The sequence below is a fragment of the Cystobacter fuscus genome (assembly GCF_002305875.1).
In the GTDB taxonomy this organism is placed as follows: Bacteria; Myxococcota; Myxococcia; order Myxococcales; family Myxococcaceae; genus Cystobacter; species Cystobacter fuscus_A.
Genome location: NZ_CP022098.1, coordinates 9,969,038 through 10,082,651, shown reverse-complemented (window position 1 = coordinate 10,082,651; position 113,614 = coordinate 9,969,038). Strand labels below are relative to the sequence as shown.

98 protein-coding genes, 1 other RNA gene and 2 pseudogenes (2 of these 101 cut by a window edge) are annotated in these 113,614 nt (G+C 69.5%); 59 read left to right on the top strand and 42 right to left on the bottom strand.

Annotated elements, in window-relative coordinates; genetic code table 11:
- Positions 1-353, bottom strand: the 5' end (the start) of a protein-coding gene (locus CYFUS_RS40810) for an MXAN_5808 family serine peptidase (RefSeq protein ID WP_095990121.1). 2,860 nt of this gene lie to the left of the window's left edge; only the first 353 of its 3,213 coding nucleotides appear in the window; the start codon lies at positions 351-353; its stop codon lies beyond the left edge, outside the window.
- 225 nt (positions 354-578) lie between these two features.
- Entirely contained in the window at positions 579-1,379 is an 801-nt protein-coding gene (locus tag CYFUS_RS40805; protein ID WP_095990120.1) for an EI24 domain-containing protein, read from the bottom strand.
- 60 nt (positions 1,380-1,439) lie between these two features.
- On the opposite strand from CYFUS_RS40805, the gene CYFUS_RS40800 reads away from it, so the two are divergent.
- Positions 1,440-2,777 (top strand): glutamate--cysteine ligase, encoded by a 1,338-nt coding sequence (locus CYFUS_RS40800; RefSeq protein ID WP_095990119.1) that lies wholly within the window; start codon positions 1,440-1,442, stop codon positions 2,775-2,777.
- A gap of 22 nt (positions 2,778-2,799) precedes the next feature.
- On the opposite strand, the gene CYFUS_RS40795 is transcribed toward CYFUS_RS40800, so the two are convergent.
- The 4 genes from CYFUS_RS40795 to alaS all read right to left on the bottom strand — a co-directional run bounded on the left by CYFUS_RS40795 (position 2,800) and on the right by alaS (position 9,291).
- On the bottom strand, positions 2,800-3,432 hold the full coding sequence (locus CYFUS_RS40795; protein WP_232537095.1) for an outer membrane beta-barrel protein: 633 nt from the start codon (positions 3,430-3,432) through the stop codon (positions 2,800-2,802).
- Between the two features lie 167 nt (positions 3,433-3,599).
- Positions 3,600-5,939 carry an Hsp70 family protein gene (locus CYFUS_RS40790; protein WP_095990117.1) on the bottom strand — a complete coding sequence of 780 codons (2,340 nt, stop codon included), beginning with the start codon at positions 5,937-5,939 and terminating at the stop codon, positions 3,600-3,602.
- Between the two features lie 26 nt (positions 5,940-5,965).
- On the bottom strand, positions 5,966-6,601 hold the full coding sequence (locus CYFUS_RS40785; protein ID WP_095990116.1) for a DUF4352 domain-containing protein: 636 nt from the start codon (positions 6,599-6,601) through the stop codon (positions 5,966-5,968).
- Entirely contained in the window at positions 6,598-9,291 is a 2,694-nt protein-coding gene (alaS, locus tag CYFUS_RS40780) for an alanine--tRNA ligase (protein WP_095992525.1), read from the bottom strand. Before alaS ends, CYFUS_RS40785 begins: the two co-directional genes overlap by 4 nt.
- A gap of 72 nt (positions 9,292-9,363) precedes the next feature.
- Between alaS and CYFUS_RS40775 the strand changes: the two genes are divergently transcribed.
- Genes CYFUS_RS40775 through CYFUS_RS40755 form a run of 5 tightly spaced genes read left to right on the top strand, consistent with a single transcriptional unit; the run spans position 9,364 to position 13,593 of the window.
- Positions 9,364-10,044, top strand: coding sequence for a HEAT repeat domain-containing protein (locus CYFUS_RS40775; RefSeq protein ID WP_157758945.1), 681 nt, complete (start codon positions 9,364-9,366; stop codon positions 10,042-10,044).
- 49 nt (positions 10,045-10,093) lie between these two features.
- A complete protein-coding gene (locus tag CYFUS_RS40770; RefSeq protein WP_232537094.1) occupies positions 10,094-10,855 on the top strand; it encodes a HEAT repeat domain-containing protein in 762 nt (253 codons plus the stop codon).
- Between the two features lie 46 nt (positions 10,856-10,901).
- Complete coding sequence (locus CYFUS_RS40765) at positions 10,902-12,023, top strand: AAA family ATPase (protein WP_157758944.1); 1,122 nt, start codon at positions 10,902-10,904, stop codon at positions 12,021-12,023.
- Positions 12,020-12,634: a DUF4276 family protein gene (locus CYFUS_RS40760; RefSeq protein ID WP_095990113.1), complete on the top strand. Its 615-nt coding sequence runs from the start codon at positions 12,020-12,022 to the stop codon at positions 12,632-12,634. Before CYFUS_RS40765 ends, CYFUS_RS40760 begins: the two co-directional genes overlap by 4 nt.
- Positions 12,631-13,593 (top strand): pirin family protein, encoded by a 963-nt coding sequence (locus tag CYFUS_RS40755; protein WP_095990112.1) that lies wholly within the window; start codon positions 12,631-12,633, stop codon positions 13,591-13,593. Before CYFUS_RS40760 ends, CYFUS_RS40755 begins: the two co-directional genes overlap by 4 nt.
- Before the next feature lie 21 nt (positions 13,594-13,614).
- Here CYFUS_RS40755 and CYFUS_RS40750 read toward each other — a convergent pair whose 3' ends face one another.
- Positions 13,615-16,566 carry a helicase C-terminal domain-containing protein gene (locus CYFUS_RS40750; protein WP_095990111.1) on the bottom strand — a complete coding sequence of 984 codons (2,952 nt, stop codon included), beginning with the start codon at positions 16,564-16,566 and terminating at the stop codon, positions 13,615-13,617.
- Between the two features lie 179 nt (positions 16,567-16,745).
- Here CYFUS_RS40750 and CYFUS_RS40745 point away from each other — a divergent pair, with 179 nt between their 5' ends.
- Positions 16,746-18,272 carry a DUF4153 domain-containing protein gene (locus CYFUS_RS40745; protein ID WP_157758943.1) on the top strand — a complete coding sequence of 509 codons (1,527 nt, stop codon included), beginning with the start codon at positions 16,746-16,748 and terminating at the stop codon, positions 18,270-18,272.
- A 3-nt stretch (positions 18,273-18,275) separates the two neighbouring features.
- On the opposite strand, the gene CYFUS_RS40740 is transcribed toward CYFUS_RS40745, so the two are convergent.
- The 5 genes from CYFUS_RS40740 to trmB form a co-directional block, all read right to left on the bottom strand.
- Positions 18,276-18,668 carry a cupredoxin domain-containing protein gene (locus CYFUS_RS40740; RefSeq protein ID WP_095990109.1) on the bottom strand — a complete coding sequence of 131 codons (393 nt, stop codon included), beginning with the start codon at positions 18,666-18,668 and terminating at the stop codon, positions 18,276-18,278.
- 15 nt (positions 18,669-18,683) lie between these two features.
- Positions 18,684-19,418, bottom strand: a complete 735-nt coding sequence (locus CYFUS_RS40735) for a hypothetical protein (RefSeq protein WP_232537093.1) — start codon at positions 19,416-19,418, stop codon at positions 18,684-18,686.
- 522 nt (positions 19,419-19,940) lie between these two features.
- The gene (locus CYFUS_RS40730; RefSeq protein ID WP_095990108.1) at positions 19,941-20,357 is read right to left on the bottom strand and encodes a hypothetical protein; all 417 of its coding nucleotides are present in this window, start codon (positions 20,355-20,357) and stop codon (positions 19,941-19,943) included.
- 46 nt (positions 20,358-20,403) lie between these two features.
- Positions 20,404-21,477: a diguanylate cyclase gene (locus CYFUS_RS40725; RefSeq protein ID WP_095990107.1), complete on the bottom strand. Its 1,074-nt coding sequence runs from the start codon at positions 21,475-21,477 to the stop codon at positions 20,404-20,406.
- A gap of 159 nt (positions 21,478-21,636) precedes the next feature.
- Complete coding sequence (gene trmB / locus CYFUS_RS40720) at positions 21,637-22,257, bottom strand: tRNA (guanine(46)-N(7))-methyltransferase TrmB (protein WP_095990106.1); 621 nt, start codon at positions 22,255-22,257, stop codon at positions 21,637-21,639.
- A 90-nt stretch (positions 22,258-22,347) separates the two neighbouring features.
- On the opposite strand from trmB, the gene CYFUS_RS40715 reads away from it, so the two are divergent.
- From CYFUS_RS40715 to CYFUS_RS40690, 6 genes are all read left to right on the top strand, one after another.
- Positions 22,348-23,274, top strand: coding sequence for a bifunctional riboflavin kinase/FAD synthetase (locus tag CYFUS_RS40715; RefSeq protein WP_095990105.1), 927 nt, complete (start codon positions 22,348-22,350; stop codon positions 23,272-23,274).
- A 183-nt stretch (positions 23,275-23,457) separates the two neighbouring features.
- Positions 23,458-25,161 (top strand): type IV-A pilus assembly ATPase PilB, encoded by a 1,704-nt coding sequence (pilB, locus tag CYFUS_RS40710; RefSeq protein WP_095990104.1) that lies wholly within the window; start codon positions 23,458-23,460, stop codon positions 25,159-25,161.
- A 43-nt stretch (positions 25,162-25,204) separates the two neighbouring features.
- The gene (locus CYFUS_RS40705) at positions 25,205-26,314 is read left to right on the top strand and encodes a type IV pilus twitching motility protein PilT (protein WP_095990103.1); all 1,110 of its coding nucleotides are present in this window, start codon (positions 25,205-25,207) and stop codon (positions 26,312-26,314) included.
- Positions 26,315-26,364: 50 nt separating this feature from the next.
- Positions 26,365-27,618: a type II secretion system F family protein gene (locus CYFUS_RS40700; RefSeq protein WP_095990102.1), complete on the top strand. Its 1,254-nt coding sequence runs from the start codon at positions 26,365-26,367 to the stop codon at positions 27,616-27,618.
- Positions 27,619-27,634: 16 nt separating this feature from the next.
- Complete coding sequence (locus tag CYFUS_RS40695) at positions 27,635-29,236, top strand: two-component system sensor histidine kinase NtrB (RefSeq protein ID WP_232537092.1); 1,602 nt, start codon at positions 27,635-27,637, stop codon at positions 29,234-29,236.
- Positions 29,237-29,258: 22 nt separating this feature from the next.
- On the top strand, positions 29,259-30,647 hold the full coding sequence (locus CYFUS_RS40690; RefSeq protein ID WP_095990101.1) for a sigma-54-dependent transcriptional regulator: 1,389 nt from the start codon (positions 29,259-29,261) through the stop codon (positions 30,645-30,647).
- A 45-nt stretch (positions 30,648-30,692) separates the two neighbouring features.
- Here CYFUS_RS40690 and CYFUS_RS40685 read toward each other — a convergent pair whose 3' ends face one another.
- The 4 genes from CYFUS_RS40685 to CYFUS_RS40670 all read right to left on the bottom strand — a co-directional run bounded on the left by CYFUS_RS40685 (position 30,693) and on the right by CYFUS_RS40670 (position 34,076).
- The gene (locus CYFUS_RS40685; RefSeq protein ID WP_198316312.1) at positions 30,693-31,466 is read right to left on the bottom strand and encodes an ABC transporter permease; all 774 of its coding nucleotides are present in this window, start codon (positions 31,464-31,466) and stop codon (positions 30,693-30,695) included.
- Positions 31,463-32,431: an ABC transporter ATP-binding protein gene (locus CYFUS_RS40680; RefSeq protein ID WP_095992520.1), complete on the bottom strand. Its 969-nt coding sequence runs from the start codon at positions 32,429-32,431 to the stop codon at positions 31,463-31,465. The genes CYFUS_RS40685 and CYFUS_RS40680 overlap by 4 nt, the downstream gene beginning before the upstream one ends.
- Before the next feature lie 20 nt (positions 32,432-32,451).
- Complete coding sequence (locus tag CYFUS_RS40675; protein ID WP_095990100.1) at positions 32,452-33,333, bottom strand: hypothetical protein; 882 nt, start codon at positions 33,331-33,333, stop codon at positions 32,452-32,454.
- A gap of 101 nt (positions 33,334-33,434) precedes the next feature.
- Entirely contained in the window at positions 33,435-34,076 is a 642-nt protein-coding gene (locus tag CYFUS_RS40670; RefSeq protein WP_095990099.1) for a prepilin-type N-terminal cleavage/methylation domain-containing protein, read from the bottom strand.
- Between the two features lie 281 nt (positions 34,077-34,357).
- Between CYFUS_RS40670 and CYFUS_RS40665 the strand changes: the two genes are divergently transcribed.
- From CYFUS_RS40665 to CYFUS_RS40580, 18 genes and pseudogenes are all read left to right on the top strand, one after another.
- Complete coding sequence (locus tag CYFUS_RS40665) at positions 34,358-35,383, top strand: prepilin peptidase (protein ID WP_095990098.1); 1,026 nt, start codon at positions 34,358-34,360, stop codon at positions 35,381-35,383.
- A gap of 296 nt (positions 35,384-35,679) precedes the next feature.
- Positions 35,680-36,762, top strand: coding sequence for a type IV pilus assembly protein PilM (gene pilM, locus CYFUS_RS40660; RefSeq protein WP_002631849.1), 1,083 nt, complete (start codon positions 35,680-35,682; stop codon positions 36,760-36,762).
- A gap of 30 nt (positions 36,763-36,792) precedes the next feature.
- Entirely contained in the window at positions 36,793-37,473 is a 681-nt protein-coding gene (locus CYFUS_RS40655; RefSeq protein WP_095990097.1) for a PilN domain-containing protein, read from the top strand.
- 14 nt (positions 37,474-37,487) lie between these two features.
- Entirely contained in the window at positions 37,488-38,060 is a 573-nt protein-coding gene (locus tag CYFUS_RS40650; protein ID WP_095990096.1) for a type 4a pilus biogenesis protein PilO, read from the top strand.
- A gap of 76 nt (positions 38,061-38,136) precedes the next feature.
- Positions 38,137-38,709, top strand: coding sequence for a pilus assembly protein PilP (locus CYFUS_RS40645; protein ID WP_095990095.1), 573 nt, complete (start codon positions 38,137-38,139; stop codon positions 38,707-38,709).
- A gap of 68 nt (positions 38,710-38,777) precedes the next feature.
- Complete coding sequence (gene pilQ / locus CYFUS_RS40640; RefSeq protein ID WP_095990094.1) at positions 38,778-41,507, top strand: type IV pilus secretin PilQ; 2,730 nt, start codon at positions 38,778-38,780, stop codon at positions 41,505-41,507.
- Positions 41,508-41,545: 38 nt separating this feature from the next.
- Positions 41,546-42,211: a hypothetical protein gene (locus tag CYFUS_RS40635; RefSeq protein WP_157758942.1), complete on the top strand. Its 666-nt coding sequence runs from the start codon at positions 41,546-41,548 to the stop codon at positions 42,209-42,211.
- 34 nt (positions 42,212-42,245) lie between these two features.
- Complete coding sequence (locus CYFUS_RS40630) at positions 42,246-42,608, top strand: roadblock/LC7 domain-containing protein (protein WP_071903507.1); 363 nt, start codon at positions 42,246-42,248, stop codon at positions 42,606-42,608.
- A gap of 108 nt (positions 42,609-42,716) precedes the next feature.
- Entirely contained in the window at positions 42,717-43,298 is a 582-nt protein-coding gene (gene efp / locus CYFUS_RS40625; RefSeq protein WP_095990092.1) for an elongation factor P, read from the top strand.
- Between the two features lie 34 nt (positions 43,299-43,332).
- Positions 43,333-43,913, top strand: a pseudogene (accB, locus tag CYFUS_RS54720) (acetyl-CoA carboxylase biotin carboxyl carrier protein).
- A gap of 41 nt (positions 43,914-43,954) precedes the next feature.
- Positions 43,955-45,340, top strand: coding sequence for an acetyl-CoA carboxylase biotin carboxylase subunit (gene accC / locus CYFUS_RS40615; protein ID WP_095990091.1), 1,386 nt, complete (start codon positions 43,955-43,957; stop codon positions 45,338-45,340).
- 176 nt (positions 45,341-45,516) lie between these two features.
- On the top strand, positions 45,517-48,579 hold the full coding sequence (locus CYFUS_RS40610; RefSeq protein ID WP_095990090.1) for a tetratricopeptide repeat protein: 3,063 nt from the start codon (positions 45,517-45,519) through the stop codon (positions 48,577-48,579).
- A gap of 24 nt (positions 48,580-48,603) precedes the next feature.
- Complete coding sequence (locus tag CYFUS_RS40605; protein ID WP_095990089.1) at positions 48,604-49,533, top strand: ExeA family protein; 930 nt, start codon at positions 48,604-48,606, stop codon at positions 49,531-49,533.
- A 5-nt stretch (positions 49,534-49,538) separates the two neighbouring features.
- The gene (locus CYFUS_RS40600; protein WP_095990088.1) at positions 49,539-53,480 is read left to right on the top strand and encodes a translocation/assembly module TamB domain-containing protein; all 3,942 of its coding nucleotides are present in this window, start codon (positions 49,539-49,541) and stop codon (positions 53,478-53,480) included.
- Positions 53,481-53,545: 65 nt separating this feature from the next.
- Positions 53,546-56,527, top strand: a complete 2,982-nt coding sequence (locus CYFUS_RS40595; protein ID WP_095990087.1) for a POTRA domain-containing protein — start codon at positions 53,546-53,548, stop codon at positions 56,525-56,527.
- Positions 56,528-56,602: 75 nt separating this feature from the next.
- Positions 56,603-57,940 carry a lysophospholipid acyltransferase family protein gene (locus CYFUS_RS40590; RefSeq protein WP_095992519.1) on the top strand — a complete coding sequence of 446 codons (1,338 nt, stop codon included), beginning with the start codon at positions 56,603-56,605 and terminating at the stop codon, positions 57,938-57,940.
- Between the two features lie 7 nt (positions 57,941-57,947).
- Complete coding sequence (locus CYFUS_RS40585) at positions 57,948-60,203, top strand: hypothetical protein (RefSeq protein ID WP_095990086.1); 2,256 nt, start codon at positions 57,948-57,950, stop codon at positions 60,201-60,203.
- Positions 60,204-60,280: 77 nt separating this feature from the next.
- Positions 60,281-61,045 (top strand): arylamine N-acetyltransferase family protein, encoded by a 765-nt coding sequence (locus CYFUS_RS40580; protein WP_157758941.1) that lies wholly within the window; start codon positions 60,281-60,283, stop codon positions 61,043-61,045.
- 12 nt (positions 61,046-61,057) lie between these two features.
- Here CYFUS_RS40580 and CYFUS_RS40575 read toward each other — a convergent pair whose 3' ends face one another.
- The 8 genes from CYFUS_RS40575 to CYFUS_RS40540 are packed head-to-tail and all read right to left on the bottom strand — an operon-like array spanning position 61,058 to position 68,840.
- Positions 61,058-62,131 carry an NADH:flavin oxidoreductase/NADH oxidase gene (locus CYFUS_RS40575; protein ID WP_095990084.1) on the bottom strand — a complete coding sequence of 358 codons (1,074 nt, stop codon included), beginning with the start codon at positions 62,129-62,131 and terminating at the stop codon, positions 61,058-61,060.
- A 41-nt stretch (positions 62,132-62,172) separates the two neighbouring features.
- Entirely contained in the window at positions 62,173-63,417 is a 1,245-nt protein-coding gene (locus CYFUS_RS40570) for a spinster family MFS transporter (RefSeq protein ID WP_095990083.1), read from the bottom strand.
- The gene (locus CYFUS_RS40565; protein ID WP_095990082.1) at positions 63,414-64,340 is read right to left on the bottom strand and encodes a Ppx/GppA phosphatase family protein; all 927 of its coding nucleotides are present in this window, start codon (positions 64,338-64,340) and stop codon (positions 63,414-63,416) included. Before CYFUS_RS40565 ends, CYFUS_RS40570 begins: the two co-directional genes overlap by 4 nt.
- Positions 64,341-64,354: 14 nt before the next feature.
- On the bottom strand, positions 64,355-65,539 hold the full coding sequence (locus tag CYFUS_RS40560) for an aminotransferase class V-fold PLP-dependent enzyme (protein ID WP_095990081.1): 1,185 nt from the start codon (positions 65,537-65,539) through the stop codon (positions 64,355-64,357).
- A 43-nt stretch (positions 65,540-65,582) separates the two neighbouring features.
- A complete protein-coding gene (locus CYFUS_RS40555) occupies positions 65,583-66,866 on the bottom strand; it encodes a DPP IV N-terminal domain-containing protein (RefSeq protein WP_095992518.1) in 1,284 nt (427 codons plus the stop codon).
- A 2-nt stretch (positions 66,867-66,868) separates the two neighbouring features.
- Positions 66,869-67,645: an energy transducer TonB gene (locus CYFUS_RS40550; protein WP_095990080.1), complete on the bottom strand. Its 777-nt coding sequence runs from the start codon at positions 67,643-67,645 to the stop codon at positions 66,869-66,871.
- Between the two features lie 4 nt (positions 67,646-67,649).
- Positions 67,650-68,117: a protein TolR gene (gene tolR / locus CYFUS_RS40545; RefSeq protein WP_002631873.1), complete on the bottom strand. Its 468-nt coding sequence runs from the start codon at positions 68,115-68,117 to the stop codon at positions 67,650-67,652.
- 15 nt (positions 68,118-68,132) lie between these two features.
- The gene (locus tag CYFUS_RS40540; RefSeq protein ID WP_095992517.1) at positions 68,133-68,840 is read right to left on the bottom strand and encodes a MotA/TolQ/ExbB proton channel family protein; all 708 of its coding nucleotides are present in this window, start codon (positions 68,838-68,840) and stop codon (positions 68,133-68,135) included.
- 174 nt (positions 68,841-69,014) lie between these two features.
- Between CYFUS_RS40540 and CYFUS_RS40535 the strand changes: the two genes are divergently transcribed.
- Both CYFUS_RS40535 and murI read left to right on the top strand, forming a co-directional pair.
- Complete coding sequence (locus tag CYFUS_RS40535) at positions 69,015-70,088, top strand: hypothetical protein (RefSeq protein ID WP_157758940.1); 1,074 nt, start codon at positions 69,015-69,017, stop codon at positions 70,086-70,088.
- A 108-nt stretch (positions 70,089-70,196) separates the two neighbouring features.
- A complete protein-coding gene (murI, locus tag CYFUS_RS40530; RefSeq protein WP_095990078.1) occupies positions 70,197-71,015 on the top strand; it encodes a glutamate racemase in 819 nt (272 codons plus the stop codon).
- Positions 71,016-71,042: 27 nt separating this feature from the next.
- Here the strand turns inward: murI and carF are convergent, their stop codons facing one another.
- Positions 71,043-71,897: a plasmanylethanolamine desaturase gene (carF, locus tag CYFUS_RS40525; RefSeq protein WP_095990077.1), complete on the bottom strand. Its 855-nt coding sequence runs from the start codon at positions 71,895-71,897 to the stop codon at positions 71,043-71,045.
- Between the two features lie 208 nt (positions 71,898-72,105).
- On the opposite strand from carF, the gene CYFUS_RS40520 reads away from it, so the two are divergent.
- The 7 genes from CYFUS_RS40520 to CYFUS_RS40490 are packed head-to-tail and all read left to right on the top strand — an operon-like array spanning position 72,106 to position 78,788.
- Entirely contained in the window at positions 72,106-72,660 is a 555-nt protein-coding gene (locus CYFUS_RS40520; protein WP_095990076.1) for a hypothetical protein, read from the top strand.
- 54 nt (positions 72,661-72,714) lie between these two features.
- A complete protein-coding gene (gene ftsE / locus CYFUS_RS40515; RefSeq protein WP_002631879.1) occupies positions 72,715-73,410 on the top strand; it encodes a cell division ATP-binding protein FtsE in 696 nt (231 codons plus the stop codon).
- A complete protein-coding gene (locus tag CYFUS_RS40510) occupies positions 73,407-74,309 on the top strand; it encodes a cell division protein FtsX (protein ID WP_095990075.1) in 903 nt (300 codons plus the stop codon). The genes ftsE and CYFUS_RS40510 overlap by 4 nt, the downstream gene beginning before the upstream one ends.
- Positions 74,306-75,421 (top strand): murein hydrolase activator EnvC family protein, encoded by a 1,116-nt coding sequence (locus CYFUS_RS40505; RefSeq protein WP_198316311.1) that lies wholly within the window; start codon positions 74,306-74,308, stop codon positions 75,419-75,421. Before CYFUS_RS40510 ends, CYFUS_RS40505 begins: the two co-directional genes overlap by 4 nt.
- 14 nt (positions 75,422-75,435) lie before the next feature.
- Positions 75,436-76,533, top strand: coding sequence for an oxidoreductase (locus CYFUS_RS40500; protein ID WP_095990073.1), 1,098 nt, complete (start codon positions 75,436-75,438; stop codon positions 76,531-76,533).
- 9 nt (positions 76,534-76,542) lie between these two features.
- On the top strand, positions 76,543-77,403 hold the full coding sequence (locus tag CYFUS_RS40495) for an alpha/beta fold hydrolase (RefSeq protein WP_095990072.1): 861 nt from the start codon (positions 76,543-76,545) through the stop codon (positions 77,401-77,403).
- Positions 77,404-77,441: 38 nt separating this feature from the next.
- On the top strand, positions 77,442-78,788 hold the full coding sequence (locus CYFUS_RS40490) for a S41 family peptidase (RefSeq protein WP_232537090.1): 1,347 nt from the start codon (positions 77,442-77,444) through the stop codon (positions 78,786-78,788).
- Between the two features lie 9 nt (positions 78,789-78,797).
- Here the strand turns inward: CYFUS_RS40490 and CYFUS_RS40485 are convergent, their stop codons facing one another.
- Positions 78,798-79,583, bottom strand: a complete 786-nt coding sequence (locus CYFUS_RS40485; protein ID WP_232537089.1) for a glutaminyl-peptide cyclotransferase — start codon at positions 79,581-79,583, stop codon at positions 78,798-78,800.
- A 53-nt stretch (positions 79,584-79,636) separates the two neighbouring features.
- Here CYFUS_RS40485 and CYFUS_RS40480 point away from each other — a divergent pair, with 53 nt between their 5' ends.
- Positions 79,637-80,410 (top strand): class I SAM-dependent methyltransferase, encoded by a 774-nt coding sequence (locus CYFUS_RS40480; RefSeq protein WP_095990070.1) that lies wholly within the window; start codon positions 79,637-79,639, stop codon positions 80,408-80,410.
- Between the two features lie 82 nt (positions 80,411-80,492).
- Here the strand turns inward: CYFUS_RS40480 and thrS are convergent, their stop codons facing one another.
- From thrS to CYFUS_RS40465, 3 genes are all read right to left on the bottom strand, one after another.
- A complete protein-coding gene (gene thrS, locus CYFUS_RS40475) occupies positions 80,493-81,698 on the bottom strand; it encodes a threonine--tRNA ligase (RefSeq protein ID WP_095990069.1) in 1,206 nt (401 codons plus the stop codon).
- A gap of 219 nt (positions 81,699-81,917) precedes the next feature.
- Positions 81,918-82,457, bottom strand: coding sequence for an ankyrin repeat domain-containing protein (locus CYFUS_RS40470; protein WP_095990068.1), 540 nt, complete (start codon positions 82,455-82,457; stop codon positions 81,918-81,920).
- 45 nt (positions 82,458-82,502) lie between these two features.
- Positions 82,503-83,981, bottom strand: a complete 1,479-nt coding sequence (locus CYFUS_RS40465; protein WP_095990067.1) for a catalase — start codon at positions 83,979-83,981, stop codon at positions 82,503-82,505.
- 123 nt (positions 83,982-84,104) lie between these two features.
- Between CYFUS_RS40465 and CYFUS_RS40460 the strand changes: the two genes are divergently transcribed.
- Entirely contained in the window at positions 84,105-85,031 is a 927-nt protein-coding gene (locus tag CYFUS_RS40460; protein ID WP_095990066.1) for a LysR substrate-binding domain-containing protein, read from the top strand.
- 34 nt (positions 85,032-85,065) lie between these two features.
- Here CYFUS_RS40460 and CYFUS_RS40455 read toward each other — a convergent pair whose 3' ends face one another.
- Together CYFUS_RS40455 and CYFUS_RS40450 are read right to left on the bottom strand one after the other, a co-directional pair.
- Entirely contained in the window at positions 85,066-85,602 is a 537-nt protein-coding gene (locus CYFUS_RS40455; RefSeq protein ID WP_095990065.1) for a hypothetical protein, read from the bottom strand.
- Positions 85,603-85,673: 71 nt separating this feature from the next.
- On the bottom strand, positions 85,674-86,528 hold the full coding sequence (locus CYFUS_RS40450) for a LysR family transcriptional regulator (RefSeq protein ID WP_095990064.1): 855 nt from the start codon (positions 86,526-86,528) through the stop codon (positions 85,674-85,676).
- Between the two features lie 102 nt (positions 86,529-86,630).
- On the opposite strand from CYFUS_RS40450, the gene CYFUS_RS40445 reads away from it, so the two are divergent.
- Positions 86,631-87,293, top strand: coding sequence for an RNA 2'-phosphotransferase (locus CYFUS_RS40445; RefSeq protein WP_095990063.1), 663 nt, complete (start codon positions 86,631-86,633; stop codon positions 87,291-87,293).
- Between the two features lie 159 nt (positions 87,294-87,452).
- Complete coding sequence (locus tag CYFUS_RS40440) at positions 87,453-88,121, top strand: O-methyltransferase (RefSeq protein WP_095990062.1); 669 nt, start codon at positions 87,453-87,455, stop codon at positions 88,119-88,121.
- Between the two features lie 29 nt (positions 88,122-88,150).
- Here CYFUS_RS40440 and CYFUS_RS40435 read toward each other — a convergent pair whose 3' ends face one another.
- Positions 88,151-88,846, bottom strand: a complete 696-nt coding sequence (locus CYFUS_RS40435) for a pirin family protein (protein WP_095990061.1) — start codon at positions 88,844-88,846, stop codon at positions 88,151-88,153.
- A gap of 235 nt (positions 88,847-89,081) precedes the next feature.
- Between CYFUS_RS40435 and CYFUS_RS40430 the strand changes: the two genes are divergently transcribed.
- The 7 genes from CYFUS_RS40430 to CYFUS_RS40400 all read left to right on the top strand — a co-directional run bounded on the left by CYFUS_RS40430 (position 89,082) and on the right by CYFUS_RS40400 (position 97,449).
- Positions 89,082-90,110, top strand: a complete 1,029-nt coding sequence (locus CYFUS_RS40430; protein ID WP_095990060.1) for a deoxyhypusine synthase family protein — start codon at positions 89,082-89,084, stop codon at positions 90,108-90,110.
- Positions 90,111-90,271: 161 nt separating this feature from the next.
- Positions 90,272-91,804, top strand: a complete 1,533-nt coding sequence (locus CYFUS_RS40425; protein WP_095990059.1) for a CoA transferase — start codon at positions 90,272-90,274, stop codon at positions 91,802-91,804.
- Positions 91,805-92,068: 264 nt separating this feature from the next.
- The gene (locus CYFUS_RS40420) at positions 92,069-92,638 is read left to right on the top strand and encodes a hypothetical protein (protein ID WP_095990058.1); all 570 of its coding nucleotides are present in this window, start codon (positions 92,069-92,071) and stop codon (positions 92,636-92,638) included.
- Positions 92,639-92,821: 183 nt separating this feature from the next.
- Positions 92,822-93,628 carry a hypothetical protein gene (locus CYFUS_RS40415; RefSeq protein WP_232537088.1) on the top strand — a complete coding sequence of 269 codons (807 nt, stop codon included), beginning with the start codon at positions 92,822-92,824 and terminating at the stop codon, positions 93,626-93,628.
- A 65-nt stretch (positions 93,629-93,693) separates the two neighbouring features.
- Positions 93,694-94,545 carry an MBL fold metallo-hydrolase gene (locus tag CYFUS_RS40410; protein WP_095992515.1) on the top strand — a complete coding sequence of 284 codons (852 nt, stop codon included), beginning with the start codon at positions 93,694-93,696 and terminating at the stop codon, positions 94,543-94,545.
- 177 nt (positions 94,546-94,722) lie between these two features.
- Positions 94,723-95,703 (top strand): D-alanine--D-alanine ligase, encoded by a 981-nt coding sequence (locus tag CYFUS_RS40405; protein WP_095990057.1) that lies wholly within the window; start codon positions 94,723-94,725, stop codon positions 95,701-95,703.
- Positions 95,704-95,934: 231 nt separating this feature from the next.
- Positions 95,935-97,449 carry a cellulose synthase family protein gene (locus CYFUS_RS40400; RefSeq protein ID WP_095990056.1) on the top strand — a complete coding sequence of 505 codons (1,515 nt, stop codon included), beginning with the start codon at positions 95,935-95,937 and terminating at the stop codon, positions 97,447-97,449.
- Positions 97,450-97,478: 29 nt separating this feature from the next.
- Here the strand turns inward: CYFUS_RS40400 and CYFUS_RS40395 are convergent, their stop codons facing one another.
- Complete coding sequence (locus CYFUS_RS40395) at positions 97,479-98,030, bottom strand: hypothetical protein (protein WP_095990055.1); 552 nt, start codon at positions 98,028-98,030, stop codon at positions 97,479-97,481.
- 61 nt (positions 98,031-98,091) lie between these two features.
- Here CYFUS_RS40395 and CYFUS_RS40390 point away from each other — a divergent pair, with 61 nt between their 5' ends.
- Together CYFUS_RS40390 and CYFUS_RS53395 are read left to right on the top strand one after the other, a co-directional pair.
- Positions 98,092-99,036: a PEGA domain-containing protein gene (locus CYFUS_RS40390; RefSeq protein WP_095990054.1), complete on the top strand. Its 945-nt coding sequence runs from the start codon at positions 98,092-98,094 to the stop codon at positions 99,034-99,036.
- Positions 99,037-99,075: 39 nt separating this feature from the next.
- The gene (locus CYFUS_RS53395; protein WP_232537087.1) at positions 99,076-99,312 is read left to right on the top strand and encodes a hypothetical protein; all 237 of its coding nucleotides are present in this window, start codon (positions 99,076-99,078) and stop codon (positions 99,310-99,312) included.
- On the opposite strand, the pseudogene CYFUS_RS40385 reads toward CYFUS_RS53395, so the two are convergent.
- Positions 99,216-99,689 (bottom strand): annotated as a pseudogene (locus tag CYFUS_RS40385) (rhomboid family intramembrane serine protease); the annotation flags it as partial. The gene CYFUS_RS53395 and the pseudogene CYFUS_RS40385 overlap by 97 nt on opposite strands.
- 155 nt (positions 99,690-99,844) lie before the next feature.
- Here CYFUS_RS40385 and CYFUS_RS40380 point away from each other — a divergent pair.
- A complete protein-coding gene (locus CYFUS_RS40380; RefSeq protein WP_095990053.1) occupies positions 99,845-101,626 on the top strand; it encodes a M1 family aminopeptidase in 1,782 nt (593 codons plus the stop codon).
- 14 nt (positions 101,627-101,640) lie between these two features.
- Here CYFUS_RS40380 and ftsY read toward each other — a convergent pair whose 3' ends face one another.
- The gene (ftsY, locus tag CYFUS_RS40375) at positions 101,641-103,194 is read right to left on the bottom strand and encodes a signal recognition particle-docking protein FtsY (RefSeq protein WP_095990052.1); all 1,554 of its coding nucleotides are present in this window, start codon (positions 103,192-103,194) and stop codon (positions 101,641-101,643) included.
- A 122-nt stretch (positions 103,195-103,316) separates the two neighbouring features.
- Here ftsY and CYFUS_RS40370 point away from each other — a divergent pair, with 122 nt between their 5' ends.
- Complete coding sequence (locus tag CYFUS_RS40370) at positions 103,317-103,871, top strand: hypothetical protein (protein WP_095990051.1); 555 nt, start codon at positions 103,317-103,319, stop codon at positions 103,869-103,871.
- A gap of 20 nt (positions 103,872-103,891) precedes the next feature.
- Here CYFUS_RS40370 and rnpB read toward each other — a convergent pair.
- The 4 genes from rnpB to CYFUS_RS40350 form a co-directional block, all read right to left on the bottom strand.
- Positions 103,892-104,283, bottom strand: an RNA gene (gene rnpB, locus CYFUS_RS40365) — RNase P RNA component class A.
- Between the two features lie 56 nt (positions 104,284-104,339).
- On the bottom strand, positions 104,340-104,558 hold the full coding sequence (locus CYFUS_RS40360) for a hypothetical protein (protein ID WP_095990050.1): 219 nt from the start codon (positions 104,556-104,558) through the stop codon (positions 104,340-104,342).
- Between the two features lie 2 nt (positions 104,559-104,560).
- The gene (locus CYFUS_RS40355; RefSeq protein WP_095990049.1) at positions 104,561-105,289 is read right to left on the bottom strand and encodes a zinc ribbon domain-containing protein; all 729 of its coding nucleotides are present in this window, start codon (positions 105,287-105,289) and stop codon (positions 104,561-104,563) included.
- A 486-nt stretch (positions 105,290-105,775) separates the two neighbouring features.
- Complete coding sequence (locus CYFUS_RS40350; protein WP_095990048.1) at positions 105,776-106,063, bottom strand: FYDLN acid domain-containing protein; 288 nt, start codon at positions 106,061-106,063, stop codon at positions 105,776-105,778.
- A gap of 147 nt (positions 106,064-106,210) precedes the next feature.
- On the opposite strand from CYFUS_RS40350, the gene CYFUS_RS40345 reads away from it, so the two are divergent.
- Positions 106,211-107,938: a GYF domain-containing protein gene (locus CYFUS_RS40345; protein ID WP_095990047.1), complete on the top strand. Its 1,728-nt coding sequence runs from the start codon at positions 106,211-106,213 to the stop codon at positions 107,936-107,938.
- Between the two features lie 2 nt (positions 107,939-107,940).
- Here CYFUS_RS40345 and CYFUS_RS40340 read toward each other — a convergent pair whose 3' ends face one another.
- From CYFUS_RS40340 to CYFUS_RS40330, 3 genes are read right to left on the bottom strand one after another with little or no spacing between them, the layout of a single operon-like run.
- Positions 107,941-108,198 (bottom strand): DUF3006 domain-containing protein, encoded by a 258-nt coding sequence (locus CYFUS_RS40340; protein ID WP_095990046.1) that lies wholly within the window; start codon positions 108,196-108,198, stop codon positions 107,941-107,943.
- Positions 108,195-109,544 (bottom strand): ComEC/Rec2 family competence protein, encoded by a 1,350-nt coding sequence (locus CYFUS_RS40335; RefSeq protein ID WP_095990045.1) that lies wholly within the window; start codon positions 109,542-109,544, stop codon positions 108,195-108,197. Before CYFUS_RS40335 ends, CYFUS_RS40340 begins: the two co-directional genes overlap by 4 nt.
- Positions 109,541-110,701 carry a ComEC/Rec2 family competence protein gene (locus CYFUS_RS40330; protein ID WP_095990044.1) on the bottom strand — a complete coding sequence of 387 codons (1,161 nt, stop codon included), beginning with the start codon at positions 110,699-110,701 and terminating at the stop codon, positions 109,541-109,543. The genes CYFUS_RS40335 and CYFUS_RS40330 overlap by 4 nt, the downstream gene beginning before the upstream one ends.
- A gap of 69 nt (positions 110,702-110,770) precedes the next feature.
- Between CYFUS_RS40330 and deoC the strand changes: the two genes are divergently transcribed.
- From deoC to CYFUS_RS40315, 3 genes are all read left to right on the top strand, one after another.
- Complete coding sequence (deoC, locus tag CYFUS_RS40325; protein WP_198316309.1) at positions 110,771-111,604, top strand: deoxyribose-phosphate aldolase; 834 nt, start codon at positions 110,771-110,773, stop codon at positions 111,602-111,604.
- 45 nt (positions 111,605-111,649) lie between these two features.
- Positions 111,650-112,042 carry a TraR/DksA family transcriptional regulator gene (locus CYFUS_RS40320; protein WP_095990043.1) on the top strand — a complete coding sequence of 131 codons (393 nt, stop codon included), beginning with the start codon at positions 111,650-111,652 and terminating at the stop codon, positions 112,040-112,042.
- Positions 112,043-112,131: 89 nt separating this feature from the next.
- On the top strand, positions 112,132-113,614 hold the 5' portion of the coding sequence (locus CYFUS_RS40315; protein ID WP_095990042.1) for a phospho-sugar mutase. Its footprint extends 260 nt past the window's final position; the window shows 1,483 of its 1,743 coding nt (coding positions 1-1,483); its start codon is at positions 112,132-112,134; the stop codon falls past the right edge of the window.

Genomic DNA, 113,614 nt, shown 5'->3' with positions numbered 1-113,614 from the left:
TTGACGTTCACGTTGAGCTTGCCCGTCTCGGCGCTGCCGTCCACGAGCACGTCCGGCACGCTCTTCTCCACGTACTCCAGCGCGGCGATCATCATCTCCTTGGGCCGCACGCGCTTGGGGTCGACGTAGTTGTCCTTCACGTAGAGGATGACCTTGGTGAAGACGCGCAGGGAGGACAGGTCGTGCTGCTGCCCACCGTTCTTCTCCCCGGTGGCGCGGGCGGCATCCGAGCCCGCCTGGCCGGCCTCCGCGGCCCCCAGGGTCAGGGGCAAGGGGGCGCGGTCATTGCCAACGAGGGCCCAGGCGCCCAGCAGAACGGCGACGGCGGTGATCCGGCGAAAGAATCGCGGCATGGTTCATCCAGGTGAGGCCCGTGAGCCTCGGGGTGATGCGTGAAAACCCAATGAAATCGAGATCTTGAATCGGGTAAAAAGAGGGATGCCGGAAGCAGCCGGGCAAGCCTAATCATGGACTCCCGGTGCTTCAAGCGTGTGCCCACGTGCAACGTTGGAGAACGCCACCTGCGGGGAACTCCTTCCCGCGCCGGAGCTTCCGACCGTGACAACCGGCCGGGAGGATTATTTCCCGTCGGGGGGAGGGGGGACATTGCCCACGGCGAGCAGTCCCCGGTAGAGCAGCGTGCCGCCAACCACCGCCACGGGGAGGAAGAAGTTGTTGAGCAGGGGCACCCAGAGCAGGGCGTAGACCCCGGCGCCGAAGCCCAGGCAGAGCGGCCAGCGCTGGCGCAGTACCCGGCGCACCTCGCCAAAGGGGTACTGGTGGCGGGTCATGGGGGCGGCGAGGTGCTCGCCCGCCAGCCAGAGCATCGTCCAGAGCGTGGCCAGCACGGCCCAGGCGATGCTGCCCACCCCCGGCACCAGGTGCAGCGGCAGGAGCACCCCCAGGCCCAGCAGGAGGAAGAAGATGCGCGCCAGGGTGTGGGACACGCCGAGGACCAGTCCCCGGAAGAAGGTGCCGAGCCGGAAGGGCGGCGAGCCGTAGTCGCCGCAGCGCTCCTCGGTGAGCTCGGAGAGCGGATCCTGGAGGGGCGCGAGCACCAGGGGGACCACCACGCTGGCCCCCACGACGAACAGCACGAGGAACAGGAGCACGAAGACGAGCCCCCAGAGCACACGGCCCCACCAGGGCTCGGGCCTCGTCCACACCATACCCAGGAGGTCGGGCGCATACACCCAGAGCAGGGCGAAGAGGCCTCCGAGCGCCACCAGGGTGAAGAGCCCACAAAGGAGGGACAGGCTCAGCAGGCGGGGGGTCCGGAAGATGAGCCCCGTGGCCCGGCCAATCAGGGCGATGCCCTGGAGGAAATCCGCCGGGTTGGACCGGGCGGAGAAGGAGGGCACCGGTGAAGAAGCACTCATGAGGGGTAGACCATGCGCAAATGGCAGCGGCAGGGTCAACGACCGTTATATAGGGCCGCCATGTCCCTTGACCTCCAGCGAACTGCCTCCGAGCCCATTACCTCCGTCGACATGCTCCTGGCCGGCTTCCGGTCCGCCGAGAAGCCGCGCGCTCAACATCGACTGGGGCTCGAGCATGAGAAGTTCGTCTACCCGGTGCGCTCCGCGAGGAGCGTGCCCTACGAGGGGCCCTCGGGGATTGGCGCGCTGCTCGAGAAGCTGGCTCCGGGCGGCTATGAGCCCTTCCGGGAGACCCCGTCCTCCCCGGCCATCGCGCTGCAGAAGGGGATGCTCACCATTTCCCTGGAGCCCGGTGGCCAGTTCGAGCTGTCCGGCTCGCCCTTCGTCACCGCGCGCGAGGCCCATGCCGAGAACCTCGCGCACCTCTCCGAGGTGAAGGCCGCCGCGGCCCCCCTGGGCTTGCAGCTGGTGGCCCTGGGCTACCGGCCCTTCGGGACGACCGAGGACGTGTCGTGGATGCCCAAGTCGCGCTACGTGGCCATGCGCCAGGTGCTGCCCGAGCGCGGGGCGCTCGCGCACCACATGATGTTGATGACCTCCACCGGTCAGGTGTCGCTCGACTGGGAGGACGAGGCCGACTGCGTGCGCAAGACGGTGCTCATCGCCCGGCTGACCCCGCTGCTCGTGGCGCTCTACGCCAACAGCCCGCTGCGCGACGGCAAGCCCTCCGGCTACATGTCCTTCCGCAGCCGGGTCTGGGACGAGGTGGATCCCACGCGCTGTGGCTACCTGCGCTCCTTCTTCGATGGCTCCTTCTCCTACAAGGCCTACGCGGAGTGGGCGCTGGATGCCCCCATCCTGTTCCTGCGCCGGCGCGGGGAGTACCTCCGGCCGAAGATGACCTTCCGGCAGTTCATCCGCGAGGGCTTCGAGGGAGCTCCGGCCGACCTGTCGGACTGGACGGACCACCTTTCCACGCTCTTTCCCGAGGCGCGGCTGAAGAAGGTCGTCGAGGTGCGCGGCGCGGACTGTTGTTCGGCGGCCATGACGGGCGCGCTCGGGGCGCTGTGGCGCGGGCTGCTGTATGACCGCACGGCGCTGGACGAGGCCTCGCGCCTGCTGCCGCCGCTCACCTACGAGCAGCAGCTCGCCTTCCACGACACCGCGCGCCGCGAGGGACTGGCGGGGCGGTGGAATGGACAGGAACTGCACCGTCTGGCCGGGGAGATGGTCGCCATCGCCCGCCGGGGTCTGGAGCGCCTGGACCCCCAGGACGCTCCCCTGCTCGAGCCCCTCGCCGAGGTGGCCGCCTCGGGACGCTCGCCCGCGCAGGCGGTGCTGGAGGCCTGGGAGAAGAACCCGGCCCCCGAGGCGCTGCTCTCGCGCTTCACCCTGTGAGGGGTGACGTCCGGGCGGGACGCTAGAAGCGCCCCCCCACGGTGGCGGCGATGTTGAGCAGGTTGCCGCCCGAGTCACCGCTGAGCGTGGCCGCGTCCGCGAACTCCTCGCCGAAGAGCACCCGGTAGGACGCCCGCGCGCCCGCGAAGATGCCGTTGCCGAAGCGGTAGTCCACACCGGCCGCGAGCGGCACCTCGGTGATGAAGTCGTTGCGGTAGAGGCTCTCCGCGCCACTCGTGGCGTTGAGGTAGCTCACGCCCGCGCCCACGCCCACGTAGGGCCGCAGCCTGTCCTGGGAGAGCAGGGGGCCCGCCTTGGCGAGCAGACCGACGTTGTAGCGGTACATGGCCTCGCCCTCCCCGACGCGCGGGTCGTCGATGGGCAGACGTTGTCCCTCGACTCCCGCCTCGACGCCGATGAAGCGCCAGGGCTGGGCACCCGCCGCGATGCCCACCATCGGACCCACCTTGGTGACGTCTCCGCCGCTGCCCGCCAGTCCTCCCGCGCCCAGCCGGACGTCCAGGCCCACCGGGGTCGTCTCCTCGTTGAACTTGAGATCCTCGGCGACGCGCTCCGCGCTGGGTGCCGCGAGCGCCACACCCGACATGCAGAGGGACACCAGCGCGACACCACCCATCCAGGAACGAGCTTTCACGTCATCCTCCCCGTCATGTCGGCAACCGAGGCCGACTTCTGTTTCCCAGGTGAAATCTGCACGCGTGTCCGGGACGGGAAGGATGGCGAGACGCGCTGGGCCCCATGGCCGCGCCTGCTCCGGGGCAGGCGCAGGGCCCTCGCCTGGCTGGCTGCCCTCGCGCGCCGTCAGCGGCGGCCGAAGAGCTTGCGCAGACCCGACAGGAGTCCACCCGGACGCGTTCCGGGCTCGCCCTCGAAGGGGGAGCGCGACAGCAGGGCCTCCCACTCCGCGTCCTCGGGCGGCTGCGCGGCGAGGGTGACCGGCTGGCGTTTGACGCCGGGCAGGGTGACGGCCAGCGACAGGAGCCCGTCCTGCGACAGGCTGAAGTGCACCTCGGCCTCGCCCGGACGCTCGAGGGTGAGGGAGAGCGTGCCGAGGTACTCGTTCTCCACCGCCACGAGCGAGGGCCCCTGGAAGAGCGCGAGGGCGAGTGGGCCGGCGGTGACGGGAATCACCAGCGTCTTCTCCGCGGGCAGGCGCGTGTCGCGCTCGAGGACGCGCCGCAACCCGCCTCCGCGCTCGGCGACGCCCACGGGAACGGAGAGCACCTCGGAGACGGTGGCGCCCGGCTTGCCCTTCTCGGCGTCGAGCAGCCCCTGGCCCAGCAGCGCCGCGCCGAGCGCCGCCGGGTGCTCGGCCCCCACGTCCGTGCGCACGGGCACGCCCAGGGCCTCCTCCAGCCCGCGACGCACCAGGGGCGCGCGGCCCTGGCTGCCCAGCAGCAGCACCTCGTCGAGCCCCTGGGGCGTGAGCGCGCTGGACTCGAGCACCTGCCGCACGACGAGGGTGAGGCGCTGCACGAGATCCTCGGTGAGGGTGTCCAGGCGCTGGCGGGTGAGCACGAAGGGCGGGGCGCCGCCGGGCAGGGGCAGGGACACCTCCTCCCGCTCGCTCAGGGCCACCTTGGCGGTCTCGGCGGCGAGCAACAGCTCGACCCAGTCGGAGGGGTGCTCGGGACGGGGCAGTCCCTGGGCCTGACGGGCCGTGGCGAGCGCCTCGGCGATGCGCGCGTCGAAGTCCATGCCGCCGAGAGTGGGGTCTCCTCCGGTGGTGATGACCTCGAGGTCGTCGCCGGTGAGCTGCACGACGGACACATCCAGCCCCCCTCCGCCGAACTCCACCACCAGCAGCCGCTTGCGTGCCAGTCCCCGCCCGTGCCCGAAGGCGAGCGCCGCGGCCGAGGGCGCGTTGAGGATGCGCAGCACCTCGAGTCCGGCGAGCGTGGCCGTCTCGCGCAGGGCGGCGCGCTGCCGGTCGTCGAAGTGGGCGGGAACGCACAGCACGGTGCGCGCGGCGTCGTGGCCGAGGAAGGAGGCGGCGGCGGACTTGAGCTCGCGCAGGAGCTGGGCGGCGAGCTCGGGCAGGAGGAACTGGCGGCCGCGGATGTCGATGCTCGCGTCGCCCTGGGGACTGGTGCCCAGGGCGAAGGGTAGGGGGCCGCTCAGCGCGCGCATCAGTGGCGAGCGGGCGCGTACTCCGAGGAGGCGGCGCAGCCCGGGGATCGCGTGGCTCGGGGTGCGCTCGGCTTCGGCCCGGGCCGCCTCCCCCACGAGGAGCTGGCCCGCCTCGTTCACGGCGAGGAGCGAGGGGAGGGCCTGGGCTCCACCGATGGGGATGAGCTGGAGCGTGCCCTGGTGGTGAACGGCGGCGCGTGCCCATGTGGTGCCCAGATCGATGCCGAGCACGACGTCGCGAGGCGCGGCCGTGACGGGAGCCACGGGGACCACGTCGAGGATGGCGCGCCGCCGGCCCTTGAATTCGGGCACGGGCGGTTCGGGAGCCACGGGAGCGGGAGGCTCGGGCGCCAGGGGAACAGGAGGCTCGGGGGCCACGAGAGCGGGAGGCTCGGGCGCGAGGAGAACAGGTGGCTCGGGGGCCACGAGAGCGGGAGGCTCGGGCGCGAAGGAAACGGGCGGTTCAGGGGCGGGGAGTGGCTCCGCGCTGACCGGAGCCACGGTGGGAATCCCCTCGCGGGACGGTGTCCTGGACGAGCCCGGGATGGGCATGCGCTCGGCTTGCCGACGCAGGGCTTCCGCGGAGATGACGGGGCGTCCCTTCCGAGTCGTCTCGGTGGGCGGTGGGGCTGGCGCGGCGGGTGCTTCTTCCGGAGTGGGGAAGTCCGGGGAGAGGGGTGACTTCGCCGTCGCCGGGCCCTGGCCCTTGTGGTCCATGACACGGTCGATGAGCGCCTTGCTGTTCGCGTCCAGGCGCACGAAGCGCACCGTCATTCCCGCGCGAGGGCCGTCGGCCTGGGACTTCACCACCACGCCCTCGCCTCGCAGGAGGCGTCCGCCATCGGCCAGCACCAGCTCGAACAGGAGTTTGGTTCCCTCGGCCTTGGGCGCGCGCGTGGCGAGGAAGAGGCCGCCCCGCGCGACATAGGCGCCGTAGCGGACGATGAACTCCTCCTCCGTGGCGTACGGAAGGCGGATGCGCAGCGGGAGCAGCTTGGGCTCGACCGTCACCGTGCGTCACCGTCTCCCGGAGGGCTTCATTGCAGCGGAAGGCGGGTGTCCTTGCCGCCGCGGGATGGAAACACGAGCACCAGCCCGGGCGTGACGGCGGCCAGGGGCACCTCGAAGACGAGGGCGAGCGACTCGCTCTGCCCCGGTTCCCAGGTGTGGTCCAGCCTTCGGGTGCCGCCCACGGCCTGTGCATCGCGGGGGATGGGGTACTCCTGGCCCTCGGCGTCCACGAGCTTCGCCGCCGAGAGTGGCACGTCCACGGCCTTCGCGCCGGTGTTGCGCGCCTCGAGCTTCACGCGCACGAAGAGATCCGAGGTGGTGAGGGCCACCTTGCCGGCGCCGCGCAGCGAGTGCATCGACTCCAGGCCCGTGGGCTGGAGCTCGAGCGTGTCCACGCTCACGGGCTGGCGCGAGGCCAGCACGAGCGTCTTCACCGCGTCCGAGTCCTGCGCGGCGGCGAGGTCGGCGAGCTGCGCGTGGGGATCGGTGGGTGTGCCGGGTGGGGCCGAGGGAGCACCGCCCTGGTTCACGCGATCCACTTCCAGGCGCAACTTCTCCAGGGTGCGGTCCTCGGAGGGACCGTCCACGGGTTTCTCCTTGCAGCCGCCCAACGGAGCGGCCGCACAGAGCAGCAGGAGGAGCGCCTGGGTGGGGGCTCTCATGCGAGGGTGGTTCCCTGGACCAGCTCGTAGAGCTTGTCGAAGGCGGCGGGGATGCGCGAGGGATCCTCGCCACCACCCTGGGCCAGGTCGGGCTTGCCTCCGCCGCGGCCGTTGACCTCCTTGGCGAGCTCCTTGAGCAGGTTGCCCGCGTGGATGCCCCGGGCCACCACGTCCTTGGTGGCCGCCACGAGCAGGACGACCTTGCCGTCCTTCTCACCGCCGATGAGCACCACGCCGGACTTGATGCGGTCGCGCAACTGGTCGGCCATGCCGCGGATGACGTTCGCGTCCGCCTGGTCCACGCGCGTGGCGAGCACCTTGATGCCGTGGATGTCGCGCGCCTGCTCGAGCAGATCCTTGCTGGAGCCCGTCTGGGCCTTGACGGACACCTCCTCGACCTTGCGCTCCAGGTCCTTCACGCGCTTCTGCGTGGCCTCCACGCGCTTGACCAGGTCCTTGGGCGAGGTCTTGAGCATCTCGGCGACCTTCTTCAGCTCGCGCTCGGTCTCGCGCACGTACTGGAGGGCGCCCAGGCCCGTGACGGCGGTGATGCGCCGCACGCCCGAGGCCACGCCGCTCTCGCTCACCAGCTTGAACAGGCCGATGTCCCCGCTGCGCCGCACGTGGGTGCCGCCGCACAGCTCGGTGGTCTGCGGGTGCACGGTGACGACACGCACCGTCTCGCCGTACTTCTCGCCGAACATGGCGACGGCGCCCGACTTCTTCGCCTCCTCCAGGCTCATGATGCGCGTCTGGGACTCGGTGTTCTCGCGCACCCAGCCGTTGACCAGGTCTTCCACCTGATCCTGCTGCTCGGGCGTCATGGGCGAGAAGTGCGAGAAGTCGAAGCGCAGGTAGTCCGGCGCCACCACGGAGCCGGCCTGCTTCACGTGCTCGCCGAGCACCAGCTTGAGCGCGCGGTGCAGCAGGTGCGTGGCCGAGTGGTTGGCGCGGATGGACGAGCGGCGCTCGCCGTCCACGCTCGCCTGCACCATGTCGCCCGTCTTGAGGGTGCCCTCGGTCACCTTCGCCTTGTGGACGACGAGGCCGGGCACCGGGCGCTGCGCGTCGGACACCTGGGCCACCGTCTTGCCCCCATGGGCCACGATGCGGCCGGTGTCGCCCTGCTGGCCGCCGGACTCGCCGTAGAAGGGCGTGCGGTCGAGCACCAGCTCCACTTCGTCACCCGCGTGGGCCTCGGGCACCTCGGCGCCGCCCTTGAGGATGGCGCGCACCGAGCCCTCGCCCTCGTGGCCCAGGCCCTCGTAGCCGAGGAACTCGCTCTGGCCCACGCGCTCGAGCACCTGCTGGTAGACGGCGCCCACCGCCTTGTCGCCCGAGCCCGCGAACTTGTTCTTCTGGGCCTCCTTCTCGATCTCCTTCCAGAAGCCCTCGACGTCGGCCTCGAAGCCGCGCTCGCGCAGGATGATCTCCGTCAGGTCCCACGGGAAGCCGTAGGTGCCGTGCAGGTAGTAGATGTCCGCGCCCGACAGCTTCTTCTCGCCGGCCTGCTTCAGCTTCGCCACGCTCTCGTCGATCATCTTCATGCCGCGATCGAGCGTGCGCCGGAAGCTCTCCTCCTCGTGCCGCGACACCTCGAGGAGGAAGGTGCGGCTGTCGCGCAGCTCGGGGTAGGCATCCCCCATCAGCTCGATGACGCGATCGACGACCTTGAAGAAGAACAGCTCGTTGAGCCCGAGGATGGAGCCGTGGCGGATGGCGCGGCGCATGATGCGGCGCAGGACGTAGCCGCGGCCCTCGTTGGAGGGCTGCACGCCATCGGCGATGAGGAAGGCGGCCGCGCGGGCGTGGTCGGCCACGACGCGCATGGAGGCACCGTCCTCCTGGGTGTAGCGCTTGCCCACCAGCTCGCTCACGCGCGAGATGATGCTCTGGAAGAGATCCGTGTCGTAGTTGGAGCGCTTGCCCTGCACCACCGAGGCGATGCGCTCCAGGCCCGCGCCCGTGTCGATGGACGGCTTGGGCAGGGGGATGAGCGGCGCGTCCTTCTCCTTGCGCTCGAACTGCATGAACACGAGGTTCCAGATCTCCAGCCACCGGTCGCAGTCACACGCCACGCCCTGACACGCGCGGCCCGCGGCCACCTCGGCACAGGGGATGTCATCGCCCTGGTGGAAGTGGATCTCCGAGCAGGGACCGCACGGGCCCGTGTCGCCCATGGCCCAGAAGTTGTCCTTGAGGCCGAGCTTGTAGATGCGCTCGCGGGGCACGCCCTGCTTCGCCCACAGCTCGAACGCCTCCTCGTCCCAGGGGATGCCCCCCTCGCCGTTGAACACGGTGACGGCGAGCCGGCTCTTGTCCAGCCCCAGCGTCTTCGTCACGAACTCCCAGCCGTACGCGATGGCGTCGGCCTTGAAGTAGTCGCCGAAGGAGAAGTTGCCGAGCATCTCGAAGAACGTGTGGTGGCGCGCCGTGTAGCCCACGTTGTCGAGGTCGTTGTGCTTGCCGCCTGCTCGCACGCACTTCTGCGAGGTGGTAGCGCGGGAGTAGTCGCGCTTCTCGCGGCCGGTGAACACGTCCTTGAACTGCACCATGCCCGCGTTGGTGAACAGCAGGGTGGGGTCGTTCTGGGGGACGAGGGACGACGACGCGACGCGGCGATGACCGCGCCCTTCGAAGAACTGGAGGAACGCCTCGCGGATCTGGGAGGCGGACAGGGCAGAGGACATGGTGAGGGTATATGCCACAAGTGGCGGGGCCGCTGTGTTTCTTGCGGGCCGCGATACGCTCGGTTTCACACCATGCGCTTCTCCTCCCACCTTGTCGCCCTCCTCCTGCTCGCCTTCCCCCCCTCCGTGCTGGCGCAGGCGGATGCCCAGACCTCCTCGCTGGCGAAGACGCTGAAGCAGGGGGCGGTGGTGGCGCACCGGGTCCAGGCGGCGCGCCTGCTGGGCGAGTCGGATGACCCCGAGGCGATGCCGCCCCTGTGCGCGGGGCTCGCGGACGAGAGCCCCGAGGTGCGGGCGGCGGTGGCCTCGGCCCTGGAGAAGCTGGCGGAGCCCGGCGCGGTGGGGTGTCTGGAGGCGCGCAAGGGGGAGCCGGACCCCCAGGTCCAGGCCGCCCTGACGTCCGCCTTGAAGGCGCTGCGAGCGCTCCAGGCACGACCCGCCCGGCTGTACGTGAGGCTCATGCCGCTCGAGGACAAGACGGGCGCGTTGTCGCCGGAGCTGGTGAAGCTGACCGAGGCCCAGGCGCGCGACGTGCTGCGCAAGCGCAAGCTGTCCGGCTACCGGCTCGTCCCCGAGGTGCGTCCAGGCCCCACAGGAGGGCTGACGCTGGCGGTGTTGTGCCTGCGTTATCCGGGCAAGCAATTGCTGGGGAGCGTGGATGTCCAGGGCTCGGAGGGCGAGTCGGGAGAACTCCTCGCGGCGCTGGTTCCGCGGGTGATCGCTGATTCCGCCACCGCGTATAAATGGAGGTAGACTGGACGAGCTGGGGGGCCCCGCACCTCGCGGGGCACGGAGGGCTCGAATGCGTCATTCCGTCAAGCGGTGTGCACTGTCTTTGATCGCGCTGTTGTCCTGGGGGGCCGCGTCCACGGCCCTGGCCCAGGTGGATTCCCGGACGGCCTCGTTGAGCCGACAGCTCGGGCAGGGGATGGAACCGGGAGCGCGATCGCGGGCCGCGTCGGGGCTGGGAGCGTCGGATGATCCCGAGGCGCTCGGGCCCCTGTGCGAGGGCTTGAAGGACACGAGCGAGCAGGTGCGCGCGGCGGCGGCCCAGGCGTTGGGAGTGCTGAAGGAAGTGGCCGGGGTGGAGTGCCTCAAGGCGCGCAAGGGCGAGCCGGACTCGGCGGCACGAGCGGCCATCCTGGCGTCGATCAAGACGCTGCAGTCGTTGAAGGAGCAGCCTCCCCGGTTCTACGTGCAGCTGGTCGACGTGAAGGACAGGACGGGCCAGTTGTCGCCGGAAGTGCTGCGCTTCACCGAGGCGCGGATGCGGCGCAAGCTCTCGCAGCTGGGCGCGATGGTCGCCCCCGCGAGAGAGAACAAGTCGGCGGCGCAGGGGGTGCTGCGCAAGTACGGCGTGCGTGGCTTCCGGTTGCAGGCGGAGATCCACGACACCGAGAGCGGGGGCCTGCAGGTGACGATGGCGTGCATCAGCTATCCGGACCAGACGCTGCTCGGGGACGTGGAGCTCCATGCGGGTGGGGCGAAGCCGGAGGATCTGCTCAAGGTGCTGGCACCCCGCATCATCGAGGAAGCCGCGGACACGTTCGAGTGGGACACGTGAAGAAGTTGGATTGACTCGGTGGGGGGAGAGGGGCGAAGAACGCCGCATGTGGCGACGCGTTTCGCTGAGGAACTACCGGAGCATCGAGAAGGCCGACGTGGTGCTCGCTCCGTTCACGGTCCTGGTGGGCGCCAACGGCAGCGGAAAGTCCAACTTCGCCGACGCCCTGCTCCTCGCCACCGAGATTTCCTTCGACGCGGAGGCCGCCATCAAGCGGCGCGGTGGCATCGCCTCGATCCGGCGGTGGGGCATCCCCGACAGCGAGGAGACGAGTGTCACGATTCGTGGGGCGGGTTCCAACGCGGACTTGGGCCTCGAGTTCGCGGAGCAGTCCTTCTCCCTGCTTCCAAGTCCCGACTCGGGCTGGCGATTTGGTTCGGAGCGGATGGTCAGGCGGGTGGATGGGACCGAACTTCCCTTGCAGAGAGGAGACTTCAACGCGCTTGCACCGACAGCGAGCATATCCCTCTTCGCCCGGCAGCTCGGACTTGTCTCTTATCCGTACTACCCTTCACACAGGCTCCAACTGGATCTGAGCAAGATGCGGGCTCCCCATCTGGTCAGTTCCAGCACGGAACTCGAAGAGGATGGAAGCAATGTGGCGGGGGTCCTACGGCGGTTGAAGGCCGAGGGAGGAGCTGCCTTCGAGGGAGTGCTCCTCGCGATGAGGCGGCTGGTTCCGGAGTTGGTGGATCTCTCCGTTTCCGAGGCCGGGCAGTTCCTGTTCGTGGAGTTCGTTCAGCGGCAATCGGGTGGAGACGCTCGCTTTGGAATCCGCGAGATGTCGGATGGGGCTCTGCGCGCGCTGGGCATCATCGTCGCCGCACGGACGATGCCCGCTGGGCGGTGCCTGATCATCGAGGAGCCCGAGGTTTCCGTCCATCCGGCGGCGGCCGCGGTGCTCTACGAGGTCCTCAAGGAAGCTTCCGAGCGAGGTTCCATCCTGGTGACGACACACAGCCCGGAGTTCCTCGATGCCGCGCACGACGAAGAGATCCTCGTCTGCCGGTACCGGGATGGACTGACTCGGGTAGGACCGCTGGCGAACGCTCAGCGCGAAGTGGTGAACGAGGGGCTCTTCAGCCTCTCCGAGCTCATCCGGAGCGAGCCCCTGCGCATCGAGGGCGAACCTCCCGATGTGGTCGGCGCCCCCGGCACCGAGTCGTGAACCGCCTCGTCTGCATCGTCGAGGGGCACGGTGAGGTCGAGGCCATCCCGAGCCTGTGCCACCTGGTGATGAGCCATCTCGGGGTGACGGGGTGGTTCGTCGACAAGGAGCCCATTCGGCAGCCACGCTCGGCGCTCGTGGATGGGCGGCTTCCGGGGCCGAAGCGGCCCGGCCGGGACGACGGAATCTTCCGGGCGATGAAGCTGGCCCGCTCGCGCGGGGCCCGGGCGGCGCTCCTGCTCTGTGACGAGGATGATGATTGCGCCGCGGTGTGGGGTCCCGATGCCACGGAACGCATGCGGAAGCTGCTGCCCAACAGCCTCGCGGTGATGGTGGTCCGTGAGTATGAAACCTGGTTGCTGCTCGCGCGGGGGATGATCGCCCTGGGGTCCCTGGGCATCTACAAGCCGGAGAAGATCCGTGACGCCAAGAAGGCCATGAGGCTCCTTGTTCCCGGTTATCTGCCTACGACCCACCAGTTGAGTGAAACTCGGGGCATTGACGTGGCCTTCCTCCGCTCGCAATCCAGGTCGTTTGACAAGTTCGTCCGGTCCATTGAGATGCTCTGTGTGACGACAGGGTCCGTGGATGGACAGGGAGACACGCCATGACGATGACGCGCCGACGGTTCCTCGTCGACTCGATGCTGGCCACGGTGGCCGTGGCGGCGGGATGCCGTTCTGGAAGTGAGTCGCGGGCTCCCGCGTTCATCGCCACGTCGGACCGGAGTGTGCTCCAGACCCTGGAGGGCATGCCCACGAGTGACGGCGCGGGCGTGCGGTTGACCCGCGTCATCGGCCAGCCCGCGTTGCGCCACCTCGATCCGTTCCTGATGCTGGATCGCTTCCACTCGGACGAGCCGGGGGCGTACCTGGCCGGCTTCCCCGATCATCCACACCGGGGTTTCGAGACGGTGACGGTGATGCTCGAGGGCCGCATGCGGCACCGGGACAGCCATGGCAACTCGGGGCTCATCCTCGGGGCGGGCTCGCAGTGGATGACGGCGGGGCGCGGCATCATCCACTCCGAGATGCCCGAGCAGGACCGGGGATTGATGTCCGGCTTCCAGCTCTGGCTCAACCTGCCGGCGAAGGAGAAGATGTGCCCGCCGTACTACCAGGACCTGGTGCCCGAGCGCCTGAGCGAGGCGAAGCTGTCGGCCGCCGGCAGCCACGTGCGGCTCATCGCGGGCGGAGTGAGCGGGCTGGTGGGGCCCGTGCGCGAGCGTCCGACCGAGCCCATCCTCTTCACGCTGCGCCTGGAGGATGATCAACCGTTCGACGTGGAGCTACCGCCCGAGCACACGGCGTTCGCGTTCGTCCACGAGGGCGAGGTGGACCTGGGTCCCGAGGGCAAGCCGAAGACGGTGCGCGCGGGGAGCCTCGCCCTGCTGGGCACGGGCAAGCGGCTGCGACTGCGCGCGACGAATCAGCGCAGCGCGGTGCTCGTCGCCGCGGGCAGACCCTTGCGCGAGCCCATCGTCCAGCACGGCCCCTTCGTCATGAACACCCGGGAGGAGATCCGCCAGGCCATCGAGGACTACCAGAACGGCGTGTTGGACAAGGCGTGAGCGCGGGGTTGGCTGGAGGCGTCACGGCCCGCGGATGAGTCCCATCTCGTCCATGGCGGAGAACAGGCGCACGCGGGCCTCGCTCCAGGGGAGCATCACCACGCGATAGCCCGCGAGCGCGTCGAGCAGGGCCTGACGGTAGCTGGGGTGCCCCGGGTCGGCGATGATGACCACGCCCCGGTCCCCATGCGAGCGGATGAGCCGGCCCACGCCCTGGCGCAGTTGCAGCAGTGCCCGGGGCAGGCGGTAGGAGAGGAAGCCCAGGTGCGTGTGGCGTCCCCGGGCGAGCGTCTCCTCGCGAGAGGCCACCAGCGGACGGCTGGCGGGCTCCAGGGGCAGCTTGTCGATGAAGACGCAGCCCACGCCCCGGCCGGGGATGTCCACGCCCTGCCAGAAGCTCTTGGTCCCGAGCAGCACCGTGCCGGTGTCCTTCTCCTGCCGGGCTGCGAGCGAGCGGCCGTGCCCGCGCGACTGCCGCATCACCTCGATGCCCTGGGGCTCCAGCTTCAGGCGCAGCTCATCCGCCACGCGCTCCATGCGCCGCGTGGAGGCGAACAGGCCCAGCACCCGGCCCCCCATCACCTTGGCCATGCCGGCGATGCGCATCGCCGCCCAGTCGATGAACGCCGGCTCGTGCGCGCGCGGCGCGTCCGTCACCAGCACCACCAGCGCCTGCGTGCGCAGATCGAAGGGCGTGGGCGCGCGCATCATCCGGGGGGCGGAAATCCCCTCGTTGCGTCCGTCCAGCCCCAGCCGTCCGAGCACATAGGGCATGCGCTCGGTGCCCGTGCTCAGCGTGGCCGAGGCGAGCACGAGCGCCCGCTTGTGCTGCGCGAAGTCCCGCGACACGTAGGCCGCCACGTTCACCGGCTGGGCGATGAGCGTCCAGCGTTGCTTGCGGGGCACCGCCGTGGCCGCGTAGCACCGGCCCTCGGCGGGATCGTCGGACAGCTCCGAGGTCAGCGTGGCCAGCTCCTGCACCTCCGCCACGCCCCCCGCCAGCTCTCGCTCCAGCGGCGGCATCTTCACGCCCAGGTCCGGCAGCACCTCCGCCACGCCCACCGTGAGCCGCTTGTGCAGCGCCTGGAGGCACTCGCGCACCTCGAGCAGTCCCTCGCGCACGGGCATCCAGGGCGCGCTCGAGCGGACCTCGGGGGTGATGCGCAGCTCCGGGGCGTAGGAGGACTCGTCGTCGGCCTCGGAGGCATTCGCGGCGGCCGGCTCGCACAGGTGCACCACGCTCTCACCGAGCTTGCTCACGGCCGTGCCCACCGCCGTCAGGGCGCCTTCAATCTCGCTCATCAGCACGCGGGCTTCCCCGCGCCGGGAGGCGAAGAGGGCGCGTCGCAGCTCGGCGAAGAGACCGCGCCGCCCGTCGCGCCCGTGCAGCCGCTCGGCGAGCCGGGTGAAGGCCATGTCCGACAGCTCCGAGGAGAGCGCGGTGGTGGCGACGTCCTCCACCTCGTGCGCCTCGTCGAGCACCAGGTGATCCAACTTCGGGTAGCGCGCGGGCCAGGCGAAGGCGAGCGACTGGTTGATGACGAGCACGTCCGCCTCGCGCGCCTGGGCCACGGCCGAGTGGTAGTAGCAGCGGTGGTAGTGCGGGCAGCGCTCGCCGAGCGTGGTGGCCGCCTCCGAGCGCACCGCCGGGGCGAGCGCGAGCAGCACGGGGAAGCGGTCGCGGAACCAGTGGCTGAGCCGGTCCAGGTCTCCGTCGGGGCCGCGGCGCAGGAGGGCGCGCAGGTAGGCGCGGGGCGCGCGCGCGGCGTGGCTCATGCCGGGCTCCACGCGGGTGACGTCGAGCGCGCGGCGGCGGCAGAGGTAGTTCGTCTGGCCCTTGAGCAGCGCGTAGGAGAAGGCGCCGCCGGTGGCGCGGTGCAGCCGGGGCAGGTCCTTCTCGATGAGCTGATCCTGGAGCGTCTTGGTGTGAGGGGCCACGCCCACCTTGTGGCCGTTGCGCACGGTGAAGAGGGCGGCGGGCGTGAGGTACGCGAGCGACTTGCCGGTGCCGGTACCGGCCTCCACCGCGAGCTGCCCGCCCTCGGACAGGGTGCGTGCCACGGCCTGGGCCATCTCCAGTTGGGCGGGGCGCACCGCGAAGCCCTCCTGGGCGTGTTGCAGGGCGCCGTCGGGGCCGAGCAGGGCCGTCACCTCCTCGGGACGCACGGGTTGTACGGGCGTGTCCTCGCCGGGGGGCTCGTCCGGGGGCTTGGAGCCATTGGCGCGCTGGCGCTCGGGCCGTCCGGGCAGGAAGCCCGAGGCCGAGAGCTTCAGGGCGGCGGGACGCGAGCGGCACAGCGTCCACAGTCCGGTGAGCAGCGACACGAGCGGCGCCGCGTCCGCGTCGAGCGAGCCCTCCAGTTCTCCGCCCGCCTCACCCGCCTCGATCTGCGCCAGCCGCAGCGCGGCGCGGGGATCGAGCGTCTCCAGCAGATCGGCGATGTCCTCGGCGCGCCCGTCGCGCACGCAGCCCTCCAGGGCATGCACGAGCACGGCGTGGGTGGCCTCGCAGTCCGTCATGGCGCGGTGCCGCTCGCGAGGGCTCTTGCCGGCCCAGCGCAGCAGCGACTCCAGCGAGTGGCTGGGCAGCTCCGGGTGCAGGTAGTGCATGAGCTCGCACGAGTCGAGCACCGGGGCACGCAGGGGGCCGAGGATGTCGGGGAGGAAGCCCTTCTCGAAGGAGGCGTTGTGGGCGACCACCGTCCAGCCCGCGAGCCGCTCGCGCAGCTCGGCGGCCTTGTGGGCGAGGCGGGGTTGTCCGGCGAGCTGCGCGTCCTCGATGCCGGTGAGCCGGCGGATGGTGAGGGGCAGGGGACGCGAGGCGGCGAAGAACTGGGCGTAGCGGTCGGTGATCCGGCCGTTCTCGATGAAGAGGGCCCCGAGTTCGATGACCTCATCGACGCGGGGATCCAATCCCGTGGTCTCGAGGTCCAGGAACACGTGCCGGGTGAAGAGTTCCGCCGCGCCGTTCATGGGAAGAAGCGCCTAGCCTACCCGCCTTCGGGGGTGATGCCGAGAAACCGGGCGTGTGGGGTCCGGCGGAGCGACCGTTGGCGGCCGGGATGCGACCACTCGCCGTGAAGATCCGCACGGCGGCCCGCCAGGAGTCCATCTTGGGGACTCTCGCTCGATTGCCTGTCTGGAGCCCTCGCATGCCGATCTCCGCCACCGGACTGTCCCTGCCCGTCGTGTCTCCACCCTCGCCCCAGGCCGTTCCCCGTCCGCGGCGGCCACGCGCGACCCTGCTCGCGGCGCTCGGCCTGGGCCTGTGCGCCGAGGTGTTCTTCGATGGCCCCGCGCTGGGAGTCTCCTTCCCCCTGTTCGCACTGCTGCTGCTGGGGGCGCTCCTCGCGCTGGGCGGCCGCGAGGGCTGGCAGCGGGCTCGTCCCAATGCGTGGCTGATCGTGCCCTGGCTGTTCTTCTCCGGGATGGTGTTCGTGCGCGCGAGCCCCCTGCTCACGGCGCTCAACGTCCTGGCCTCGGGCCTGCTGCTCATGCTGCTGGTGCACTTCTGGGCGGCGGGACGCGTGGAGCGGCTCGGGCTGGGCGACTATGCCTCCACCGTGCTGGGTGGCGTGTGGCAGGCCCTGTTCCTTCCTCCGGCGGTGGTGCGCGCGGAGGTGGAGCGCATTCCGCTGCGCGGCCAGCTCCCGAAGCTGCTGCCGGTGGCGCGGGGTGCCCTGCTCTCCCTGCCGATCCTGATCCTCTTCACCGCGCTGCTCTCCTCGGCGGACGAGGTCTTCTCGGTGGCGGTGGGGCGGGGGTTTGCCTTCGTGTGGAACATCTTCTCGGTGGACACGTTGGCGCGAGGGGTGTTCGCCGCGGGCAGTGCCTTCGGGGTGCTGGGCCTGCTCACGCATGCGCTGCGGCGGCGGCGGGAGCGGGAGGCGGGGGTGCTCGAGGCGGCTCCGGCCGTGGGTCGTCTGGGCTTCATCGAGAGCCTCACGCTGCTGGGCGCGGTGGACGTGCTCTTCCTGGCCTTTGTCTCCCTCCAGCTCGCCTTCATGTGGGGCGGGGCCCGGCTGCCCCTGGGCCTCACCTATTCCGAGTACGCCCGGCGGGGCTTCTTCGAGCTGCTCGCGGTGTCGGTGATGACGCTGGGGCTGAGCCTGGTGCTGGAGCGCTGGACGCGGCTGAACGGGGCGGGGCAGGTCACCGCCTTCCGGGCGGCGTGCTCGGCGATGGTGGGGCTGGTGCTCGTGCTGCTCGCCTCGGCCGTCAAGCGCATGGCGCTCTACGAGTCCGCCTATGGCTACACGCACCTGCGCGTGTACACGCACGTCTTCATGCTGGCGCTGGCGGGGGTGCTCGTCTGGCGCATGGTGACACTGTGGTGGCGGCCGGAGCGCTTCGCCATTGGCGCCTTCGCGGGGGCGCTCGTCGGCCTCGTGGCGCTCAACGTGCTCAACCCGGATGCCTTCATCGCGCGGGCCAACCTGGCGCGCTCCTCCGAGGGCGTGTCCTGGGACGTGTCCTACCTGGCCTGGTCACTCTCCGAGGACGCCGCGCCCGAGATGGCCGCGCACCTGGCCCAGGCGCCCGACAGCGTGTTCTCGCCGGAGATTCGCGGGATGTTCTGCCGCTTTTCCGCGCGGGACCAGGGGAGCTGGCCCGCCTTCCATCTCGCGCGCCACCGGGCCGCGGCGCTCGCGCCTCCTGGCTCGTGCCCGGAGGGGTGAGCGTCACTCCACCATGAACACGCCGCTGATCATCTTCCCCATCGCACAGCCATAGACGAGCTTGCCCGTCTTCGTGGGGGTGAAGGCCACCTCCACCGGCTGGTTGAGGGGCACGGGCGTGTTGATGTTGTACTCGTCGAGGACGATCTCCGTCGCGCAGGTCTGCTCCGTGGTGCGCGTGAGCACGAGCTTCACCGGCTGGCCCTGCTGGAGGGTGATGGGGCTGGGCTCGTAGCCCTTCTCGGTGATGGTGAGGGCGATGGTGCGCGGCTCACCCGGCTTCGCCGCCGGAGCGGCGGGCGCGTTGTCCTTCGTGCAACCCTGCTCGGCGCCGAGGACCGCCGCGGACAGGGCGAGCGCGAGCAGGGGCTTGATGATCTTGGAGAAGAACGGCATCGGGTTCCTTGGGGGCTAGGTGTTCTCGCCGGGCTCGGCGCCGGGGTCGTCCAGCGAGTCCTCGGCCGAGAAGCGCACCAGGGCGTGCAGGGGAATGAACACCTCGTGTCCGTCCTCGCCGAGCAGCAGGTCGAAGCGGCCCACCACGCGCAGGGGCATGACGAGCTGGATGCCGTTGCGCAGCGTCAGCCGCACGGACTGGCCCTGGTGGGCGAGGAAGGGGCGGGGGTCGGAGAAGGGGCGCTTGTCGGGCTGGCGCGCGACGTTGGCGGGCTTCTGGGTGAGCTTCGGGTCGCGCTCCAGGTGGGGCATGAGCTGCTCCCAGTCCGAGCGGCGCGTCATCATGACGACCTGGAGCTTCTCCTGCCGGCCGCTGCGGCCCATCACGAAGGAGATGGGCTCCACGCTCGCCACGGTGTCGAGCACGGTGCGCTCGCCGAGCACCATGGCCATCTCCGTCTTCGCCTCGACGAGTCCCTGGATGAAGGCGCTGATGGAGCTGTCATCCACCTCGCCGCGGGCCGTCTTCACGGCGGCCTTGCGCTGGGTGCGCTCCTTGCGCGCGAGGAACTCGGCCACCGTCAGGCCGCTCTGCAGCACGCCGAAGCCGTCCGCGAGCGACAGGCCCGGGTTCTGGCCCATCAGCGCGTACACCTGATCGAAGCGCTTGGCTTCCTCGGCGTGCAGCTTGCGCCAGATGCGGCACTTCATCTTGCCCTCGAGCTCGCCCTTGGCGATGCGCGCGGGCACGTGCTCCTTGGCGGCCAGGGCGAGGATCTGCTCGTTGGTGGGCGGGGGCCGAGGCGTCCGGGGTCGCGCGAAGCCGCCGGGCCGGGCACCGGGCGGTCCACCCGCGCCGGGTGCTCGGCTCGGGGTGAAGGCGGGCCGGGGCGAGACGGACGAGGGCGCCGGAGCGGGCCGGGGCGAGACGGGCGTGGGGCTGGGCCGGGGGCGCTGGCGGTGGCCGGCTCCGGGGCCGAGGGAGTCGGGACCGCGGGGGCACTCGGTGTGGGCGAGGGCCGGGGTATGGGCCGGGGCGTCACGTTGACGGCCGGTCCCGCCGAGGGCGTGGGAGACGTCGACGAGGGCGCGGTGGGGCGGGGAGTGGGGCGGGGGGTCACCGAGGCCGTGGGCGTCGGGGTGGGCGCGACGGTGCCGGGGTTGGCCACCGGGCGGCGGATGACCTCGACTGCGGGCACTGCCCGCCGTGTCTTCCGATCGTTCACGTTCGTAGGCTACCTGATGCGTGAGAGACCTGGGGGGTCCCTGTCCTCACGGCTGCTGGAGGGACTGCGTAAGGTCTATCTTCCATCCGGACGTCTCACGGACCATCCGGACCTGTCTCTGGACCTGGGAGAACACCACGTTCACCTGCGCCGTGTCGCCTGTCTCGCCCGCGAGCGTGACTTCAGCAACATCCGGTGGAGGAGCGACATTCGCGAAGAAGAAGGCGACGGGGTCCGCCTTCACCGCGCCCGCGGAGGCGTTGGCCACCGTCTGGGCCTTCTGCTTGAGGGCCTCCTGGGTAGGTTGTGAGAGGGCGGAGTAGGCGGTTTTCCCATCTCCCCGCTGCACGGCCCGGAGGAACGTCTGGTAGGCGCGCACCGGTGTCTCGTAGCTGGGCCGGTTGCAGCCCCCGAGGGGCAGCACGGACAGCAGGAGCAGGGAGATCACGAAAAACAGGCGCATGGTCTTGTCATGTAGGCCAAAGAGCCGCGCTCGCCAAGAGGCAGCGTCACTCGGGTGGTGTGTCCTTGTACTGGCGAACGCAATTGCGGCCGGCCGCCTTGGCGGCGTAGAGGCAGGTGTCGGCCTGCTTCTTGAGATCCTCGGCGCCCAACAGGGTCGGGGAGGGCACGCTGGCCACACCCAGTGAGGCCGTGCAGCGCACCTCCAGTGCGTCTCCCGACGGGGGCCGGTACTCCAGACGCACGGAGGCCACGGCCTCGCGGATGCGCTCGCACGCCCCCATGGCCTCCTTGGGACCGGTCTCGGGCAGCAGGGCGATGAACTCCTCGCCTCCGTAGCGCGCCACGAAGTCCACCTCGCGCAGCCGGCCGCGCACCGCCTGCGCCACCGCGCGCAGCACCTGGTCGCCGAAGGGGTGGCCGTAGGTGTCGTTGAGCCGCTTGAAGTGATCGATGTCCATCATCACCAGCGACAGGGGCGAGCGGTAGCGCGCGGAGCGGGCGAACTCCTCGCCCAGGCGCTCCTCGAAGTAGCGCCGGTTGTACAGGCCGGTGAGTCCGTCCACGCGCGTGAGCCGCAGCAGCTCCTCGCGCTTCTGATCGAGCTCCTTGTTGGCCCGGTCCAGCGCCTGGTTCTTGGAGTCCAGCTCCCGGTTCTTCTCCACCAGGGCGTCCTGCAGCACCTTGAGCCGCAGCATGGACTTCACGCGCGCGGACAGCTCCAGCATGTCGAAGGGTTTGACGAGGTAGTCGTCCGCGCCGAGCTCCAGCCCCTCCACCTTGCCGGCCGCCTGCCGCGCCGTCACGAGGATGACGGGAATGAAGCCGAAGCCCCCCTCGCCGCCGTTGGCCTTGATGATGCGGCACACCTCGACGCCACCCAGCCGCGGCATCTCCACGTCCATGATGATGAGGTCCGGCCGCGCCTCGCGCAGCGAGCGCAGGGCCTCGGTGCCGTCATGGGCCTCGCGGAAGCGGTAGCCCGGGCCGGCGAGCCCCTCGCGCACGTGCTGGATGTTGGCCGGATCATCGTCGACGATCAGGATGGTGCGGTCGGCCAGGGGGTTGGGGGGTGGGGCCCGGCGTGCCGCTTCTGCCGTCTTCTTCGCGCTGTCCGCCATGTCGCTGCCGTTCGTGCCTCGGAGTTCTTCGGACCGCCGTGAGGAAGGGATTGTTCCCCGAACGAGGGGGGGATGCCAAGCCGTCCTCCCTCCGGGCGGGAGGAAGCGCCCTCCTCGCACACGGCACGACACGGTCGGGGGTGCCGGGGGTGTGGGCACTCAGGCGGGCTTGCGCAGGCGGGCACGGTAGACGGGCTCGCCGCTCGCCAGGTAGCGCCGCTCGCGCGTGGAGGGGACTTCCTCCGGGTCATAGGGGTGGAACACGCCCTGGCCCAGCGGGTTGACGAAGCCGGCCTCCTCCAGGATGGAGAGCATGGCGATGGCGCGGTCCTGCACGTCGGTGCGCATGTCGAAGAGGCCGCCGGGCTTGAGCTTGTCGAGCAGCAGCCGGGCGAAGTCGGGCTGGATGACGGCGCGCTTGAAGTGGGCGCGCTTCCACCAGGGGTCGGGGAACTGCAGGTGGATGGCGTCGAGCGAGCCCGCGGCGAACAGGCGAGGCACGTGGGCGCGGGCATCGGCCTCGAGCACGCGCAGGTTCTTCAGGCCCAGCTTGTTGCCGCGGTCCTGGGTGTCGCGCGCGTACTTCTTGCGCCACTCGAAGGCGACGAGGCGCGCTCCGGGGTTGCGGCGGCAGTACTCGAGGGCGTGGCCGCCCGCGCCGGAGCCGATTTCCAGTTCCAGGGGGCCGGGGAAGCCGAACTCGGCGTCCCAGTCGGGGGGAGCGTCGAGGCGGGCCAGGTGCAGGCCCACGGGGTCGGGGAGCAGGGGAGGACGGGCCATGAAGGATGCGGGAGGCTCCGGGCCTCTTCGCACGGGGCGGGGCGGTCTGGCCAGGGCAAAGCGACGGGTTTGGCGCTATATGGGCGCTCCATGAAGGTCTTCCACGGGGTGACGGAGGCGCGCGAGCTCTCGGGTTGTGCGCTCGCGCTGGGCAACTTCGATGGCGTGCACCTGGGCCACCAGGCGCTCTTCGCCGAGGCGCGGCGCCACGGCGCGCTCGTCGCCGCGCTGACGTTCCAGCCGCATCCGGGCAAGGTGCTCCAGCCGGAGATGGCGCCCAAGCTCATCACCCTCCTGCCGCGCAAGCTGGAGCTCTTCGAGTCGTTCGGGCTGGACGCGGCGGTGGTGCAGCCCTTCACGCGCGAGTACGCCCGCCTGTCGCCGCGCGACTTCGAGGTCTCGCTGCTGGATGGGCTGGGCGCGCGCCACCTCGTGGTGGGCCATGACTTCACCTACGGGGCGGCGCGCGCGGGCAGCGTGGACACCCTGCGCGAGGCCGCGGCGGCCCGGGGCGCCCAGGTGCACTGCGTGGAGCCCGTCACGGTGGATGGACTCGTGGCCTCCTCCTCCAAGATTCGCGAGTACATCCTCGAGGGCCGGGTGAGCGCGGCGCAGCGCCTGCTCGGCCGTCCCTTCGACCTGGAGGGCACGGTCGTGCGGGGCCAGGGGCGCGGCCGGGGCATCGGCTTTCCCACCGCCAACGTGGACACCCAGAACGAGCTGCGGCCGGCCGCCGGCGTGTACGCCATCCGCGTGCGCTTCCGCGAGGCCCTCCAGGCTCCCTGGCTGCCGGGCGTGGCCAACATCGGTGTCAAGCCCACCTTCGGCATCAACGAGGTCACGATCGAGGCGCACCTGCTCGACTACAGCGCGGACCTCTATGGCCGCGAGCTGCGGGTGGAGTTCCTCGAGCGGCTGCGTCCCGAGCACCGCTTCGGTTCCGTGGCCGAACTCGTGGGACAAATCAAGCGGGACGTGGAGGCCGCCCGGGTGGTGATCGCCCGGGCATCCGACTGAAGGTTTCCCGAGCGCTTTCAATGGCTTGGTCGGCGAGGGAGCCAGGGACGGCGCCTTGACAGGTTCGCGTCTCCCTCTCTTTAATCTTGGGGCTCATGCGCCCGTAACCCCGCGCATCTTTTGGTGTCCGCCGCTTCCACGGCGGACCCCATGATTGTCATCCCCACGCTCGAGGCTTTTTGAATGTCCGGTCGACTTGGTGAACTGCTGGTCCGTGAGAACCTGATCTCGGTCCAGCAGCTGCGCAAGGCCCAGGAGGAGCAGCAGAAGAACGGCACGCGCATTGGCACCGCGCTCATCAAGACGGGAGCCATCGAGGAGTCCAAACTCACCGACTTCCTCTCCAAGCAGTACGGCGTGCCGGCCATCAACCTGAAGGACTTCGACATCGACGCGGAGATCATCAAGCTCGTGCCGAAGGAAGTGGCCGAGAAGCACCTGGTGATCCCCGTCAATCGCGCGGGCCCCTCGCTCATCGTGGCCATGTGCGATCCGTCCAACATCTACGCCGTGGACGACCTGAAGTTCCTCACCGGCTACAACGTGGAACCGGTGGTCGCCTCGGAGATCTCCATCCGCGAGGCCATCGAGCGCTACTACGCCGAGAAGGGCCCGGACATGAATGCCCTCGTCGACGAGATCGCCGAGGACATCGAGGTCGCCAAGGAGGAGGAGGAGGGCAACGTCGAGGAGATGGCCCGCGCGGCCGACGACGCGCCCGTGGTGAAGCTGGTGAACCTCATCCTCCAGGACTCCATCAAGAAGCGCGCGTCCGACATCCACGTGGAGCCCTACGAGAAGGACTTCCGGGTGCGCTTCCGCATCGACGGCTCGCTCTATGACGTGATGCGCCCGCCGATGAAGCTGCGCAACGCCATCACCAGCCGTCTGAAGATCATGGCGAACCTGGACATCTCCGAGCGCCGCCTGCCCCAGGACGGCCGCATCAAGATCAAGCTCGGCGGTGGCAAGGAGATGGACTTCCGCGTGAGCGTGTGCCCCACGCTCTTCGGCGAGAAGGTCGTGCTCCGTCTGCTCGACAAGAGCAACCTGCAGCTGGACATGACGAAGCTCGGCTTCGATGCGCAGCCGCTCGCCTGGTTCAAGGAGGCCATCGAGCGGCCCTACGGCATGGTGCTCGTCACGGGTCCCACGGGCTCGGGCAAGACGACGACGCTCTACTCGGCGCTCTCCTCGCTCAACCAGGTGGACACCAACATCGCCACCGCCGAGGACCCGGTCGAGTTCAACTTCGGCGGCATCAACCAGGTGCAGATGCACGAGGACATCGGCCTGAACTTCGCCGCGGCCCTGCGCTCCTTCCTCCGCCAGGATCCCGACATCATCATGATCGGCGAGATCCGCGACTTCGAGACGGGTGAAATCGCGGTGAAGGCGGCGCTCACGGGCCACCTGGTGCTCTCCACGCTGCACACCAACGACGCCCCGGGCACGGTGAGCCGTCTGCTCAACATGGGCATCGAGCCCTTCCTCGTGACGGCCTCGCTCAACCTCATCCTCGCCCAGCGTCTGGCGCGCCGCCTGTGCCCCGCGTGCAAGAAGCCCGCGGAGAACGTGGACGAGCAGGCGCTGCTCAACGCGGGCGTGCCCGCGGAGAAGCTGGGCACCTTCACGATTTACGAGAAGGTCGGCTGCCGCGAGTGCAACGACCGTGGCTACCGCGGCCGCGTGGCCATCTACGAGGTCATGCCCTTCTGGGATGGCCTCAAGGAGCTGGTCATCAACGGCGCCTCGGCCGCCGAGCTCAAGGCGGAGGCCATCCGCCTGGGCATGAGCTCGTTGCGCATGTCGGCCCTGGCCAAGATGATGGACGGCGTCACCACGCTGGAAGAGGTGGTGGCCAACACGGCCCCGGACAACTTCTGACCTCGCCTCATCCCCTACCCAAAACCTCCGAAGGACGGTCTTCGTGAATCTGCATCAGCTGCTCAAGGCGATGGTCGAGAAGGGTGCTTCCGACCTCCACATCACCACTGGCTCCCCGCCCCAGCTGCGCGTGGACGGCGAGCTGGTGCCGCTCAAGACGGCCCAGCTATCGCCGGTGGAGACCAAGCAGCTCTGCTACTCCATCCTCACCGACGCCCAGAAGCACAAGTTCGAGGAGGAGAACGAGCTGGACCTCTCCTTCGGCGTGAAGGGGCTGTCGCGCTTCCGCGCCAACGTCTACATGCAGCGTGGCGCGGTGGCGGGGGCGTTCCGCACCATTCCCTTCAAGATCCTCACCTTCCAGGAGCTGGGTCTGCCCCCGGTGGTGGGGGAGCTCGTCAAGCGCCCGCGCGGCCTCATCCTGGTGACGGGTCCCACGGGCTCGGGCAAGTCCACGACGCTCGCGTCGATGGTCGACAAGATCAACACCGATCGTCATGAGCACATCATGACGATCGAGGATCCGATCGAGTACCTGCACCCGCACAAGAACTGCCTCGTCAACCAGCGCGAGGTGGGCGCCGACACGCGCAGCTTCAAGACGGCGCTCAAGTACATCCTGCGCCAGGATCCGGACGTGGTGCTGGTGGGCGAGCTGCGCGACCTGGAGACGATCGAGGCGGCGCTCGTCATCGCCGAGACGGGCCACACCTGCTACGCCACGCTGCACACCAACAGCGCGGTGCAGACCATCAACCGGGTGCTGGACGTGTTCCCGCCGTACCAGCAGCCCCAGGTGCGCGCCCAGCTGTCGTTCGTGCTGGAGGGAGTGATGAGTCAGTCGCTCATCGCCAAGGCGGGCTCTCCGGGCCGCGTGCTGGCGCTGGAGGTCATGATTCCCAACCCCGCCATCCGCAACCTCATCCGCGAGGACAAGATCCATCAGGTCTACTCGTCGATGCAGGTGGGCCAGGCCAAGTACGGCATGCAGACCTTCAACCAGGCCCTGGCGGCGCTGCTGGCGCGGCGCCTCATCACCCAGGACGAGGCATTCGGCCGTTCCTCGGATCCGGACGAGCTGCGCAACATCCTCGCGGGCGGCACCGCCGCTGGCATGCCTGGTCAACGGCCCGCCGGTCCCGCGGGGCGCTAATTCGTGAATTCCAACCGGTGGGATAGACTGCTGTCCCTCTCGGAGGCCTGATGGCTGCAACGGCGACCAAGTCCACTCCCCAAAAATCGAAGAACACGGCCCAGTTCCTCTGGGAAGCCAAGACCAAGTCTGGCGAGACCAAGAAGGGCGAGATGGAGGCCTCGGACATCGAGGCCGTCAATGCCCGTCTGAAGTCGCTCGGCCTCAATCCGGTCAAGGTGCGCCGCAAGGGCCTGCTCGACTCCGACCTGAACCTGACCATCGGTTCGGCGGTGACGGGCAAGGACATCCTCATCTTCACCCGTCAGTTCGCCACGATGATCGACGCCGGCCTGCCGCTCGTGCAGTGCCTCGACATCCTCGGCACGCAGATGGACAACCCGGCCTTCCGCAAGGTCGTGTTCGCCATCAAGAACAAGGTGGAGCAGGGCTCCACCTTCGCCGACGCCCTGGCGGACCACCCCAAGGTCTTCGACGAACTCTTCGTGCAGCTGTGCGCCGCGGGCGAGGTGGGCGGTATCCTCGACAACATCCTCAACCGGCTCGCCAACTACCGCGAGAAGAACGAGAAGCTCAAGCGCAAGGTCAAGAGCGCGATGACCTACCCGGTCATCGTCGTGTTGGTGGCCATCGCGGTGACGGCGGTGCTGATGCTCAAGGTGACGCCGGTGTTCGCGAAGATGTTCGCGGACTTCGGTCAGGCGCTGCCCGCGCCCACCCAGTTCGTGGTGGACCTGTCCGAGTGGTGCCAGAACTACCTGCTCTGGGTGTTCGCCGGCCTGGCCGCCTTCTCGGTCATCTTCGGCTACGTCTACCGCAACCCCCAGGGGCGGCGTCTGCTGGACAGGGCGTTCCTGATGGCCCCCATCTTCGGGCCCGTCATCCGCAAGGTGGCGGTGGCGCGCTTCACCCGCACGCTGGGCACGATGATCTCCTCGGGTGTGCCCATCCTGGATGCGCTGGACGTCACCGCCAAGACGGCCGGTAACCGGTCCGTGGAAGAGGCCATCTTCTTCGTGCGCGGGAAGATCGCCGAGGGCAAGAACATCGCGGGACCGCTCCTGGAGACGAAGGTGTTCCCGCCCATGGTGGTGCAGATGATCGGCGTGGGTGAGGCCACGGGCGCCATGGACACCATGCTCAACAAGATCGCCGACTTCTACGACGACGAGGTGGACACGGCGGTCGCGGGCCTCACGGCGATGATCGAACCGTTGATGATGGTGTTCCTGGGTGGCGTGGTCGGTGGCTTCCTCATCGCCATGTACCTGCCCATCTTCTCCATCGCCGGTGCCGTCAAGTAACAGCGGCCGTTCGTCGTTGGCCGGTTCGCCGCAGCCGCACACGCTGCGCAACCGGCTGACGTGGCTCACCGTGTTCCGCACGGTGGCCGTCAGTCTGTCGCTCGTGGCCTTCGCGGCCCGCGTGTTCCTGCAGCCCGTGCAGGAGCCCAGCCACGGCGACATGCTGTCCTTCGCGGTCATCGGGCTCGTCTACCTCTTCACGCTCGTCTACGGCCTCATGCTCCGAGGGGGCTGGGCGGACCGTCTGGCGGCGGTGGTACAGGTGGTGGGCGACCTGCTCATCGCCTCGGTGCTCGTCTTCCTCACCGGCGTGGGAGACAGTCCCTTCACCTTCCTGTACCTGCTGGCCGTCATCGGCGCGAGCATCCTGCTGGATGGCCGCGGCGCGCTCCTGGCCGCGCTCGCCAGCGCGCTCACCTATTCGTTGCTGCTGGTGGCGGTACGGTCGCGCTGGCTGGTGTCTCCCACGGGAGGGGGGGATTTGAGCCTGCAGCGGGTCGCCTTCCTCATCGGCAGCAACCTGCTCGCGCTCGTGCTCATCGCGGTGCTCGCGGGCTATCTGTCGCGTCAGCTCTCGGCCACGGGTGGGCGGCTGTCCGCGCGCGAGGCGGACCTCAAGAAGCTGGGCACCCTGCAGCAGCAGATCCTCACCTGCATGCCCTCGGGCCTCATCACGTGTGACGCGGAGGGCCGCGTCACCTTCGTCAACCGTGCCGCCAGCGCCATCCTGGGGCTGGACGCGGCGGCGGTGGTGGCGGGCCTGCCCGTGGAGTCGCTCCTGCCGGGGGCGCTCGGAATGGAAGCCCACGTGCGCCGCCGGGAGCTGTCCGTGCAGACGCGCGAGGGCGCGCGCACGCTTGGGTTGACGGTGACGGGCCTGGGTGACACCGGGAGCGAGGGCATGCTCATCGTCTTCCAGGATCTGACCGAGCTGCGCCGTACCGAGGAGGATCTGCGGCGCGCCGACAGGCTGGCCGCGCTGGGCACCCTGGCCGCCCAGCTCGCGCACGAAATCCGCAATCCCCTGGCCGCCATGCGCGGCTCGGCCCAGTTGCTCGTGCAGGAGTCCTCCGGGGATCCGCTGTCGGCGAGGCTCGTGGACGTGCTCCTGCGCGAATCGGATCGGCTCTCCCATCTGGTGGAGGACTTCCTGCGCTTCGCCCGCCCTCCGCCTCCACTCAAGCAGGAGGTGGACCTGGGAGCGTTGGTGGCGGAGACGGTGGACATGCTGCGCGCGGATCCGCTCGCCCGTCAGGTGCGCGTGGAGACGGCGCTGCTTCCCCTGCGCATTCTCGTGGACGCGGATCAGCTCCGGCAGGTGCTCATCAACCTGCTGCGCAATGCCTTCCAGGCGGCGGAGGAGGGGGGAGTGGTGCGCGTGACGCTGCGGCCCGAGGACTCCTGGGCGGAGCTGCTCATCTGGGACTCGGGGGGCCGCATTCCCCCGGCACACCTCTCGCGCATTTTCGAGCCTTTTTTCAGCACCCGGCAGGGCGGCACCGGCCTGGGGTTGTCCACGGCGCATTCCATCGTGCGCTCACATGGTGGCAACATCCGCGTGTCCTCCTCCCCCCAGGAGGGCACTGGGTTCCTCATCCAATTGCCCATGCGGGACTGACGGGGAAGGAGGGTTCGGCGCCGTGCACATCCTGGTGGTGGACGATGAGCGGTCGATGCGCGTGGTGCTGGAGGTGCTGCTGTTGCGCTCGGGCTACCGGGTGACGTGCGTGGAGGGCGTGCGGGCGGCGCGCGAGGTGTTGGAGTCCACCCTGGTGGATCTGGTCATCACCGACATGAAGCTGGGGGCCACGCAGAGCGGCATGGACGTGCTGCGGGCCGCGCGGGCGCAGAGCGACGCCCCCGAGGTCATCGTCATCACCGCCTTTGGCACCGCGGCCTCGGCGGTGGAGGCCATGCGCGAGGGCGCGTACGACTACATCGGCAAGCCCTTCGACAACGAGGAGCTGCTGCTGCTGGTGCAGAAGGCGCTGGAGAAGCGCACGCTGCGCCAGGAGAACGTCTCGCTGCGCGAGCACCTGGTGCCCGGCGTGGGAGTGATGGCGGTGGGCCGCGGCGAGCGGATGCGCGCGGTGTGGAGCATGGTGGACAAGGTGGCGCCCACGCGCTCCACCGTGCTCATCCATGGCGAGAGCGGGACGGGCAAGGAGCTCATCGCCAAGGCGCTGCACCTCAAGAGCCCTCGGGCGGGGCAGCCCTTCCTGCCCATCAACTGCGCGGCGCTCAACGAGGGCGTGCTGGAGAGCGAGCTGTTCGGCCACGTGAAGGGGGCCTTCACCGGGGCCACGCAGGACCGTCCCGGCCTGCTGGTGCACGCGGGCGAGGGGACGGTGTTCCTCGATGAGATTGGCGAGGTGCCCCTGGCCACCCAGGTGAAGCTCTTGCGCGTGCTGCAGGAGCGCAAGGTCAAGCCGGTGGGCAGCTCGGCGGAGATTCCCTTCCAGGCGCGCATCCTGGCGGCCACCAACCGGCGGCTGGACGCCGAGGTGAAGGCGGGCCGCTTCCGGGAGGATCTCTTCTACCGGCTCAACGTCATCACCCTGGAGCTGCCACCGTTGCGCGAGCGGCCCGAGGACATCGCGCCGCTGGCGGAGCACTTCCTCGCCCGGCAGCGTCAGGAGCTGGAGCGGCCGGGCCTGCGCTTCTCTCCCGAGGCCCTGGCGGTGCTGTCCGCCTATGCGTTTCCGGGCAACGTGCGCCAGCTGGAGAACGTCGTCGAGCGCGCGGCGACGCTGGCGGATGGGGACGTGCTGACGTTGGCCTCGCTGCCGCCCTCGCTCCGGGGTGAGCCCGTGCAGCCCGCGGCCACCGCCACGCCCGAGGTGGCGCTCGGGGCGGGTTTCTCCCTGGAGCGTCACCTCGATGAGGCCGAGCGGCACTACCTGGTGGCCGCCCTGGCGCAGGCGGGTGGGGTGAAGACGCGGGCGGCGGACCTGCTCGGCTTGACGTTCCGCTCCTTCCGCTACCGTCTGGCCAAGCACGGGCTGTCGGATCGGGAGGACGAGGCCTGAGCTCGTCCGTGGCGGGCACGCCCCCCGGAGGGCTCGGAGGGCGTGTCAGCGGAAGTCGCGCCGGTTGAAGAGCAGCACGGCCAGCGACACCAGCACGGCGGTATAGGCCGCGCCATAGGCCATGTCGGACAGCAACTGGGAGGAGGAGATGGCGGTGGCGTACGACGCCTGGGGCCGGTAGTTGAAGCGGGAGAGGTTGGGCAGCACGTAGTACACGGCTTCGCCCAGCGCCTGGAGGGCGTCGCTCTTGGACTTGCGCGCCAGGGAGTAGATGTCCGAGGACAGGTTTCCCGCGGCGTAGATGCTCACGGTGACGAAGGCGGACACCGTCTGGTGGTGGGAGAAGCTGGACATCAGGAAGCCCACGCCGCTGAGCACCCAGAGCTCGAACCACAGCATTCCCACCGCCGCCATGTGCGCGGGGGTGATGGGGACGGCGTAGAAGACCATCAGCAGGAAGAAGAGCGCGGCCATGGCCAGCAGCAGCACCGTCACGGTGAGCATGTTGCCGAACAGCCGGCCCACCAGGAAGGCGCCTCGCGACAGGGGCTTGGACACCATGAGGAAGATGGTGCGCCGCTCGATTTCCCGCGAGATGAGCCCACTGGACAGGAAGATGGTGAGCAGCACCAGCATCAGGCTCATCGAGCCCAGGCCCATGTCGGTGAGGACCCGATCGAACACCCCGACGGTGACCTCCACCACGAGCGAGGAGGACAGCAGCAGACTCAGCGCGAAGAGGGCCACGAGCAGCGTGACGCGGTTGCGCCGGGCTTCCCGGAAGCCATTGAGCGTGAGGGCGATGAACGGACCCATCATGAAATCTCTCCTCCCACGGGGCCCTGGCGTGCCTCCTCGAGGGCGCGCAGGAACAGGTCCTCCAACGAGAACCGGGTGGGTTGTAGCTGGGTGATTCGCCCATTGAGCTCGAGCAGCCGCTTGAGCAGGGGCTGGCTGTCCACGTCGCGCACGCGCAGGAGCACTCGCTGCTCCAGGGTCTGGGCCCGCTCCAGCTCGAAGCCCAGCGTCTGGATGCGCTCGAGCGGCACTCCCTCCACCGTGATCTCCATGTGCGTGGCCTGTGCGCTCACCAGCTCGGACACACTGCCCTCGCGCACGCGCCGGCCTCCGACCAGCACGGCCACGCGGTCGCAGAGCGTCTCCACGTCCGGGATGATGTGCGTGCAGAAGAGCACCGTCGTGCCCCGGTGGCGCTCCTCGAGGATGAGGTCGCGGATCTGCCGGCGGCCCACGGGATCCAATCCCGAGGTGGGCTCATCCAGGATGAGCAGCGAGGGCTTGGACACCAGGGCCTGGGCCAGCGCCACGCGCTGCACCATGCCCTTGCTGTAGCGGCGGATCTGCAGGGAGGCGGCGCGGGTCATCTGCACCATGCCCAGCACCTGCTCGACCCGGGAGTCCAGCTCCTTGCCGCTCATTCCCGTCAGCCGGCCCGCCAGCGTGACGAACTCGCGGCCGGTGAGGTACTCGTAGGGCGCGGGGTTCTCGGGCACGTAGCCCACGCGGCGGCGGGCCTCCCGGTCCCGGGGCGGCAGGCCGAAGAGCCGTGCTTCTCCACTGGTGGCCTGCACCAGGTTCAGCAGGATCTTGATGGTGGTGGACTTGCCGGCTCCGTTGGGACCGAGCAGGCCATACACCTGGCCGGGCAGGATCTTCAGGTCGAGCGACTGCAGGGCACGGACCTGCCGGTTCATGAAGAAGCCGAGCCGGTACGTCTTGGACAACTCTCGGATTTCGATGGGGATGGGCGCATCCATGGACATCAGGGCTCCGCGCGCGCTGCTCAACCGCGGCCTCGGTTGAAGGGGGTGAAGATCTCCAAGCGTCGCTGTTGGGTTGTCGAGTAGGCGCGCCCGTCGGAACCGATGAAGAAGCCACCTCCCTGGGGGTCCTGTGGGGGCTCGGACAGGAAGCCCAGCCAGGACAGGGTGTCCACGTCCGGAGGAGTCGTGCCGAATGTCTCGCGGAAGCGCTCGATGGCGGCATCCACGCGCTGCAGCTCCGCTTCCATTTCCAGGTCCCGGATGCGTTGTTCGAACAACTGCCGCGTGGCTTCGTCCTCGGCCGAGTCCAACAGGGACTGGGCCAGCGCGAGACCGGCATCCACCGAGCCCGACTGGGCGTACAGCCGCGTGGCCAGCTGGGAAAGGTAGGGGGGCGCGCCCGGCAGCCGTGAGGCCCGCTCGGCCACCTGGGCCGCTTCCCGATAGTTCTTCTCGAAGGTGCTCAGGTTGTAGGCGAGCAACATGTTCATCTTGAGATCATCGGGGAAGAGTTGCAGGCCCTTGCGCAGCAGCCGGGTGGACTCCTCCGTGTTGACCCAGGTCTCGCGTCCGAGGTTGGTGGGCAGCGCCCCTGCGGCGAACCTGTAGACCATGTCGAAATGGGGATCCAGATCGGTGATGAGTTCCGCGTAGGGGTAGAGGTCGCGGTACTCCTCGGCCGTGCGGGCTCGGCCCGCGGTCTGGACGAGCTGGATCCAGAGGTAATCGGCGATCAGCTGGATGTAGCCACGTCCCACCACGCGCAGCACATCTTCCCGGGGCAGGAGGACCTCCTGATGCGGACCACGCGGGGGCTTGCGCGGCGGATCCGCCAGCAGCAGGAGCGCGATCAGACCGCACAGGATCGTCACGACAGGGAAAAGGAAGGGGCGTGACTTCATGGTGAGGGACGCAAAATAGAAAGGACATCTGGAGGGTGTCCAGATGTCCTTGGCACTGTCAGGACTGGCCGAGCTGGGTCAGTCCCGTGCTCGGACGAGCATCAGGTGTCGCAGTCGACGTCGTTGTAGGAGAGGAAGGGGGCACCGGCGACGGTCACCACCTCGTCGTTGCCGCAGGCCGCGGTGATGGTGGTGGTGTCCTTGGTCGAGATCCACCAGGTGTCGATGCCCACGGAGTCGTTGTCGACGTTACCGGCGGCCAGACCGGAGATGTTGCAGCCGATGCCGGTGGCGCAGCCGGCGAGGCCGGGCATGCCCGGGTCCGCGCCCGCGCCCGTGTAACCCGGGCTCTGCGGGGCGGCGTACTTGGGCGTGGCCGAGCCCGCGAACTTCGCGCTGTCCACGGTGATGCAGTTGGCGCCCTTGGTGTCGGTCACGCCCTTCTGCTCACGGAGGATGCAGGTGTTGGCCGTCGCGAAGTAGTAGGCGTAGCGGTTGCCACGCTCGGGCGAGAAGCCCACCGTCTGCACGTTCTCCGAGTACTTGTCCTTCTCCTGCAGGTAGGCGCGCTGCGAGGTGAACCAGGCCTTCAGGTTGGCCTTGGCCTCACCCTGCTTGGAGCGGGCCTGGAACTTGATGAAGTTCGGGATGGCGATGGCGGCGAGGATGCCGATGATGGCCACCACGATCATGAGCTCGATGAGCGTGAAGCCGCGGTTCTTGCGAACGAAGAGACGGTTCATGGGGTTTCTTTCTCGGAACGGCAGGGGGGATGACGGCCGAAGCCGTCGAGAATGGATAGCATGATCAATGCCAGCGTCAAAACACGCGGGCCGAGGCCGCTCCCCAGGCGCATGAGCGGACAACGGAAGGCGGAAGCTGGAAAACGGGTGCCCATTTTTGTCACTGGGGTGACAGGAATCGTCTGCCCCCGGGCATCGCCCGGGTCCTATGCTGTGGGGCTCGGGGTGTTGGCGCGACAAGAAGGGACGCGATCACAGTGACTCCTCAGTGGGTGGAAGGCATGGCCGTGGCGTGGGTGGTCGTCCTGGGCCTGGTCTTCGGTAGTTTCTTGAATGTCGTGATCGCCCGCGTTCCCACGGGTGAGAGCATCGTGCGGCCCCGCTCGCGCTGTCCCAAGTGTGGCCACACCCTGGCCTGGTTCGACAACGTGCCGGTGCTCTCCTGGCTCGTGCTGCGCGGGCGCTGCCGCTCGTGCGGCCAGCCCATCTCCTGGCGCTATCCTTTGATCGAGCTGCTCACCGGGGCGCTCTTCTTCGCCTGCCAGCGCCGCTTCGGCTGGACCCCGGAGCTCGTCTCCGCGCTGGTGCTGGTGTTGGTGCTGGTGCCGCTGTCCTTCATCGATCTGGAGCATTGGATCCTCCCGCACGAGCTGACCTGGCCGGGCATCGCCGCGGGCGTGGTGCTGTCGGCTCCCATGGGGCTGGTGCGGCTGCGCGACTCCATCCTCGGCGCGTTGGTGGGCTTCTTCGTCTTCTGGGCGATGGAGTGGCTGGGAGAGAAGATCTTCAAGAAGGAGGCGCTGGGGGCGGGGGACAAGGATCTGCTCGCGCTCATCGGCGCCTTCCTCACCTGGAAGCCGCTGCTCGGCATCATCTTCCTCTCGTCGCTTCAAGGGGCCGTGGTGGGCTCGGTGATGTTGCTCCTCCATGGCCGGGCGGGACCCGCTCCCGCGCCCGACGAATCGCCGCCCACGCCCGCTTCCCCTGATACCGACGCTCCTTCCCCGGAGGCATCCGACGCGGCTTCCGCGCCGCCGCCCGAGGGGGAAGCCCACCCCGAGGGGGCGATGGCGCAACCGGCCCGGGGGGCGGAGGGGGTGGTCGAGGGAGAAAAGGGTGAAGAGGGAGAAAAGGGTGAAGAGGGAGAAATGGGGGAAGACGAGGAGGACGACTGGGTGCCGGGCCCCACCAACCTTCCCTTTGGCCCCTGGCTGTCGATCGCGGCACTCGAGGTGATGCTGCTGGGTCCCTGGCTCAGCGCGATCCTGCCGGTTCCCATGAACGTGTTGGTGACCGGCGTGCGCTGAGGTGCGGGAGCCGTCGCGCCCCGCTGTAGAAAAGCAAGGAGCGCGGTATCGCCGCGCACCCCGGGCTCCCATGTGGTCGACAGCCCGCCCCAAGAGGGAGGAGGCGGCGGCCGGTGGGATTTGACGAAACGCGCCCCAGGCCGGAAAATCGGCCCTCGCAGAGCGGCGTGGGTGCACCGCCGTGGGACTTCGGGGGACAGGGTGGCCGCCTGCTGGGCGGGCTGTCACGAAGCACTTTTTAGGAGGGCTTGCCAGCCGATGCTACCCTGGCGGCCCCTCCACGGAGCGACGACTGTATGGCGAAGGGAAAGCTGGCTCTCGGTCTGGATATCGGATCGACCTCGGTGAAGATGATCCTCCTCAAGGAGCAGCGCAAGCGTGGCCAGGTGAGCTACGCGCTGCAGAGCTTCGGAATGAAGCCGCTGCCTCCCGAGGCCATCGTGGATGGCGCCCTCATGAACTCCACCGCCATCGTCCAGGCGCTGCAGGAGCTGCTCACCGAGCTGAAGATCAAGAGCAAGGACGTCGCCATCGGCGTGTCGGGCCACTCGGTCATCATCAAGAAGATCCAGATGCCCCGCATGAGCCAGGAAGAGCTCGAGGAGAGCATCCAGTGGGAGGCCGAGCAGTACATCCCCTTCGACGTCAAGGACGTGAACATCGACACGCAGATCCTCGACGCGGGGGGCAATGACGCCACCGGTCAGATGGACGTGCTGCTCGTGGCGGCCAAGAAGGACATGATCAACGACTACACCACGGTGGTGTCCGAGTCCGGGCTCCTGCCGGTGGTGGTGGACGTGGACGCCTTCGCCGTCCAGAACATGTTCGCCGCCAACTACGACATCCCCGACAAGGAGACCGTGGTGCTCATCAACGCGGGCGCCTCGGTGGTGAACATCAACATCATCTCCAACGGCATCACGGTGTTCACCCGCGACGTGACCATCGGGGGCAACCAGTTCACCGAGGAGATCCAGAAGCAGCTCAACGTCTCCTACGAGGAGGCGGAGACGCTGAAGATCGGCGGCACCCGCAGCGACGCGGACGCGGTCGTCCCCCAGGAGGTCGAGCGCGTGCTCCTGAGCGTGGCGGAGCAGGTGGCCGGTGAGATCCAGCGCTCGCTGGACTTCTACGCGGGCACCGCCGTGGACGCCAACTTCACCAAGGTCTACCTGTCGGGCGGAACCGCCAAGATTCCGGCCCTGTTCAAGACGATCGAGACGCGCGTGGGCGTGCCCGTGGAGATCCTCAATCCCTTCCGGAAGATCGACGTGGACAACCGCAAGTTCGACCCCGCCTTCATCATGGAGGTGGCGCCGATGGCCGCGGTGGCCGTGGGTCTGGCTCTCCGGCGTCCTGGCGACAAGCTGGCCTGATCTCCCTCCCTTTCCGAAGGACCGACTCACATGATGATCCGCATCAACCTTTTGCCCGTCCGCAAGAAAGTCAAGCAGGAGGCGGGCCGGCAGATCCTGGCCCTCTTCGCGCTCGTCCTGCTGGGCGCGGGCGCGGGCAACTTCTTCTGGTACTCCGACCGTGAAGGCGTCGTGGTCAAGCAGAGGGAAGGTCTCGCGCAGACCCGCAAGCGCATCGCCGACCTGGAGAAGACGATCGGCGAGGTGCAGCACATCAATGCTCGCAAGGCCGAGGTGGAGAAGAAGCTCGCGGTGCTGGACGAGCTGCGTCGCGGCCGCTCCGGTCCCGTGCGGATGCTGGACGCGCTGGCCAATTCCATCCCGAAGAAGGCCTGGATCAAGAGCTTCAACGAGGAGCGAGGCGCGGTGAGCCTGCTCGGCTCCGCCGTCAGCCATGACGACGTGGCCGAGCTGATGCGCAACCTCAACGGCATGGTGTGGACGCCCAAGGGCATTGGCCGCCTGGTGGAGCAGCGCCGCGATGCGAAGACCTCGCGTGTCGAGCTGCTGTCGGCCGAGGTCTCCATCGAGGAGTTCCCGGTGGGGGACATCAAGCCCTTCTTCACCAACGTGGACCTCAGGAGCACCCAGCAGCAGAACCAGAACTCCAAGCCGGGTGATGTGTCGACGGTGGAATTCGACATCTCCCTCTCCTCCAACTACGCCATCTGAAGGGACGCATCGCGATGGACAAGTATCTCGACAGGATCGTGAAGGCGCCGCCCGCGGCGAAGTTCGGTGGCCTGGCGGCACTGGTGGTCCTCATGACCGCCGCCAACTATTTCCTCGTCATCGAGCCGTTGGAGAACGAGTCGGTCTCGTTGCGCGCGCAGCAGCGCAAGCTGGATCTGGATCTGGCGGAGAAGAGCGAGATCGCCCAGAACCTCAACGAGCGTCGGCGTGAGATGGACGTGCTGGAGCAGAAGCTCGCCGAGGCGCTCACCGAGCTGCCCCAGAACAAGGACGTCGAGGAGCTGCTCGCGCAGCTCAACGACATCGGCAAGAAGTCGGGGCTGGAGATTTCCCGCGTGGAGCCGGGTCCCGAGTCGGTGGTGGGCGACGAGTTCTTCTCGCGCATCCCCGTGCGCATGGTGGTGAGTGGCAACTACCACGAGATCGCCATGTTCCTGCAGGAGGTGTCGAACATGCGGCGCATCGTGAACGTCAACAACATCAAGCTCGAGGGCGCCCGGGTGAAGAACGAAAAGGTGGTGCTCAGCAGTTCGTTCATGGCCACGACCTTCCGCTTCGTCAAATAGGCGAGGCCCACCGAAAACCAATGTCGTCGCAGAAACTTGATCGGTCCTGGAATTGGGGCGACAAGGGGTCCAGAGGATGAAGACGTTCCACTCCATGTTCATTTCGGGGGCGCTGGCCCTCTCCCTGGTGGGTTGCGGCGAGGAAGAGCCGCCGCCCCCGCCAGTAGCGGCCAGGCCGGCGGCTCAGGAAGAGCCCGCCCCGGAGAAACCCGCGGAGCCCGCGGTGGCCGCTCCGTTGTATGTCTACAACTACAACCCGGTGGGCAAGCGCGATCCGTTCCGCAGCCCCGTCGAGGACATCAAGGCCGCTGACACGCCCGTGGGCGCGCAGCTGCTGACGGCCTGCACCGAGGCGCTCTGTCAGTGGGACATCGACCAGCTCAAGCTGGTGGCCGTGGTGTCGGGGGATGCCAACCCGATGGCCATGGTGGAGGACCCGATGGGGCGCGGTCACATCGTGCGCCGCAACAGCCGGGTGGGCCGCTCGGGTGGCAAGGTCACGCAGATCCTCCGGGATGAGGTGGTCGTCACCGAGACCATCACCACGCCGGAGCGGGTGGTCTACAACCCAGTGAAGCTGGGGCTGAAGCAGGATGACAAGATGGATCCTGCCTACAACATGATGACAGGCAAGAACTGGGAGCCGTAGCGTCCCGGTGTCTTGGAGCCGAGCAATCCTGGCGCCCAATGGCACAGTGCAACTTGTTGAGGGGAAGCATGCTCGAGGAGAGCGTTGTGACGAGGGGCAAGTTGGTGAGCGTGGTGGTGGCCCTGGTGGTCGCCACCCTGGGCCTGGACTCCCAGGCCGCCGAACTCAATACGTTGCGGGACCTGAAGGTCGTGCAGACGGGAGCGGGCGCCCAGGTGGTCGTCACGGGCACACGGGCGCCCACCTTCACGGTCTTCCGGCTCAGTGGACCCGAGCGCCTGGTGGTGGACCTGTCGTCGGCGGACGCCACGGGCATCAAGGGCCACCACAACGGGCAGGGTCCGGTGGTGGGCGTGGTGGCCTCCCAGTTCTCCGACGAGCGCGCCAGCGTGGGCCGGCTCCTGGTGGCCCTGCAGCAGGCGGCTCAATATGACGTGCGCGCGGATGGCAACCGGGTCGTCATCTCCGTGGAGGGCACCCAGGCGCCCGCGCCCGTGGCCGCCGCTCCCGAGGTGAAGACGCCCGCGCCCGAGGTGAAGACGCCCGCGCCCGAGGTGAAGCCCGAGCCGGCCCCCGTGGCCAGCGCCGGGCCCGCGGAGACCCGGGCCGCTTCTCCCCGGCCCGTCGCGGAGGTGAGCCAGGACAAGGCCGCCGCGCTGCCGGAGAACGTGGTGGCGGCCGAGGCGGACGAGCGCGAGGTGGCGCATCCGGCCCGTCGCATCACCGGGCTCTCCTTCGCCCGCGACACGCTGAACATCCGCGCGGACGGCGAGGTCGCCCGCTACGAGGTACTGGAGCTGGCGGATCCTCCCCGGCTCGCGGTGGACGTGTATGGCGTGGGCCTGGCGGCGCGGGCTCCGCGCGTGAACTCCGGGGCGGTGAAGGACCTGCGGGTGGGTGCCCACTCGGACAAGGTTCGTCTGGTGCTGGACGTGCGCAACACCATGCCCGCCTATCACGTGGAGCGCTCGGGCCGCGGTCTGGCCGTGGTGTTCGGTGGAAAGCTGGCCCGTCAGTCCAACGCTCCGGCCAGCACGCCGGAGAAGATGGTGGCCGAGAGCGAGCCCCTGCGCACCACCCCCGTGGACGCGCGCCTGCCCGCCGTCGACGTGAAGGAGCTGTCCTTCGACGAGAACGAGTCCGGCGGCCGGGTGAACCTGAAGCTGTCGGGCGCGGTGGCGTGGAAGGTGGAACGGCCGGATCCGCGCAGCGCGGTGCTGACGCTGGAGAATGCCCGGCTGCCGCGGCGGCTGGAGCGCAGCCTGGACACCAGCGAGCTGGACACGCCGGTGAAGATGATCAGCGCCTTCTCGGTGCCGGGTGAGGGCAACCGGGTGCGCCTGGTGGTGGCCGCCGATGGCGCCATCGAGGAGAACGTGAGCCAGGTGTCGGGCGGTCTGTCGTGGCGGCTGAGCGTCAATGGCGTGAAGACGGAGCAGGTGACCGTCACCCAGCGCACCGCTGGCTTCACCGCCGAGGCGCCCACCTACGCCGCCGAGGGCGCGCCGCAGCAGGCCCGCTACCGCGGCAAGAAGGTGTCCTTCGAGTTCAAGGACATCGACATCCAGAACCTGCTGCGCATCATCGCGGAGCTCGCCAAGAAGAACATCGTCGTCTCCGATGACGTGACGGGCAAGCTGAGCCTGCGCCTGCGCAACGTGCCGTGGGATCAGGCGCTCGACATCGTCCTGCGCACCAAGTCGCTGGGCAAGGAGGACCTCGGCAACATCCTGCGCGTGGCTCCGCTCAAGACGCTGGAAGAGGAGAGCAAGCTGCGCCAGGAGCGCAAGAAGTCGCTCATCGCCCTGGAGGACCTGGTGGTGAACCTCATCCCGGTCAACTACGCCACCGCCAGCGAAATGGCCGCCCGGGTCAAGGACGTGCTGAGCGAGCGGGGCACGGTGACGGTGGACACGCGCACCAACGTGCTCATCACGAAGGATGTGCGCGCCAACATCGAGAAGGCGCGCGCCCTCGTGCGCAACCTGGACACCCAGACGCCCCAGGTGCTCATCGAGAGCCGTATCGTGGAAGCCAACACCACGTTCAGCCGGGAACTGGGTGTGCAGTGGGGTGGCCAGGCCATCGCCTCGCGGTCCGTGGGTAATGCCACCGGTCTGATCTTCCCCAGCACGGCGGTGGCGACCGGTGGTGTGACGGGAACGGCACCGGGCCTTCCCCCCATCCCCAACTTCGCCGTCAACCTGCCGGCGGCCGCGGACGTGGGAACGGGTGGTGCCATGAGCTTCGTCTTCGGTTCGGCGGGTGGTGCGCTCGCCCTCAACCTGCGCCTGTCGGCGGCGGAACTCGAGGGTACGCTGAAGACCATCTCCTCGCCCAAGGTGACGACCCTGGACAACAACACCGCCCGCATCAGCCAGGGCGTGTCGCTGCCCTTCAGCCAGGTGTCCTCGGCGGGCGCCAACACCACCTTCGTCGAGGCGCGCCTGTCGCTCGAGGTGACGCCCCACATCACCCAGGATGGCAGCATCCTGATGACCATCAACGCCCAGAACAACCAGCCGGACCCGGCCAACACCGGTTCCAACGGTCAGCCCGCCATCCAGCGCAAGGAGGCCAATACCCAGGTGCTGGTGAAGGACGGTGACACCACCGTCATCGGTGGCATCTACGTGCGCCGCGGCAGCACGACGACCGCCTCGGTGCCCTTCCTGTCGAAGATTCCCATCCTGGGCCTGCTGTTCAAGCGGCACGCGGAGAGCGACAACCGGCAGGAACTGCTCATCTTCATCACGCCGCGCATCCTCAACCGGCAGACGATCGCGCAGAGCCTCTAGCCGGTATTTACTCGAGCCGTCGAATGGAGCCGATGTCCATGAAGCGATTGATGATGGTTGCGGCGCTGGCGGTGGCGCAGTCGGGTTGCGCCTCCTCGCAAGAAGATGCGCCCGTGCTGTTTTCCAATGTCCTGGCGCTGGCGGGCTCTCCAGGGGGGGCGTGTGAGCCGGATACCTCCAAGTTCATCAGCCAGGGTTCTCTCGACGTGGCGGGTGGAGACAACTACGTGATGGCCGTGAGGGTGCGGAGCACCATTCCCGCTGCCCGCACCATCCTCGTCGGAGACACACCGACGCTCGTGGGGGGGGAGAGCATCACCCTGACCGAGTTCGTCTACCGCTATGAGTCGTCCCCGGAGCTCGGCCTTCCCGATGAGGATCGCGCTGCCACGAACGCCGTCATCCCGGCGGGCACCACCGGTGACAGCAGCTACGTGCCCGTGAACGCCTTTGGCCCCCTGGCACTTGAGAAGTTGCTCACGGCGACCCCGGGGGAGCCTGGGGTAAGCGTCATCGTCTACATCAAAGCCCGGGGCCGTGTGGGCTCCACCAGCAACGCGGAGAGCAACGAGTTCTCCTTCCCCGTGAGGGTGTTCCGTAGCCTCGATTGTTCATCGAATCCGGTCACTGCGGGCATCTGCAGTTTTGGACAGGACGTGCGGACCGCTTGCCCGCCTCCCACTTTCGCTCCCACCACTCCTTGACCCACCACTCCCAGCCGCCTAGAAGCCAGCTGCCATGTCCTTCCGCACGCACCTCGAGTCCGTGGTCAATCAGGTAGATGGGGCGCTGGCCTGCAGCGTGATGGGGTTCGACGGCATCGCCGTGGACACCCACCAGAACGAGGAGGCGCTCGAGCTGGAGCTCAACGGGGCGTGGATCGAGTACGCCAACCTGCTCGGTCAGCTCCGGCAGGCCGCCGAGGCGCTCAAGACGGGCGAGGTGCAGGAGGTCAGCATCAACAGCGAGAGGGTGCTGACGCTCATGCGCCTGGTGTCACCCGAGTACTTCCTGGTGCTCGCCCTCCGGGCGGATGGCAACTACGGCAAGGGCCGCTACGTCCTGCGGCTCACCGCGCCCAAGATCCGCGCCGAGTTGTAGGCTGGCGGGCGGACGGCGCGATGCGCCGCGCCTTTCCACTTTGCAAGCCGCGTCACCATCGGCTAGACACCCCGGACTTTTCGCGAGTCGTCCGAAGGAGCTGTCCCCATGGCCGGTGTCATCGATACATCCGAATTCCGCAATGGCCTGAAGATCGAGATCGACGGTGAGCCGTTCGTGATCGAGTACTTCCAGCACGTCAAGCCCGGCAAGGGCTCGGCCTTCGTGCGCACCAAGATCCGCAGCCTGCTGTCCGGGCGCGTGCTGGAGCCCACGATGAAGTCTGGTGACAAGGTGGGCGTGCCGGACATCGAAGAGAAGGCGATGCAGTTCCTGTACGTGCAGGACGGCGACTACTACTTCATGGACAAGCGCAACTTCGAGCAGACCTTCCTCAGCGAGAAGGTGCTCGGCGACGCGAAGAACTTCCTGAAGGAGAACATCGACGCCGACGTGCTCTTCTGGAACGGCAAGGCCATCGCCGTGACGCTGCCGAACTCGGTGGACTTGAAGGTCACCAAGTGCGATCCGGGCGTGCGTGGCGACACCGTGTCCGGCGCCTTGAAGCCGGCCACGCTGGAGACGGGCTTCGTCGTCAACGTGCCGCTGTTCATCAACGAGGGCGACGTCCTCAAGATCGACACGCGCGAGGGTGGCAAGTACCTCACGCGCGTGGCCACCGCGGGTTAGTCGGTTCATCGGGGCCCAGGGAGGGGACGCAACCGTGGCAAGCAAGCGCAAGGCAGTCCGAACCGAGTCCGCGTCCGGCGCGCGGACCGAGGGCATCCGCGTGGAGGGCAACAGCACCTCCCTGGACGTGGAGTCCCTGCGGCAGATCGTCGAGATCCTCGAGGCCTCGGAGGTAACGCGGCTCGACTGGCAGCGGGGCGATGAGCGCCTGCTCATCCGCCGGGGCCACGTGCCCTCGCCGACCATCGTGCACGCGGCGCCCATCACCCCCTCGGTGACGCCCGCCCCCCTGGTGGCCGCCGCGCCCCGGCCGTCGCGCCCGCCGCGCCCGTGCCGGCTCCCGCCGCCGCTGCCGCCCCCGCAGCGGAGAAGTCCGGCCATGCCGTCACCAGCCCCTTCGTGGGGACGTTCTACCGGACGCCGGCCCCGGACCAGCCCAGCTTCGTGGAGGTGGGCTCGGTGGTGAAGAAGGGCCAGGTGCTTTGCATCATCGAGGCCATGAAGTTGATGAACGAGATTGAGGCCGACGTGGCGGGTCGCGTGGCGGAAATCCTCGTGGAGAACGGGCAACCGGTCGAGTTCGGCCAGACGCTGTTCCGCATCGAGCCGGTCTGACATACGCGGGCGCTCCTCGCGCCCCGCGGAGGCACGACATCGTGTTCAAGAAGGTGCTGATCGCCAACCGCGGGGAGATCGCCCTGCGCGTCATTCGTGCCTGCCGGGAGCTGGGCATCGCCACCGTGGCGGTGCACTCCACGGCGGACGCCAACGCCCTCCATGTGCGTTTCGCCGACGAGTCGGTGTGTATCGGCCCGCCCGCGTCCAAGGAGAGCTATCTCAACATCCCCCAGCTCCTGTCCGCGGCGGAGATCACCCGCGCGGACGCCATCCACCCGGGCTACGGCTTCCTGTCGGAGAACGCCGAGTTCGCCAAGGTGTGTCAGGACTGCAAGATCCACTTCATCGGGCCGCGGCCGGAGATGATCCGGCTCATGGGCAACAAGGTGCGTGCCCGTCAGGCGGCGCGTGAGGCGAACCTGCCCCTGCTGCCCGGCAGCCCCACCGCGCTCAAGGACGCGCGCGAGGCGGAGGTCTTCGCGCGGGAGATCGGCTTTCCGGTCATCCTCAAGGCGGCGGCGGGTGGTGGCGGCAAGGGCATGAAGATCGTGCGCGAGCCGGGCGCGCTGCCGCAGGCGTTCGCCACGGCGGCCGCCGAGGCCGTGGCCTCCTTCGGCAATGGCGATCTCTACATCGAGCGCTACGTCGAGCGGCCGCGCCACATCGAGATCCAGATCGTGGCGGACGAGCATGGGCGCGTCATCCACCTGGGCGAGCGCGAGTGCTCGGTGCAGCGGCGCCACCAGAAGCTCATCGAGGAGAGCCCCTCGGTGGCGCTCACCCCCGAGCTGCGCCAGCAGATGGGCGAGGTCTCCGTGCGCGCCATGGAGAAGCTCGGCTACAACAACGTGGGCACCATCGAGTACCTGCTCGACGAGAACGGGCGGTTCTACTTCATGGAGATGAACACCCGCATCCAGGTGGAGCACCCGGTGACGGAGCTCGTCACGGGCATCGACCTGGTGCGCGAGCAGATCAAGCTGTCCTCCGGCCAGCCGCTGCAGCGCAAGCAGGAGGACATCCAGATGCGCGGCCACGCCATCGAGTGCCGCGTCAACGCGGAGGACCCCGTCACCTTCGCGCCCTGGCCCGGGAAGATCACCGCCTACAGCGCGCCCGGTGGCTATGGCGTGCGCGTGGACTCGAGCGCCTACGAGAACTACACCGTGCTGCCGTACTACGACAGCCTGCTGGCCAAGCTCATCGTCTTCGCCGAGGACCGGCCCACCGCCATCCGCCGCATGCAGCGCGCCCTGGGCGAGTACGTGGTGCAGGGCATCCGCACCAACATCCCCTTCCACCGGGCGGCCCTGGCCGAGGAGTCCTTCATCGAGGGCAACTACGACACCCGCTTCGTGGAACGCCTGCTCGCCTCCGAGACGGGCACCAAGCGCCTGCGCAAGGCCATCGAGGAGACGCCCTGACGGCTGCCTGTCTGCTCGTCACCCAGGCTCCTGATCCGACAGAGGGGCCAACCCGGTGGATTCCTTGACCCCCGAGGGATGATTCCGCTAGCCTCCCACCTCCCTCGCAGTCTCCTTGAAGGAAGCAGAAACCCCAGGTTTTCCAGGGGGTTCGCTCGGCAGGAAGCCCACGCTCGATGGACAAGAACAAGATCATCGAAGCCGCCGCCAAGCTCGTCGCGAAGGGCGCCTACGACAAGGCCATCAAGGAATACCAGAAGGTCCTGGATTCAGACCCCAAGGACGGCCGCGTCCTGCAGAAGATGGGGGAGCTGTTCCAGAAGAAGAACGACAACGTCCAGGCGGCCTTCTACTTCACCAAGGTCGCCGAGGGTTACTCGGCCGATGGCTTCTTCCTCAAGGCCGTCGCGCTCTACAAGCAGGTCCTCAAGCTCAACCCCAACCTGCTGGACGTCAACCTCAAGCTCGCGGAGCTCCATCAGCAGCTCGGCCTGATGTCCGAGGCCATGGCGTATTTCCAGATCGTCGCCAACCACTACGACAAGGCCGGCGACGTCAAGAACTCCCTGGATACGCTCAAGAAGATGGTGGATCTCGACCCCGAGAACGTGGCGTCGAAGATCAAGCTCGCCGAGCTGTACGCGCGCGAGAACATGGCGCGCGAGGCCGCCCAGGAGTTCAAGAAGGCCGCCGAGTACCTCAAGCGCAACAACCGGATGGATGACTGGTTCCGCGTGGCCGAGCGCCTGGCCTCGCTGGAGCCGGAAAACGTCGCGCTGGCCAAGGATCTGGCCCAGCAGTACCTCGCGCGCGGAGACCAGAAGCGCGCGCTCGCCCGGCTCCAGGTGTGCTTCAAGGCCGACGGGCGGGACGTCGAGACGCTGAGCATGCTGGGCCAGGCGTTCCAGGGGCTCGGCCAGACCGCCAAGACCATCTCCGTCTACAAGGAGCTGGCCAAGGTCTATCAGGAGCGCTCGCGCGCCCAGGACGCCCGCGACATCTGGGATCGCATCGCGGAGCTGGATCCGACCGACGCGGATCTCCAGGCCTACCAGGCCGAGGCTCCCGCGGCGTCCTCCGCCGAGCCTCCCTTCCGGCCCTCGCGCTCGATGGCCGCCGTGTCCCCGGCCGCCGCCGCGCCTGTTTCCCGGCCCTCGCGCTCCATGGAAGCCGTGGCGGCCACGCCCGCGGAGTCTCCCGCTCCGGCCTCGCCTCCTCCGAGCACCCCGGCGCCAGCGGCTCCCGCCGCCACTCCCGCCACCGCCGCTCCGGCCTCCTCGGGCAAGGATCAGTTCTCCAAGCTGCTCACGGAGACCGAGGTCTACGTCAAGTACGGCCTGCACGACAAAGCGCTCGATCACCTGCGGAAGATCTTCGCGGTGGACCCCGAGAACCTCGACGCGCACGAGAAGGCGTACCACATCTACGTCGCCTCGGGGAACGTGGCCCAGGCCAGCGAGCAGCTGCTCAACGTGCTGCGCCTGTGCACGCGCCGCTCCGAGGTGCAGCGCGCCCAGCCCTACCTGGCCACCATCCTCCAGCAGAACCCCGGCCACCCCGAGGTCCCCGCCTTCCTGTCCGTGCTGCAGACGGATGACGCGGTGGCCAGCGCGGGCTCCTCCGTGGAGTCGGTGGCCGAGGACGCCATCCTCGTCGACTCCAACGACGATGAGATCGTCGTGGCCGACGCTCCCGCGGATGCCCTCGCGCAGCCCATGGATGACGAGATGGCCCTCGTCTCCGCGAGCGACGAGCACGACGAGGACGCGCAGATCGTCTCCGGCGAGTTCAGCCTCCCCTCGGACTCCGAGGAGGAGGGCGTGGTGCTCGCGGATGAGCAGGCGGAGGACGAGCCCCTGCTCGGCGCGGAAGAAGAGCCCGAGGCGACCACGGTCGCCTATGTCGGCACGGCCGCCCTGGATGAGCCCCTGGAGGCGTCGTTCGAGGACGAGCCGCTGACGGGCGAGGAGACCGACGAGGAAGAGCCGGCGCGCGAGTACTCGCTGGAGCTGGATTCCACCGGCTCCGAGCCGGATCCGTTCGCCGCTCCCGTCATGGACGACGAGGGCACGCCGGCGGACTCGCCCGCGCTCGGCGCCTACGAGCTCGAGGAGCCCGAGCTGGAGCCGGAGCCCGTTCCCGTCGTCGTGGCGCCCCGGGCCCCCGTCCAGGCGCCCGCGCCCGTCGCCAAGGCTCCGCCCGCCGCCAAGCCCGCCGCGCCCGCCGCCAGGCCCGCTGCTCCCACCGCGAAGCCCGCCGCGCCCGCCGCCAAGCCCGCCGTGGCCGCCAAGTCTCCTCCGCCGGCCGCCAGGCCCGCGCCCGTGGTCGAGGCGCCCGAGGAAGAGCCCGGTGGCGAGGAGTGCGACGAGGCCAGCTTCTTCCTCGACCAGGGCATCTACGAGGAGGCGCGGGAAATCCTCGAGACGGTGATGATCGCCTTCCCGGGCCATGCGCGCGCGAGCGAGTTGATGGCCCGACTCGAGGCGCTCGAGTCGGGTGAGACTCCGGAGGCCGCGGAGGCCGAGGATGCCGCCACCGAGTTGGCCGTGCCCGTGGTGCCCGCCCTGGGCGAGTCCCCGGCGGAGCGCGATGCGTTCGTGCTGGCGTCGGAGCTGGCCGGCGAGTTCGGCGACCTGGGCCTCGAGCAGGCCGCGCCTCCCGTGGAGGAGGACTTCCAGTACTCGGTGGAGGAGGTGTTCGCCGAGTTCAAGAAGGGCCTCGCCAAGGTGGTCAAGCCCGAGGACGTGGACACGCACTACGATCTGGGCATCGCCTACCGGGAGATGGGACTCATCGACGACGCGCTCCACGAGTTCGCCGTGGCGCGCGAGGGCTGCCTGGGCAAGAAGCGCGAGCTGGACTGCCTCACCATGACGGGCATGCTGCAGCTCCAGAAGGGCGATGCCCGCGCGGCGGTGGGAACCTTCAAGCAGGCGCTCGCCTCCGAGCACGCCGTCGGGGAGGTCCCCAAGGCGCTCGGCTTCGAGCTGGCCATGGCCTACGACGCCGTGGGCGAGTCCGGCAAGGCGCTCTACCACTTCCAGCGGGTCGCCGGGCTCGACGCGAAGTTCCGCGACGTCGCCGCCCACGTGGAGCGGCTGTCCGCCACCACGTCTCCGGTGGCGGATCCGCTGCCCACCGCCACCTCCCGGCCCGGCGGGGCCGCGGGGACGGGGTCCCGGCCTCCCGTGGCGGCTCCCCCCACGGCCGCCAAACCGCGTAAGGTCGGCTACGTCTAGCGCAGTCCGAGGTTCGCCGAGACCATGACCACCTACCTCGACTACTTCGAACTCACCCAGGAGGCCTTCTCCAACGCTCCGGTGAGCCGCTTCTATTACAACTCGGCCCAGCACTCCCAGGCCCTCACGCGGCTCATGCATGCGGTGAGCTACATGAAGGGCCTGTCCATCCTGGTGGGTGACATCGGGGCGGGCAAGACGACGCTGGCGCGCCGCATGCTCGACTCGCTGCCCGAGTCCGAGTACGAGGCCGCGCTGCTCGTCATCATCCACTCGGGCATCACCGCCAACTGGCTCCTGCGCCGCATCGCCCTGCAACTGGGCGTGGAGAACCCCGCCCAGGAGAAGCTCGCCCTGCTGTCGCAGCTCTACCAGCGGCTGCTTCAAATCTACGAGTCCGGCAAGAAGGCCGTCGTCCTCATCGACGAGGCCCAGATGCTCGAGACGCGCGAGCTCATGGAGGAGTTCCGGGGGTTGCTCAACCTGGAGGTTCCCGAGCGCAAGCTCATCTCCTTCGTCTTCTTCGGGCTGCCGGAGATCGAGAAGAACCTCAAGCTGGATCCGCCGCTCGCCCAGCGCGTGGCGCTGCGCTACAAGCTCGAGCCCTTCACCGCCGAGTCCACCGAGGCCTACATCAAGCACCGCCTGCGGCTGGCGGGTTGCCCGCGCATGCCCTTCACCGCCGAGGCGCTGGCCACCGTGCATCAGCGCTCGGGTGGCACCCCGCGCGTCATCAACAGCATCTGCGACAACGCCCTCTTCGAGGCCTTCCTGCTCCGCGAGCAGACGATCGGCCAGCCGCTCATCCAGCGGGTCGCGGACAACCTGGGATTGCAGGGCGGCTCCGCTGCCACCACCCCCCCACTTTCCACCCCCGCCAGTCGGCCAGTCAGCAGCCCGAAGGTGGACCTCGCGGAGATCGATCGCTACCTCGAGGGACTGGGTAAACTGTAGCGGTTTTGGCCCCAAGGAACAGGCAGCAGGGCGCGCGGCGCATTCCCGCGTGGCTCATCGTCCTCGCGCTCGTCGTGGGGACGGTGTTGCTGCTGCGTACGCGCACGGCCTGGGACACCGTCTGCGCCCAGGCGCGGCGCCAGTTGCCCGCGCTGCTCGGCCTGGACGTGGGCATTGGGGAGTGCGAGGTGGATCCGCTCGGCCAGCGGCTCGTGCTGCGCGGCGTGTCCGTCTCCGAGCCCGGCAAGAGCGACCCGCCCCTGTTCGCCGCGGACCAGGCCGAGGTGCAGCTCGGCCTGCCCAACCTCTTCTCGGGTCAGTTCGCCATCGATCTCGTGCGCGTGAGCCGGCCCCGGCTCGCGTTGGACCTGACGCGCCCGCGGGCGCCCCGGAGTGAGCCGGGCGTGTGCCCGCTCGTGCCCCTGCGCCGGTTGAGTCTGGCTCGGCTGAGCCTCACCGGCGCGGAGGTGCGGTTGCTGCTGCCCGGTGGCCGGCAGGTGGAGCTGTCCGAGCTGGACGTGAACCTGCGCGAGCGCTGGGGCGAGGAGGAATTCGAGGTGGAGGCTCGGCGGGGCCTCGTGCGGCTGGGGCCCGGACAGGAGCTCGCCCTGGGACGTCTGGCCGTGTCGGGCGCCCTGGACGTGGAGGAGCAGTTGCTGGAGGTGGACCGGGGCGAGGTGGCGCTCGACGAGGCGACGGTGAACATCTCCGGGCGGGTGGAGCGGCTGTGCGAGCCGAACCTCGCGCTCGATGCCCAGCTGTTCCTGCCGCTGCGCACGCTGTCGCGCTCGGGGTTGTTGCCCAGGCCCGCCCAGGGCCACCTCTGGACGCGCCTGACGGTGAATGGTCCTCCGGCCGCGCCCACCGTGTCCGCGGAGCTGTCGGGCAGCGGGCTCGCGTATGGGAAGTACTCTCCGGGCACGTTCACCGCGCGGCTCATCTACTCCGGCGAGACGGTGACGCTCGAGGAGCTGCGGCTGCCCATCGGCGCGGGAGACGCGCGCATCACCGGCTCGCTCGCGCTGCGCTCGGGCCTGCCCGTCTCGCTGGTGTTGGATGTCCATGACGCGTCGTTCGGCCGCATCCTGGAGAAGGCCGGTGTTCCGGGCTCCTGGGTGGACTTCCCCATCACGACGGCCAAGGCCCGACTGTCCGGCACGCTCCTGCCCAGGCTCCAGCTCTCGGGTGACCTGGACCTGTCCCACGGCCGCTTCATGCTCGCCTCGCGCGCCTTCGATGCGCCGGCGGATCGCGGACGCACCTTCCTCACCTACGCGCAGGGCCACGCGCGCACGCGGGTGTCGCTGCTGTCCGACCGCGTCACCTTCTCCGACATGCAGATCGACTCGGGCCGCTCGCGCCTCGGCGGTGGCGCCACGCTCTTCTTCGATACCCAACGGGGCCTGCTGGTGGATGTCCGGGGGGACGTGGACCTGTCGGACTTCGGCCACATCGCCCAGCTCGCGTGGGCGGGACGTGGCTCGGTGAGCACCACCGTCGAGGGCCCCTACACGAAGGTGCGCATCGGCGCGGACCTGTCCCTGCGCGACTTCGAGTTCTGGAACTTCGACCTGGGCGTGGTGCAGGGCAAGGTGACGTACCAGGACAAGGTGCTGGGCCTGCCCATGTTCTCCGGCCAGAAGGGGCGCACCCAGTACTTCGGCAACGCGGCGCTCACCTTCGGCCGTTCCCTGCACCTGCGCACCGAGGTGGAGGTGCCGCGCGGCCGCACCGAGGATCTCATCGACTTCATCGCCCCGATGCACCCCAACGTCTCCCTCCTGCAGGGGCCGCTGGTGGGCGAGGCCTCGGGCCGCGTGGAGATCGACAGCCCGCTGGAGCAGTTCGAGGGACTGGTCGCCCTGGACTTCCGCAACACCACCTACTACGGGCGCCACATGGGGGATGGCTCGACGCGGCTGCGCTTCGACCGGAGCGGGGCCATGGTGCTCGAGCGCACGGCGCTGGAGGGAGCGCTGGGCCTCACCTGGGTGGAGGGCTCCTTCTTCCTCTCCGGGCCGGACAAGGGCCGGCTGGACTACCGGTTCGGCGGGGAGCGTCTGTCCCTGGCGGAGCTCGTCGGCCCGGAGTCGGCCCGGCGCCTGGGCGTGGAGGGGATGCTGGCGCTGGAGGGCACGGTGTCGGGTGACACGGACGTGCCGGTGACGATGGCGCGGGTGTGGGGACCCCGGGTGACGTTCGCCGAGCGCGACCTCGGCAACATGGACCTGGAGGCCCGGCTCGAGGGCCGCGAGCTGCAGGTGGTGGGCCGTCCCTCGCGCGACACGAGTGGCGTGCTGTCCCTGCGCCTCAAGGAGCCCTATCCCTTCGAGGCCCTGGTGACGCTGGAGCTGCCGGAGATCCGTCCCCTGCTGCCCGCCAATGCCTTCACCCAGGGGGTGTCCGGCTCGATCAAGGCGGTGGTCCAGGCCCAGGGCGCGTTGCGCGACACGGATGCGCTCCTGCTCAAGGCCAAGGTGGAGCGGCTCGCCCTGTCGCGTGAGGACATCTCGGCCGAGAACGAAGGGCCCATCGTTCTCGACTACGCGAACGGGCGGCTGGTGGTCCCCTCCTTCACCTTGCGCGGTCAGGACACCACGCTGTCCGCCAGCGGCTGGGCCACTCCCGAGCAGATGGAGTTCTTCCTTCAGGGCGCCATGGACCTGCGCCTGCTGGAGTCGCTCGCGCCGATGTTCACGCGCACCGCGGGGCGCGTGGAGTTCAGCGCCGTGGCCAGTGGCAGGCCGGACCGTCCATCCCTGGAGGGCTCGGCCCTCATTTCCGACGCCCGGCTGTCCCTGCGCGACCAGCCGATGGCGGCCCGGTCGGTATCCGGACTGGTGCAGTTCACCGAGCAGCGGATCCTCCTCGATGAGCTGAAGGGCACGCTCAACGAGGGCCAGGTCAAGGCCAAGGGGCAGGTGCGTCTGGACGACTTCCAGCCCAAGGAGGTGTTGCTGGACGTGCATCTCACCGAGGTGTCCATGCGCTTCCACGAGGACCTGCCCTTCACCACCACCGGGGAGTTGTCTCTCACCGGCACGCCGGAGGCGCTGCGGCTGGGTGGCGTGCTGGACATCCTCGGTTTGCGCTACCGTCGCGGCCTGGAACTGGAGGACATCCTCAAGCGGCTGTCCCGGCGCATCGTGCTGCCTTCCCCCACCACCGAGCGTCCTCGCGAGTACCTGACCCTGGACGTCAGGTTGAACCTGCGTGACGTGTACGTGGACAACAACCTGGCCCGGGCCCGGCTGTTCGGCTCCCTGGACCTCACCGGGACCAATGCGCGCCCGGGCGTGCTCGGCACGGTGGAGACCGACGCGGACAGCCAGGCCTTCTTCCGCAACAACCAGTTCACCATCACCCGCGGTCAGATTGAATTCCAGGACCGGTATGGCATTGATCCGGTGTTCGACCTGCGCGCCCAGTCCCAGGTGCGCGAATACCAGGTGAAATTGCACGCCTTCGGCCGTCCCGCCGCGCCTCAGGTGCTGCTCACCTCCGAGCCGGCTCTGCCCGAGGGCGACGTGCTGTCGCTGCTCACCCTGGGCTTCATGAGCACGGATCGGGAGACGGCCACCTCGGCTGGCGTGGGGCTCGCCGCCGAGGCCTTCTTCAACATGTCCGGCCTGGACCGGCAGGTGAAGCGCTTCCTTCCCAGCAACCCGGTCATCAAGGATCTGTCCCTGCAGATCTCCACCACTTACAACGACGTCACCCAGCAGGCCGAGCCCACGGCACGGTTGGAGTCGAAGTTCCTCACCGAGCAGCTTAAGATTGGGCTCTCACAGCCCGTGAGCGGGCGCGGCACCCGAGCTCGTGCCGAGTACCGCTTCGACAACCGCCTCTCCGCGCAGCTTCAGTGGGACAACGAGCACAGCGAGAACGCCCTCAGCCCCCTCGGAAACCTTGGACTCGAGCTCAAGCTGGGCTGGGAGTCCGAGTAGCGCTGACGTTCGTCCTGTGGCTGCTGTCCCCGCGCGCGCTGGCGCAGCCGGATACCCCCACGGTCGTGAGCGTGGAGCTGCACCTGCCGGGTAACGCGGACACCCAGGGACTCTCGACGTTGGTGGCGGTCCGCAAGGGCCAGGCCCTCTCGGCCCGCGCCGTGCGGCGCTCGGTGGAGCGGTTGTGGGCGAGCGAGCGCTTCTCCGACATCGTCGTGCGCTCGGTGGACGTGCCCGGGGGCGTGCGCGTGGTGTTCGAGCTCACGCCCGTTCAACCCCTGCTGCGCCTCTCCGTGGAGGGCAATGTCGTCCTCTCGGACGAGGCGCTCCTGGACGTGCTCGAGGCGCGGGGCATCGTCGTGGGCCAGCGGCTCGACGAGGAGCGCCTGGAGGCGGCCCTCGAGGGCATGGCCCGGGCCTACGGGCGTCAGGGCTACAACGAGGCCCGCATCGAGCTCACGCGTGAGCAGGAGACTGGCGGCGTGGCGCTCGTCTTCACCGTCTTCGAGGGCCGGCCCACGCAGGTGGCGGCCGTGTCGGTGACGGGCAGTCCGGGGCTGCCCCTGTCCGAGCTGCTCGCCACGCTGGGCCTGCGCGTGGGCGGGGTGCTGGACCGGGGAGGGTTGGACGCGGGTCTCGAGCGGCTGCGCACCCTGCTGCGCGAGCGCGGCCACTGGCGCGCCAGCGTGGGCCGGCCGATCCTCGATGAAGCGGCGGGTGCGGCGACCGTGGTGGTGCCCCTGTCCGCCGGGCCGCGCTTCAGCCTCCACTTCCACGGCAACCATCACTTCGCGGACGCGCTGCTCAGGCGGGTGCTCGCCTACGAGGGCGCGGAGCCCCTGGACTCGGCGACGGTGGCGCGGCTGGCGCGGCGGCTCGAGCTCTTCTACCTCTACCGGGGCTTTCATTCCGTGCACGTGGAGCCGCGCGAGCTGGTGCATCCCCAGGGCGAGGCGGCGGTGCTCGCCTTCGACATCGAGGAGGGGCCCGTGCTGCGCGTGAGCCGGGTGCACTTCCGGGGCAACACGGTCCTGTCCAGCGAGGCGCTGCGCGAGATTCTCACCGAGCGTCTGCGGGCCAGCACGCCCCAGCCGGGCACGCCGCCGCGCCTGCGGGGCGTGGCGGAGATGGGGCCGGAGGGCTCGCGCCGGGGACCGGGCGAGTGGTTGTTGGATCCGGCCATCGTCTTCGTCGAGGAGGCGTACCGGGACGCCGCGGAGGCGATGACGGAGGCGTACCGGGAGCGAGGCTTCCTGGAGGCCCACGTGCGCTTCACCCGCATGCGCGAGAGCCTGACCCGGGGCCTCGCCGAGGCGTGGTTCGAGGTGCATGAGGGCACGCCCCTGCGCGTGGCGGCGGTGCGTCTGGAGGGCGGTCCCCCGGGCTTCGAGGGCCAACGCTTCGTGCACGTGGCGCCCGGCGAGGCGCTCAACCCCGACACGGTGGAGTCCGGCCGGCGGGAGCTCGTCACCGAGCTGGGCCGCCAGGGCTATCTCTTCGCCCGCGTGGAGGCCGAGCCCACGCCGGGAGCGGAGGGCGTGTCGCTGCTCTTCCGGATGGAGCCCGGGCCCCGGGTGACGGTGGGCCGCATCCTCGTGCGCGGCCTGGTGCGGACCGAGGAAGACGTGGTGCGCGCCACGGTGCGCCTCAAGGAAGACGAGGTGGTGGTGCCGGACAAGCTCGTGGAGAGCCAGCGCCGGCTCGCGCTGCTCAACATCTTCCGGCAGGTGACGGTGCGGCTGGACAAGCCGGAGGTGCCGGAGGCGAGCAAGGACATCGTCGTGGAGGTGCGCGAGCGCCCGCGCTGGGAGGGAGAGATCGCCGGGGGCTACTTCCTGTCGGAAGGTCCGCGCCTGGTGCTGGACGCGGCCCGCACGAACGTGGATGGCCGCGGCCTCAACCTGTCCGCCCGGTTGAAGCTCAACTACGTGGGGTGGAGCACCCAGGGCGTGGAGAAGGCGAACGCGCTCCGGGTGACGTGCGAGAAGGTGCCCGAGGAGTGTCCGGCTCCGGCGCCGTGGATGAATGACTTCGGCGGGCGTGCCGTGTTGTCGGCGGTGCTGCCGCGGCTCTACGGCCTGCAACCCCTGGAGGTCGGCGCGCGGCTGGATCTCATCACCGAGCGCGTGCAGCGACCCTCCTATCTGTCCTCCCGGGTCGCCGCGGTGACGGGCCTGGACTGGTCGGTGACACGCTGGTTGAACGCCACGCTCCAGTACGAGCTGGAGGGCAACGTGCTGCAGGCCGGCGCCCGCCCACTCGCCACGCTGAATCGGGCGGACCAGGAGCGGCTGCGCTTCCCCTACGGCTTCTTCATCCTGCATTCGTTGCGCGCCTCCGCGGCGGTGGATCTGCGCGACAACCCGGCCAATCCGCACAAGGGCTTGTTGGTGTCCACCAGCGCCGAGTGGATGAGGGATCTGCAATCGTACGAAACCACGAGCAGCGGCACCCCGCTGGAGGCGTTGCCCCTGCACAACGCGAAACTCTCGGGGAACGCGAGCGTGTACGCGCCCCTGCCTTCGGGAACGGTGCTGGCGGTGTCGGTTCGCGCGGGCATCATCCTGCCGTTGGAGAAGGACGCCCGGGTCATCGGCTCCAAGCGCTTCTTCCTGGGCGGCTCCAGCAACCTGCGTGGCTTCCGCGAGGACGGCATCCTCGGCGAGGACCGGCGCACGCAGTTGCGGAGTCAGGTGGCCGATTGCCGCTCGCTCATCCAGCCGGCGGGTTGTAGCGCGGAGCTGCTGACCCTGCTCGCGGGGCAGCCGCCCGTGAGCGAGGGCGGTGAGCTGTTCACCCTGGCCAAGACGGAGCTGCGCATCCCCGTGCGTTCCTCGTTCGACCTGGGTCTCTTCCTGGAGGCGGGCAACCTCTGGCTGGACTGGACGGCCTACCGGTTCTCCACGCTGCGCTACACGGTGGGCGCCGGCTTCCGCTACGTGACGCCCGTGGGCCCACTCGCCTTCGACGTGGGCATCAACCTGGACCCGGACGAGGTGCTCAACGAGCCCTGGGGGCAGATCCACTTCAGCATCGGCGCGTTCTGAGCCCTCCGGTTCCGGGCCGGGGCCCCTGGGGGAGGGGACGATTGGGCCCCGCGCCGCCCGGTGTACACTGCGCGCGTGTTCTACAGCTTCGTACGGACGGTGGTGGCGCTGTTGCTGCGGCTCTTCTACCGGGTGAAGGTGCATGCCCCCCAGGCAGAGACCGAGGGGCCCGTCATCTTCGTGGGCAATCACCCCAACGGGCTCATCGATCCCGCGCTCGTCTTCATCCTCACGCGCCGGCAGGTGACGTTCCTCGCCAAGGAGCCGCTCTTCCGCATTCCGGTGATCGGCGCGTTGCTGCGGGGGCTCGGGGCGCTGCCCGTGTACCGCAAGCAGGACGACCCCACGCAGATGGGCCGCAACGAGGGCACGCTGGACGCGGCGCGCGGAGCGCTCGTGGCGGGCCGGGCCATCACCCTCTTTCCCGAGGGCAAGAGCCACTCGGAGCCCGGGCTCGCGGAGCTGAAGACGGGCGCGGCGCGCATCGCGCTCGGGGCGGCGAAGCAGGGGGCCGCCGTGCGCATCGTCCCGGTGGGCCTCACGTACGCGGACAAGCACCTGTTCCGCAGCGAGGTGCTCATCGAGGTGGGCACCCCCATCGACGTGCGCGACTTCCTGCCCGCGGACGGCGCGGACGAGGCCGCCTCGGTGCGCGCGCTCACCGAGCGCATCGCCGGAGCACTGCGCGCCGTCACCCTCAACCTGGACAAGTGGGAGGACCTGCCGCTCATCCAACTCGCCGAGGACCTCTACGCCCTGCGCCAGAAGCAGGCGAAGGATCCGGAGCGGCTGCGCTACTGGGCGCGGGGACTCGAGCTGTTCCGCGCGGAAGAGCCCGAGCGCTTCGAGCGGGTGCGCGGCCAGATGATGACCTTCCAGCGCCACCTGTCCCTGGTGCGCGCGGACCCCGCGGATCTCTCGCTGGAGTACCAGCCCGGGCCCGTGGCGCGCTTCGCGCTGAAGAACCTGTTGTTGCTCGTGGTGGGCCTGCCCCTGTCGCTCGTGGGGCTGTGTCTGTTCTACGTGCCCTACCTGTTTCCGCGCTGGGCGAGCCGCAACGCGGAGCTGGACGTGCAGGCGACGGTGAAGTTCCTCGCGGCGGCGGTGACGTCGGCGGTGTGGTGGGCGGCGCTCACGGTGGGGGCGTGGCTGTGGCTCGGGGCGCCGGTGGGAGTGGCGGTGCTGCTGGGTGTTCCTCCGCTCGCGCTCCTCACGCTGTACTTCTCCGAGCGCTGGGGCGTCGTGCGGCATGACGTGTCCGTGTTCTTCACCCTGGGCAACCGGGCGCGGCTCAAGGCCCGCCTGCTCGCCGAGGGAGGAGGACTGGCGGAGCAGGTGGAGCGGCTGGCGGGGGAGTACCACCCGAGGTTGGCGTCTGCTGCCGCGACGCCGGATGTGATACCAGGGCGGTAAGCGGCACATGTCTTCCGTCGATCCCCACTGGCCTGATTCCCTCCAGGCGCTCTACGAGCAGGCCTCGGGCGCTCCCGCCGACGCGGTCCTCGCATCGCGTCCCCAGTGGGCCGAGCAGCTCGCCGACTGGGTGCGGCGGGCCACCCTGGAGGAGCGCGAGCGGGCGCAGGCGGCCACCTGGGCCCGGCTGGACGTGGGCCCGCGCTCTCCCGGAGAGCTGTTGTTCCTGCTGGTCCACTCGGGTGAGCTGCTGTGGCCCTATTCGGAGGCGCCCCGCGAGCTGCTCCAGCGGTTGCTCTCCCGGCAGGATCAGCTCGTCCAGGCGCTGCGCGGTGGTGGACAGGGCGAGGCGGTCGAGCCGCTCACGCGCGAGATGGACGCCGAGCTGTCCAAGGTGGTCGCGCGCTACCTCAAGCGCCACCCCGACGAGCTGCGGCGCCTGGTGAGCGGCGTGCGCTGCACGTTCGACGGTCGGGTGCTGTGCTTCAACGACACGGTGGCGGTGGACCTGAAGACGCTGCTGGGCTCGGACAAGCGGCTCATCGGCCGGTTGGATCAGCTCCGGGAGCTGCTGCCGCACCTGCGCGAGGGTCGTGACAAGCTGGTGGCCTTCATCCGCGAGCGGGCGGCGAAGATTCCCTGGCGCGAGTGCCGCGACATCCTCGAGGAGAAGCTCTTCCAGCTCGTGGCCTCGGCGCGGGGCCCGGGTGAGCTGCGCGGCTTCCTGGGGTGTTACGCGCACGGCAAGCGCGAGGCGCGCTGGTGCACGCGGGCGGGCCTGCTGCTCGCCCGGAACCTGGAGGAGGGAGGCGCGGTGGCGGTCATCGACAACCTCAGTGAGGTGCTGGTCTCCTTCGAGCCGCCGGTGGAGGGCCTGCGCGCGTCCCTGAACGCGGTGGTGGCCAGCCTCCACGAGGATCGGGAGTTCGCGAGGCATCGGCGGGTGGTGGACACCTGCTGGGAGCGGCTGGTGCCCAAGGCCGAGCCAGGGCTGGCGCTCGTGTTGTTGTGGGTGGAGGAGCGGCTGTTCCGGGTGGCGCTGCGCCAGGGCGCGGAGGATGCCTTCGAGTGCCGCAACCGGGCACGCGAGCGGGTGCGGAGCCTGCCGGTGGCGGACGCCCTGGAGTGGCTCGCCGAGGAGTGCGCGGAGCTGTGGCCCCGCATGGAGTCGGAGCACCGGCCCGGCGCGGACGAGCTGGCGGCGTGGCGGCAGGAGGTGACGCGCCGTTATGCGAAGAAGCCCGTGCTGCGCAAGGCGGCCATGGAGTTCGTCCTTTGGTGCGCGCCGGACGCGGCCGCCTCCGAGGCCGAGCTGGTGACGCTGTCGCTGGTGAAGACGTCCACGGATCGCAGGCTCCTGCGCCGGCTGGGAGATCATCCCTCCACGCGGGTGCGCTTCCGCGTGCGGGCCATCAACGCGTGGCTCGCGGCGGGGCCCGAGTCCTCCGAGCCGGAGACGCCCGCGACCCTGACGGGCGCCTTGCGGCATCTGCGCTCCGCCGGAGCCCTGACGCTCGGGGGCGGCCGGACGTGGCTGCGGGATCGGGACCTGGAGGAGCTGCTCCTGGGCGCCTTCGGCCGCGTGGAGCGGGACTTCTCCGCGCGCTATCCGGAGCACTTCCGGGAGGACGAGTCCGTCCTGGTCTCCCGGCTGCTGGAGGACTTGAAGAACGAGGTGGACAGCATCCGCTCGGACCTGTCGATCCTCCTCGCGCAGGGACAGCCCGTGCCCCTGGAGCTGGGCTTCCAGTACCGGCGCCGGGAGGACGCGGGGCAGGGGACGGAGGTCGTGGAGGGGACGAGGCCCGCGGGAGTGGAGCTGGGCTTCGTGCTGACGGTGGAGGTGGAGGGCTTCCTCACGACGAAGCGCGCGGTGCTCGTGCAGGCGCGCAAGCTGGAGCAGCGGGGCGAGGGCCAGTGGGCGCCGAACCTGCGGCTGGCGCGCGAGCAGGTGGACGCGGTGCTGGGCCGGAGCGAGTCCTCCGTCTGTCTGTTCCTGGTGCCGCCCGCGCTGCGCGCCGAGTGCTGGATGATTCCGGCGAGGCTGGTGCGCGGGCTGATGGACGCGCAGGGCTCGTTGTCGACGGTGTCGCGCGAGGGCGCGCAGCGGGTGGCGCGCTCGCTCGCCCAGTGGATGACGTACGAGCTGCTGGGCCTGTGGGCCGGGGACGATCGGCCCGGGGTGCTGGAGTGGGCCGAGGGCCGCGCACAGGGCGGGCCCGACTTCATCGTGGAGCTGTCCGTCCGCAAGAACGGCCGGTAGACAGTCGACATCCCGGGAGTGTGGGAACCGGCCCGGATTTGGGCGCGTGGCGCGCGGGCTCTATGCTGATGCGTGCCATGGATCTCGGTCACTACCTTCAGCGGATGGGTTACCGAGGTCCGTTACGGCCCACGCTGGAGACGTTGCGGCGCCTGCACCTCCAGCATCTCGAGGCACTTCCCTTCGAGAACCTCGACGTGCTCGGCGGCCGACCCATGGTGCTCGAGGAGGAGGCGCTCTTCGACAAGCTCGTGCGGGGCAACCGGGGAGGGTTGGGCTTCGAGCTCAATGGCCTGTTCGCCGCGCTGCTGCGCGAGCTGGGTTTCCAGGTGACGTATCTGGCGGCGCGGGTGTCCGCCTCGGGCGAGTGGCCCATGGCGCCCGGGTTCGCGCACCTCGTCCTGGAAGTCACCCTGGAGGAGAAGTGGCTCGTGGACGTGGGCTTCGGGGAGGCCTTCGACGAGCCCCTGCCCCTGGTCCCCGGACGCTGGCCCACGGCGGGGCGGATGTTCCTCCTGGAGCCCCAGGGTGAGGAGTGGGTCCTCGCTCGCGAGGAGCCGGACGGCTCGTGCCCGTGGCTCTACACGTTCTCCCGGGAGCCGAGGCGGTGGGAGGACGTCGTGGCGCTCGGCCGGGACTACCCGCCGCCCGGGTCGCCCCTGCGCCGGGAGCTGCTCTGCACGCGCAAGACGCCCCGGGGCCGGGTGACCCTGCGCGGCGAGCGGCTCATCCTCTCGGAGGGAGGACATTGCGTGGAGCGCTGGCTCGGAGCGGCCGAGGAGCGCGAGCACCTGCTGCTCTCGCACTTCGGCCTTCGGCCAGGCAGCCTGGGCTCGCGCTGAGTTCCCGCCGGCTCAGTTCTGCGCGCGCTCGTACTGCTTCGGCCACGCCACCTGGGTGTACAGCTCCTTCGCCGCGTGCAGGGGCCAGTAGGGGTCGCGCAGCAGCTCGCGCGCGAGCAGCACGACGTCCGCCTGCCCGGTGCGCAAGGTGCTCTCGGCCTGGAAGGCGGATTGGATGAAGCCCACGGCGCCCGTGGCGATGTCCGCCTCGCGGCGCACGCGCTCGGACAGGGGCACCTGGTAGCCCGGCCCGGCGGGAATCCTCACCCCGGGCACGGCGCCTCCCGAGGAGCAGTCGATGAGGTCCGCGCCATCCTCCTTGAGCAGCTTCGCGAGCGCCACCGAGTCTTCCACCGACCAGCCTTCCTCGACCCAGTCCGTGGCGGACAGTCGCACGAAGATCGGCAGCTCCTCGGGCCAGCGCTGGCGCACCGCGCGGGTCACCTCGCGGATGAGCCGCGTGCGGTTCTCGAAGGAGCCGCCGTAGCGATCCGTGCGCTGGTTGGACAGCGGGGAGAAGAACTCGTGCAGCAGGTAGCCGTGCGCGCCGTGGATCTCCACCACCCGGAAGCCCGCGGCCCGGGCGCGGTCGGTTGCCTCGGCGAAGGAGCGGATGATGCGTTGGATGCCCGTCTCGTCGAGCGCCGTGGGCACCACCGGGTTCCTCGGGTCGAACGGGAGGCCACTGGCGGAGACAGGGGTCCAACCTCCCTGGGCGGTGGAGGCGATGGGCGCTCCGCCCATCCAGGGAGGGCTCGAGGAGGCCTTGCGCCCCGCGTGCGCGAGCTGGATGCCCGCCACCGAGCCCTGCTCGTGGAGGAACTTCACGATGCGCGCGAGCGGCTCGACGTGCTCGTCCTTGTAGATGCCGAGGTCCTGCGGGCTGATGCGGCCGATGGCCTCGACGGCACTGGCCTCGAGGATGATGAGCCCCGCGCCGCCCACGGCCCGGGAGCCCAGGTGGACGAAGTGCCAGTCGTTCGCGAAACCGTCCTCGCTCGAGTACTGGCACATGGGCGAGACGACGATTCGGTTCTTCAACGTGACCCCGCGCAGGCGCAACGGGGAGAAGAGCAGGCTGCTCACGGACTACTCCTGGGTGAGGGGAACCGGGAGGAGCCCGGTTCTCAGTCGTTTACATGCCGGAACGCCTTGCCCGCCATCAATAGCGCGAGCCCTCCCAGAAGCACGGGAATCGCGTTCACCTGGATGGCCACGGCGAGGCTGCTGACGTCCGCCAGCTTACCAATCACCGTGGGGGACAGGGCGTCGCCCAGCATGTGGATGAAGAGGACGTTGAGCCCCATGGCGAAGGCGCGGAAGGCGGGGGGCACGCCGTTGACGATGGCCGCGTTGATGGGCCCGCTGTTGAGGAAGATGAGGAACTGGGCCATGAAGATGATGGCGAACATGGGGGCGTGCGCCGACACCTTCACCGCCAGGACCATGAGCGGCGCGGCGAGCAGCAGCCCCACGCCCGACAGGCGCAGACCTCCGCCCGGCATCCGCTGATCCATCCGGTCTCCCAGCCAGCCGCCCGCCATCGTCCCCGTCAGGCCCGCGAGCGCGGTGACCGCCCCGGACAGGAAGCCCGCTCGATCCAGCGCCATTCCCCGCTCGTTGACGAGGAAGGAGGGCAGCCAGAAGGCCAGTCCGCCGATGGAGAACGTCATCAGGGTGTAGCCGCTCGTGGTCCACCAGAAGGCGGGGTTGCGCCCCAGGCCCTTGAGGCCCACGAGGAAGGGCAGCTTCTTCTGGGCGTCCGGACCATCCATGGCGCCGCGCTGGGGCTCGGGCATGAAGAAGGCCATGACGGCGAGGATGATGCCCGGCACGCCTCCGGCGTAGAAGGCCACGTGCCACGAGTAGGCGTTGCTCAACCAACCGCCGAGTCCGTAGCCGGCCGCCGCGCCCACGGGGATGGCGATGTAGAAGACGGACAACACGCGCGTGCGCTGCTCGCGCGGGAAGAGGTCGGAGATGATGGAGGGGGCCACCGCGCCATAGCCCGCCTCGCCGATGCCCACGCACGCACGCGCCACCATCAGCGCGGCGAAGGTGCTCGCCAGTCCCGAGGCCCCCGTGGCGAGGCTCCAGAGCAGCACGCCTCCGGCCACCAGGAAGCGGCGCGGGACGCGGTCGCCCAGGAAGCCGCTGATGGGCGAGGCCAGCATGAACACCACCATGAAGAAGCTGCCGAGCAGTCCCGCCTGGGTGTTGTCGAGCTGGAAGTCGCGCTGGATGTGGGGCAGGGCGACCGTGACGATGTACCGGTCGAGGTAGTTGACCAGGTTGATGAGCGAGAGGATGAACAGCGCGTAGGTGCTGTTGGGGGCGGCGGCCGGGGACGCCACGGCGACGGGCGGGCTCAAGAGGTGGCTCCGAAGCGGTGCGCGAGCAGGCCCCAGCGCAGGCCGCGATCACTCACGAGGCAGTTGTCCAGCCGGAGCGCCCGCAGGCACTCGCGCAGGATGAGGGCTCCGGCGGGAATCACGTCGGCGCGCTTGGGTTGCAGGCCGGGCAGCTTCTGGCGCTCGGCGAGGGGCTTCTGGCACAGGCAGTCCACCAGCGCGTCCAGCTCCGCGAGCGACAACGTGCCTCCATGCACCCGCCTGGCGTCATACGGATCGATGGCGTGGCGCACGGTGAACAGGGTGGTCACCGTGCCGGCGATGCCCACGAGCTGGGCACCCGGGGGACAGGGCGGCAGCGAGGAGAATGTCTCGCGCAGGTGCGCTTCCACGCGGGTCCGGTCCTCGGCGGAGGGGGGATCGGCGCGCACGTAGCGCTCGGTCATGCGCACCGAGCCCACGTCGAAGCTGTGGCGGAAGGTCACCTTGCCCGCGGTGTCCCCGTAGATGAACTCGGTGGAGCCTCCGCCGATGTCCACCACGACGAGGGGACCGCGCGCCGTGCGTCCGAAGTCCGCGTACGCCGCGGTGAAGGACAGCTGGGCCTCCAGCTCTCCGGGGATGATCTCCACGGTGACTCCGGCGCGCGTGCGGGCGGCGGCGAGGAACTCGGCGCCATTCTCCGCGTCGCGCGCCGCGCTGGTGGCGGACACGGCGATGGCCTCGGCACCCAGGCGCCGGGCCTCGTCGGCGAAGTCGGTCAGCACCTGGAGGGTGGTCTCCATTCCCTCGGGGGACAGGCGGCGGCTCTGGTCCACGCCGCGTCCCAGACGGGTGATTTCCGCGCGCTCCTGCACGGCGTGGAAGCGGCCATCGGGATGGCGGTCGGCGACGAGCAGGAGGACCGAGTTGGTCCCCACGTCGATGGTGGCGTATCGAGGCATTCAGCGCAGCTTACTCAGCGTGGCAGCGCCTCCAAAGCTTCCGCCAGCCGCTGGTACTCGGCGAGCGAGTTGTAGAGCTGGGCCGACACGCGCACGTGACGCTGGGGGGCCCGGGGCCAGGGCGTGATGGGCACTTCGATCCGGTGCTCGAGGAAGAGCCGCTCCTGGAGTGGATCCAACCCGAGCACGGAGGGCTCCTCGGGGAAGCCGTCCGGGAGGGCCACGGTGGCCATGCTGCCCACCATGTCCTCGGGGCAGCGGGGGGCGCCGCCCAGTCGTTGGTGGAGCAGGGTTCTCGCGGAGAGAGCCAGGGCGCGATTGCGGGCCATCACCTCGGGCCAGCCGCCGGGCACCAGGCCCGCCATGACTTCAATCGCCTTGGGGATGCACAGGAAGGGGGTGGGGTCGTTCGTGCCGAGCCAGTCGAAGTCCAGGCGGAAGCGCGAGCGATCCTCGCGCCGCGAGTTGTACCCGTGACTGATGACGAGGGGGCGGATGAGCGCCTGCGCATCTCGGCGCACGTGGAGGAAGGCGGCGCCCTTGGGCGCGCACAGCCACTTGTGGCAGTTGCCGGTGTAGTACGCGGCGCCCAGCTCGCGCAGGGACAGGGGAATCTGACCGGGTCCGTGCGCCCCATCCACGAGCGTCTCCACGCCGCGCGAGCGCAGCGTGCGCACGAGCGAGGCCACGGGGAGGATCATGCCCGTCTGGCTGGTGATGTGATCGATGAGAAGGAGCCGGGTGCGCTCGGTGACGCGCGCGAGCACCGCGTCCACCACGGCCTGGGGGGAGGGGGTGGGCCAGGGCAGCTTCGCGACCACCACCTGCACGCCCCAGTGCTGGGCCACGAAGTCGAGCGCGTTGCGCGAGGCGTTGTACTCGTGGTCGGTGGTGAGCAGCTCGTCGCCGGGGGCGAAGCGCAGCGAGCGCAGCACGGTGTTGACGCCGGTGGTGGCGTTGGGGACGAAGGCCAGTTCGTCCGGGTTGGCGTCGAGGAAGTCCGCGAGCGCGCCGCGGGCCGCGTCGGCGAGGTCCGGCAGGTCGCGGTGGAGGAAGCGCACGGGATTGGCTTCCATGCGCGCGCGCAGCCGGGACTGCTCCTCGAGCACCCGGGTGGGGCAGGCGCCGAAGGAGCCGTGGTTGAGGAAGAGTGTTTCGGGGTCGAGCGCCCAGTGGGCTCGAAGGGGGGACCGGTCCATGGGGCCGGGGAGTGTAGACGCAGTCCCCCTCGGGAGGGAGCGCTTAACGGCCCCAGTCGGGCGTGGTGAGCGCGGCCTTGTCCTGGCCGGGCAGGGGCAGGGGGTTGTTGCCTTCGGCCGTCATGACGAAGAGCTGCGAGGGGCCGTTGCGCGTGGAGGTGAAGAGCACGAGGCGCCCGTTGGGCGAGAAGCTCGGCTCCTCGTTGTTGGCCTGGTCCTGGGTGAGGCGGGTGATCTTTCCGGTGTCCACGTGGACGGTGAAGAGATCGAAGGCGTTGCGCTCGTCGCGCGCGGTGAAGGCGATGAGGTCGCCGCGCGGCGACCAGTTCGGCGTCTGGTTGTAGTTGCCCTGGAAGGTGAGGCGCCGCACGCCGGAGCCATCCGCGTTCATCACGTACACCTGGGGCGAGCCCCCGCGGTTGGACACGAAGGCGATGCGCTTGCCATCCGGAGACCAGGCGGGGCTGGTGTTGATGCCGAAGCGCGTGTCGGTGAGCTGCCGGGCGCCCTCGCCATTGGCGCCCGCGACCCAGATCTGGGTGCTGTCGTCATCCGCCAGGGCGTAGGCCACGCGCTTGCCATCCGGCGAGAAGGCGATGCCGGTGGCCATCTGGCCCTCGCTCGTCTTGAGCCGGACCGCGTCCGCGCCCGGCTTGTGGACGTACAGGTCCGGCTTGCCACCCTGGTACGAGGTGTAGCCCACCTGGCCATCCGGCCCGAGCGCCGGCAGCACGTTGATGCCACCCCGGGAGAGCTGCCGGGCGTTGCGGCCATCCCAGTCCGCCACCCACACGTCCTTGTTGGTGCCCGACTTGCGCACGTAGGTGATGGGGACGAGGAACGGGCTCGGCTCGCGGGTGTAGTGGCGGTAGATGGCGTCGGCGACCTTGTGGGCGAGCTGCGAGGGCTGCGCGGTGGGGCCGCTCTGGGCCGTCTTGAACTCCTCGCGGCCGTTGCCCACGTTGAACACGCGCGCCTCGGCCTTGAGCTCGTCGCCCTCGCGCGTGAGGGTGTACTTCACCAGGGCCTCGGCGCCCACGTCCGCCCAGCGCGCGAAGTTGATGCTGCCCGCCGTCATGCCTTCCTTGGCGTCGGCGAGGAAGCTGGCCCGGTCGAGCACCTGGAAGAGGCCCGAGGCGCGCAGGTCGAACAGGAGCGCGTCATCCACCGCGGCGGCGGAGGACTTGAGTTCGCCGCCCTGGGTGAGGGGCGTGGAGAGGGCGAGCGGAAGGGGCTGGAAGGTGGCGCCGGAGATCTGGATGACGGGCGCCTGGGCGAGCGCCGCGAGCGGCAACGACAACACCAGGGAGACGAGGAGGGCTTTCACGTTCACGGACTGAACTCCAGGACGATGCCGCTCTTCTGCAGCATGTCGCGCAAGGGATCGGGGGGAGGAGAGAAGGGGGAGGCCTTCTTCACCGCGGACAGCACGGCCGAGTCGAAGAGGGTATTGCCGCTGGCCTTGGCCAGCCGTGCCTCGAGCACCTCTCCGGCGCGGCCCAGGCGCATGGCCACCTGGGCCTTGAGCATCAGCCGTTCGTTGTCGGGGATGGTGTCCGCGACGTTGTAGTGGCGGCGCACCTGCGAGGAGATGAGGCCGAAGTAGCGCTCGCCTTCGGCCTTGGCCGCGTCGCCATTGGGGTCGCCATCCTCGGCGCCCTCGGGGTCTTCCTCCTGCTTGGAGGGCTTGGCGAGCTTGTCGAAGGCCCCGAAGAGCCGATCGCGGCGGTTCTCGCCCTGGGTCTCTCCGCGCTGGGGGGCGGGCTTGGGCGCGGGCTCCGGCTTGAGGCTCGGGATGGCCACGGCCTCCTTGGGAGGCTCGGGCGGCGGGGGCGTGGGCGAGGGCGGCGCCTCCACCTTCTTGGGAGGCGGCGGCGGGGGTTGTTCCTTGCGCGGCAGGAGCTTCTCGTCCCGGGGCTTGCCCAGGCGCACCAGGGTGGCGCGGATGGGCGTCTGCTCCAGCTTCAGGGGAGGCGCCTGGAACCAGGTGGTGTACACGCCCACGGCGGCCAGGACCAGGGCGTGGCCCGCGAGGGAGAAGCCCAGGAAGCGGCCCACGCGCGAGGGACGCGAGGCGAGCAGGCTCTGATTGGCGGCGGGATGCATGGGGCTAGCGTCGCGCCTCCTTCTTTCCCTTGCTGGAGGCCGAGGCCCGGCCGCCCGCGGAGGGATCGGTGATCATCCCCACGTTGGTGATGCCCGCGCGCTGCGCGGCGGCCATGACGTCCACCACCACGCCGTAGGGCACGTCCCGATCCGCGTGGAGGTAGAGCTCCTTGTCCGCCTGGGCCTTGGCGTTGGTGGCGAGCTTCTTCTCCAACTCGGCCATGAGCACCTCGGCCTCGCCGAGGTACACGCGCCGCTGCGCGTCGATGGACAGCACGAGCTTCTTGTCGGAGGCCTCCACCGCGGCGGCGCGCGCCTCGGGCAGGTTCACCTTGACGCCCTGCTGGATGAGGGGCGCGGTCACCATGAAGATGATGAGCAGCACCAGCATCACGTCCACCATGGGCGTGACGTTGATCTCGCTCATGGTGACGCGGCCACTTCCCTTGTTGGAGTTGGAGCCCATGCCCATGGTGTGCCGTGCTCCCTAGCGGAAGAAGTGCCGCTTGACGATGTTGAGGAAGTCCGCGGAGAAGTTGGCCATCTCCGTGTCGAACACCTTGATGCGGCTGACGAACGAGTTGTAGGCGACCACCGCGGGGATGGCGGCGAAGAGGCCGGCGGCGGTGGCGAACAGCGCGTTGCCCACGGGAGCGGCCACCGTGGCGAGCGTGGCGTTGCCCTGCTCGGCGATGGAGTTGAAGGCGTTGAGGATGCCGATGACCGTGCCGAACAGGCCCACGAAGGGCGCGGCCGAGCCCACCGTGCCCAGGAAGGACACGCGTGCCTCCAGGTCCGTGAGCTGATTGGTGGAGGCCCGGTTGAGTGCCCGCTCCACGTTCTCGATGCCGCCGAGCCGCTCGGCCATGGCGCCATTGGCGCCCTCCTTCGCCTGGGCGAGCTTGGTCAGCTCCTCGTACCCGGCGCAGAACACCTTGGACAGCGGCGAGCCCTCGAGCTTCTGCGCGTCCTGGTAGATGGTCTCCAGACGGGAGGCCTTCCAGAAGGTGTCGAGGAAGGTGAGGGACTGGCTCCGGGCACGCGCGAGCTGGGTCGCCTTGAGGGCGATGAGCGCCCAGGAGGCCACGGAGACGACCATGAGCAGGCCCAGGACACCCAGCTCCAGGAAGGACGCGTCCTGGAGGATCTGCACGTAGTTCATGGCGCCAAGCGCCAGGGGGAAGCGGGGCATCAGCATGGGGTGCAGGCCGTAACACCTGGGTCCGGGTGGGTCAAACAAAGCCCGGAGGGAGGGGGGTTGGTTGGTTGCTGCGTCGAACGAAATGAATAATTCCCGGAATGGGGAGTCCAGGGAGAAGTGTGGCGGGCTGAACGCCCGCTCTCCCCTTCCCCACCCGAGAGCGCTTCCATGAACGCCAGAATCCTTCTCGCATTCCTCTGTCTGACCATGGCCGGTTCGGGCTGCATCATCGTCGACAGGGATGATGACGGCCCCTGCTGCTACACGCCGTCGCCGAGTCAGCCGCGGCCCGATCCGACCTATCCCGGAGACGTCATCTTCCTCTGGACGTTCGCCAACATCGGGGCGGGCCGGTGCGCGGACGTGCCCGACGTGAAGAGCATCCGCATCTCCATCCCCGGTGAGACGCTCCACAATGGCGGCGTGTACGCCTGCAACACCGGGGGGTCGGATGGCATCGTGCTGCACGACTTCCTGCCCCGGACCTACAGCTACACGCTGGAGGCGGTGGGCTACGACAACAAGGTGCTCTACCGGGCCAGCGGCGACTTCACGGTGAACGGCGAGACCCGGGTGAACGTCAACCTCACCCCCCAGGGCGGCGGCAGCTCCTTCGCCTACGTCTCCTGGTCCTTCGAGGGCAACACCAACAACTCCAACCCCACCTGTGCCCAGGCGGGGGTGACCCACGTGGACGTGCGCATCGACAACGGGGAGTGGGCGCGCCTGGCATGTGAGGACGGCATCGGGGGCAAGCAGGTGTCCTCGCCCTTCCTGGCGCCCGGCAACCACACCATCGAGTTCGTGGGCATGAACGTCACCAGCTCGGGTGCGACGCCCTACTACTACCGTAGCGGGACGCTGACGACGCAGGCGGGCAGCCCCATCTCGGTGTCCTACACGCTCTGGATGGTGGGCGGCATGTCGCTGCGCTGGGACTTGCTCGACGGCGCCACGAAGAAGACCTGTGAGCAGGCGGGCGTCACGGGGGTGCGCATCAACATGCGTGACCGGGTGACGGGCAAGCTCGTCTACGGGGAGGACGGCGACGCGCAGTCCTGCACGGGCGCTCCCATCCTCTACAAGTACCTGCGGCCGGGGCAGTATGACGTGTTCATCCGCGGCATGAGCGGCTCGCAGGTGACCTACACCAACGAGAGCAATCCTCCCACGCTGACGGTGACGGCCTTCGTCCAGAAGAAGGAATCGGACGCCTACACCATCAACCTCCTGCGCAAGTAGTCGTCCACCTCCATGCTGGGGTGGGAAGGGCCGGGGCCTTCGCCTTGGCCCTTCTGCTTTGCGGGGGGCCGCCATGGGTTGGCATCAAACGTGATAGGAGCCCCCGTCATGCGGCCAGACAGCCACAGTCCCATCGGTGTCTTCGATTCGGGGGTTGGAGGACTCACCGTCCTCAAGTCCCTGATGTCCCAGCTTCCCGGCGAGAGCACCCTGTACCTGGGTGACACGGCACGGGTGCCCTATGGCACCAAGTCCGGCGAGGTGGTGACGCGCTACTCGCTGAAGAACGCGGCGTTCCTCCTGGAGCGCGGCATCAAGGTGCTGGTGGTGGCGTGCAACACGGCCTCGGCGGTGGCGCTGCCCGCGCTGTCGGCGGCGCTGCCGGTGCCGGTGGTGGGGGTGATCGCTCCCGGGGCGAGGGCGGCGCTGCGGCGCACCCGGGGTGGACAGGTGGGCGTCATCGGCACGCCGGGCACCATCCGCTCCGGGGCCTACCAGCGCGAGCTGGAGGCGGCGGCCGGACCGGCGGGGGCGCGGGTGAAGGCCCGGGCGTGTCCGCTGTTCGTTCCCCTGGCCGAGGAGGGCTGGCTCTCCGGAGACGTGCCACGGTTGGTGGCGCGCGAGTACCTGGGGGAGTTCGTGCGCGGCGGGGTGGACACGCTGGTGCTGGGCTGCACGCACTACCCGTTGCTCAAGGACATCATCGCGGAGGTGGTCGGCCCCCAGGTGGCGCTGGTGGACTCGGCCGAGGCCACCGCCGAGGTGGTGGCGGGGCTGCTGGTGGAGCGCGGGCTGCTGGCTCCGGCGGGACGCGCCCCCTCCCACCACTTCTTCGTCACCGACGTGCCCGAGCGCTTCGTGGAGGTGGGGGAGCGCTTCCTCGGGCGGCGCATCCCCTCGGCGGAGCAGGTGGACCTGACCTTCTGAGGGGCCGCGCCACCGCGCGGCGGTGTGTCAGGACGGCCGCACCGGGGACACGGCACTGGCCTCCTCGGCGAGCGCGCCACCCTCGAGCAGCTCCTGGGCGGCCTTCACCACGGGGGGCGCGTCGGCGGCCTGGGTCTGGAAGAGCTCCAGGGCCGCTTCGGCGCCGATGTCGTCCTTGCGGGGAATCAGGCCCGTGGCCCAGGTGATGACGCGCTCCATCATCGGGAAGAAGCCGATGAGCGCGAGCGGCTTGTTCATCCATCCCACGGTGATGCAGTAGTACTTGTCGTAGGGCGCCGTGTGGTGGATGCGGTGGTGATCCGGCGGCAGGATGAGGTGGACGCGCTGCATCAAGCCGATGAGCGCGGGCGGCTCGTCCGTGTGGGACCACTTGTGGAACTGGTTGGTCGCCATCACCCAGAAGATCATCGCCCCGAGGAAGCTGGAGAGGAACACCCAGGTGGCGCTGGTGTGGGGCAGCAGCAGGGCGAGCAGCGCCACGGGCAGCGAGACGAGGCAGTTGTTGCCGTTGGTCTCCACGAAGTCGTGCCGGGTGATGGCCTTCTCGTCCACGTGGTGCTCACGGAAGGGCCGGATGAAGGCCTTGCCGAGCACGGGCATGTCGGTGGAACCCCAGGTGTCCCCCATCCAGTGGACGATGCCGGAGACGAAGTCCGCGGCCAGGTAGCCCAGCAGCACGGCGCTCAGCACCATCCAGGGGCCCACCAGGGGGTTGCCCCACAGCCGCCAGACGAGCGCCGACTCCAAGGCCACGAAGGCGACGATGCTGATGACCTCCATGGCGCGGATCGCTGGAGAGTAGCCTTGGGCCAGGACGGTGGCGTCCTGCTGGCGCAACTGGTTCTTGAGCTCGGTCTTCATCGTGTTCCCTCGCGCCGGGAAACGCCGGCGCTGCCTTCCCCCCTGGGGGAGACGGACTTTAATCCCATGTGAGGCACAGCGGCGTCGGATGGTGAACGGACCGGCCGTCTGCTCCGCTCTCGGGCTGGCCAGCAGGCGGACGTCGCACACAATCCGACGCGTTTCTTGTTTCGCCCGGGTCGCACTGCTACGGTCCGCTCACTCGGGCATGGCGAAAACCTTCGAAAAAGCCGTCACCGGCTTCAACCACAACATCAAGTACAAGGGTCGCGTCTACCACGTCCAGACCGAGGACTCGGGCGTCAACAATCCCCACATCATCACGCACCTGTTCGTGGGCGGGAACATCCTCGCGTCGAAGAAGACGTCCTACGCGGACATCCTCAACGCGGAGAGCCTCGCCGAGGTCGTGCGCGAGTTGATGGAGGAGCAGCACAAGGAGATGCTGCGCAACCTCATCAACGGGGTCTACGACGGCTACGAGACGGGCGTGCGCCACTACCAGCCCGGACAGCTCGGCACCGCCGAGGACGCGCCCCATGCGCGTCCGCCTCCGGGGCATGCCGCCCCCAAGGCGCCTCCTCCCGCGGCGTCCCCTGGCTCCCACCTTCCTCCGGAGATCGCCGCCGCGCGCGCCATGCAGGTGCAGCCGAAGATCAACGAGGTGGGCGTGGAGACGTTGTTCGGCGAGGACCTCATCTCCGAGAAGAGCCTGGACGAGGTCATCCTCAGCTACCTGGCGGGCGAGGACAACAACCAGTAGTGCGGCTGTCCCGTGGCACATGGGGCGCGAGCGGGGCCATAATCGCCCCCGCCGATGATCCAGATGTTCCACGTCTACAAGGCCTATCCGGGCGATCCGCCGGTCCTCTCGGACATCAACCTGCACGTGCAGAAGGGCGAGTTCGTCTTTCTCACGGGCCCCTCGGGCGCGGGCAAGACGACGCTCATGAAGCTCATCTTCTGCGCGGAGAAGGCCACCAAGGGGCAGATCCTCGTGGGCGGGCGCAACATCGCGCGCATCCGCGAGTCGGCCGTGCCCTACCTGCGGCGCAACATCGGCGTGGTGTTCCAGGACTTCAAGCTCCTGCCGCACCGCACCGTGGAGGACAACGTCGCCTTCACCCTGGACGTGCTGGGCGTGCCCCGCGCCGAGGCGCGCGAGCGCGTGCACCGCATGCTCAAGCTCGTGGGTCTGCAGCACAAGGCGGGCTCCATGCCCCTCAAGCTCTCCGGTGGTGAGCAGCAGCGCGTGGTCATCGCCCGCGCGCTCGTCAATGATCCCACCATCCTCCTGGCCGACGAGCCCACGGGCAACCTGGACCCGGCACTCACCGTGGAGATCATGGATCTGCTCATGGACGTGAACGTGCGAGGCACCACGGTGATGGTGGCCACCCACGACACCGGCCTCATCACCCGCTACCAGAAGCGCACCCTGCGCCTGGAGGGAGGCTTCATCGTGTCGGACGAGGACGGGGTGAAGGCCGCCCGACGGGTGGCGGCGGGATGAGCGTCCTGGCCAAGACGGCCTACTTCTGGCGCTCGGCGGCGTCGGGGCTGCGCCATGCGCCCTTCGTCCACTTCATCGCCGTGACCACCATCGCCATCGCCCTGTTCGCGGCGGGGCTCGCCCAGGCCATGGGCCGCGGAGTGGACGCGCTCCTCGCCTCGCTGGGCGGCGAGGTGCAGGTGACGGTGTACCTCTCTCCCGGTCTCGACGAGGAGGGCGCCGCGGTGCTGCGCGAGCGCATGGAAGCGGCCAGCGGCGGACGCGCCTCGCTCGTGCCTCCCCAGGCCGCGCTGGATCGTCTGGCGCGGGAGCTGGGTGACCTGGGTGAGGCGCTCGCGCAACTGCCCGAGAACCCGCTGCCCCCGTCGCTGGAGCTGCAGGTGCCCGCCGAGCGGCGCACTCCCGGCGCGCTCAAGCAACTGGCCAAGGAGCTGCGCGCCCTGCCCGGCGTCACCGGCGTGGACTATGGCGAGGAGGCCGTGGAGCGGCTGTCGGCCATCTCTCGCGCCCTGCGCTATGGCGGCTGGGTGGCGTTCGCGGTGGTGCTGCTGGCCACGGTGGTCATCGTGTCCGCGACGCTGCAACTGGCCATCTACTCGCGGCGTGGGGAGATCGAGATCCAGAAGTTGGTGGGCGCCACGGATCGCTTCGTGAAGATGCCCTTCCTCATCGAGGGCTTCCTCCAGGGCCTGCTGGGGGCCGGGGTGGCGCTCGCGGGGCTCGCGCTGTTCGAGCGGCTGGTGGGGCCGGGGATGAACTCGCTCCTGTCCTTCCTGGTGGGCCCCGGCGGCGCGGTGCCCCTGCTGGAGCCGGCCCTGGCGCTGGAGATGGTGGCGGTGGGGTGCGCGCTGGGCCTGGGGGGCAGCTTCATCGCGGTGGGGCGCTTTCTCCGGGTATGAACCGGCTCCTGCTGCTCCTCCTGCTGTCGTGGGCGCCCGCGGCCTTCTCCCAGGACGAGGCGGCGGAGCGCGAGTCCGTGCGCGAGAAGTTGTCCACGCAGCGCGCGGCGCTCGCGCTCATCGAGTCGCGCAAGGTGTCCGCGCTGGAGGTGCTGGAGATGGTGGAGCAGCGCGCCGCCACCAGTGCCCAGCGGGTGCGGGTGTTGGAGCGAGACCTCGTCGTCTTCCGCAAGCGGCTGGCCGTGGCCGAGCACGAGGACGAGGTGACACGGGAGATGCTGCGCGAGCAGTTGCGCCGGCTGTCGCCCCGGCTGTGGAGCATGTACCGGCTCATGCGCCGCCGGCCGCTGGAGGTGCTGCTCAGCGCCCGGGACTTCTCCGCCATGGTGTGGCGCTCGCGCGCGCTGCGGGCGACGTTGGAGGAGGACCTGCGGCAGTTGCGCACGGTGCAGCGCGTGGCGCGGTTGCGGCAGCGGGTCTCGGCCGAGCTGCGCCGGTTGCAGGGCTCGCTGGACGTGCGGCTGGCGTTCCTGCGCGAGCAGGCGCGCATGGCCCGGGCGCAGCAGGAGGCGCTGGAGGAGCTGGTGGGCACCATCAAGGGCGAGGCGGAGCTGGCGCGGCGCATGGTGCGCGAGCTGGAGCAGGCGGACGCGGACCTCGGCCGGGTGCTCCAGGAGATGAACGAGGGGCCCGCTACCTCCGGCTTCGGGGCGCTCAAGGGCAAGCTGTCCCCTCCCGCTCCCGGCGTCATCGAGGTGGGATTCGGCCGCGTGGTCAACCCGCGCTTCAACACCGTCACCGTGCAGAAGGGCGTGGACATCCGCGCTCCCGCGGGTACTCCCGTGAAGGCCGTGGCCGAAGGGACCGTGGCGTACGCGGGCTGGCTGCGCGGCTATGGCAACCTGCTCATCCTCGATCACGGCGGGGGCTACCACTCGCTGGTGGCCCACCTGTCCTCCGTGACTCCGGGCGTGGGCGATCGCGTGGCCGCGGGTGACACGGTGGGCGAGGTGGGCGAGACGGGCTCGCTCAAGGGCGCCTACCTCTATTTCGAAATCCGCCGCTCCGGTCAGGCCCTGGATCCCGCGCCCTGGCTGGCGGCCGCTCATTGAACCCTGGACGATCCATGACCGCTTCCTCCTCTCGCGCTCCCCTGCGAACGGGCCTCATCGGCTACGGCCTCGCCGGCACCGTCTTCCACGCGCCCCTGCTCGCCGCCGAGCCCGCGTTCACCCTGGCGGCGGTCGCCACCCAACGCGCCGCGGAGGTGGCGCGCGACTGGCCCGGCGCGCGCGTGCTCTCCCCGGACGCGCTCCTGGAGGACCCTTCCCTCGACGTCGTCATCATCGCCTCGCCCAACGACACGCACGCGCCACTGGCCGAGCGCGCGCTCCGGGCTGGCAAGCACGTGGTCGTCGACAAGCCCTTCACCCTGGACGCCGCCGAGGCCTCGCGGCTGGATGCCCTGGCGCGCGAGCGCGGACGGTGCCTCACCGTCTTCCACAGCCGGCGCTGGGATGGCGATTTCCTCACCGTGCGCCAGTTGCTCGAGCAGGGGCGCCTGGGCCGGTTGTTCAGCTTCGAGAGTCACTACGATCGCTTCCGACCCCAGGTGAAGGCGCGCTGGAAGGAGGACGCCGTGCCCGGGGGCGGCACCCTGTGGGATCTCGGTTCCCACCTCATCGATCAGGCCGTGCAGCTCTTCGGGATGCCCGAGTCCGTCAGCGCCGACCTCGGCCAGCAGCGCGAGGGCGCCCGGGCCACGGACTGGTTCCACCTGCTGCTGCGCTATGGCGAGCTGCGCGTCATCCTGCACTCCGGCTCCGTGGTGCATGAGCCCTGGCCCCGCTTCGTCCTCCAGGGTGAGCGCGACGCGTGGGTGAAGTACGGGCTCGACCCGCAGGAAGAGCAGCTCAAGGCGGGGCTCCGGCCCGGTCAGGCGGGTTGGGGCCAGGAGCCCGCCGCGCGCCATGGCCGCTTGAGCCAGGGGGGCGAGGTGCCCACACTGCCGGGCCAATACGAGTCGTTCTACCGGTGCTTCGCCCGGGCCATCGCCGGCGAGGGCCCCGTCCCCGTCACCGCCGAGAGCGCGGGTCAGGTCATTCGCATCGTCCAGGCCGCCGAGCGCAGCGCCTCCGAGGGCCGGCGCATTCCCCTGGAGCGCCCGCCCGGCTCCCAGGGAGCGGCGCATGGGGCTGATGCGGTGCGGCAGGGGCGGAGTTAGAGTCTCGTCGTGGACCTCATCTCCGGACTCCAGGAAGTCTCGCGGCGCCTGTTGGTGATGCGCGGGGTGCGCTCGGAAGAAGTGATGGTGGGCGGACAGCGCCTCCATCACTTCACGTTGAAGGGCAGCGGCAAGGGTCCGCCCATCGTGCTGGTGCATGGGCTGGGCGGGGCGGCCAGTGGCTTCGGGCGCGTCCTCATCCCGCTGGCCAAACGCTTCGAGCGGGTGTTCGCGGTGGACCTGCCGGGGCATGGCTTCTCCCCGGAGTACTGCCTCGGGCCGATGTGCGTCCGGGGCCAGTACGAGATGCTGGTGCGCTACTGCCGCGAGGTGGTGGGCGCCCCGGCGTTCGTGGTGGGCAACTCCCTGGGTGGGGCCATGTCGGTGCAACTGGCGGCCGAGCACCCGGAGCTGGTTCGCGCCCTGGCCCTGGTGGCCTCGGCGGGAGCGGACGTGGGGCACGAGCTCATCCGCGAGGTGTTGGAGTCCATGAACGTGCGCACGGGCGAGCAGGCCCGTGCGCTCACCCAGCGCCTGTTCCACCGGCCTCCCTGGGCGATGATGTTCTTCGCCAATGCCCTCCGGGGCGTCTATGGCACCCCCGCCGTGCGGGCGCTGAGCGCGGACGTGATCGCCACGGGCGAGTACCTCAAGCCCGAGCAGCTCCAGGGGCTCGCCATGCCCGTGCTGTGCGTGTGGGGGGCGAACGAGAAGCTCCTGCCCCGTGAGAGCCTCGACTTCTTTCGCACCCACCTGCCGCCCCACTCGAGCGTGCGCGTGGTGGACGGCTTCGGTCACCTGCCGCATGTCGAGCGGCCGGGCGAGCTGGTGGCGGAGTTGCTCCAGTTCGCCGACTCCGCCGGGCTGTAGTCGGACCGGGAGGCGGCCGGATGGTAGAGTCCGCCTCCATGCGCTCCTTGCACTCCTGGCGCGCGGCACTCGCCGCCGGCCTGTGGCTCCTGGCTCCCATGCTCCCGGCCCAGGCGCGCGAGCCCTCCGCGAACACCCTGGCCTACGAGCAGCTCGAGGTGTTCGCCCGGGTGCTGTCCTACGTGGAGAACAACTACGTGGATCCGGTGGACGAGCGCCAGCTCATGCAGGGCGCCATCCAGGGCATGTTGGGGACGTTGGATCCCCACACCGTCTTCATGCCGCCCGAGGTCTTCAAGGAGATGAAGATCGACACCTCCGGCGAGTACGGTGGGGTGGGCATCGAGCTGGCCCCCCAGGGCGACGGCTTCCGGGTGTCCTCCTCCATCGAGGACACGCCGGCGTCCCGGGCGGGCATCCGGGTGGGGGACGAGCTGGTCGCCATCGACGGCGAGCGCACGCGGGGTCTGAGCCACGTGGAGGTGATGCAGCGCATGCGCGGTCCCGCGGGCAAGCGCGTGCTGCTCACCATCATGCGCGAGGGTTTCAGCGCGCCGCGGGAGCTGGCCCTCATCCGCGACCATGTCCGCATCATCTCGGTGGAGGGTGCCCTGTACGGGGGCATCGCCCACGTGAAGGTGAAGAGCTTCCAGGACCGCACGGCGTTCTACCTGCGCAAGGAGCTGGACCGGCTGCGCGCGCAGAACGAGGACAAGCCGCTGCGTGGCGTGGTGTTGGATCTGCGCAACAACCCCGGCGGCCTGCTGGAGCAGGCGGTGGCCGTGAGCGATCTGTGGCTGCCGGGCAACCTCACCATCGTGAGCACGCGCGGGCGCAACCCGAGCCAGACGACCGAGGAGCGCAGCAAGGACCGGGACACGGAGCCGGACTATCCCCTGGTGGTGCTGGTGAACGCGGGGAGCGCCTCGGCGTCGGAGATCGTCGCGGGCGCGCTCCAGGACCATGGCCGCGCCACCATCCTGGGCACCCAGACGTTCGGCAAGGGGAGCGTGCAGACCGTCATCGAGCTGGAGGACGGCTCCGGGTTGAAGCTGACCGTGGCGCGCTACTACACGCCCAAGGGGCGGAGCATCCAGGAGAAGGGCATCACGCCGGACTACCAGGTGGCGGAGTCGGCGACGGGCGAGCGCACGGCGAAGGACGAGACGCGGGAGAAGGACCTGGAGCGGCACTTCAAGGCCGAGCCCGGGGCGGCGACCGAGGACGCTCCCGTGGTGAAGGCCAGGCGGTTCTCCGAGGAGCCGCGGGCCTGGGACGTGACGTCGAAGCTGACGGATCATCAGCTCCAGGTGGCGTTGAACTACCTCAACGGCCTGGCCCGTGGCACGCGCCCTCCGATGAAGGCCAGCTCCTCGACCCCGTGAGCCCTGGGCTCAGCGGGGCACGACGCGGATCTGGAACAGCTTCGACCAGTACTTTCCGGTGACGAACAGCCGATCCCCGGCCGCGTCATAGGCGATCCCATTGAGCACGTCCTCGTCTCCCGTGCGCTCCGCGCGTGGCAGCAGCCCCGCGAGATTGATCCAGCCCTTCACCCGCCCCGTGGACGGATCGATGCGCGCGATGAGGTCCGTCATCCACACGTTCGCGTAGACCTCGCCGCGGACATACTCCAGCTCGTTGAGCTGGGAGATCTCCCGGCCAGCATCCTGCACCTTGACGGTACGCCGGACCGCGAACGTGTCGGGGTCCAGGAAGCGCAGCGTGCTGCTGCCATCGCTCATGATGAGCGACTCCCCGTCCTCGGTGAGTCCCCATCCCTCGGTGGGGTAGGTGAAGTGACCCACCCGCTCGAACGTCGCGGCGTCGTAGATGAAGCCCTCCTGGGAGCGCCAGGTGAGCTGGTACAGCCGGTTGCCTCGAATCGCGATCCCCTCGCCGAAGTACTGGCGCTCGAGCCGGGACTGGCGCAGCACCACGCCCGTCTCGAGCTCCACTTCCCGCAGGCTCGAGCGGCCCTGGAGGCCCGTTCCCTCGTACAGCTTGCCCTGCCGGAAGACGAGCCCCTGGGTGAACGCGAAGGGATCATGGGGCCAGCTTCGAACGATCTCGAATCCCTCCACCGGCGCGTTCGCGGGAGGCGGTGGGGAGTGCACTTCACTCCGGCAGGAGACCGCCGCGATGATCATGAGGACACAGAGGGACAATCGGTGCGCCATGGGCCGCAAAATACCGCGAGGCCCGCTCCCGGTGCGCCTAAGCTCCGCGCCCCATGCGATTCCTTCTCGCCGCTGCCTGCCTGTCCCTCGTGGGTTGTTCCCATACACCCGCCGCTCCCTCGGCTCCCGCGTCCGAGGACGTGATCTCTCCCGCCGGAGCCATCGTCGCCGCCGCGGACCGGCCCGAGTCCGATCGGGCCCTCGACCCAGGCCGTCATCCCGCCGCCCTGCTCGAGTTCGTGGGCGTGCGGCCCGGCATGAAGGTCGCCGAGCTGATGGCGGGGGGTGGATACACCACCGAGCTGCTCGCGCGCGCCGTGGGTCCTCGCGGGGTCGTCTATGGCGAGAATCCCCGGCTCGTCCTCGAGCGCTTCGCGGAGCAGCCCTGGAGCGAGCGGCTCGCCCGACCGGTCAACCAGAACGTGGTACGGGTGGATCGCGAGCTGGACGAGCCCCTTCCGCCCGAGGTGACCGATCTGGACGCGGTGGTGAGCAACATCATCTATCACGACACGGTGTGGCTCGGCACCGACCGGGCGAAGATGAACGCGGCCGTCTTCCGCGCGCTCAAGCCGGGTGGGGTCTACGTCGTCCTCGACTCGAGCGCGAAGCCCGGCACGGGCGTGAGCGACGCCCAGACGCTGCACCGCATCGACGAGCAGACCGTGCGCGACGAGGTGCTCGCGGCGGGCTTCCAGTTCCTGCGGGACAGCGATGTCTGGCGCAATCCCCAGGACACGCGCGACTGGAACTCCAGCCCGGTCGCCGCCGGGGCGCTCCGTGGCACCAGCGACCGCTTCGCCCTGAAGTTCATCAAGCCACGGTGAGCTTCCGGGCTTCGTCTTGGAAGGATTCCTCGACGTGAGAGCGCCCGTGCCAGGGCGTGGGCCTGGCACGGGCGATTCATGGTCACACCGAGGGCGAGGGCCGGCACTCGGCGACGAGCTCCGCCAGTGCTTCCTCCCAGGCGAGGTCATGCTGCTCGCCATCCCGCCGCCGCAGCCGGACCCCGTTCTTCTCCACCTCGCGAGCGCCCGCCACGACGAGCCAGGGCACTCCGGCCTGATGCGCGTCGACGATCTTCCGGGAGAGCGATTCGGCTCGTGCATCCGCGTGCGCCCGGCAGCCCGCCTCGCGCAGCTTCGCGGCGAAGCGCTCGGCGTAGCCCGCGGCTCCTTCCCCGATCGAGGCCACCACCACCTGCTCCGGTGACAGCCACGCGGGCAGCGCGCCCCCGTGGTGTTCCAGGAGGATGGCGATGAAGCGCTCGAGGCTCCCGAGCATCGCGCGATGCAACATCATCGGCCGGCGCTTCTGCCCCGAGGCATCCACGTAGTGCAGATCGAAGCGCTCCGGGAGCACGAGATCGAGCTGGATCGTCCCGCATTGCCAGTCGCGGCCGGGCCGATCCTTGAGCACGAACTCCAGCTTGGGCCCGTAGAACGCGCCCTGTCCCGGCTGCATGCGGCAGTGCAGCCCCGCCTGCTGGGCCGCCTCGAGCAACAGGGACTCGGCCACGTCCCACACCTCATCGCTTCCGGCCCGCTGGGCGGGACGGCTGGAGAAGGCCACCTGCACGTCCTCGAAGCCGAAGTCGGCGTAGAAGGCGCGCAGCGAGCGGCAGAAGCGGAGGACCTCGTCCCTCATCTGCTCCTCGGCACAGAAGATGTGCCCGTCGTCCTGCGTGAACTGGCGCAGGCGGAACAACCCGTGGAGCGAACCACTGGGCTCGCTGCGGTGCACGAGTCCGAACTCGCCCAGCCGCAAGGGCAGGTCGCGGTAGCTGGGCCCCATGCGCTGCACGAGCTGGATGTGGCCGGGGCAGCTCACCGGTTTGAGCGCCAGGTGCCGCCCGCCCTCCTCGGCGAGCTGGAACATGTTCTCGCGGAAGTTCTCCCAGTGGCCGCTGCGCTCCCAGATGGGCTGGGCGAGCAGTTGAGGCGTCCTCACTTCCTCGTAGCCCTCGAGTCGCATCTGCCTGCGGACGCGCTCCTCGATGAGCCGGTAGAGCAGGTGGCCCCGGGGGTGCCAGAACACCATGCCGGGGGCCTCCTCCTGCAGGTGGAAGAGGTCCAGGCGCTGGCCCAGGGAACGGTGATCATGAACGTCGAGCATGGGTGACTCCGAATCGGAAAGAGAGAGGTTTTCCGGTCGGAGCACTGAGCGCTTGCACGGACGCCCCGGCCGGAAGACGGCGGGGCAAGGGACCGTGCGTTCGTCAGCTCACGCCACGCACGAGTCCACTCCCGCCGAGGGAAGTGGCGGTAGTCGTGGTCGTGGTGGTGGCGCGAACGAAGCTCACGCTCCACAAGGTGCGTGGCGGGGAAAAAATTGTCAAGCCGGGGTCTGCTGCAACGCCGCGAGCCGCTCGGCGGCGCGGTGGGCGCCCATGGCACGGGCGTAGTCGAGCGCCGTGCGCTTCTCCGCATCCCGGCGCTCGGGGATCGCGCCCCGCGAGATCAACTCCTCCATCATCTCCACGCGGTCGAACATCGCCGCGAACATGAGCGCCGTCTTGCCGTCCGGGCCCGCGCCGTCGACCTGGGTGCCATGGTCGAGCAGCAGCCGCGCCATGGCGAGGTCTCCCTTGAAGGCGCAGCCGGCCAGGGGCGTCTGCCCCCGGTCATTGGTGCGCTCGGGGTCGGCCTTGTGCTCGAGCAGCACCCGGGTGGCGTCCACGTGGCCGTGATAGCTCGCGAGCATCAGCAGCGTGTCGCCGCGCTCGTTGCGCAGGTTGGCGGGCAGCCCCGCGTCGAGAATCGCGGCGAGCTCCGTGGCGTTTCCACCGCGCGCGTACTGGAACGCCATGCGCGCCACCTCCAACACTTCCGCGTCGATCACTGCGGACTGCGACTCCTGGGTCCCGGTCTTCATGGCTGTCTCTCTTGTCGTTGGAGTTGGAGGTGGAAGGGTGACGGTCTAACGCGACTGACGCAGCTTGTGGACGGCCGCGGCCACGCGCGCGCCGTACTGTTCATCCGCTTGACGGAAGTGGGAGATGGCCCGGGTGATGATGTCCTCGCGGCTCACCTGCGCGAGGCTGCCCGCGATGTTCGCCACGAGACGCTCGCGCGCCGACTCGTCCATCAGCCGGTACAGGTCGCCCGCCTGCACGTAGTCGTTGTCCTCGGCGTGCCGCGGGTTGACGTAGGTGCCCGTGGTGCCGCTCACGGAGACGCCCAGGCCCGAGGGCTCGTTGGACTGCGCGGGGCCGTTGAAGCTGTTCGGCTCGTAGTTCTTCGAGCGCCCGCCGTTGCCATCGAAGCGCATGCCGCCGTCGCGGCCGTAGTTGCGCGCGCCGCCCTTCACGCCCTTGGGCGAGTTCACCGGCAACTGGGTGTGGTTGATGCCGAGCCGGTAGCGGGCCGCGTCCCCGTAGGCGAACAGGCGCGCCTGGAGCATGCGGTCCGGCGAGGGGCCGATGCCCGGCACGAAGTGAGCGGGATCCAACGCCGCCTGCTCCACCTCGGCGAAGAAGTTGTCCGGCGTGCGGTTGAGCTCCATGCGGCCCAGCTCGATGAGCGGGTAGTCCTTCTGGGACCAGACCTTGGTGAGGTCGAACGGGTTGAAGCGGTAGGTGGCCGCGTCGGCCTCGGGCATCACCTGCACCTTGAGCGTCCAGGACGGGAACTCACCGCGCTCGATGGCCGCGTACAGGTCGCTCTGGTGGTGCTGCGGATCCTTCCCGCCGATGGCCTCGGCCTCCTGGGTGGAGAGGGTGCGGATGCCCTGGTTGGTCTTGAAGTGGAACTTCACGAAGAAGCGCTCGTTGTTCGCGTTCACCCACTGGAAGGTGTGCGAGCCGAACCCATCCATGTGGCGCAGCGACGCGGGGATGCCCCGGTCACCGAAGAGCCAGGTGAACTGGTGCGTGGCCTCGGGCGAGTGGGAGAAGAAGTCCCAGACGTTGTCGGGCTCCTGGCGGTTGCTGTACGGGTCGTACTTCTGCGAGTGGATGAAGTCCGGGAACTTGATGCCGTCGCGCAGGAAGAAGATGGGGGTGTTGTTGCCCACCAGGTCCCAGTTGCCGTCCTCGGTGTAGAAGCGCACCGCGAAGCCCCGGGGGTCGCGCGCGGTGTCGGGCGCGCCCTTGGAGCCGGCCACCGTGGAGAAGCGCAGGAAGACCTCGGTGCGCTTGCCCTGCTCGCTGAAGAGCTTCATGCGCGTGTAGCGCGCGATGTCGGGGTGGGTCACCACGAAGGTGCCGTAGGCGCCCGAGCCCACCGCGTGCACGACGCGCTCGGGGATGCGCTCGCGGTTGAAGCGGGCGAGCTTCTCGAGCAGGTGGTGATCCTGCAGCAGCACCGGACCCGCGGCTCCGGCGGTCTGCGAGTGCTGGTTGTCGGCGACGGGGGCTCCGGACTCCGTGGTCAGCTGGGGACGGGTGCTCAAGGACATCTCTCCTGGGGTGGGCGGGAAGTCCGCCGTGGATGTCCCTCAAGGTAGAGAGTCCGGTCTGAACGGGCCAAGACATCGTTCCGATGGACTTGATAGCCTGTTCCTATCAAACTTCCCGGAGCCATGGCCTCCCTGAACGACCTGACCCTGCGGCAGTTGGAATATGTCGTCGCCGTCGCCGACGTGCTCGGCTTCCGCAAGGCGGCCGAGCGCTGTCACGTGTCGCAGCCCGCCCTGAGCGCGCAGATCCAGCAGTTGGAGGACGTGCTCGGGGTGAAGCTCTTCGAGCGCGACAAGCGCCGCGTCATGTTGACCCAGGCGGGCGAGGAGCTGGTGTCCCGCGCCCGCCGCGTGCTCACCGAGGCGGGGGACATCCTCTCGGCCGCGTCGCGCCTGTCGGATCCCTTCGCGGGCCCCCTGCAACTGGGCGTCATCCCCACCGTGGCGCCCTACGTGTTGCCCGAGGTGATTCCGGCGGTGACGAAGCAATACCCCCGCATGCGGTTGCGGCTGCGCGAGGAGAAGACGGAGCTGCTCGTGCGCGGGCTGGAGGAGGGGAGGCTGGACGCGGCCCTGGTGGCGTTGGATCCGGAGCTGGGGGACGTGGAGCAGACCGTCATCGCGGAGGATGCCTTCGTCGTCGCGCTGCCTCCGGGTCATCCGCTGACGAAGAAGAAGCAGGTGCAGCTGCGTGACCTCGACGAGGAGAACGTGCTGCTGCTGGAGGATGGGCACTGCTTTCGCAGCCAGGCGCTCGCGCTGTGCACCCGCGTGGGCGCGCGCGAGGTGGACTTCCGCGCGACGAGCCTCACCACGCTGGCGCAGATGGTGATGTCGGGCGAGGGGAGCATCACGCTGCTGCCCGCGCTCTCGGTGCCCCTCGAGAACCGGTTTGGCCAGCTCGAGGTGCGGCCCCTGACTCCGTCTCCGAGCCGCATCCTCGCCCTCGTGTGGCGGCCGGGCTACCCTCGGGCCGGGGCGCTCCGGGCGCTCGCGGACACGATGCGCGCGGCGTGGCCCGGGAGGCGCGAGGCGGCGAAGCGGAGCTGAGACACGCCTGCGCTCCCGTCACCTCGTCAGTGCTCTAGTCTCTACAGTCGAGCCATTTGAAGAATGCCGTATGAGCAGTGACTGCTTCGGACGGGATGTTTCCGAGCGAGAGCTGAAGACAGTAATAAGACTTGAGCTTCTGATCCGCGGCTGCCTCCCGCGAACCCAGCAGGGAATCCAGCGGTTTCAACTTCAGAATCTCGAGTTCCTCTTGCCGCAGGGGGCGTACTCCCTGGACTCCGCGAGACTCGAGTCGGACGTCCAGGAGCGTGAGCTCGGTCTTCTTGTCCTGGAGCGAGTAGGTCATCCTGGCCCAGGTGGGACCCACGAACTCCCCGTCCCGCAGCACCAGGGGATTCATGCCCCGTGCGAGAGCGTAGAAAACAAGAGTCCCCTCCACGGACGGCCACGTCAGCGGAAAGGGGTCGCTGATATAGGTCCTCCAGCCGATGAATGTGGCATCGGCCGGATTCGCGTTCCTCGGAGCCAGTGACTCCTTCCACTTCTGTTCGGCCACGGCCCTGACCGTCGCCATGACTTCCGCGGTGTCGGGGGGCGAGTTCTTCCACATGCTCGTTCGTGCTCCATTCCTGTTCGAGCCATTCGTGTTTCGAGCGGAACCCTATCCCATCTGACGTGTGGTCAGCCGAGCAGGGTCCGCACCACCTCCTCCGCGAGCCGAGTGCCGCGTCCACGCCGCATCAGCAACCGGTAGGTTACCGGGGGAAGGCCGCGCACGGACAGGCGTGCGAGGCCCGGGGTGGCCACCACGTCGTTGATCACTCCCACTCCCACCCCCAACGTCGCGAGCCGGCAGACCGCCTCCCAGCCGGTCACCTCCGCGGCGACCTCGAGGGTCCGTCCATGGGCCGCGGCGGCGTCCTCCAGGGTGGCGCGCAGGGCGCGGCCGAGCGGAGGCACCAGGAGCCGGTGCTCGAGTAGTGCCCGCACCTCCACCTCGCGTCCCGCCCGTGCCAGCGGGTGTTGCCGGGAAGCCACGGCCAACATCGAGGCGGTGACGAGCGGTTGCGAGCGGAGCCCCGGGGGACTGGACGCGGGCCCGGCCACCACCGCCAGGTGCGCCGAGCCGCGCTCCACGGCGGCGACAGCGGCGGGGCCATCCAGCACGAGGAAGGAGAGCACTCCGGTCCGCTCGCGAAGCAGCGGAGCGACGCGCTCGGCCACCACATGCACCAGGGCTCCCTCTCCGCAGGCGAGCACCACCCGCTCCTCCGCGTGTCCCTGTCGCAGCTCCACGCGCAGGGCTCGCTCACGCTCGAGCACGTCACGCGCCCAGGCGAGCACGCGCGTTCCATCCGGGGTGAGCTGGAGGCGCCGGCCCCGCCGCTCGTAGAGGGAGATCTCCAGCGCTCGCGCCACCCCTTGCAGCCGCGCATGCACCGCTGGCTGGGACAGCCCGATGGCGCGCCCCGCGAGCGTCAGATTGCAGCCAGCCTCCGCGAACGCCACCAGGGCGCGAAGCCCATCCGTTTCCATGAGTGGAACTATCCGTTTCCTCGATAGCTGGTGGGAAGTCCCGATTCGTGGGCGGGGAGGGGGTCGGCTAGTGTTCCTCCTCGGAAGAAAGGAAGAACGGTCATGGCCAGTTCACGCCGCCCGGAGAAGGAACTCCAGGCGCTCGCCAGGAAATCGAAGAAGCTCTCATGGTTGTTGCGCCACGGCGCCCGGGAGATGGGCCTCGTCATGGACTCCGCGGGCTTTGCCCTCATCGGCGAGGTGCTGCGGATGACGGGGCTGTCTCGTGAGGAACTCGACGAGGTGGTCGCGGAGAACAACAAGTCGCGCTACGAGGTGCGGGGCAAGCAGGTGCGCGCCGTGCAGGGACACTCCCTGGAGGGCACCCCCGTGACGCTCGACGGGCTGGAGCGCAGCTGGGACGAAGTGCTCGGAGATGCGCCCCTCTACCACGGTACGTCCGTAGCCGCCGCGCGCGCCATCCTCTCCGGAGAGGGTATCCATTCCGCGGCGCGCACCCACGTCCACCTGGCCGCCGCGGTGGACTCGAAGGTGGGCAAGCGCGCCGGTGTGGATGTGCTGCTGGTCATCTCCCCCGCGCGCCTCCGGGCCTCGGGGCTGCGCATCTTCCGCGCTCCCAATGGGGTGTTGCTCGCGCGTGCCATCCCCTCCGCCACCATCGTGGACGTGATCGCGTGCAATGGCCCGGGACGCTCCGCGCTCGCGGAACTGAAAAGACGGCTGGGGACGGATGCCGCCCCGATCGCGCCTTCCCGGGGTGGATGAGGCGCGGTGCCATCACCTGGCTGCCCCACGGCGACGGAGTTCAAGGAAGTGTAATCCGTGGTCCTTGGACGACTACTGAGCGCGGCGGGGGCGGGTGGACGAATCCCGCGTCAGGTCCTTTCATGGGGGCCCTTCCGACACCCTGTTCAGCGAGGACCCATGACTCAGGAAAAGTGGACCGCGGTCGACCGCTACATCACCGACCATCTGGTGCCGCCGGAAGCGGCCCTGGATGAGGCACTCGAGGCCAGTGCCAGGGCGGGTCTGCCCGCCATCAACGTGTCGCCCAACCAGGGCAAGCTGCTGATGCTGCTGGCCCAGGTGCAGGGGGCGCGCACCATCCTGGAGATCGGCACGTTGGGCGGATACAGCACCATCTGGCTCGCGCGGGCGCTCCCCAAGGATGGCCGGCTGATCACCCTGGAGTTCCAGCCCAAGCACGCCGAGCTCGCGCGCGCCAACATCGAGCGTGCCGGCCTCTCGCACCTCGTGGAGGTCCGTCTGGGCAGTGCGCTCGATCTCTTGCCCCAGCTCGCGGCGGAGAAGGTGGGTCCATTCGACCTGACCTTCATCGACGCGGACAAGGAGCACAACGCGGACTACTTCGAGTGGGCGCTCAAGCTCTCGCGCGTGGGGAGCGTCATCGTCACGGACAACGTCGTGCGCAAGGGCGCGGTGCTCGACTCCTCGAGCCCCGAGGCGAGCGTCCAGGGCGTGCGCCGCTTCTACGAGCGCGTCGCCGCCGAGCCGCGGGTGAGCGCCACCGCCATCCAGACCGTGGGCAGCAAGGGCTACGACGGTTTCTCGCTCGCGCGCGTCACGTCGTAGCCCTCGGCCGCATTTCGTTTGCATCCGGCTCAGCCCAGATCGAACAGCAGGGCCTCGAGCGGCTCGGTCGCGGAGAGCTCCAGCCGGGACTCCTCGGACACGGCCACGCCGTCACCGGCCTTGAGCGCCACGCCGTTGAGCGTGCCCGCGCCGCGCGCCACCTGCAGCCACGCGTGCCGCCCTGGCGCCAGGGTGTACTCCGTCTTCTCTCCCTGGCCCAGCACGGTGCTGTACAGCCGCAGATCCTGGTGCACCTTCAACGAGCCGTCCTGCCCCTCGGGGGACACCACCAGCCGGAACTTGCCCTGGCGCTCCGCGAGCGGGAACTCCTTCTGCTCGTAGCCGGGAGTCAGCCCCTTGCGCTCCGGGAGGATCCAGATCTGCAGGAAGTGCACCTCCTCGTCCGAGTTGTTCATCTCGCTGTGTCGCACGCCCGTGCCCGCCGTCATCCGCTGCATTTCTCCCGCGCGCAGCACGCCCACCGAGCCCAGGCTGTCGCGGTGCTCCAACTGGCCGTCGAGCACGTAGGTGATGATCTCCATGTCCCGGTGGGGGTGCGTGCCGAAGCCGCTGCGCGCGGCCACCCGGTCCTCGTTGATGACGCGCAGGGCACGGAAGCCCATGGCGGACGGGTCGAAGTAGTCCCCGAACGAGAAGGTGTGATGGGAATCCAACCACCCGTGGTTCGCATGGCCGCGCGCTTCTGAATTCCGAACGATCATCATGATGTCGTGTCTCCTTGTCTGACAGACATCATGTGGGCGAGACCCCTCGTGAACTAGGCGCCCACTTCGGGACGCATTGTTCCACCCATGGGATTCGTGCTAGCTCTCCGCCCAGCCATTCGACGCTCCGATGGCGGCGCGACGCGACGTCGTGACCGTAGGGCGTCCTCGGATGGCGTTGGTCGTAGTGGCGTCGTCCGGGTTCCCACCCGTGCCGTTTCAGGAGACGCCTCCCATGTCCGACGCCCAGCTCCCCGTCCTCGACTTCGTCCTGAGCAACTACAAGAACTTCAACGCCCGCGCCACGCGCGACGCGCTCCTCGCCTACTGGCGCCACATCTCCGCGGGTGGCCGCATGTTCTGGGCCGTGGCCGGGGCCATGTCCTCCGCCCAGCTCGGCATCACCCTCGCTCCCGCCATCCGCGCCGGCCTCATCCATGGCCTCTCCGTCACCGGCGCCAACCTCGAGGAGTCGCTCTTCCGGCTCGTCGCCCACCACAGCTACAAGGACTTCCCGGACTACCGCTACTTCACCAAGGAGAAGGACACGCAGATCCTCGCCGACCGGATGCGCCGCGTCACCGACACGAGCATCCCCGAGGACGAGGCGTTCCGTGCCGTCGAGAAGATCATCGTGCCCATGTGGCAGCGCGCCACGGAGGGTGGCGAGCGCCGCTTCTGGCACGAGTACTTCTACGAGGTCATCCAGGCGATTCCTCCCTCCTCCCACGAGGGCAACCCCGAGGAGTGCTGGCTGCTCGCGGCCGCGCGCGCGAAGCTGCCCATCGTCGTGCCGGGCTACGAGGACTCCACCTTCGGCAACATCTTCGCCTCGTACGTGCGCTCGGGCGAGTGCCACGCCAGCATCGTCAAGTCCGGCATCGAGTACATGGCGGACTTCTACGACCGCTACCAGGAGCTCTCCGCGGGCGAGGGCATCGGCTTCTTCCAGATCGGCGGTGGCATCGCCGGGGACTTCCCCATCTGCGTCGTGCCGTCCATCAAGTACGACCTCGCCCAGCCCGTGAAGCCGTGGGCGTACTTCTGCCAGATCAGCGACTCGACGACCTCGTACGGCTCGTACTCCGGCGCCACGCCCAACGAGAAGATCACCTGGGACAAGCTCACCGAGACCACGCCCATGTTCGTCATCGAGTCGGATGCGACGATCGTCGTGCCGCTCGTGCTCCGCGCGCTGCTCGAGTGCAAGCGCCACCCCGCCGAGGCGGAGGCGCTCATCGCCCGGCACATGGGCTCTCGCTGACGCGTCGGCGAGGGGGGCCGGATGCCAGCCCCGCACCAGGCTCCCCGGCCTTTTCGCCAGACCGGTGGAGAGTCCGACCGGGCTTGAACCGGTGACGTGGATCAGGTCCAGTCAACGCTTGCGACACCGGACCTCTTCAGGACTGGAGACGGGAGAAGACCATGACGAACGTGGAACAGCTGCGCGCGGCGATGCTGAAGGGCGTACACGAGCGCGCGACGACCGATACCTTCGACCTGCACGAAGCGCTGCGTGCCATGCTCGCGCCGCTCGGTTTCACCCCGGAGGACTGCGGGGGAACCATCCGCTTCGACAAGTGCGATCCGCTCATGCCGAGCAACCTGCGCCTCGGTGGCGCGGCGTCGCTCGCGCTCGTGCAGCAGTCCGTCATCGCGGCGAAGCTCTGGCGGATGCGCGGCGGGCTCGGGCAGGACATCCACGTGGACCTCGGGCAGGCCATCCGCCGGCTCGCGCCCGCCTCGGAGCTGAAGTGGGAGACGCTCAATGGCTTTCCGGCGGACGTGGCGGACCGGACCATCTTCTCGTACCTGGGTTTCTATCCCACGAAGGACGGACGCCACATCCTGCCGGCCAACATCTACCCCGGCCTGAAGACGCGGATGCTCGCGGTGCTCGAGTGCGCCGACAACCCGAAGGCGCTCGGACGCGCCATTGCCCGATACACCGCGGACGAACTCGAGGCGCTCGGGGAGCAGCACGGCATCGTCTTCGCGAAGGTCCGCACGGTGGACGAGTTCGTCGCGACGGAGGTCTTCGAGTACCTCGCCAGCCGGCCCCTCATCGAGATCGAGAAGGTCGGTGACTCCGCGCCCGAGCCGTTGCCGTCGTTCGGCACCCATCCGCTCTCCGGGGTGCGTGCGCTGGGCATGGGGCATGTGATCGCCGGGGCGGGCATCGGCCGGTCGCTTGCGTCGCTCGGAGCGGACTGCCTCAACGTGTGGCGCGTGATGGAGTGGGAGCAGGACACCCTGCTCGCGACGGCGAACGTCGGGGTGCGCTCCACGCGGCTGCACGTGAAGTCCGAGGACGGCCGCCGGCAATTGCACGCGCTGCTGCGCGACGCCGACATCTTCTACGCCAACCGCCGACCCGGCCTGCTCGCCGAGCTGGGCGTGGACCTGAAGGCCGCCACGGCGGTGCGCCCCGGCCTCATCCACGTCACGGTCAGCACGCACGGCGAGGACGGCCCCTGGAAGAACCGCGTCGGCTTCGATCAGGTGGCGGGCACGGTCACGGGGATGGTCGCGGCCGAGGGGACGCTCGCGGCGCCCCGGCTGCCACCCACGTCCATCATCAACGACTATCTCGTCGCGTGGCTCGGCGCGACGGGTGCCATGGCGGCGCTGGCGAGGCGCGCGGTGGAGGGGGGCAGCTACCGCGTCCATGTCTCGCTCACGCGCGCCGCGATGTGGGCGGTGACACTCGGGCTCTTCGAGCCCCGCTATGTCGAGTCCGCGCTCCGCTCGGGTGGGGAGCACACGCTGATCGACCCGCAGCTCTTCACGTCACTCACGCCGCTCGGTATCTACCAGGGCGTGACGGAGAACGTGACCCTGTCTCGCACACCCCACCACTACATGAACGTGTTGTCGCCGCGTGGCGCGGATCAGCCGGCGTGGCTGCCTCGACCGAAGCAGGTCAACACCGCTGATTTCATCAAGCTCTTCCGCTGACGAGAGGAGGTGGCACCGCGAAGGCCACGTGGCTTGCACCTGGAAGCCACGGGCTTTGAACCAGCCAACGCGAATGAGCGCGAGACGCTGCCCGCCGTCGCATGGAAGTCATTTCTGTCGGGACTTGCTGTTCTGAATCATGTATTGTCGTCCAGACGCAAACCGTGGGCGAGCGCGTTGGTCGTCTGGCCTCCGCGATCGCGGCACGCCACCACATGGTGGGAACAAACCCCACGAGCAACGCACTCAAGAGGAGCACTGGTCATGTCGATCAAATCAAGCTCTCTGATGTCTGTCTTGATGATGGGAAGTACCTTCGTTCTCGGCGCCTGTGGTGTGGGTGCCGCGGAGGACGCGCAGGGTCGCGAAGAGGTGGCGGACCTCGCGACCCAGGAGCAAGCGGTCTCTTCCGGGTGGACCCCGTACACCTCGGATGAGTTTTCGCCGATCTCCTGTGATGGAAGCAGCCTGATCAGCGCCGCTCAATGCAGCGGGGATTACTGCGACAACATTCGTTTTTATTGTCAGCCCACGGCCGGTGTTCGTGGGAGCTCGTACTGGACCGGCTACTTCTCGGATGAGGGCGTCAACTACAAGTACTGCGACCCCGGTTTCTGGATCACGGCGGTCGCGTGCAGCCATGACTACTGCGACAACATCTCCATCCAGTGTTCCTACATGAGCAACATCAGCCAGAGGAACTGCTATTGGACGGGATGGATGTCCGATGAGAATGGCGGCTACCTCGGGTTTGGTAGTGGTTACTTCGCCATGGGCGTGCAGTGCAGTGGGGAGTTCTGCGACAACAAGCGCTACTACGTCTGCCAGCCGTAACAGAGCGGGTTGAGCGAGCCCTGGGCCCGGCGGGGGTTGGAGGTGTTCGTTCCTGGCCTTCAGAGTTGCTTAAGGATTCACCCGCGCCTGAAGCAACTGTCGGGCCCGGCCGCGGACGCGGAGCCTCAGTGGCACCCGACGAATCCCGACCTGCTCTACTACCTGCCCACCAATGGCGTCGGCATGAAGCTCCACGAGCTGAACGTCTCGACGGGAGCCTCGCGCGTCGTGGGCGACTTTGGCGCACGGCTGAAGGCCCGGTGGCCGACCGCGATGGCGGCATGGACGAAGTCGGAGGGCTCTCCCTCGGCGGACCAGCGCTACTGGTGCTTCATGGTCGATGACACCAACTGGGGCAGCCTGGGCGTGTTCACCTGGGATCGCGACAGCGACACCATCCTGGGCACGTACGACACCCACGGCGAGCGTCCCGACCATGTGAGCATGTCCCCGAGCGGTAACTCTTGTGTGGTGTCCAGCGACGGTGCGCTCGGCACGGTGGCGTTCTCGCGGGACTTCAGCACGAAGACCCAACTGCAATCGAAGTCCGAGCACTCGGACCTCGCGCTGGACGCCAACGGCGACGACATCGACGTGTCCGTCGACTACCAGTCCAAGGCGGGCGACGTGTTCATGGTGAACGTGCGCACGGCGTTGTTCTCGACGTACGTGAGCGGTACCGCGACGGCGCTGCATGTCTCGGGCAAGGCGTTCGCCAGGCCCGGCTGGGTGGTGGTCAGCACCTATGCCGACTACGGCGGCGCCCAGCAGTGGCTGCACCGCAAGGTGATGGCCGTGCAGCTGAAGGCCAACCCGACCATCTACACGCTGGCGCACCACCGCACCGTATCGAACGGTTACTGGAGCGAGCCTCACGCCAGCGTCAACCGCGACTTCACCCGGGTGGTCTTCGGCTCCAACTGGGGCAGTGGCAGCGCCACGGACATCGATACGTACGCGGTCGAGATTCCGGCGGGTGCGTTGAAGTAGGACCGGGCTTGCTCCTGTTGCGTGGACAGTTGGGGCCCGGTCAGCTGTTCGCTAGCGTGCCGGGAATGCTCACCGAGGTCAGCGCGGGCCCCTACACGATTCGAGGCATCTCTGTCGGTGGCGTGTACACGTCGTTGCAGGTGCCGGAGCTGGGCGTGGTGCTCGACGCGGGGGTGCCCATCCGCTCCTTCGCGGGCACGGATCGCATCTTCCTGAGCCATGGTCACTCCGACCACGCGAGCGCCCTGGGCTCGTTGCTCGGCATCCGCGGTCTCATCGGCAAGGACACCCCTCCGCGCGTGTTCCTCCCCGCGGAGATCGAAGCGCCCCTGCGCGAGACGCTCGCGGTGCAGGGCCGGCTGCTGCGCGCCTCCCTGGACGTGGAGACCGTGCCGATGCTCCCGGGGGACACGCATTCCCTGGGGCATGGCCTGTGGGTGCGCGCCTTCCGCACGCACCATCCGGTGCCCTCGCTCGGCTACCAGTTCTTCCGCCGCGTCTCGAAGCTCAAGCCCGAGCACCAGCACCTGCCCCCGGAGGAGATCGCCCGGGGGCGCAAGGCGGGCGCGGACCTGTTCGACGAGATGGAACGGCTGGAGCTGGCCTACGCCACCGACACGCTCTCGCGGGTGTTGGAGACGTCCCCCGAGCTGTTCGACAGCCGGGTACTCATCCTCGAGTGCACGTTCCTCGACGGCAAGCGCACGGTGGGCGATGCCCAGGAGCGCTCGCACCTCCACTTCGAGGAGATCCGCGCGCGGGCGGAGCGCTTCCAGAACGAGGCCCTGGTGTTGATGCACTTCAGCCAGGCCTACAGCCCCTCCGAGGTGCACGCCGTCCTCCGGGCGCAGGTGCCCGAGCGGTTGAGGGACAGACTGCGCATCTTCGCCCCCGAGTCGGGACGCTGGTTCGGGTGAAGGGCGAGGGGACGGACGTGGCCGGGCGGACACGGCGCGGTTGGCGGGACACGCTCGCGCCGTGTGGGTCCGGGAGCGACCTCTCGTGAATCCCCCTCGGTATCCAGAATCTGGCGTGCCGGACTCGCGCTGGCATCCTGTGTGCTCTGGCCCGGAGTTCAAGGAGGGTTCCAAGTCATGAGCAAGCGCGTGGGTGTCCTGATGGGGGGCTGGGGCGAGGAGCGGGAGATTTCCTTGAAGACGGGGGAGGCCATGGTGGCGGCCCTCGAGTCCCGTGGCCACGAGGTGGTCCGCGTCTTCGCCGGCCCCGGGCTGGATCGGGCCCTGCGCCAGGCCGAGCTGGATGTGGCGGTGCTGGCCCTGCACGGGCGCATGGGTGAGGACGGCAAGGTGCAGGGACTGCTGGAGCTGATGGGTTTGCCTTATACGGGCTCGGGAGTGCTGGCCTCCGCGCTGGCCATGAACAAGCCCATGGCCAAACAACTTTTCCGGTTGCACAACCTGCCCACGCCCCTGGGCTACCGGGTGGGTCGCGCGGAAGCGCACCGGGCCGCGGAGCTGCATGGGGACCTGGGGTTTCCCTGTGTGGTGAAGCCCGCGTGTGGGGGCTCCTCGGTGGGGCTCGCGCTGGTGCGCGACGCGGAGGCGCTGCCGGCCGCGGTGGCGCTGGCGTGCCGCTTCGGAGGCGAGGCCCTGGTGGAGCGCCGGGTGCTCGGCCGCGAGGTGACGGTGGGCATCCTCGGCGAGGAGGTGCTGGGCTCGTGTGAGATCGCCACCCCGCGCGAGGGCTTCGACTACGATGCCAAGTACAAGGGGGGCTCGAGCTACTTCGTCCCCGCGCGCCTGTCGCCCACGCGCCTGAAGAACGTGGAGTCGCTGGCGCTCGCGGCCTGGCGGGCCCTGGGCTGCCGTGGTTATGGCCGGGTGGATCTCATCTGCTCGGACGAGGAGAACGACGTCATCCTCGAGGTGAACACCCTGCCGGGGATGACGCCCACGAGCCTGTTGCCGAAGATCGCCGCCGCTCGGGGGCTCGACTTCCCCGCGCTGATGGAGCGCATCCTGGAGCTCGCCGCGCGCGACGAGGTGGAGGTGGCCGGAATGCCGGCGCTGTCCCCGGCGGAGCCTACTGGGGAGGTCAGGCGGGTGGCGGGTTGATGTCTCTGGAAAACCTTCCCACCCCGACAAGCATTTGACAGCCACCTGACGCATCCCTATTGTCCGGCGCTCGTGACGGCCTGGGAATGACAAACCCTTGTCATTCCGGGTACATACGAGGCGGGGGGCCTCCGCTCGACCGAGTGCGGCGGTCGGTGTGGGTTGGTCTTTCACTCCGCCGTGCAGGGTTGATGACCGCGGCGACTTCACCCGCGGGAGGGGCCAGGTCAGATGACCACCGTCGAAATCCTCTTCTTGGGCGTGTACTTCAGCGTCCTCTGTGTGTTGGCGGTGTACGGGTCGCACCGCTACCGGATGGCGTACCTGTACTACCGTCACAAGTTCAAGCTGCCGACCCCCCGGGGCGTGCTGGCGGAGCTGCCGCGCGTCACCATCCAGCTGCCCATCTTCAATGAGATGTACGTGGTGGAGCGCCTGGTGGACGCGGTGTGCCGCATCGACTACCCGCGCGAGCTGTTGGAGATCCAGGTCCTGGACGACTCCACGGACGAGACGTGCGCCATTGCCCGGGCGTGTGTGGAGCGCCAGCGGCAGAAGGGGCACGACATCGTCTACGTGCACCGCACCAACCGTCAGGGATTCAAGGCGGGCGCGCTGGAGAACGGCCTGTTGACGGCCAAGGGCGAGTTCATCGCGGTGTTCGACGCGGACTTCGTGCCGGGGCCGGACTTCCTGCACCGCACGGTGCCGTTCTTCGCCGACAGCCAGGTGGGCATGGTGCAGGTGCGCTGGGGTCACCTCAACCGCGACTTCTCCATCCTCACCCAGGCGCAGAGCATCTTCCTGGACGGGCACTTCATCATCGAGCACACCGCGCGCAACCGCTCGGGCTGCTTCTTCAACTTCAATGGCACGGCCGGCATCTGGCGGCGCGTGACGATCTCGGACGCGGGCGGCTGGCAGCACGACACGCTCACCGAGGACCTGGACCTGAGCTACCGCGCGCAGGTGAAGGGCTGGCAGTTCATCTTCCTGCCCGACGTCATCTCCCCGGCCGAGGTGCCGGTGGACATGAACGCCTTCAAGAGCCAGCAGCACCGCTGGGCCAAGGGCTCCATCCAGACGGCGCGCAAGCTCCTGCCGATGATCCTCAAGAGCGACCTGCCCTTCGCCGTCAAGCGCGAGGCCTTCTTCCACCTCACCAACAACATGGCCTACCTGTTGATGGTGGTGCTCAGCGCGCTCATGCCGCTGTCCATGGTGGTGCGCTTCCAGCATGGGCTCTACGGCACGCTCTTCCTGGATCTGCCCTTCTTCATCAGCGCCACCGCCAGCGTGTGCGTCTTCTACGTGGCCGCGCAGCGCGAGCGTGGGGCCAAGGGTTGGGATCGCTTCAAGTATCTGCCCTTCCTGATGAGCCTGGGCATCGGCCTGGCCATCAACAACGCCCGGGCGGTGCTCGAGGCGCTGCTGGGCCAGCAGTCTGGCTTCACCCGCACGCCGAAGACGGGGGCCGAGGGCAAGAAGGTCACCGCCATCAAGAAGAGCTACCGCGGCGACAAGACGCTGATGCCCATCCTGGAGCTCACCTTCGCGCTCTACTTCACCGGCGCGCTCTGGTTCGCCTTCGAGAAGCGCATCTACACCTCGGTGCCCTTCATCCTGCTGTTCCAGCTCGGCTTTCTCTACGTCGGCGTGTCCAGCCTGCTGCAGGGCCGCCTGCGCTTCAGTGAGTCGGCTCCGGCGGCCGTGGTCGCCGAGGAGCAGACCCGCCGCGCGGCCTGAGGGCTCGCGCGGGCGGGGGGGGACGGGCTTCAGTCCCCCGCGTCCCCCGAGGGAGTCCCGGCATCCGGCGCGGGCTGGACCTGGGCCTCCCGCTTGAGCAGCCGTTGTTCCTTCCACTCGGGGGCGGGCCCGTGGGCCGCCGGGCGGCAGTCCTCGTCCAGCGCCATCGCGCTCACCGAGCGCAGCGTGAGGCCCTGCTCGTCGCAGCCCACCGCCCGCGTGGGGAAGCTCACCGGACAGGCGGTGCCCGCCGCGGTGAAGGCCGTGGCCCGCGTCTCCCCCACGAAACCCTCGGGCGTGCGCTCCAGGACGATGCTCACCGCCGTGCCCGCGTCCGCCGGGGCGGGTGCTTCCTGCTGGGCGCGTGTCACCGAAAGTGTGAGCGTGCTCCCATCATCCGCGCCCTGGTAGCGGAAGCTCGGATTCTCCGCGTGCTGGTACTCCCCCGTCTGGTTCCGCTCGCACCCGGCGGGCACCTGGTTCTTGGGGACGGCGGGTGGTGGGGCGGGGGTTCGGGCCGGACAGGCCGTGAGGGCGGTGGCGAGACCCCCGGTGGCGATCCACAGGCGTGTGCGTGACATTCGGCGACAACCTTCACTCATGTTTGATTCCTCCCGCGCGACTCTCTAACCTCTCCGCCGAATGCTCTCGCGCCGCGTCCATTTGATCGCGTTGGTTTTTTGTCTCATCGCGCCCCGCGCCTTCGCCCAGGGGGACGATGATCTCCTCGCGCCGTTGACGCCCTCGGCCCCCGCCACCAAGGGCAAGACGACGACCAAGGCCAAGAAGCCCACCAAGGCCACCAAGGGCAAGAAGCCCGGCAAGGCGGCCGAGGCGGAGCAGGACGACGAGACTGATCTGCTCGCGCCCCTGGTGAAGAAGACCGAGCTGCTCGTGAAGTTCAACGGCGGCACCCGGGGCACGCGCCTGCTGGTGGATGACAAGGACCTGGGGCCGGTCTCCAAGAACCCCGTCGAGGTGGACGAGGGCGAGCACACCGTGGTCGTGCGCAAGCCGGGCTACCGGGACTTCTCGCGGCGCCTCACCTTCAAGGAGGGAGAGCGCACCGAGGTGGCCGTGTCGCTCGAGGCCACGGCGGGCTTCGTGTCGGTGAAGGCGGACATCGCGGGCGCCCGGGTGCTGGTGGATGGCGAGGAGAAGGGCCGCACTCCGCTCGATGACCTCTTGTTGTCGGCCGGCTCGCACGAGATCGTCGTCGAGCAGGAGGGCTTCCGCCCCGAGTCGCAGCGCATCGCGGTGCGCGCCGGCAAGGAGTACACCGTCAACTTCAACCTGCGTCCGGGTGCGCTCGCGAAGACGGACGAGCCCCGGGCGCCGGTGCTCACGCCCAGCGCCGTGGCCGAGCCTTCGCCCTTCACCCAGCCGCCGGCGGAGGTCGCCGTGAGCAAGCCCCTCACCCAGCGCTGGTACTTCTGGGCGGGCGTGGGCGCGGTGGTGGCCGCCGCCGCCGTGGGCACGGTGGTGGCGACCTCGCAGCCGCTCAGTCCGGACTCCGTCTGCGGCGGCGTGTGCGATGGCGTCATCAACGATCCCCGGGCGGCCTCGGCCGGGGGACTGCGCTTCTGATGCTCCCGCCCGGGGCGTCTAGCCCCGGAAGCGCTCCGGGTGCGCGGTGATGTAGACCACCACCCCCGCGATGGCGAGCAGCAGCGGCGCGGCGCGAGCGAAGACGCGGGCCCGGCGCGCAGGGCGACGCCCACGGGCAGGCCGAAGAGGAAGCCGCCGAGGTGCCCCGCCCAGCTCACGCCGGGAATCAGGCTGAGCACCGCCACCTGCGCCAGCCAGAAGATGATGCCGCGGCGGAACTCGCGCGTGGCGGTGACGAGCATGGCGCCTCCGTAGCCGAGGATCATCCCCGAGGCCCCGACGGTGACCACCTTGAAGTTGAACAGCAGGGCGAAGGCGGACGAGCCCAGCGCGGCGATGATGGACAGCAGCAGGAAGCGTCCGCTGCCGATGGCGCGCTCGAAGGGCGTGCCGAGCGAGTACGCCACCCACATGTTGAAGGCCAGGTGGAGCGGGCCTCCGTGGGTGAGGATGCAGCCGAGCACCCGCCAGTACTGGCCGTCCTGGACGAGGGGCCCGTAGAGGGCGAGCCACTGGAAGACGGGCCCCAGGCCCCCGCGCAGGGTCTCGCCCTGGCTCAGCACGGCATCCACGACGAACAGGGCCACCGAGCCGCCGATGAGGGCCGCGCACACCGGTGGGGGGCGGGGCATGCGCGCACGCGGCAAGAACGGGGGGGGTGGGGGTCGTTGCTCGGGCCCGGGGGAGGGTGGGGCGCCGTGGGGATCGGTGGGAGAGGTCATCCGGTGCTCAATAGGAGAGGCGAAGGGGGCGTGGGCGCGGGAAGTGGATGCACCCGGGGTGTACCATGTCCCCCATGCCCGCCCATCCGCGTCACTGGCCGCTGCTCGCCCTGTTGTTCGCTCCTGGGATCGCCGCCGCCGGCGACTTCGTCCCGCCCGAGGTGCAGTTCTCGCTGCAGCACCTCAAGACCGAGGAGCGGGCACGCGCGGCGCGTGCGCTCGGGCCCCTGGAGGAGCTTCCCCGCTACCAGGTGCAGCTCGAGGTGGACCCGGACGCGCGCGCGGTGAAGGGCCACCTCCGGGTGGAGTGGAGCGTGCGCGGCCGTCCGCTCGACGCCATCCCCCTGCGCCTCACCCCCAACGCCTTCGCGCCCCGGATGTCCCTCTCCGAGGTGACGGTGAACGGCAAGCCCGTGAAGCCGCGGCGCCCCGAGGACGGCCTCTACCTGCTGCCGCTGGCCGAGCCGCTCGCCCCGGGGAGCGCGGTGGTGGTGGAACTGGATCTGGAGGGGCGGGTGCCTCGCGCGCAGCCGGGCACGGCGTCGCTGTTGGGGGCGCTCGGGGCCTCGGGCGGAGGGAACAACGAGGCCGGTGACTATGGGGCCTTCTCCGCGACGGAGGACTTCGTGAGCCTGGTGGGCGTGGTGCCCCGGGTGCCTCCGCTCGACGCGAGCGGCACGCCCTGGGGCGGTCCCACCGGCGTGGGCGACCTGGCGCTGTACGAGCCCGCCCACGTGCTCGCCAACGTCATCGTTCCCAGTGCCTGGAAGGTGCACGTCACGGGCGTGGCGATGGGCGAGGTGCCCCAGAAGGATGGCCGCCTGCGCTACAGCTTCGCGGCGGGCGCGGTGCGCGACTTTCCGGTGTTCGCCTCGCGCGGCTACGAGAGTGCCACGGCGACGGTGAATGGCGTCAGCGTGGAGAGTCACTTCGCGGCCCGGGACGCTCAGGTGGGCAGGCGCGTGCTCAAGTACGCGAGCGACGCGCTCACCGAGTTCGAGCGGCGCCTGGGGCCCCTGCCCTTCAAGACCTTCCGGGTGGTGGAGGCGCCGTTGTCGGGGGGTGCGGGCGGCATGGAGTTTCCGGGCCTCGTCACGGTGGGCACGTCGCTCTACCGGGGGGCGGCGGACCCGGCGGGCGCGCTCGAGGGGCTGCCGGGGATGGGGCAGATGCAGGGCCTCTTGCAGGCGATGGGCGGGGACACGGCGCCGCTCGGGCTGCTGGGCAAGGCGCTGGAGCGCACGCTCGAGTTCACCGTGGCCCACGAGGTGGCGCACCAGTACTTCGCGGGGCTGGTGGGCTCGGATCCCATCAACGCGCCGGTGGTGGACGAGTCGCTCGCCCAGTACACGGCGCTGCTCTACATGGAGTGGAAGCACGGGCGCGCGGTGGCCGAGCAGATGCGGCAGGAGGCGCTCGTGTCGGCCTACCACATGCTGAGGTTGTCGGGCGGCAAGGACGCGCCGGCGGACCGGCCCACCTCGGGCTTCGAGGATCCGCTGCAGTACGGCGCGCTGGTGTACGGCAAGGCGCCGCTGTTGCACCACGCCTCGCGCAAGCTCATCGGGGACGAGGCCTTCTTCAAGGGCATGCGCTCCTACGTGGACACGTACCGCTTCAAGTGGACGTGCGGGGAGTGCTTCACCCAGGAGCTCGCCAAGGCGAGCCCCTCGAATGCCAAGGAGCTGGAGCGCCTGCGCGTGCGCTGGTGGAAGGAGGCCCACGGGGACGAGGACCTGGGCGAGCCCAACCTGGGGGCGCTGATGGGCGGCGGCCAGATGGACCCGGAGACGCTCAAGCTCATGGAGGAGCTGCTGCCGGGCCTGATGAAGGGGCTGCAGCCGTAGGCGTCAGTCGAGCGTCAGTCGAACAGCGCCTGGACGAACTCGCGGGGCTCGAAGCGGCGCAGGTCGGCGACCTTCTCGCCGACGCCCACCCACACCACGGGCAGCTTCAGCTCGTCGCAGATGCCGATGATGACGCCGCCCTTGGCGGTTCCGTCCAGCTTGGTGAGCGCGAGCGCCGTGACGCCCACCGCGTCGTGGAACTGCCGCGCCTGCTGGATGGCGTTCTGGCCGTTGGTGGAGTCGAGCACCAGCAGCACCTCGTGGGGAGCCCCGGGCAGCGCCTTGTCGATGACGCGCTTCACCTTCTTCAGCTCGTCCATGAGGTTCACCTTGGTGTGCAGCCGGCCCGCCGTGTCCGCGATGACCACGTCCGCGCCCGAGGCCTGCGCCTTCTTGATCGCCTCGAAGATGACGGAGCCCGGGTCCGCGCCCTCGTTGCCCTTGATGAGCTCGGCCTTCGCCCGGTCCGCCCACACGTCGAGCTGCTCGGCGGCGGCGGCGCGGAACGTGTCGCCCGCCGCCAGCACCACCTTCTTGCCCTGGCCGGTGAGCTGCGCGGACAGCTTGCCGATGGTGGTCGTCTTCCCCGCTCCGTTGACGCCCACCACCATCACCACGTGCGGCGGGCCGCCGCCCTCCAGCGTGCGCGGCACCGGCAGGTCCACGATGCGCGTCACCTCCTCGCGGATGAGCGACTTGATGCGGCTCGCGTCGCTCAGCTCGTTGCGCTTGAGCTTCTCGCGCGCCACCTCCACGAGGTTGCTCGCGGTGCGCACGCCGATGTCCGCCGTGAAGAGGATCTCCTCCATCTCCGCGAGCACCGACTCGTCCACCTGGCGGTTGGCGCCGAACAGGCCATTGAGCCGCGCCATGAAGCCCTGGTTGCGCGTGCGATCCAGGCCTTGCGCGAGCGTGCGGCCCGCCTCGGCCTCCACCTTGGCGCGGGCCTCCGCCTCCTCGGCGCGCCGGGCCTCCTCGACCGCCGCCTGGGCGCGCTCCTTCTCCTCGCGCACGAGCCGCTCGGCCTCCTCGCGCTCCCGTTTGCGGCGCTCGCGCGCCTCGTCCTCCACCGCCTTCTTCGCGCGGTACTCGGCGCGCTTCTCCTCCTCCTCGCGCTCCTTGAGGGCACGCACCTCGGCCTCCAGCCGGGCGCGCTCCTCGGCGCTGGTGGCGGCCTTCGCGGCGCGCGCGGTCTCCTCGCGCTGACGGGTGAGGGACTCGGCCCGGGCATGAAGCTCCTCCGCCTCGCGGCGCCGGGCGAGCTCCGCCTCGGTGGGCGGCAGCTGTATGCGCAGCTCCGGGCTCTCCGCGGGTAGGGCGGGCTTGTCTGCCGGCGCGGCTGGCTTGCCGGGCAGCTCGGGGCGGCGCTTGAAGAAGAGCTTGCGCGCCGCGGCCACCAGGAGGGCCACGAACAGCACCGCGACGCCCACGCCCACCACGGTGTCCACGGTGCCGCCGCCGGGCGGAGGTGGGGGCGTGCCCGTCTCCGGTACGCCGGGCTGCGTGGCGGGGGGCTGGGGGGAGGGCGCCTGCGCGAGGAGGAAGGGTAGGGCGGTGGGCGTCTGCATGGCGCGCACCGCATATCGCAAGACGCGCTGGGAGTCCTACCCCGTCTTGGGCCAGGGCCCGTCCTCTGTCCACCACGGGCAGGTGGATGCCGTGCGGGGAAGCCGCTAGAAACGCTCCTGCCATGCGACGCCCCGCGCTTCCCGCCCTCCTCGCTCCCGTGTTCCTGCTCGGTGCCTGCATCGTCGAGGCACCCGGAGGGGCCAGCCCCAACGAGCGGCGCCAGTCCGTGGTGACCCAGGTGCCCACGCTCTCCACGAAGGGTGGCGCCAACTTCGAGGACACGGTGGAGCTGGTGGGTGCCAACCTCCAGCCGGGCCGCCTCTCCCCGGGCGACTCCGCGCGCGTCACCGCCTACTTCAAGGTGCTCAAGCCCCTGGACGAGGACTACACCATCTTCGTCCACGTGGAGGACGCCGAGGGCCGCATGGAGCGGCTCAACGTGGACCACAAGCCCGCGGGGGGGCTCTACCCCACCACCCAGTGGAAGGTGGGCGAGACGGTGAAGGACGAGTTCATGATCGCGCTTCCGCCCGGTGTGTCCGCGCAGACGATCAACGTGTGGATGGGCTTCTGGGAGCCGAAGACGGACGGGCGCCTGCAGCTCAAGAACCCGGAGGCGGTGCGCAACGACGGGCGCAGCCGCATCCTGCTCATGCAGATTCCCGTGGCGCGCTGACACCGCGCGGACGGGAAAAAAGCCGGAGTGGCCCTGTAAGCCGAGTCCTGTCCCCACCCCTTTCGGGATGGGCGGTGAACATTCATCTAGGGCCCTGGTTGCCCAGGGGCCTCATCAGCGAGCAACCCGAGCGCATGGGGCGGGCAACCCGTGTCCCCCGAGAGGGACGCGCTCCTATTGGCTCTTGCTCCAGGTGGGGTTTTCCGTGCCGTCCGAGTCACCCCGGACGCGGTGCGCTCTTACCGCACCGTTTCACCCTTACCGGCCCCTCGCGGAACCGGCGGTTTGTTTTCTGTGGCACTTTCCTGCGAGTCGCCTCGACTGGCCGTTAGCCAGCACCCTGCCCTGTGGAGCTCGGACTTTCCTCCCGTCACCCAGTCCCGCGGTGACCAGCGTTCACCCGGACCACTCCGGCCCGAGTCTCATAACACGGAAGCGGGGCGGCGCGGCACAGGGTGTCACGTGGGCTCAGCGCGGCGGTCGCCGGTGACGCCGGGCCCCGGGCGGGGGAGGAGGCGGCGGGGACTCGGGGGGAAGCGCGGTGAGGTGCTCGGCCGCGGCTTCGAGCAGGCGGCCCATGTCCTCGCGGGTCATCCCGGGAAAGGCCCGCACCGTCCCCGTGAGCGGCTCCTCGCGCGCGATGTGGCGGAGGATGTCGACGAGGGTGGGGAAGAGCGTCTGATTCAACGCTACTTCTCGGCCGGGGTTTCGAGCGCCTCGACGGCGTAGATGATGCGGTTGCAGGAGGGGCACACGTCGGTGCCCAGCGACACGCGCAGGTTGTTGTAGAGCTGCGGCGGCACGTTCATCCGGCAGCCCAGGCACGTGCCCCCGAGCACCACGCCCACCAGCGCCGGCATGCGCTTCTTGCGGATGGTCTCGTAGCGGCGCAGCAGGGTGGCGTCCACTCCCGAGGACACCGAGGCGCGCTTGCCCTCGAGCTCCTTCACCTGGCCCTCGGCCTGGCTCTGCCGGGTGCGCAGCTCGGCCATGCGGGAGGACAGCTGCTCCTGGCGAGCGGCGAACTCGGCTTCCTTGGCCTTGACGGCCTCGCGCGCCGCGCCGAGCGTCTTGCTCAGCTCCACGAGCTCGTCGGCCATCGTCTGGTTGGCCTTCTTGGCGATGTCGATTTCGCGGGCGAGGGCGGAGTACTCGCGGGTGGAGCGCTGCTCGGCCAGCCGCGCCTCCCACTTCTTCACCTTGTCCTTCTCGTCCGTGATGTTCTGCTCGAGCGTGCTCTTCTGTCGCTCGATGTCCGTCACGCGATTGCGCTCCGCCTCGATGGCGCTGCGCGCGGTACCCAACTCGCGCTCCAACTCCGCCAACTGCCGGGGATGCACGTCCGCGGCCTTCCGGAGCGAGGCGACCTCGAGGTCCACCTTCTGCAGCTCCGCCAGAGCCTTCAGTTTCTCCCGCAAATTCCCTGCCTCCAACAATGGGGGCCCTACCCCGGGGCCCGGCCCCTTCTACCAACAAGGGTTTGAAGGGTCCAACGCCCAAATCGTCCCTTCCTCATCCCTCCGCGCGGGCTCATTCGCAAGACGCATCCCCCCGCGTCCGCTCTGCCCCGGACCCCTCGCTCGCCGGGCAGGCGAGGAGGCTGGCGCACCCTCATCGGAAAGTTGTAGCGGAGATGGAAAGTCTGCTACAGGGAGGCGCAGACCATTCGGGGGACGACACCCATGCAGCCCAAGAAGCGACCCACTCCCAGACGTTCACCGCGGCCGCGGCCACGGGTCGCCGGGAAGGGTCCGCGCCGTCCCGTGGGTGTGCAGACGCTGGGGCCGCTGCGCTACGCGCAGCTGCGCCAGACCCTCCATCAGATGGCCGTCGCCCAGCAGCGCGATCCGGCGTGAGGCCGTGGGGCCCCTCGGGATTGCTCTCGAGGGAACCCCGCCAACCGCTCAGATTTCGTCTTCGTCGTCCGCCGGACTCTCGGCGTCTTCGTCCTCGAAGTCCGCCACTTCCTCGTCCTCGCCCACCTCGGCTTCCTCGGGCTCGGCGGGCTCGATGATCTTGGGTGCCGCGGACAGCCGGCCCCGGCGTCCCCCCTCCGCGGGAGCCTTGAGGGCGGGGCTCTCGCGTTGATCCGCGCCGCACTTCGGGCACAGGGGGTCCGGCTTCTTCATGTCGTAGAACTTCGTGCTGCATTTGAAGCAGACGTGCTTGTTCCCGAGGTCCTTCGCGGGCATGCGCCACCTTCTATCTGTGTCAAGAGGGTAGGGGAGGCGGCTCTTAGTTGGGCTGACAGGCGGAGTCAACCCGGTGGTTTGCACTCCACCGCCATGGGGTTAGCATTCCCCTCGCTCGCCCCGGTGTGCGTGCGCGGGACATCCCCTTTGAACTTCTCTTGTAACAAGTGTGAGCGGCGGTACTCCATTGCGGACGACAAGGTCCGCGGCAAGACCGTCAAGGTGCGGTGCAAGAACTGCCAGAACGTCATCTCGGTGGAGGGCCCTCCCGCCGAGATGGAGGAGAGCACGCGCGTCGTGTCTCTGGCGGACGTGGAGCGGCTGCGCGAGCAGGACCGCACGCTCGCCGCCGAGGAAGAGGCGGCCCAGGCTCAAGCCCAGGCCCAGGCCGTGTCGGCGTCGTCCTGGGAGGACGAGCCCACGCGCGCCATGCCGGTGGGCGACGCGGCCGCGCCCTGGTTCGTGATGGTCAAGGGCAAGCAGGAGGGGCCGCTGGAGGATGGGGCCCTGCGCGAGCTCGTGGCGCAAGGCACCGTCACCGCCCGGAGCTACTTCTGGCAGCAGGGCATGGCGGACTGGAAGCGGGGCCAGGATCTGCCCGCGCTCGAGGGGCTCTTCCTGCCCGAGGATCCTCCGCCCCCCGCCGAGCCCATCCCTCCGCCCGAGCCCGCCATGGCGAGCTCCTCCACCTCGTGGCAGCCCGAGCCGCCTCCCGACTCGCAGACGCGCTGGCGCACCGAGCCGGAGCCGGAGCCCGAGCCCGAGCCGGAACCCGAGCCGGCTCCCGCCCCCGCCTCCCGCGTCAAGCACTCCACGCCGTGGGAGCCGGAGGCCGATGACACCGGGCCCATGGCCGTCGCCGACGCCCAGGCCGCCGCCGCGCCCCTCGGGGAGTTGTTTTCCGACCTGGACCTTCCCGCCTCCGAGCAGCCGCGCGGTGGAGGGTATGTCGCGCGCGGGGGCTTCGACGGGCTCGATGACGAACACACCCCGGTCAACCAGGTGGCGGAGGAGCCTCCGAGCGAGCCCGTGAAGAAGGCGCGGGCGGGGAAGGCCAAGGGGCGCGGGGTGGGCGCGAAGGTTCTCCTCGTCCTGCTGCTGCTGGTGTTGCTCCCCGTGGGGGCGGTGATCGCCCTCACCGAGCTGCAGGTGGTGCCCCTGCGCGTCTACGGCACGGACGCCGAGGGCAACCCGGTGCCGCAGACCGTGTCCGTCTTCACGCCCGAGGGGCTCGAGGAGCTGCGCAACGTCCTGACGGGCAACCCCAGCCAGCCTCCCGCCCCACGGCCCGCTCCAGAGCCCCAGGCCGAGGCGCCCGCCGCCGAGTCGCCCGAGACTCCCCCCGCCGAGACTCCCCCCGCCGAGTCCCCTTCCTCCGAGCCGTCCGCGGGGGGTGAAGCGGCCCCGGCGCCCGCGGAGCCGGAAGGCACCGCCCAGGCCCCGGGTGAGGCGCCCACGAACGCGGGCACCGCCCTCGCGGGGAGCGAGACCCGGGCCGCCCCCGCCGCCGAGGGGTCGGACGACATCGAGGTGGCTCCACTCCAGCCGTCCACGCCCACGCCCACGCCCGCTCGCACGTCCGGTCCTCCCAAGGCGGAAGTCGACCGTGTGGTGGAGCGCTCGCGCGCCTCGTTCAAGACGTGCATCGCCCAGGCGCTGCGCAAGAACCCCCGGTTGCGCAATGGCAAGCTGCTGCTCACCACCACGGTGACCCACTCGGGCGAGGTGACGAAGGTGGCCATGGATCGCCCCGATATCGGCGGCTCGCCCTCGGGCGAGTGCTTCATCGAGCGCGCCCAGCGCATGGTGTTCCCCCCGTTCTCGGGGGAGGACGTCGAGGTGGAAATCCAGCTCGTGCTCTCGAGGTCCGGCTAGCCCTACAGGTCGAAATCCCCGGGAGGGGGTGCCTTCTTCATGGCGCGCTCCCGGGCCTGGCGCACCTCGTCGCGCAGGCGCTCGGTGGCGGCGGTGTCCACCGTCATCGTCTCCAGGTCCAACACGTCGCCCTCGCGCACTTCGGGGGGCAGCTCCGCGCGCGCCCGGCGCACCTCGCGCCCGTCCACCACGAGCACGGCCACGTCCTCCTCGAGGCGATCCACGGTGACCTTGGACTTGGGCGGTGCTCGTCGCTTCATGGGTGGCAGTCCTTGGCGGGCCGCCGGGCGTTGCCGCCGGCCGCCTGCTCGCGGGTGGTGAAGTTGAGCCGGTTCTCGTCCTTGATGCGTTTGACGGCGGGGCAGTCAGGCAGGTGGAAGACGTCGCTCTTGCGGCTGGCGACGTAGCGCGTCCTGCTGTCGGCCGGGGAGGGCGTGCGCTCCTGCCGGACCGTCCTCGGCGCGGAGGCGGGGGCCTTGTCCAGATCGATGTCCACGCTCGCCGGGCTCACTCGGGGCTGTACCCCGGGCGCGGCCGCCACCTCGGTCTTGCCCGACGAGGCCGTTGCCGTGTCCCTCGCGGGGGTGCCGGCATCGTCCCGCTCCGCCATGGCCGGGTCCAGCTTCCCCTCGAAGCTCTCGGACTCCCCCGGCCCGCTGCCCGCGGAGTGCCGCTGGGGGGTGAGGGTGAAGCGCTGACCGTCGCTCACGGCGTGCACCTCGCCATCCCGGTCGGTGCGGAAGACGCGCGTCTTCATCGCCTCCAGCCGCCCGAGCACGTTCCGGGACGGAGCGAGCTCCGGGCTGCCCGCGCCGGTGGACACCAGGGCCGCCCGGGGCCGGACCGCGTCGAGGAACGCGGGACTGCTGGCCGTGGCGGCGCCATGGGCTCCCACCTTGAGCAACGTGGATGAGAGCGGCGCCCCGTGGGCCAGCAGGAAATGCTCCGTCTTCTCCAGGGCGTCTCCCGGCAGCAGCAAGCTGGTGTCCTGGTAGCTGAGCCGCAGGACGATGGAGTTGAGCTCCTGGGGGTTGTCTCCGGTCAACAGCTTCTCGGTGGGCGCGCGCGGCCAGAGCACGGTCAGCTCCGCGCCATCGCCCAGCGGCAGGCGCAGCGGCTCGGCGTTGGCCGGGGGCGCGGGGGAGAACACCTCCATGCCGCTGGTGCCGATGGCGCCCAGCAGCGCGTCGTAGTCCGCGGGCGTGCCCGGCAGTTGCGGCTCGAGCAGGCGCAGCGCGCCCACCGCGCCCAGGGCCGCCGACAGTCCCCCGTAATGGTCCGCGTGGGGGTGGGTGAGGATGACCAGGTCCAGCTTTCCGATGAGCAGCTCGGGCAGCCGGTTGGCCAGGTGGGCGCCCGCGGAGGGGGGACCCGCGTCGACGAGCACCGTGCGCCCGGTGGGCGAGACGATGAGCGTGGCGTCCCCCTGGTCCACGTCGAGGAAGTAGACGTGCAGCTTTCCATCGGCCGGCCGGCCGAAGTAGCGCAACGGGGTGGCCTGGACCGCCTTGGCCGCCGCGGGGGCGGGCGCCGCCGTGGGTTTCTCGCAGGCTCCGAGGAGCCACAGGCCCAACAGGGTGATGAAGGTCCGTACGGGGCGGCTCATGGCTTGCAATCCTCGGAGGGACGGCGCTCGCGCAGGGCGGCGTCGCGATCCGTGTATATCGTGCGCCCCTGCGTTTTCGACCGACGCAGGGTGGCGCAGTCCTCGCGGTGGAAGACCTTGCTGCCCTTGAGGCCCACGTAGCGCGTCGGGCCCGTGCCGGCGGGTGGCGGGGCCGTGTGCTCCGTCTTCGAGGGAGCCGTGCGCGGGGGCACGTCCACGGACGGGGCGAGGGGAGTGGAGGGGCCCGCCGGTCCACCGGAGACGACGAGGGGCGGGGTGTTGCCCTTGCGGGTCGTGAAGGTCACCCGGTCGCCGTCGCTCACCGCGAGCACCTCGCCGTCGCGGTCGGTGCGCAGCACGCGCGCTCCCTGGGCCCCGAGGCGCTGGAGGGCCTCCGCGGTGGGGTGCCCGTACTCATTGCCCGCGCCGCAGGAGATGACGGCCGCCTGGGGCCGCACCGCCGCGAGGAAGGGCGCGGTGGAGGAGTAGCGGCCTCCGTGGTGCGCCACCTTCAGCACGGTGGCGCGCAGGTCCACCGACCTGGCCAGCAGGGCCGCCTCGGTCTCCGGCTCGGCGTCCCCCGTGAAGAGGAACGACGTGCCGCCATGGCTCAACCGGGCGACGATGGAGTTGGAGTTGGGATCCGAGCGGGTGTCCTTCAGGAAGGGCTGCTGGGGCACGCGCGGCCAGAAGATGCTGAGCGATGTGCCCTCGCCCAGCCCGATGGTCAGCGGCGCCTCCGGGTTGTTCGGATTGGGGGTGGGCGTCATCACCTGGCCCACGTCGCGGCCCACCACCTCCAGCAGCTTGCGGTAGGCCTCGCTCGGGTGGTCGAAGCCCGGATCCATGAAGCGCCGGGCCCCCACCGTCTGGAGGATCCGCACCATGCCGCCCAGGTGGTCCAGGTGGGGGTGGGTGAGGATGACGAGATCCAACGGCCCCTGGACGAGCTCGCGCACGCGGGGTGCGAGCCGCTCGTCGGCCTCGGGGGGGCCCGCGTCGATGAGCACCGTCTTTCCGCTGGGCGAGACGATGAGCGCCGCGTCCCCCTGGCCCACGTCGAAGAAGTAGACGGAGAGGGGTTTGAGGGGGGCGGCCCGGCCCGAGCAGGCGGCGAGCAGGAGGAGCAGTGCGAAGAGGTGCCGCGCGAATGCCATGTCGTGCGGGACTCTATCCCATGTGCCAACGCTTCCCGAGCGGCCCGGACTTGGGCTAGACCGCGCGCCATGACCGAGGCCCAGCACATCCAGCGCGTCGTCGAGGAACTCGCCGACTTCATCCGCAAGAGCCCGCCTGGTGTCTCGGCGGGCAACGGTCCGTCGGCGTCCCCCGTGTCCGCCAGCACGCCCCGCGTCGTGGGCACCGCGCCCGTGCCTCCCGGGACGGTGAAGGGCCCCGCGGACCTGGCCCCGTTCATCGACCATACGCTGCTCAAGCCGGAGGCCACGCGCGACGACATCACCCGCGTGGCCCACGAGGCGGTGCGTCATGGCTTCGCCACGGTGTGCGTGAACTCGAGCCAGGTGGCCACGGTGGCGGGCATCCTGGCGGGCTCCTCCTCCGTGCCCATCGCCGTGGTGGGTTTTCCCCTGGGCGCGGCGCTCACGAGCGCCAAGGCCCACGAGGCGCGCGAGGCCGTGCGCGAGGGGGCCCGGGAAATCGACATGGTGCTCAACGTGGGCGCGCTCAAGTCGCGCGACTACGCGCTCGTGCTCCAGGACATCGCCCAGGTGGTGGAGGCGAGCCGGCCCTTCCCGGTGAAGGTCATCCTGGAGACGGGGCTGCTCTCCAGCGACGAGAAGATCGCCGCCTGTGTGCTGGCCCGGGCCGCGGGCGCCGCGTTCGTGAAGACGTCCACGGGCTTCGGTCCCGGGGGGGCCACCGTGGAGGACGTGGCCCTCATGCGCCGCGTGGTGGGCGACCAGGTGGGCGTGAAGGCCTCCGGCGGCATCCGCTCGGCCGAGGACGCCCTGCGCATGATTCAGGCGGGGGCCAACCGGCTGGGGGCCTCGGCTTCCGTGGCCATCGTCTCCGGCCAATCCTCCGCCGCGAAGTACTAGCCCCCTACCTGGCCCACCAAGCTGGCCCACCAAGGGAGAGAGGCCGTGACCGACGCACAGCGCGAGAAGTTCAAGCAGAAGCTGCTGGAGCTGCACGCGGAGTTGACGGGCAAGACGCCCGCGCGCATCGAGCCCAACCGCACCGACGAGGGGCGCGTGGGGGGTGACGAGGACGAGCAGCCGCTCAACGAGATGCTCCAGGCCATCGCCTCCAACCGCAACCGCAACTCGGAGGCCGTGTTGAAGCGCGTGCTCAAGGCGCTGGGCAAGCTGCGCCAGGATCCGGACTCCTTCGGCGAGTGCGAGGAGTGTGGGGACGAGATCTCCCCCGCCCGCCTGGAGGCCGTGCCCTACGTGGAGTTCTGCGTGAACTGCCAGGGCCAGAAGGACGCACCCAAGGGTGGGCCGACCCGCAAGAAGCTCACCGACTACACCTGACAGCACGCGGGCGCCGGTTGACCATCGCTGAACAGACGCAGAAGGCCGGCCACGTCGGCGACGGGACAACCGCTTAAGGAGGGGTGGAGATGGACGCGACAGAGTTGAAGAACAAGGCGGAGTCATGGCTGCGGGCGGATCCGGACCCGGCCACCGTGGCGGAGCTGCGCGAGGTGCTCGCGCGCGGGGACGTGGCGGACCTGGCGGACCGCTTCGCGGGCGACCTGGAGTTCGGCACCGCGGGCCTGCGGGGAGTCATGGGCGCGGGGCCCAACCGGATGAACCGCGCGGTGGTGCGCCGGACCACGGCGGGCCTGGCTCGCTACCTCAAGGCCACCGTGCCGGACGTCGCCCGCCGCGGCGTGGTGGTGGGGCGCGATGGTCGGCGCTTGAGCGCGGAGCTCGCCGAGGACACCGCGCGCGTGCTCGCCGCCGAGGGCATCCCCGCCCACTTCTTCCCCTCCATGGTTCCCACGCCGCTCGCCGCCTTCGCCACCCTGCACCTCGGCGCCGCCGCGGGCGTCATGGTCACCGCGAGCCACAACCCGCCCGAGTACAACGGCTTCAAGGTCTACTGGGGCAACGGCGCGCAGATCATCCCGCCCCACGACAAGGGGATCGCCGCGGAGATCGCCCGCGTGGAGCCCGCCAACCAGGTGCGGCTGCTCGCGGTGGACGAGGCGCGCGCCCGGGGCCTGTGGCACGAGCTGCCGGACTCGCTCGGCGAGGCGTACCTGGAGGCCATCCTCCGGCTGCGCGTGCACGGCCGCGGCTCGGACTCGCTGCGCATCGTCTACACCGCGATGCACGGGGTGGGCGGCGTGTGGATGGAGCGGGCCCTGGCGCGCGCGGGCTTCCGCCACGTCCACGTGGTGGCCGAGCAACACCAGCCGGATGGCACCTTTCCCACCGTGCGCTTTCCCAACCCCGAGGAGCCGGGGGCCATGGATCTGTCGCTCGCCACCGCGCGGCGCGTGAACGCGGACCTGGTGCTCGCCAATGACCCGGACGCGGATCGCCTCGCGGTGATGGTGCGCGGGGAGGACGGCGCGCTGCGCATGCTCACCGGCAACGAGGTGGGCGTGCTCCTGGGCCACTACGTGCTCGCGCAGGGAGCGAAGCAGGCCGCCGGCGCCACGCCGCACGTGGTCACCACCATCGTGTCCTCCACGCAGCTCGGCGACATGGCGCGCGAGCTGGGCGCCGCGTACGACGAGGTGCTCACCGGCTTCAAGTGGATCGCCAACCGCGCCCTCGAGCGCGAGCGCGCCGAGGGCACCCGCTTCGTCTTCGGCTACGAGGAGGCGCTCGGCTACTGCGTGGGCACGGTGACGCGGGACAAGGACGGGGTGGGCGCGGCGCTCGTGTTCGCGGACCTGGCCGCCTGGTGCGAGGCGCGGGGCACGACGGTGGCCGTCTACCTGGAGGAGATCCAGCGCCGCTTCGGCCTCTACGTGAGCGCCCAGCGCAACTTCACCTTCCCGGGCGCCCAGGGCGCGCAGGTCATCGCGCGCATCATGGAGGGCCTGCGCGCCTCTCCCCCCTCCCGCGTGGGCGCGCGCACGGTGCGGG

Coding starts and splice junctions, on each gene's coding strand:
- CYFUS_RS40805 (WP_095990120.1), bottom strand. CDS start 1,379: ATGAGTGCTTCTTCACCGGTGCCCTCCTTCTCCGCCCGGTCCAACCCG.
- CYFUS_RS40800 (WP_095990119.1), top strand. CDS start 1,440: ATGTCCCTTGACCTCCAGCGAACTGCCTCCGAGCCCATTACCTCCGTC.
- CYFUS_RS40785 (WP_095990116.1), bottom strand. CDS start 6,601: ATGAGAGCCCCCACCCAGGCGCTCCTCCTGCTGCTCTGTGCGGCCGCT.
- alaS (WP_095992525.1), bottom strand. CDS start 9,291: ATGTCCTCTGCCCTGTCCGCCTCCCAGATCCGCGAGGCGTTCCTCCAG.
- CYFUS_RS40775 (WP_157758945.1), top strand. CDS start 9,364: ATGCGCTTCTCCTCCCACCTTGTCGCCCTCCTCCTGCTCGCCTTCCCC.
- CYFUS_RS40770 (WP_232537094.1), top strand. CDS start 10,094: ATGCGTCATTCCGTCAAGCGGTGTGCACTGTCTTTGATCGCGCTGTTG.
- CYFUS_RS40765 (WP_157758944.1), top strand. CDS start 10,902: ATGTGGCGACGCGTTTCGCTGAGGAACTACCGGAGCATCGAGAAGGCC.
- CYFUS_RS40755 (WP_095990112.1), top strand. CDS start 12,631: ATGACGATGACGCGCCGACGGTTCCTCGTCGACTCGATGCTGGCCACG.
- CYFUS_RS40750 (WP_095990111.1), bottom strand. CDS start 16,566: ATGAACGGCGCGGCGGAACTCTTCACCCGGCACGTGTTCCTGGACCTC.
- CYFUS_RS40745 (WP_157758943.1), top strand. CDS start 16,746: ATGCCGATCTCCGCCACCGGACTGTCCCTGCCCGTCGTGTCTCCACCC.
- CYFUS_RS40740 (WP_095990109.1), bottom strand. CDS start 18,668: ATGCCGTTCTTCTCCAAGATCATCAAGCCCCTGCTCGCGCTCGCCCTG.
- CYFUS_RS40730 (WP_095990108.1), bottom strand. CDS start 20,357: ATGCGCCTGTTTTTCGTGATCTCCCTGCTCCTGCTGTCCGTGCTGCCC.
- CYFUS_RS40725 (WP_095990107.1), bottom strand. CDS start 21,477: ATGGCGGACAGCGCGAAGAAGACGGCAGAAGCGGCACGCCGGGCCCCA.
- trmB (WP_095990106.1), bottom strand. CDS start 22,257: ATGGCCCGTCCTCCCCTGCTCCCCGACCCCGTGGGCCTGCACCTGGCC.
- CYFUS_RS40715 (WP_095990105.1), top strand. CDS start 22,348: ATGAAGGTCTTCCACGGGGTGACGGAGGCGCGCGAGCTCTCGGGTTGT.
- pilB (WP_095990104.1), top strand. CDS start 23,458: ATGTCCGGTCGACTTGGTGAACTGCTGGTCCGTGAGAACCTGATCTCG.
- CYFUS_RS40700 (WP_095990102.1), top strand. CDS start 26,365: ATGGCTGCAACGGCGACCAAGTCCACTCCCCAAAAATCGAAGAACACG.
- CYFUS_RS40685 (WP_198316312.1), bottom strand. CDS start 31,466: ATGATGGGTCCGTTCATCGCCCTCACGCTCAATGGCTTCCGGGAAGCC.
- CYFUS_RS40680 (WP_095992520.1), bottom strand. CDS start 32,431: ATGTCCATGGATGCGCCCATCCCCATCGAAATCCGAGAGTTGTCCAAG.
- CYFUS_RS40675 (WP_095990100.1), bottom strand. CDS start 33,333: ATGAAGTCACGCCCCTTCCTTTTCCCTGTCGTGACGATCCTGTGCGGT.
- CYFUS_RS40670 (WP_095990099.1), bottom strand. CDS start 34,076: ATGAACCGTCTCTTCGTTCGCAAGAACCGCGGCTTCACGCTCATCGAG.
- CYFUS_RS40665 (WP_095990098.1), top strand. CDS start 34,358: ATGGCCGTGGCGTGGGTGGTCGTCCTGGGCCTGGTCTTCGGTAGTTTC.
- pilM (WP_002631849.1), top strand. CDS start 35,680: ATGGCGAAGGGAAAGCTGGCTCTCGGTCTGGATATCGGATCGACCTCG.
- CYFUS_RS40655 (WP_095990097.1), top strand. CDS start 36,793: ATGATGATCCGCATCAACCTTTTGCCCGTCCGCAAGAAAGTCAAGCAG.
- CYFUS_RS40650 (WP_095990096.1), top strand. CDS start 37,488: ATGGACAAGTATCTCGACAGGATCGTGAAGGCGCCGCCCGCGGCGAAG.
- CYFUS_RS40645 (WP_095990095.1), top strand. CDS start 38,137: ATGAAGACGTTCCACTCCATGTTCATTTCGGGGGCGCTGGCCCTCTCC.
- pilQ (WP_095990094.1), top strand. CDS start 38,778: ATGCTCGAGGAGAGCGTTGTGACGAGGGGCAAGTTGGTGAGCGTGGTG.
- CYFUS_RS40635 (WP_157758942.1), top strand. CDS start 41,546: ATGAAGCGATTGATGATGGTTGCGGCGCTGGCGGTGGCGCAGTCGGGT.
- CYFUS_RS40630 (WP_071903507.1), top strand. CDS start 42,246: ATGTCCTTCCGCACGCACCTCGAGTCCGTGGTCAATCAGGTAGATGGG.
- efp (WP_095990092.1), top strand. CDS start 42,717: ATGGCCGGTGTCATCGATACATCCGAATTCCGCAATGGCCTGAAGATC.
- CYFUS_RS40610 (WP_095990090.1), top strand. CDS start 45,517: ATGGACAAGAACAAGATCATCGAAGCCGCCGCCAAGCTCGTCGCGAAG.
- CYFUS_RS40605 (WP_095990089.1), top strand. CDS start 48,604: ATGACCACCTACCTCGACTACTTCGAACTCACCCAGGAGGCCTTCTCC.
- CYFUS_RS40585 (WP_095990086.1), top strand. CDS start 57,948: ATGTCTTCCGTCGATCCCCACTGGCCTGATTCCCTCCAGGCGCTCTAC.
- CYFUS_RS40580 (WP_157758941.1), top strand. CDS start 60,281: ATGGATCTCGGTCACTACCTTCAGCGGATGGGTTACCGAGGTCCGTTA.
- CYFUS_RS40565 (WP_095990082.1), bottom strand. CDS start 64,340: ATGCCTCGATACGCCACCATCGACGTGGGGACCAACTCGGTCCTCCTG.
- CYFUS_RS40560 (WP_095990081.1), bottom strand. CDS start 65,539: ATGGACCGGTCCCCCCTTCGAGCCCACTGGGCGCTCGACCCCGAAACA.
- CYFUS_RS40550 (WP_095990080.1), bottom strand. CDS start 67,645: ATGCATCCCGCCGCCAATCAGAGCCTGCTCGCCTCGCGTCCCTCGCGC.
- tolR (WP_002631873.1), bottom strand. CDS start 68,117: ATGGGCATGGGCTCCAACTCCAACAAGGGAAGTGGCCGCGTCACCATG.
- CYFUS_RS40535 (WP_157758940.1), top strand. CDS start 69,015: ATGAACGCCAGAATCCTTCTCGCATTCCTCTGTCTGACCATGGCCGGT.
- murI (WP_095990078.1), top strand. CDS start 70,197: ATGCGGCCAGACAGCCACAGTCCCATCGGTGTCTTCGATTCGGGGGTT.
- carF (WP_095990077.1), bottom strand. CDS start 71,897: ATGAAGACCGAGCTCAAGAACCAGTTGCGCCAGCAGGACGCCACCGTC.
- CYFUS_RS40520 (WP_095990076.1), top strand. CDS start 72,106: ATGGCGAAAACCTTCGAAAAAGCCGTCACCGGCTTCAACCACAACATC.
- ftsE (WP_002631879.1), top strand. CDS start 72,715: ATGATCCAGATGTTCCACGTCTACAAGGCCTATCCGGGCGATCCGCCG.
- CYFUS_RS40510 (WP_095990075.1), top strand. CDS start 73,407: ATGAGCGTCCTGGCCAAGACGGCCTACTTCTGGCGCTCGGCGGCGTCG.
- CYFUS_RS40505 (WP_198316311.1), top strand. CDS start 74,306: ATGAACCGGCTCCTGCTGCTCCTCCTGCTGTCGTGGGCGCCCGCGGCC.
- CYFUS_RS40500 (WP_095990073.1), top strand. CDS start 75,436: ATGACCGCTTCCTCCTCTCGCGCTCCCCTGCGAACGGGCCTCATCGGC.
- CYFUS_RS40490 (WP_232537090.1), top strand. CDS start 77,442: ATGCGCTCCTTGCACTCCTGGCGCGCGGCACTCGCCGCCGGCCTGTGG.
- CYFUS_RS40485 (WP_232537089.1), bottom strand. CDS start 79,583: ATGGCGCACCGATTGTCCCTCTGTGTCCTCATGATCATCGCGGCGGTC.
- CYFUS_RS40480 (WP_095990070.1), top strand. CDS start 79,637: ATGCGATTCCTTCTCGCCGCTGCCTGCCTGTCCCTCGTGGGTTGTTCC.
- thrS (WP_095990069.1), bottom strand. CDS start 81,698: ATGCTCGACGTTCATGATCACCGTTCCCTGGGCCAGCGCCTGGACCTC.
- CYFUS_RS40470 (WP_095990068.1), bottom strand. CDS start 82,457: ATGAAGACCGGGACCCAGGAGTCGCAGTCCGCAGTGATCGACGCGGAA.
- CYFUS_RS40465 (WP_095990067.1), bottom strand. CDS start 83,981: ATGTCCTTGAGCACCCGTCCCCAGCTGACCACGGAGTCCGGAGCCCCC.
- CYFUS_RS40460 (WP_095990066.1), top strand. CDS start 84,105: ATGGCCTCCCTGAACGACCTGACCCTGCGGCAGTTGGAATATGTCGTC.
- CYFUS_RS40455 (WP_095990065.1), bottom strand. CDS start 85,602: ATGTGGAAGAACTCGCCCCCCGACACCGCGGAAGTCATGGCGACGGTC.
- CYFUS_RS40450 (WP_095990064.1), bottom strand. CDS start 86,528: ATGGAAACGGATGGGCTTCGCGCCCTGGTGGCGTTCGCGGAGGCTGGC.
- CYFUS_RS40445 (WP_095990063.1), top strand. CDS start 86,631: ATGGCCAGTTCACGCCGCCCGGAGAAGGAACTCCAGGCGCTCGCCAGG.
- CYFUS_RS40440 (WP_095990062.1), top strand. CDS start 87,453: ATGACTCAGGAAAAGTGGACCGCGGTCGACCGCTACATCACCGACCAT.
- CYFUS_RS40435 (WP_095990061.1), bottom strand. CDS start 88,846: ATGATGATCGTTCGGAATTCAGAAGCGCGCGGCCATGCGAACCACGGG.
- CYFUS_RS40430 (WP_095990060.1), top strand. CDS start 89,082: ATGTCCGACGCCCAGCTCCCCGTCCTCGACTTCGTCCTGAGCAACTAC.
- CYFUS_RS40425 (WP_095990059.1), top strand. CDS start 90,272: ATGACGAACGTGGAACAGCTGCGCGCGGCGATGCTGAAGGGCGTACAC.
- CYFUS_RS40420 (WP_095990058.1), top strand. CDS start 92,069: ATGTCGATCAAATCAAGCTCTCTGATGTCTGTCTTGATGATGGGAAGT.
- CYFUS_RS40415 (WP_232537088.1), top strand. CDS start 92,822: ATGAAGCTCCACGAGCTGAACGTCTCGACGGGAGCCTCGCGCGTCGTG.
- CYFUS_RS40410 (WP_095992515.1), top strand. CDS start 93,694: ATGCTCACCGAGGTCAGCGCGGGCCCCTACACGATTCGAGGCATCTCT.
- CYFUS_RS40405 (WP_095990057.1), top strand. CDS start 94,723: ATGAGCAAGCGCGTGGGTGTCCTGATGGGGGGCTGGGGCGAGGAGCGG.
- CYFUS_RS40400 (WP_095990056.1), top strand. CDS start 95,935: ATGACCACCGTCGAAATCCTCTTCTTGGGCGTGTACTTCAGCGTCCTC.
- CYFUS_RS40395 (WP_095990055.1), bottom strand. CDS start 98,030: ATGTCACGCACACGCCTGTGGATCGCCACCGGGGGTCTCGCCACCGCC.
- CYFUS_RS40390 (WP_095990054.1), top strand. CDS start 98,092: ATGCTCTCGCGCCGCGTCCATTTGATCGCGTTGGTTTTTTGTCTCATC.
- CYFUS_RS40380 (WP_095990053.1), top strand. CDS start 99,845: ATGTCCCCCATGCCCGCCCATCCGCGTCACTGGCCGCTGCTCGCCCTG.
- ftsY (WP_095990052.1), bottom strand. CDS start 103,194: ATGCAGACGCCCACCGCCCTACCCTTCCTCCTCGCGCAGGCGCCCTCC.
- CYFUS_RS40370 (WP_095990051.1), top strand. CDS start 103,317: ATGCGACGCCCCGCGCTTCCCGCCCTCCTCGCTCCCGTGTTCCTGCTC.
- CYFUS_RS40350 (WP_095990048.1), bottom strand. CDS start 106,063: ATGCCCGCGAAGGACCTCGGGAACAAGCACGTCTGCTTCAAATGCAGC.
- CYFUS_RS40340 (WP_095990046.1), bottom strand. CDS start 108,198: ATGAAGCGACGAGCACCGCCCAAGTCCAAGGTCACCGTGGATCGCCTC.
- CYFUS_RS40335 (WP_095990045.1), bottom strand. CDS start 109,544: ATGAGCCGCCCCGTACGGACCTTCATCACCCTGTTGGGCCTGTGGCTC.
- CYFUS_RS40330 (WP_095990044.1), bottom strand. CDS start 110,701: ATGGCATTCGCGCGGCACCTCTTCGCACTGCTCCTCCTGCTCGCCGCC.
- deoC (WP_198316309.1), top strand. CDS start 110,771: ATGACCGAGGCCCAGCACATCCAGCGCGTCGTCGAGGAACTCGCCGAC.